89 protein-coding genes (1 of these 89 cut by a window edge) are annotated in these 115,343 nt (G+C 44.5%); 53 read left to right on the top strand and 36 right to left on the bottom strand.

Annotation, left to right across the window (positions count from 1 at the left end; translation table 11 throughout):
- Positions 1 to 248: 248 nt before the first annotated feature.
- The 3 genes from AC6I7V_RS15095 to AC6I7V_RS15085 form a co-directional block, all read right to left on the bottom strand.
- Positions 249 to 1,403, bottom strand: a complete 1,155-nt coding sequence (locus AC6I7V_RS15095; protein ID WP_498012149.1) for a hypothetical protein — start codon at positions 1,401 to 1,403, stop codon at positions 249 to 251.
- Between the two features lie 340 nt (positions 1,404 to 1,743).
- Entirely contained in the window at positions 1,744 to 2,319 is a 576-nt protein-coding gene (locus AC6I7V_RS15090) for a hypothetical protein (protein ID WP_498012148.1), read from the bottom strand.
- A gap of 270 nt (positions 2,320 to 2,589) precedes the next feature.
- Positions 2,590 to 3,213: a YajG family lipoprotein gene (locus AC6I7V_RS15085; RefSeq protein WP_498012147.1), complete on the bottom strand. Its 624-nt coding sequence runs from the start codon at positions 3,211 to 3,213 to the stop codon at positions 2,590 to 2,592.
- Between the two features lie 257 nt (positions 3,214 to 3,470).
- On the opposite strand from AC6I7V_RS15085, the gene AC6I7V_RS15080 reads away from it, so the two are divergent.
- Entirely contained in the window at positions 3,471 to 3,950 is a 480-nt protein-coding gene (locus tag AC6I7V_RS15080; RefSeq protein WP_498012146.1) for a GNAT family N-acetyltransferase, read from the top strand.
- A 124-nt stretch (positions 3,951 to 4,074) separates the two neighbouring features.
- On the opposite strand, the gene AC6I7V_RS15075 is transcribed toward AC6I7V_RS15080, so the two are convergent.
- The 3 genes from AC6I7V_RS15075 to AC6I7V_RS15065 all read right to left on the bottom strand — a co-directional run bounded on the left by AC6I7V_RS15075 (position 4,075) and on the right by AC6I7V_RS15065 (position 6,606).
- Complete coding sequence (locus AC6I7V_RS15075; RefSeq protein WP_498012145.1) at positions 4,075 to 4,407, bottom strand: DUF3316 domain-containing protein; 333 nt, start codon at positions 4,405 to 4,407, stop codon at positions 4,075 to 4,077.
- 617 nt (positions 4,408 to 5,024) lie between these two features.
- A complete protein-coding gene (locus AC6I7V_RS15070) occupies positions 5,025 to 5,636 on the bottom strand; it encodes a hypothetical protein (protein WP_498012144.1) in 612 nt (203 codons plus the stop codon).
- A gap of 49 nt (positions 5,637 to 5,685) precedes the next feature.
- Complete coding sequence (locus AC6I7V_RS15065) at positions 5,686 to 6,606, bottom strand: LysR family transcriptional regulator (protein ID WP_498012143.1); 921 nt, start codon at positions 6,604 to 6,606, stop codon at positions 5,686 to 5,688.
- A gap of 494 nt (positions 6,607 to 7,100) precedes the next feature.
- On the opposite strand from AC6I7V_RS15065, the gene AC6I7V_RS15060 reads away from it, so the two are divergent.
- Positions 7,101 to 8,024 carry a LysR family transcriptional regulator gene (locus AC6I7V_RS15060; protein WP_498012142.1) on the top strand — a complete coding sequence of 308 codons (924 nt, stop codon included), beginning with the start codon at positions 7,101 to 7,103 and terminating at the stop codon, positions 8,022 to 8,024.
- Positions 8,025 to 8,128: 104 nt separating this feature from the next.
- Here AC6I7V_RS15060 and AC6I7V_RS15055 read toward each other — a convergent pair whose 3' ends face one another.
- The 8 genes from AC6I7V_RS15055 to AC6I7V_RS15020 form a co-directional block, all read right to left on the bottom strand.
- Entirely contained in the window at positions 8,129 to 10,603 is a 2,475-nt protein-coding gene (locus AC6I7V_RS15055) for a CHASE3 domain-containing protein (protein ID WP_498012141.1), read from the bottom strand.
- A 288-nt stretch (positions 10,604 to 10,891) separates the two neighbouring features.
- Positions 10,892 to 11,893, bottom strand: a complete 1,002-nt coding sequence (locus tag AC6I7V_RS15050) for a substrate-binding domain-containing protein (protein WP_498012140.1) — start codon at positions 11,891 to 11,893, stop codon at positions 10,892 to 10,894.
- A 130-nt stretch (positions 11,894 to 12,023) separates the two neighbouring features.
- Entirely contained in the window at positions 12,024 to 12,965 is a 942-nt protein-coding gene (gene rbsK / locus AC6I7V_RS15045; RefSeq protein ID WP_498012139.1) for a ribokinase, read from the bottom strand.
- A 161-nt stretch (positions 12,966 to 13,126) separates the two neighbouring features.
- On the bottom strand, positions 13,127 to 14,005 hold the full coding sequence (gene rbsB / locus AC6I7V_RS15040) for a ribose ABC transporter substrate-binding protein RbsB (RefSeq protein ID WP_108020025.1): 879 nt from the start codon (positions 14,003 to 14,005) through the stop codon (positions 13,127 to 13,129).
- A gap of 75 nt (positions 14,006 to 14,080) precedes the next feature.
- Positions 14,081 to 15,067: a ribose ABC transporter permease gene (rbsC, locus tag AC6I7V_RS15035; RefSeq protein WP_498012138.1), complete on the bottom strand. Its 987-nt coding sequence runs from the start codon at positions 15,065 to 15,067 to the stop codon at positions 14,081 to 14,083.
- On the bottom strand, positions 15,064 to 16,569 hold the full coding sequence (rbsA, locus tag AC6I7V_RS15030) for a ribose ABC transporter ATP-binding protein RbsA (protein ID WP_498012137.1): 1,506 nt from the start codon (positions 16,567 to 16,569) through the stop codon (positions 15,064 to 15,066). Before rbsA ends, rbsC begins: the two co-directional genes overlap by 4 nt.
- A 55-nt stretch (positions 16,570 to 16,624) precedes the next feature.
- On the bottom strand, positions 16,625 to 17,044 hold the full coding sequence (rbsD, locus tag AC6I7V_RS15025; RefSeq protein WP_498012136.1) for a D-ribose pyranase: 420 nt from the start codon (positions 17,042 to 17,044) through the stop codon (positions 16,625 to 16,627).
- A 332-nt stretch (positions 17,045 to 17,376) separates the two neighbouring features.
- Positions 17,377 to 18,426, bottom strand: coding sequence for an endonuclease/exonuclease/phosphatase family protein (locus AC6I7V_RS15020; protein WP_498012135.1), 1,050 nt, complete (start codon positions 18,424 to 18,426; stop codon positions 17,377 to 17,379).
- Positions 18,427 to 18,881: 455 nt separating this feature from the next.
- On the opposite strand from AC6I7V_RS15020, the gene AC6I7V_RS15015 reads away from it, so the two are divergent.
- The 14 genes from AC6I7V_RS15015 (at position 18,882) to AC6I7V_RS14950 (ending at position 38,296) form a co-directional block, all read left to right on the top strand.
- The gene (locus AC6I7V_RS15015) at positions 18,882 to 20,765 is read left to right on the top strand and encodes an extracellular solute-binding protein (RefSeq protein ID WP_498012134.1); all 1,884 of its coding nucleotides are present in this window, start codon (positions 18,882 to 18,884) and stop codon (positions 20,763 to 20,765) included.
- Between the two features lie 8 nt (positions 20,766 to 20,773).
- A complete protein-coding gene (locus AC6I7V_RS15010; RefSeq protein WP_255232645.1) occupies positions 20,774 to 21,862 on the top strand; it encodes a microcin C ABC transporter permease YejB in 1,089 nt (362 codons plus the stop codon).
- 13 nt (positions 21,863 to 21,875) lie between these two features.
- Positions 21,876 to 22,901, top strand: a complete 1,026-nt coding sequence (locus AC6I7V_RS15005) for an ABC transporter permease (RefSeq protein WP_255232646.1) — start codon at positions 21,876 to 21,878, stop codon at positions 22,899 to 22,901.
- A gap of 8 nt (positions 22,902 to 22,909) precedes the next feature.
- On the top strand, positions 22,910 to 24,508 hold the full coding sequence (gene yejF, locus AC6I7V_RS15000; protein ID WP_498012133.1) for a microcin C ABC transporter ATP-binding protein YejF: 1,599 nt from the start codon (positions 22,910 to 22,912) through the stop codon (positions 24,506 to 24,508).
- 373 nt (positions 24,509 to 24,881) lie between these two features.
- Positions 24,882 to 25,907: an ABC transporter permease subunit gene (locus tag AC6I7V_RS14995; RefSeq protein ID WP_498012132.1), complete on the top strand. Its 1,026-nt coding sequence runs from the start codon at positions 24,882 to 24,884 to the stop codon at positions 25,905 to 25,907.
- Positions 25,908 to 25,909: 2 nt separating this feature from the next.
- The gene (locus AC6I7V_RS14990; RefSeq protein WP_498012131.1) at positions 25,910 to 26,968 is read left to right on the top strand and encodes an ABC transporter permease; all 1,059 of its coding nucleotides are present in this window, start codon (positions 25,910 to 25,912) and stop codon (positions 26,966 to 26,968) included.
- Between the two features lie 16 nt (positions 26,969 to 26,984).
- The gene (locus AC6I7V_RS14985) at positions 26,985 to 28,808 is read left to right on the top strand and encodes an extracellular solute-binding protein (RefSeq protein ID WP_498012130.1); all 1,824 of its coding nucleotides are present in this window, start codon (positions 26,985 to 26,987) and stop codon (positions 28,806 to 28,808) included.
- 13 nt (positions 28,809 to 28,821) lie between these two features.
- A complete protein-coding gene (locus AC6I7V_RS14980; protein WP_498012129.1) occupies positions 28,822 to 29,694 on the top strand; it encodes an ABC transporter ATP-binding protein in 873 nt (290 codons plus the stop codon).
- Entirely contained in the window at positions 29,694 to 30,527 is an 834-nt protein-coding gene (locus tag AC6I7V_RS14975) for an ABC transporter ATP-binding protein (RefSeq protein WP_498012128.1), read from the top strand. The genes AC6I7V_RS14980 and AC6I7V_RS14975 overlap by 1 nt, the downstream gene beginning before the upstream one ends.
- Before the next feature lie 32 nt (positions 30,528 to 30,559).
- Positions 30,560 to 31,399 carry a hypothetical protein gene (locus tag AC6I7V_RS14970; protein ID WP_498012127.1) on the top strand — a complete coding sequence of 280 codons (840 nt, stop codon included), beginning with the start codon at positions 30,560 to 30,562 and terminating at the stop codon, positions 31,397 to 31,399.
- 65 nt (positions 31,400 to 31,464) lie between these two features.
- The gene (locus tag AC6I7V_RS14965; RefSeq protein ID WP_498012126.1) at positions 31,465 to 35,400 is read left to right on the top strand and encodes a zinc-dependent metalloprotease; all 3,936 of its coding nucleotides are present in this window, start codon (positions 31,465 to 31,467) and stop codon (positions 35,398 to 35,400) included.
- 259 nt (positions 35,401 to 35,659) lie between these two features.
- Positions 35,660 to 36,364, top strand: a complete 705-nt coding sequence (locus tag AC6I7V_RS14960; protein ID WP_498012125.1) for a response regulator — start codon at positions 35,660 to 35,662, stop codon at positions 36,362 to 36,364.
- A 15-nt stretch (positions 36,365 to 36,379) separates the two neighbouring features.
- Entirely contained in the window at positions 36,380 to 37,669 is a 1,290-nt protein-coding gene (locus AC6I7V_RS14955) for an ATP-binding protein (RefSeq protein ID WP_498012124.1), read from the top strand.
- A 78-nt stretch (positions 37,670 to 37,747) separates the two neighbouring features.
- Positions 37,748 to 38,296 (top strand): RNA-binding S4 domain-containing protein, encoded by a 549-nt coding sequence (locus tag AC6I7V_RS14950; protein WP_255232656.1) that lies wholly within the window; start codon positions 37,748 to 37,750, stop codon positions 38,294 to 38,296.
- Positions 38,297 to 38,322: 26 nt separating this feature from the next.
- On the opposite strand, the gene AC6I7V_RS14945 is transcribed toward AC6I7V_RS14950, so the two are convergent.
- A complete protein-coding gene (locus tag AC6I7V_RS14945) occupies positions 38,323 to 38,574 on the bottom strand; it encodes a hypothetical protein (protein WP_261883797.1) in 252 nt (83 codons plus the stop codon).
- Positions 38,575 to 38,784: 210 nt separating this feature from the next.
- Between AC6I7V_RS14945 and AC6I7V_RS14940 the strand changes: the two genes are divergently transcribed.
- Positions 38,785 to 38,970 (top strand): hypothetical protein, encoded by a 186-nt coding sequence (locus tag AC6I7V_RS14940; protein ID WP_255232658.1) that lies wholly within the window; start codon positions 38,785 to 38,787, stop codon positions 38,968 to 38,970.
- A 12-nt stretch (positions 38,971 to 38,982) separates the two neighbouring features.
- Here the strand turns inward: AC6I7V_RS14940 and AC6I7V_RS14935 are convergent, their stop codons facing one another.
- Positions 38,983 to 39,864: a LysR family transcriptional regulator gene (locus AC6I7V_RS14935; RefSeq protein WP_255232659.1), complete on the bottom strand. Its 882-nt coding sequence runs from the start codon at positions 39,862 to 39,864 to the stop codon at positions 38,983 to 38,985.
- Positions 39,865 to 40,022: 158 nt separating this feature from the next.
- Between AC6I7V_RS14935 and AC6I7V_RS14930 the strand changes: the two genes are divergently transcribed.
- The 7 genes from AC6I7V_RS14930 to AC6I7V_RS14900 all read left to right on the top strand — a co-directional run bounded on the left by AC6I7V_RS14930 (position 40,023) and on the right by AC6I7V_RS14900 (position 48,989).
- Positions 40,023 to 40,421 carry a RidA family protein gene (locus tag AC6I7V_RS14930; protein WP_498012123.1) on the top strand — a complete coding sequence of 133 codons (399 nt, stop codon included), beginning with the start codon at positions 40,023 to 40,025 and terminating at the stop codon, positions 40,419 to 40,421.
- A gap of 100 nt (positions 40,422 to 40,521) precedes the next feature.
- On the top strand, positions 40,522 to 41,982 hold the full coding sequence (locus AC6I7V_RS14925; protein WP_285405567.1) for an aldehyde dehydrogenase family protein: 1,461 nt from the start codon (positions 40,522 to 40,524) through the stop codon (positions 41,980 to 41,982).
- Positions 41,983 to 42,069: 87 nt separating this feature from the next.
- Positions 42,070 to 43,065, top strand: a complete 996-nt coding sequence (locus tag AC6I7V_RS14920) for a membrane dipeptidase (RefSeq protein ID WP_498012122.1) — start codon at positions 42,070 to 42,072, stop codon at positions 43,063 to 43,065.
- Positions 43,066 to 43,209: 144 nt separating this feature from the next.
- On the top strand, positions 43,210 to 44,838 hold the full coding sequence (locus tag AC6I7V_RS14915) for a BCCT family transporter (protein ID WP_498012121.1): 1,629 nt from the start codon (positions 43,210 to 43,212) through the stop codon (positions 44,836 to 44,838).
- Between the two features lie 117 nt (positions 44,839 to 44,955).
- Entirely contained in the window at positions 44,956 to 46,692 is a 1,737-nt protein-coding gene (locus tag AC6I7V_RS14910) for a hypothetical protein (RefSeq protein ID WP_498012120.1), read from the top strand.
- Positions 46,693 to 46,694: 2 nt separating this feature from the next.
- Complete coding sequence (locus AC6I7V_RS14905) at positions 46,695 to 47,438, top strand: DUF3726 domain-containing protein (RefSeq protein ID WP_498012390.1); 744 nt, start codon at positions 46,695 to 46,697, stop codon at positions 47,436 to 47,438.
- A 258-nt stretch (positions 47,439 to 47,696) separates the two neighbouring features.
- Positions 47,697 to 48,989 carry an alpha/beta fold hydrolase gene (locus tag AC6I7V_RS14900; RefSeq protein ID WP_498012119.1) on the top strand — a complete coding sequence of 431 codons (1,293 nt, stop codon included), beginning with the start codon at positions 47,697 to 47,699 and terminating at the stop codon, positions 48,987 to 48,989.
- Positions 48,990 to 49,140: 151 nt separating this feature from the next.
- Here AC6I7V_RS14900 and AC6I7V_RS14895 read toward each other — a convergent pair whose 3' ends face one another.
- From AC6I7V_RS14895 to AC6I7V_RS14875, 5 genes are all read right to left on the bottom strand, one after another.
- Positions 49,141 to 49,359 (bottom strand): PAS factor family protein, encoded by a 219-nt coding sequence (locus AC6I7V_RS14895; RefSeq protein WP_032552405.1) that lies wholly within the window; start codon positions 49,357 to 49,359, stop codon positions 49,141 to 49,143.
- A gap of 496 nt (positions 49,360 to 49,855) precedes the next feature.
- Entirely contained in the window at positions 49,856 to 52,012 is a 2,157-nt protein-coding gene (locus AC6I7V_RS14890) for a c-type cytochrome (protein WP_498012118.1), read from the bottom strand.
- Entirely contained in the window at positions 52,009 to 52,620 is a 612-nt protein-coding gene (locus tag AC6I7V_RS14885) for a cbb3-type cytochrome c oxidase subunit II (protein WP_498012117.1), read from the bottom strand. Before AC6I7V_RS14885 ends, AC6I7V_RS14890 begins: the two co-directional genes overlap by 4 nt.
- Positions 52,621 to 52,623: 3 nt before the next feature.
- Positions 52,624 to 54,033, bottom strand: a complete 1,410-nt coding sequence (ccoN, locus tag AC6I7V_RS14880) for a cytochrome-c oxidase, cbb3-type subunit I (protein WP_498012116.1) — start codon at positions 54,031 to 54,033, stop codon at positions 52,624 to 52,626.
- 18 nt (positions 54,034 to 54,051) lie between these two features.
- Entirely contained in the window at positions 54,052 to 54,408 is a 357-nt protein-coding gene (locus AC6I7V_RS14875; protein ID WP_498012115.1) for a c-type cytochrome, read from the bottom strand.
- Positions 54,409 to 54,841: 433 nt separating this feature from the next.
- Here AC6I7V_RS14875 and AC6I7V_RS14870 point away from each other — a divergent pair, with 433 nt between their 5' ends.
- The gene (locus AC6I7V_RS14870; RefSeq protein WP_498012114.1) at positions 54,842 to 55,309 is read left to right on the top strand and encodes a GNAT family N-acetyltransferase; all 468 of its coding nucleotides are present in this window, start codon (positions 54,842 to 54,844) and stop codon (positions 55,307 to 55,309) included.
- A gap of 192 nt (positions 55,310 to 55,501) precedes the next feature.
- Here the strand turns inward: AC6I7V_RS14870 and AC6I7V_RS14865 are convergent, their stop codons facing one another.
- The 4 genes from AC6I7V_RS14865 to AC6I7V_RS14850 all read right to left on the bottom strand — a co-directional run bounded on the left by AC6I7V_RS14865 (position 55,502) and on the right by AC6I7V_RS14850 (position 61,718).
- On the bottom strand, positions 55,502 to 56,170 hold the full coding sequence (locus AC6I7V_RS14865; RefSeq protein ID WP_255232669.1) for a DUF2057 family protein: 669 nt from the start codon (positions 56,168 to 56,170) through the stop codon (positions 55,502 to 55,504).
- Between the two features lie 158 nt (positions 56,171 to 56,328).
- Positions 56,329 to 58,224: a response regulator gene (locus tag AC6I7V_RS14860; RefSeq protein ID WP_498012113.1), complete on the bottom strand. Its 1,896-nt coding sequence runs from the start codon at positions 58,222 to 58,224 to the stop codon at positions 56,329 to 56,331.
- Positions 58,225 to 58,234: 10 nt separating this feature from the next.
- The gene (locus tag AC6I7V_RS14855) at positions 58,235 to 60,646 is read right to left on the bottom strand and encodes a hybrid sensor histidine kinase/response regulator (protein WP_498012112.1); all 2,412 of its coding nucleotides are present in this window, start codon (positions 60,644 to 60,646) and stop codon (positions 58,235 to 58,237) included.
- Positions 60,639 to 61,718 (bottom strand): cytochrome-c peroxidase, encoded by a 1,080-nt coding sequence (locus tag AC6I7V_RS14850; protein ID WP_498012111.1) that lies wholly within the window; start codon positions 61,716 to 61,718, stop codon positions 60,639 to 60,641. Before AC6I7V_RS14850 ends, AC6I7V_RS14855 begins: the two co-directional genes overlap by 8 nt.
- Positions 61,719 to 62,145: 427 nt before the next feature.
- Here AC6I7V_RS14850 and AC6I7V_RS14845 point away from each other — a divergent pair, with 427 nt between their 5' ends.
- The 8 genes from AC6I7V_RS14845 to AC6I7V_RS14810 all read left to right on the top strand — a co-directional run bounded on the left by AC6I7V_RS14845 (position 62,146) and on the right by AC6I7V_RS14810 (position 73,009).
- Positions 62,146 to 63,690: an arylsulfatase gene (locus AC6I7V_RS14845; protein ID WP_498012110.1), complete on the top strand. Its 1,545-nt coding sequence runs from the start codon at positions 62,146 to 62,148 to the stop codon at positions 63,688 to 63,690.
- 185 nt (positions 63,691 to 63,875) lie between these two features.
- Positions 63,876 to 66,263 carry a tetratricopeptide repeat protein gene (locus AC6I7V_RS14840; RefSeq protein WP_498012109.1) on the top strand — a complete coding sequence of 796 codons (2,388 nt, stop codon included), beginning with the start codon at positions 63,876 to 63,878 and terminating at the stop codon, positions 66,261 to 66,263.
- A 141-nt stretch (positions 66,264 to 66,404) separates the two neighbouring features.
- Entirely contained in the window at positions 66,405 to 67,388 is a 984-nt protein-coding gene (locus AC6I7V_RS14835; protein ID WP_498012108.1) for an AAA family ATPase, read from the top strand.
- Between the two features lie 12 nt (positions 67,389 to 67,400).
- Complete coding sequence (locus AC6I7V_RS14830) at positions 67,401 to 68,363, top strand: DUF58 domain-containing protein (protein ID WP_255232676.1); 963 nt, start codon at positions 67,401 to 67,403, stop codon at positions 68,361 to 68,363.
- Positions 68,363 to 68,887 carry a DUF4381 domain-containing protein gene (locus AC6I7V_RS14825; protein ID WP_498012107.1) on the top strand — a complete coding sequence of 175 codons (525 nt, stop codon included), beginning with the start codon at positions 68,363 to 68,365 and terminating at the stop codon, positions 68,885 to 68,887. The genes AC6I7V_RS14830 and AC6I7V_RS14825 overlap by 1 nt, the downstream gene beginning before the upstream one ends.
- Positions 68,880 to 69,971, top strand: coding sequence for a vWA domain-containing protein (locus AC6I7V_RS14820; RefSeq protein ID WP_498012106.1), 1,092 nt, complete (start codon positions 68,880 to 68,882; stop codon positions 69,969 to 69,971). The genes AC6I7V_RS14825 and AC6I7V_RS14820 overlap by 8 nt, the downstream gene beginning before the upstream one ends.
- The gene (locus tag AC6I7V_RS14815; RefSeq protein WP_498012105.1) at positions 69,964 to 71,661 is read left to right on the top strand and encodes a vWA domain-containing protein; all 1,698 of its coding nucleotides are present in this window, start codon (positions 69,964 to 69,966) and stop codon (positions 71,659 to 71,661) included. Before AC6I7V_RS14820 ends, AC6I7V_RS14815 begins: the two co-directional genes overlap by 8 nt.
- Positions 71,654 to 73,009: a BatD family protein gene (locus AC6I7V_RS14810; RefSeq protein ID WP_498012104.1), complete on the top strand. Its 1,356-nt coding sequence runs from the start codon at positions 71,654 to 71,656 to the stop codon at positions 73,007 to 73,009. Before AC6I7V_RS14815 ends, AC6I7V_RS14810 begins: the two co-directional genes overlap by 8 nt.
- Positions 73,010 to 73,052: 43 nt before the next feature.
- On the opposite strand, the gene AC6I7V_RS14805 is transcribed toward AC6I7V_RS14810, so the two are convergent.
- From AC6I7V_RS14805 to AC6I7V_RS14785, 5 genes are all read right to left on the bottom strand, one after another.
- Positions 73,053 to 74,738 (bottom strand): alkaline phosphatase family protein, encoded by a 1,686-nt coding sequence (locus tag AC6I7V_RS14805; protein WP_498012103.1) that lies wholly within the window; start codon positions 74,736 to 74,738, stop codon positions 73,053 to 73,055.
- Positions 74,739 to 74,845: 107 nt separating this feature from the next.
- Positions 74,846 to 75,895: a porin gene (locus AC6I7V_RS14800; protein WP_498012102.1), complete on the bottom strand. Its 1,050-nt coding sequence runs from the start codon at positions 75,893 to 75,895 to the stop codon at positions 74,846 to 74,848.
- Positions 75,896 to 75,897: 2 nt separating this feature from the next.
- Positions 75,898 to 76,374, bottom strand: a complete 477-nt coding sequence (locus AC6I7V_RS14795) for a hypothetical protein (RefSeq protein ID WP_261883773.1) — start codon at positions 76,372 to 76,374, stop codon at positions 75,898 to 75,900.
- A 9-nt stretch (positions 76,375 to 76,383) separates the two neighbouring features.
- Entirely contained in the window at positions 76,384 to 79,707 is a 3,324-nt protein-coding gene (locus tag AC6I7V_RS14790) for a response regulator (protein ID WP_498012101.1), read from the bottom strand.
- Between the two features lie 116 nt (positions 79,708 to 79,823).
- A complete protein-coding gene (locus tag AC6I7V_RS14785; protein ID WP_498012100.1) occupies positions 79,824 to 81,122 on the bottom strand; it encodes a DUF3131 domain-containing protein in 1,299 nt (432 codons plus the stop codon).
- A gap of 328 nt (positions 81,123 to 81,450) precedes the next feature.
- On the opposite strand from AC6I7V_RS14785, the gene AC6I7V_RS14780 reads away from it, so the two are divergent.
- From AC6I7V_RS14780 to AC6I7V_RS14765, 4 genes are all read left to right on the top strand, one after another.
- Positions 81,451 to 82,086: a hypothetical protein gene (locus AC6I7V_RS14780; protein WP_255232685.1), complete on the top strand. Its 636-nt coding sequence runs from the start codon at positions 81,451 to 81,453 to the stop codon at positions 82,084 to 82,086.
- 190 nt (positions 82,087 to 82,276) lie between these two features.
- Positions 82,277 to 83,983: a type I secretion system permease/ATPase gene (locus tag AC6I7V_RS14775; RefSeq protein WP_498012099.1), complete on the top strand. Its 1,707-nt coding sequence runs from the start codon at positions 82,277 to 82,279 to the stop codon at positions 83,981 to 83,983.
- Between the two features lie 8 nt (positions 83,984 to 83,991).
- On the top strand, positions 83,992 to 85,305 hold the full coding sequence (locus tag AC6I7V_RS14770; RefSeq protein WP_498012098.1) for an HlyD family type I secretion periplasmic adaptor subunit: 1,314 nt from the start codon (positions 83,992 to 83,994) through the stop codon (positions 85,303 to 85,305).
- A 264-nt stretch (positions 85,306 to 85,569) separates the two neighbouring features.
- Entirely contained in the window at positions 85,570 to 86,331 is a 762-nt protein-coding gene (locus tag AC6I7V_RS14765; RefSeq protein ID WP_498012097.1) for a hypothetical protein, read from the top strand.
- A gap of 320 nt (positions 86,332 to 86,651) precedes the next feature.
- Here AC6I7V_RS14765 and AC6I7V_RS14760 read toward each other — a convergent pair whose 3' ends face one another.
- Entirely contained in the window at positions 86,652 to 91,406 is a 4,755-nt protein-coding gene (locus tag AC6I7V_RS14760) for a beta strand repeat-containing protein (protein ID WP_498012096.1), read from the bottom strand.
- 217 nt (positions 91,407 to 91,623) lie between these two features.
- Positions 91,624 to 92,622, bottom strand: a complete 999-nt coding sequence (locus AC6I7V_RS14755) for a hypothetical protein (RefSeq protein ID WP_255232690.1) — start codon at positions 92,620 to 92,622, stop codon at positions 91,624 to 91,626.
- Positions 92,623 to 92,812: 190 nt separating this feature from the next.
- On the opposite strand from AC6I7V_RS14755, the gene AC6I7V_RS14750 reads away from it, so the two are divergent.
- The 11 genes from AC6I7V_RS14750 (at position 92,813) to AC6I7V_RS14700 (ending at position 105,443) form a co-directional block, all read left to right on the top strand.
- On the top strand, positions 92,813 to 94,066 hold the full coding sequence (locus tag AC6I7V_RS14750; RefSeq protein WP_255232691.1) for a PP2C family protein-serine/threonine phosphatase: 1,254 nt from the start codon (positions 92,813 to 92,815) through the stop codon (positions 94,064 to 94,066).
- On the top strand, positions 94,018 to 94,350 hold the full coding sequence (locus AC6I7V_RS14745; protein ID WP_032552446.1) for an STAS domain-containing protein: 333 nt from the start codon (positions 94,018 to 94,020) through the stop codon (positions 94,348 to 94,350). Before AC6I7V_RS14750 ends, AC6I7V_RS14745 begins: the two co-directional genes overlap by 49 nt.
- Positions 94,351 to 94,361: 11 nt before the next feature.
- On the top strand, positions 94,362 to 95,486 hold the full coding sequence (locus AC6I7V_RS14740) for a nucleotidyltransferase family protein (protein WP_255232692.1): 1,125 nt from the start codon (positions 94,362 to 94,364) through the stop codon (positions 95,484 to 95,486).
- A 15-nt stretch (positions 95,487 to 95,501) separates the two neighbouring features.
- The gene (locus AC6I7V_RS14735) at positions 95,502 to 95,984 is read left to right on the top strand and encodes an ATP-binding protein (protein ID WP_255232693.1); all 483 of its coding nucleotides are present in this window, start codon (positions 95,502 to 95,504) and stop codon (positions 95,982 to 95,984) included.
- A 50-nt stretch (positions 95,985 to 96,034) separates the two neighbouring features.
- Complete coding sequence (locus tag AC6I7V_RS14730) at positions 96,035 to 97,891, top strand: glycosyltransferase family 2 protein (RefSeq protein ID WP_498012095.1); 1,857 nt, start codon at positions 96,035 to 96,037, stop codon at positions 97,889 to 97,891.
- Positions 97,881 to 99,203, top strand: coding sequence for a DUF3131 domain-containing protein (locus tag AC6I7V_RS14725; RefSeq protein ID WP_498012094.1), 1,323 nt, complete (start codon positions 97,881 to 97,883; stop codon positions 99,201 to 99,203). The genes AC6I7V_RS14730 and AC6I7V_RS14725 overlap by 11 nt, the downstream gene beginning before the upstream one ends.
- Positions 99,204 to 99,236: 33 nt before the next feature.
- Complete coding sequence (locus AC6I7V_RS14720) at positions 99,237 to 100,637, top strand: DUF3131 domain-containing protein (protein ID WP_498012093.1); 1,401 nt, start codon at positions 99,237 to 99,239, stop codon at positions 100,635 to 100,637.
- 9 nt (positions 100,638 to 100,646) lie between these two features.
- Positions 100,647 to 102,029 carry a DUF3131 domain-containing protein gene (locus AC6I7V_RS14715; protein WP_255232697.1) on the top strand — a complete coding sequence of 461 codons (1,383 nt, stop codon included), beginning with the start codon at positions 100,647 to 100,649 and terminating at the stop codon, positions 102,027 to 102,029.
- Positions 102,026 to 103,213, top strand: a complete 1,188-nt coding sequence (locus tag AC6I7V_RS14710; RefSeq protein ID WP_498012092.1) for a hypothetical protein — start codon at positions 102,026 to 102,028, stop codon at positions 103,211 to 103,213. The genes AC6I7V_RS14715 and AC6I7V_RS14710 overlap by 4 nt, the downstream gene beginning before the upstream one ends.
- A 69-nt stretch (positions 103,214 to 103,282) precedes the next feature.
- Positions 103,283 to 104,074: a family 16 glycosylhydrolase gene (locus tag AC6I7V_RS14705; RefSeq protein WP_255232699.1), complete on the top strand. Its 792-nt coding sequence runs from the start codon at positions 103,283 to 103,285 to the stop codon at positions 104,072 to 104,074.
- 79 nt (positions 104,075 to 104,153) lie between these two features.
- On the top strand, positions 104,154 to 105,443 hold the full coding sequence (locus tag AC6I7V_RS14700; protein ID WP_498012091.1) for a glycosyltransferase family protein: 1,290 nt from the start codon (positions 104,154 to 104,156) through the stop codon (positions 105,441 to 105,443).
- A gap of 617 nt (positions 105,444 to 106,060) precedes the next feature.
- Here AC6I7V_RS14700 and AC6I7V_RS14695 read toward each other — a convergent pair.
- On the bottom strand, positions 106,061 to 106,996 hold the full coding sequence (locus AC6I7V_RS14695; protein WP_498012090.1) for a LysR family transcriptional regulator: 936 nt from the start codon (positions 106,994 to 106,996) through the stop codon (positions 106,061 to 106,063).
- 125 nt (positions 106,997 to 107,121) lie between these two features.
- Here AC6I7V_RS14695 and AC6I7V_RS14690 point away from each other — a divergent pair, with 125 nt between their 5' ends.
- From AC6I7V_RS14690 to AC6I7V_RS14670, 5 genes are all read left to right on the top strand, one after another.
- Positions 107,122 to 108,144: an amino acid ABC transporter substrate-binding protein gene (locus tag AC6I7V_RS14690; protein ID WP_498012089.1), complete on the top strand. Its 1,023-nt coding sequence runs from the start codon at positions 107,122 to 107,124 to the stop codon at positions 108,142 to 108,144.
- A gap of 66 nt (positions 108,145 to 108,210) precedes the next feature.
- Positions 108,211 to 109,359, top strand: a complete 1,149-nt coding sequence (locus AC6I7V_RS14685; RefSeq protein WP_498012088.1) for an amino acid ABC transporter permease — start codon at positions 108,211 to 108,213, stop codon at positions 109,357 to 109,359.
- Positions 109,360 to 109,361: 2 nt separating this feature from the next.
- Positions 109,362 to 110,447, top strand: coding sequence for an amino acid ABC transporter permease (locus AC6I7V_RS14680; RefSeq protein WP_498012389.1), 1,086 nt, complete (start codon positions 109,362 to 109,364; stop codon positions 110,445 to 110,447).
- Between the two features lie 24 nt (positions 110,448 to 110,471).
- Entirely contained in the window at positions 110,472 to 111,206 is a 735-nt protein-coding gene (locus AC6I7V_RS14675; protein WP_261881589.1) for an amino acid ABC transporter ATP-binding protein, read from the top strand.
- Between the two features lie 8 nt (positions 111,207 to 111,214).
- Positions 111,215 to 112,144 (top strand): isoaspartyl peptidase/L-asparaginase family protein, encoded by a 930-nt coding sequence (locus AC6I7V_RS14670; protein WP_498012087.1) that lies wholly within the window; start codon positions 111,215 to 111,217, stop codon positions 112,142 to 112,144.
- A gap of 548 nt (positions 112,145 to 112,692) precedes the next feature.
- On the opposite strand, the gene AC6I7V_RS14665 is transcribed toward AC6I7V_RS14670, so the two are convergent.
- The 3 genes from AC6I7V_RS14665 to AC6I7V_RS14655 all read right to left on the bottom strand — a co-directional run.
- The gene (locus AC6I7V_RS14665) at positions 112,693 to 113,025 is read right to left on the bottom strand and encodes an Hpt domain-containing protein (RefSeq protein ID WP_255232703.1); all 333 of its coding nucleotides are present in this window, start codon (positions 113,023 to 113,025) and stop codon (positions 112,693 to 112,695) included.
- Between the two features lie 11 nt (positions 113,026 to 113,036).
- Positions 113,037 to 114,608, bottom strand: coding sequence for a response regulator (locus AC6I7V_RS14660; RefSeq protein WP_498012086.1), 1,572 nt, complete (start codon positions 114,606 to 114,608; stop codon positions 113,037 to 113,039).
- A gap of 172 nt (positions 114,609 to 114,780) precedes the next feature.
- Positions 114,781 to 115,343: the end of a DHA2 family efflux MFS transporter permease subunit gene (locus AC6I7V_RS14655; protein ID WP_498012085.1), read on the bottom strand. Its footprint extends 994 nt past the window's final position; the window shows 563 of its 1,557 coding nt (coding positions 995–1,557); its start codon lies beyond the right edge, outside the window; its stop codon occupies positions 114,781 to 114,783.

Genomic DNA, 115,343 nt, shown 5'->3' with positions numbered 1-115,343 from the left:
ATTGATGATTAGATTTAACTTAGCGGGAATTAGCAATTAAATTGTCGAAACAGTCATGGATAACTTAGGGGGCCAAGATTTTTGGGATAGTTGATATGCTAATATTTGTGAAAAAGACAAGTATAGGTTTATGTACTAGCTTTGATATAGGGCAGACTTAGATGTTCTTATTTTCTACTACATAAGAGACGTTATTTTTTAATCGTAAATCAGAAGATACTAAGCCCTGGTTAATCAGGGCTTGGTTTTTATAATCTAGCCAATTCTTTAGCTTTGTATTTAATCTCGCTAGCGTTCGGTGTTGTGGCGTAAACGTTGAGCAGTTCGAGATCATAATCAAAACTATCACCTAGTAATTCAGTGGCTGCTTGATACGGCGAAACACCACTCTCTAGCTTCTTCAAATCATATCCAGCTTGATTAAGCAACCAGATCGCAGCTGCGCCTGTTTCGTAAAAAATTCCAAACCCAAATTGCTCTTTTACCTCTTTAGCTGTTTTATATTCATTCTCTAAAAACCAGCTGTATACAAATGTTGAGTCTTTTGCATGAGCAAACATTTTTCTGATAGCCACTGTTTCAACATACTTTGCTGATCCTTCGGTCAGTTCTTGCCATAGCCCCATATTCTCAACAAGTTTCTTCTCACTTGTATCAATTTCAATCTGCTTTTTTGTAAGTGCAACATATTTTTTCAATAAACTTGTCGCCTCGCTCTTAGTTATGCTTTTGGGAAGTCCTTTGAAAGTTTGCAAGGTCAACAGCTTTAACTCTATTAATTCAGCATTTACTGGGTAGCCATCTAAGACCTGAACAAATGAGCTAGGGAGATTGAAGTTTTTCATCTGGTACTTGTGAAAATTCTCATGAATGTTAAGTGAAATGTTCCTATCTATCGTCTTATGTCCGTGATCAACGTTGTTCGGACTCATTTCCAGTTTGTGATACTTTTGCGCGTAATAAACACCTTTTTCAAATTTGTAGTCAAAATCAAACATTCCATTCAGTTTATTGATCTTGTCATTGGCTAGATGCATGTTCACATCATTGCGATAAGTATCTAATCCGGATGATTCGTTTTGCCCTAATTTCTGAAATGATTTGTCAGGTTCAACAGGGTTAAACAAAAATACTTTTAATGGATCTTTGTTATTTACATCATCCATTCTAAGCATATAAATCGGTGCTGATTTGTACCAGTTGCCATAGTCAAACCATATCTTTTCATCAGAAAGAGTTTTACTCGCCTTGGCTATCTGGCTGATCATTTCTCTATCATACTTGTCGGTTAGAGTGGTTTCGGTAGTGTCCGGTGTTACAGGTTTTATTGTGTTGTTAGCACTTGATCCCGCATTACAACCAGAGAGAGCCAAACCAATTAAAAAGGCTAATTTTGTTTTCACTTCAAGAATCTCGTTTATCCAAATACAACAATGAGACAGAAGTTAATTCAATTTGTTGCATTAAGAACTAGATGCTTACAAAGCGTTACGTTCATTACAAATCAAACAGTTATTATGATTAGAATCAAAGAGAGGAAGAATTATGAAGATAAAGGTTAGTATTGCATTACTCACTCTAACCACATTGTTTGGTTGTGTTAACGGTGAGGACTTCAATTTTCTTGAGGTAGGAAAAACAACGCCTATTGAGGTAAGTGGTGAGTTTGGAGAGCCTGATATAGTTACCAGCATCCCTAGCTAGACACTTAACCGCATTAAAATAGTCCCCAAAGAGCTATGTTTAATCGCATGGCACAATACCGATTTTGTAGTCACGCTCTTTACGAGCGCCAGAGTACCAAATAAAGCAGGATTCTTTTTTGAGCTTGTTTAACGCGGGTTCTCCATTCAAGATGACATTATCTTTGAATGAAAAAGTGCCTACAACATTAGTTCCGGTAACTCCATCAGATTGCCACTCATTTGCGTGATAACCAGAAAAAACGATTTCTTGATCTTGACCAACTGAGGGCAGCAGGCTGCTTAGCGTTGTTGCGCTTGCACTTGGCGTACCATAAATAAAGTAGCAATCGTGGCCACAAATGTCTTTGAATGGGTTGTAATCAGGTTCATCGCCAAAATAGCCGCCACCAGTTAAAAGGGCGTCATTCTCCTCGTTTTCTCCCTCAAGACCAACCACTGCAAGCTTTCCGTATACAATTGCAATTTGAGACTCAATGTCACCTTTGATACCACTTAAAACGGCGTTTCTTGCATCAGTGGTTACATTTAAAAACCTTGTAGCTGAAACAGCGCTTAGAACGACAATTAGTACAATAATGACTATTAACTCAATGAGCGTAAACCCTTTACTCATAGTTTAACCCCAGTTAATCAGATAGTTACATATTAACTAAAAGTTAAATTTTTTTGTGTCATCAAATGTAAGCTAATCTATTTGTCACGGAAGGGGCGTGGAAATACAGTGAGCATTGCAAAAAGGAGTTAGTCTATACAATAAACCACTTAAATGGGCTTACAATTCCTTTGAATTCATTTTCGGTTCATTCGACTGATCGTGAATTCCGTATACGGTGAGAGTGCTTTCCATGCAAACAAAAAGCGAACTCGAAAGTTCGCCTTTTTTCTAGTTTTCAATCACAGTTCGTAATTCTGGGTCGGAGAATATCTCTTCAAAACGAGCTTTGTAGATTAACATCATCTCATTCATGATAGCTCCGCTATCGGGAATATCGTTTTCGCCGGAGTAATTCTTCGTGATTGTTTGGGTGCCAGTGCGGTCGGTGACAGTCACATTTACATCATACCAAGATGAATCTGCAAAGGCGTGAAAGTCATATTTCCACTCTTTCAGCACGACAATAATAGACGGTTTACCGTCAGCTTTAAGTTTGGACATCAGGTTTGAAAACTGCATAGCCGTATCTGTTCTATGTTGTTCAACATCAATGCCTTTTTGCTTTATTCCCGACTCTAAGCGGTTACCTAAATAAGTTGCCATAGGCTCTTTAGTTATCGTGGTATGGCTATATGGAATGCCTAGGCCAGATCGAATAATGCCTTCAAAATCGGGTGTTTTGTCACCATCTAAAACATATGGGCGCTGGTCTAGAACAGCGATAGATACGGCATCTACACTCTGATTGATATTGACATTCGGAGCTGACTCTTCAACGGTTAGCGGACTAACACATCCCATTAAGTAGAAACTACATATCGTCACTAGTAGCAGTTTTAAATTATTTAGCATTAAGTTTCCTCTGTTCTACATAGATCCGGTTATTCAATGAGTTATAACCTTTGATTTAGTTACCAATATGCTACGGTAATCATTCATAAATAGTCACAAAATTGTTATATGTTGCATATGTTACATGTGGCAATGTGATTTGTTTACTATTGCGTGTTGATTTTGTGTCTAGCAGAGACGTTTAGTTGATAGAGAAGACAATATGGAAAAGGTCGACCTAGAAACATGTTCACTATGAATTGGGGAATCAAATAGATATGGTTACTATCGAGCGACTAGCGCAAGCGCAAATTGAGTCGGTAAAGAAGGTAAAGAAGGTAAAGTTAGCTGAAGAACAAGTTAAGTTTGCAGGGACTGCGGAAGAGTTCTTAAAAGATGCTAGTGAGACCACTCACCTGCATATTATTAAGCTAGACAACGAAGTCGTTGGCTTTTTTAAACTGGATACGGCTTATGGTGAAAGTTATGAGTTCTGTCCTGAATCTGGAGTTGGATTAAGAGCATTCGCAATAGATAACAGTCAGCAAGGTAAGGGGGTAGGGACATGTGCGGTAAAAGCTCTGTTTCCGTATTTAAAAGAGCACTACGCCTCATCATTTGAATTTATCTACTTAACCGTAAATCTGAAGAACCCAGGTGCGATTGCTTGTTATGAGAAGGCTGGCTTCGAAAAGACCGGAGAGTTGTACCTTGGAGGAGCCGCGGGTCCACAGTACATTATGCGTGGCAAATTGTAGCTGCCAATCGGAAAAAATTCTGTCATCGAAGAAGTCCAAAGCAGACATCTTCGATAACAGGGCAATTTTTGAAACGAGAGCGGCAGTTTATTTTTAGATTGATGCTTCCCGCTTCGAGATTCGGTTAATCACGTTCAAATGCAGTGAAAGCGTAGTCTTGGTGCAGGCTTGCTTGATATTCACCATTTTCGATTTGTTCTACTGACACACTTGAATCACCTAGGCGAACATTGCGTACAAAGTGATGCTGATTCGTTGGCAACGTCGCTTTGAGTTGTTGATTGTTCATTGTGTTTAGCGAAGTGGCAAACTCTTCAGCAGCGTTTTGAGCTTGTTCTTGAGTTGCAAAAACACCCACATCCAAGTTGGCTTCACGGTCAACCTGAACCCAAGAAGATGAAGCGAAAGAAGCTGAAGTGAATGCTAGAGTTGCAGCAAGAGTAATAATGCGTTTCATAATGTAATCCTCAAAAAATTTTTTTACTGGAGGCGCTTTGCCTCGGTACAACGCTATTATTATGTAAATCATAAGTGTGATAAATATCACATGACTCATTTCACTGATGCCAAAAATACACGAATCGAAACTTGGTTTTTTACGTTTCGCCCCAACTGCGCTTGCGGTTTAATGTCGAAAGTGTGTTTTGGTATATTTTATTGTGTGTATGAGAACGATAAAATGGTGAAATTGCCTTATGGCAATTGATCTAAATTCATGGTTGTTTTGCAATCATTTATTTGTAATTTTTGGAAAGTCTATGCTGATTGTTGGTTTGGTGAGGTTTTGGGTAAAAAAAGAGCAGCATAAATTGCTGCTCGAATATTTCAGAGTTAATCAGTAACTTTCAAAGGCAGTGGGGAAAGTCAACGGAGGGATGATAATTTAAATGTAGACTTTTGTCTCGATAATAAATTTCCATTCTTTGTGGTAATAATTGCATCAAACTATTGATATATAAACAAAAAGCCCACAATAAGTGTGCTTGAATATTAATGCGATATTAGAACAAGTAGCGAAGTGCTAACGATAAAATATCATCCTCACCATCTACGTCTTGGTTATAATAAATGAGGTTATCTTTTTTCTCTAAGTAATATCATGCTAGATAAGAGGAAAGAATAACCGAAGAACTCTAGTCCCTCTTCAACCAATGTTTTTATATCTCTGTTGTAACCATCACCTAAAAAATCCATCCAGAAACCTTTGTACCCGGCAATGCGTGAAAATATAAGGAACATAAAAACCCCGATTATCCAAACAAGGAAACTGTCTGTTGCTGTAAACCGTTTTACTGCAACAATAACGCTTTTTCGGTGGGAGAACATTTGATAGACGATTGTTGCCACGATAGCACCAGCGGGAACCTTCCAAAAGCCATGAAATAGGAATAGCTCAAATATTTGATCAAGCTCTCTCGAGACGAGTAGTAACATGAGCAGAGCATGAATTTTCAATATCGATGAAAATTCATGACGTTCTTGAGCTTTGACGTAGCTGATTAGCGCGGTGCCTAAAAGGATAGCAACTTGACTAATCTCAAGCACAGAGCTCTCTTTGGTGTGAGAGTCAAAGTGAATACTAATGTAAGCGACGACTAATGTGAGTACGAAGCTATGTAAAATAATGAATGTATCAAAGATGCGGTCGCCGCGTCGCTCGTCACAAATTGGGCTGATGTATTGCATTGAGTAAATCCAGAAAATAGTCAAACGATAGAGCAAAATGAGAGTCTTATTACAAGTAGGTTTCCCAAACCGGTGTAGTGCCAATTTCTCTCTGTATTGTGTCGATGAACAACTTGGCTAAAGGTTGCTGATTACGATGTGAGTACATGGCAAAAATGTCGCTGTGTGTTGAGAGTTTGTACTCAGGTAGAAGCTGTACAAGGCCTTGTTTTTCTATGCTTTCCTGTAGCATGAACTGGCCAATGACAGCGTAGCCAAGACCGTCTTGAACGGCATCCATAATCAAGTCAGTTTCGTTTACCTTGTACTTGGCATTCATGTTGAAAGTTTTGATTTCACCAGTCTGCTCGTCATCAATAATTCTAATTTTGTCTAACACGAAAGATTCACTTGAATAAATCACGGCGGGTAGCTTTATCAGATCTTCTGGTGTTTGTGGATTGCTGTGTCTTGCTAAGAAATCTTCTGAGGCAATGATGGCCAATTTATTGGTCGCGAGCTTACGTACAATCATGTTTGATTCGCGAATAGGTCCGATGCGAAACACCACATCGTAACCTTCGCTGATCACGTCAACTTTATGATCAGAAAGAAAAACTTCGACGGTAATGTGGGGATATTTACGCATGAAGCTTTTGATCGCCTTTTTTAGGTATGTCCGACCAAAGAACGAAGCGCTCGAGATCTTTAAGTGACCACGCGGCTCGGCATGAAAAGTGTCTGCAAGCTTTCTAGTCTCACTCAGTACCTCACGTACCTTTTTCGCCTGTTGGACCATCTCTTCACCAGCATTGGTGAGTGAAAGCGATCGGGTAGAGCGGTTGAGCAGTCTTAATCCTAGGCTGTCTTCTAATTTTTTTATCTGTTTTGATAATGCGGAACGGTCAATATGGTTTCTGTCGGCCGCCTTTGCAAAGGTGCCGTGTTCAGAGACATCAAGCAGTAGTTCCAGTTGAGTCGCTAAGTCCATGCTCACACTCCTAGTCATATTATTGTAATTAGATGTGATGGAGAGCGCATTTTACAAAATCCATACGCAGAAATTATGGTTTTATTAGCACTTCACTAGTGCCTTTTATGCACCAGTAGTTGTTTTGATAGTCAATACTGTAATTTGTCCGTTACACTGTTTGAAGAGCGCGCAAAAAGGCTGTTTGCGGTATGTTGGTATTTTCGTAGACGAAATGCACCATGAATGAATATTTATGTGTCGCTCTATCCGTGCAAATTTAGCACTACTTAGTGTTCAACTAGAGGCGTTATGACACTTGAGTCTCTTACGCGTGGTTGTATTCGTTGCATTACTTAAAACCTTGAACCGCCGTCTTCTGCGTTAGTCTTGAAGATAAGTGTGTGATCACTCATCGTTGTTTGACTCAAAACAGTGCCAAGTATCACTAACAATTTTATTAAATATGCTGTCTGTTCGGTTCTTTAACCACAGGCATTAAAGTTAGGAACAACATGGATTTAGCAACACGATTAGTACTGCTTCTCGAGGTTTCGAAAGCTGGCTCTTTTGCCAAAGCTGCAGATAGACTGAACGTTGATCGCTCTGTTTTATCAAAGCAGGTTAAACAACTAGAGGAGCACTTGGGAGTAAGGTTGATCAATCGCACCACGCGCTCACTTTCGTTGACTCACGTAGGAAAGCAAATCGTTGAACAAGCGGTCAAAGTGAGTGACTTACTTGAAGAGACAGAAAAGATCGCGGCGTGTTTTTACAAGGAACCTATTGGCAACCTTCGTATCTCTAGCACGACTTTGTTTGGTCGACGATTTTTGCAAAAGGCGGTTGAGGAGTTTTTGACTCGTTACCCAAGAGCATCGATCGAACTGATATTAGATGATAGTCGTGTTGATCTGGTGGGCGAGGGGTTTGATATTGTTTTTCGTATTGGCCCGATGAGAGATTCGTCAATGATTGCCAAGAGACTTGCCGAAAATAAAACAGCGATAGTTGCCTCAGAAGCGTTTATTGATAAACATGGTATGCCACGTTGCCCGGAAGAGTTGACGATGCTACCGAGCATAATTTACTCACATTCGGGCTTTGTCGCGGACAAAGTGCAGTTCTATCCCGAGGACAACACAGGAGAGCTTGAAACGTATGCCCTCACAGGCAACTATCGAGTGAATGAGCCTGAGTTGATTGTCGAAAGTGTCAAAGCCTCACTTGGGTTTGCCCAAATAGGTCAGTTTATGCTGAGTGAAGGTTTGGCTGAGCAAGGTTTGGTTCAGTTGTTGCCAGAACGCAGAATTCCATCCTTTGGTGACATCTACGCAATGTATACTCATCGAAAACAGTCGCCACTTGTGTTGGCCTTTATTGAGATTGTTCAAGAGATCATCGGCACTCCTCCAAGCTGGGAAAAGCACTTCGTCTAAGTGAAGAAATAGAGGTTATTTATATCTTCAAGCTTATTCGTCTAACAAATGTGAGCCAAGGTTGACCGTAGCTATCTAACGGTTTACCGCTCAATTGCTGGTCACTATTGCGAGCGTTTTATCTGACTCGTCTCTGTGCTTGGATGCGCTGTTTTCATTCTTTGTGCCTGATGGATATTAACAAGCAGTCGGTTGATGAGTTTTTGTAATGGCTCAATCTCTGGAAGTTTTTGATGTTTGACCTGAGTTTCCAAATCTAAAGCTTGTTTTGACAGCGTATTGAGCCCCAAATTGAGAGACATGCCTTTGATTGAGTGGAGTGTTTTTTGTAATGAATGCAACTCTTTGGCCATGTAAAAATCAATGAGGTGGTCGATGGATTCTTCGAACTCCGCTATCGTAGAGTCAATGAGTGTTGCGAGTGCTTCGTTGTCGTCTTGCAACATCAGAATGATTTCAGATCGGCTGATCTCCTCCTCAGTGAGTCTTAACTTCTCGATCGGTTCTCGGTGGAGCTCAATCACATTGCTGTCTCTGTTATCTGCTGCTTTGTCCTCTGTATCCACATTTGGTTGATTTCCTAATCGAGAGGAGAAATGTTGAAGGGCATCTAAGAAACTCTCTTGCTGAAGTGGTTTAGTTAAGACGTGATCAGCACCGGCTTCAATGAAGCTATCATGTGCTTCACGAAATACGTCGGCAGTGTAAGCGAAGATTAGGATGTTCAGTCCCAGGGATTTACGGATATAACGAGTCGCTTCTATGCCGTTCATTTCAGGCATATGGTTATCCATTAACACGAGATCAAAACGCTCTGATTTTAAGAGATTTATTGCAACAACACCATTTTCGGCCAGTGAAACTTGGTGTCCATAGTTCTCGCAGAAGCCTTTAGCAACGAGAGCATTCACACGGTTGTCTTCGACCAACAAAATGTTCAATGGCATTATGTCTGTAGAAGTGAATGAATCTGGCGTGTTTGAGCTATCAGCAAGTTCTTTTTCTCGCCAAGTAATCGGAAGTGTGATTTCGAAACGCGTACCTAAGCCTGGGGCACTGTTGAGGTGTATTTCACCTGACATCAGGTCAACGAGGTTTTTGACAATGGCTAAGCCAAGTCCTGTTCCACCAAACTCCCTTGTGGTTGATGCATCTGCCTGCTCAAAGGAGTTGAAGATATGTGCGTGCTTCTCTTCTGGAATACCGATACCGGTGTCTGTTACCGTCAGTATTAGTTCCGACGTTGCTTTATCCAAATCTGCTTTGATAAGTACATGACCGTCATTGGTGAATTTGGTTGCATTGCCTCCAAGGTTGAACAAGATCTGACGCAAGCGGGCACAGTCACCAAGTAATTCAATATGGTGAGGGATCTCGTTTTCGGTTAACAAGCGAATCGCTTTTTCATCCGCCATCGGTTGTAGCGCACTGCAGACCGGTTGCATCACTTGATTAAAGCAAAACGCTGCAACTTCTAGTTCCAGCTTGTTCTCTTCTGCCTTCGAAAAATCCAGGATGTCATTGAGAATGGTCATCAGATGTTGCCCAGAGTCCAAGATGATATTTATATTCTCTTGGGTTGCAGGCTCTTTAGTCTGAGACGCGATAATTTGTGATATACCGAGTACACCATTCATTGGGGTCCGAATCTCATGACTCATCGTTGAGAGAAACTCACTCTTGGTTTTCACCGCAGCCTCAGCTTTTTTTCTCTCTTCTATTAATGCTTCATTGTAAGAGCGCATGTCTTGCTCATTTTTAACCAAGTTGTGCGTCATTTTCCGAAAGCCATGTGTGAGCTGCGCAATTTCATCTTTTCCTTGTAGGTTAATGTTTGTATTAAGTGTGTTTGCTCCTTTACTTAAATGTCCTTCTGAGACTTGTTGTGTTGCATCTAGCAGAAATGTAATGCGTTTTCTGATTCGACTCGATGACCCAACGGCGACAACCAGTGATACAAATATGGTTAAGAGTGCGCCCCCAATCAGAACATGTGTTGTTCTTGTCGCACTGTTATCGGACTTAACCACGCGGATATCAATGAGTTCATTTTCAATAGCGATGAACTGATTCATCTCATTTCGTATCTCGTCGATAATGGTTTTGCTCGTTTTCTCTTGCACAAATTTGGTGACGTTCGACATAGACGTTTCGCTGCGGTCAGCACGTTGTTGCTGGACTATTTCTCGCGCGCCAGATTCTTTTAACCATCTTTCAAGTAAGGCGTCAATTTTGTGCAAGCGCTCAACTTGAGAGGGATTATCGTCGACTTGTTTGGCGAGTGTCGTAACTTTATCTTTCCACACAGCCAAGGCGAGATGGTATGGCTCAAGGAAGTCGGCATCGCCGGTAATAAGGTAGCCTCTTTGCCCGGTTTCCATATCGACGACGAGGTTCAGTAACTCTTGGGCTCGTGCGACTGCTTTATGCGTATGAACTACCCAATGGCTGTCTTTTACCATTGATTGAGTGTTTTCATACACGGAGAGAGAAACAAGCAGCATGAACACAATAGGAATACAGAAACTGACGAAAAGTTTCTTTTGCAGGGATATGTTATCGAACCATGTTGCATACATGAAAAACAGTACCTTAAGCCAGTTGCTATATTCAACTAGTGTAGTAGAGAAAAGCAAAAAGTTTAGGTGTGACGGTGCATATTGTGGTTATCGTGCAGTTTCAGTCTATTTCTGGAAATCCAACTTTAGATAACACAAGTTATTCGGTTCGATTATAGGTAAGGCGTTAATTTTTGAATTAAACGAGACACTTTGCTGCTTAACTGTTTGCTTTAAAGAGGTGAAGAGATAATGATTCGCGCAAAAGAGAGCACAAGAGTGTGCTCTCAATAGTGTTAACTGGTCAGTTTATAGTGTCAAAACACTGCTTCTTTCTACTAGAGTCGGCTCCAATTCTACCACTTGAGGATACACTTCTGGGGACTCCAAACGACTCAACAGAGTATCAACAGCCGCTTTACCTAGTCGATGTTTTGGCTGATGGATGGTCGTTAATGCTGGGGTCATGTATTTCGATAAGTGGATATCATCGTAGCCGATCAGTGAAAGATCTTGTGGTACACGCAAACCATCTTGTGCAGCAGCGTGAATCACACCCATCGCCATCATATCGTTGCAGACAAACAAAGCACTTGGCAGTCTTCCACGGTTTTTTAGCGTTTGAAATGCATCAAAGCCACCATCACACTCAAAGTTAGATTCGACAATCCAATCTGCGTTCACTTTGAGGTTGGCTTCACTCATGGCTTGTTTAAAGCCTTCGTAACGTGAAGAGGCTTGATTACGATGAAGAGGGCCTGTAATACAACCAATCTCAGTATGGCCGTTATCAATAAGATGTTGGGTAGCCATATACCCCCCTTGATGGGAGTTATCTTGGATCTTATCGCTTGCAAACAGCATTGGACCCCAATCCATGACAACGACAGGCAGCTCTGGGTAGCGCTCGAACACGTCTAGATGTTCGCCTTCTAGCGTTGAGCACATTAGCATTAAACCATCGACACGTTTTTGAAGTAGGGTGTCGATAGACGATTTCATGCGCTCACTATCGCCCTCGGTATTACAAAGTATAAGATTGTAGCCTTTTTCGTAACAACGTCTCTCTACGCCTTTTACGACTTCACCGAAAAATGGGTTCGTTGAGGTGGTCACCAACATACCGATCGTTTTTGTCTGCTTCATTTTTAGACTGCGAGCGAGGGCTGAGGGCGCGTAGTTGAGCTCTTTGGCCGCCTTGTTCACGCGTTCGGCAATTTCGTCGCTGACAAATCGAGATTTGTTGATTACATGGCTAACGGTAGAGGTCGAAACCTTGGCAAGTTTAGCGATGTCTTTCATTGTTGCCATAATAATTCCTTGTGGTGCTGTTCGTTCCACTTTGGGCGATATTCTGCCTGAAAACAGAGAGTTGTGCGCAATAAATTATTTAGAATTTATTGCGCACCAGCCGATACCGTTATCGTCATGAAGTGTGTAATTACCCTAGCTTTTCAGCAAGAAAAGCGTCGGTCTCTTCGCGTGAAGGTATCGATGTTTGTGCTCCAAAACGTGTCACTGAGATAGCCGCTGCCGCGTGCGCAAACTTGATCGCCTTCTCTAGTGGCATCTCTTCAAGTAAACCCGTAACCAACGCGCCATTGAATGTATCACCTGCAGCAGTGGTGTCCGTCGCTGCAACACGGAAGCCTTCGATCAGTTCACCTTCTCCAGCTGCATGGTCTTGTCCTTGACGGCTTACCCACACGCCTTTCGCACCAAGAGTAATCATCACTGTTTCAATGCCTTTCCCGTGCAGAACCAAGGATGCCTGATGCGCCGAAGCGCTGTCAGTTACGGTAACGCCGGTTAAGACTTCTGCTTCGGTCTCATTCGGCGTTATCACGTCGACACATGCAAGTAATTCGTTGGATAGAGGGCGAGCGGGTGCTGGGTTAAGAATCACTTTAGTACCAGATTCTTTCGCAACTTTTGCTGCGTACTCGATGCCTTCAAGCGGCGTTTCAAGTTGCGTTAACAGGTATTTTGCGCCACGAATCTTATCGAGGTGTGGTTCGATCTGTACGCTATCTAATTTGTCGTTTGCTTCGGCGGACAGACAGATGCTGTTCTCACCGGTTGCAGAAACTTGAATCATAGCAATCCCTGTTGGGGTGTTTTCAGCGACAATCACACCATCGATATTGATGCCGTCTTTCTCAAAATCTTGGCGAATATTGATACCAAATGGGTCGTCACCTACACAGGCGATGAAGCCGATGTCTGCATTCAAGCGAGCTGCCGCAACCGCTTGGTTTGCGCCTTTACCGCCAGGGATGACCTGATAGTTTCCGCCAATCAGTGTTTCACCTGGGCGAGGGAACGAAGGAACTTGAAGTACATGGTCAGCATTTACGCTACCTAAAACAATCAGTTGAGTCATGATACGAGCCTTATGATATATCGTATTTGAAAATGCATGGCTGTTTCTCATCTTTGCTCATTGGTTATCGAGATATCGTATAATGAGAAAGAGCGATGCACTGTCGTGATGGAAAGAAAGCGAGGGTAGGGGAAACCCTCGCTGTTCTTAATCAAGAAAGATTACTTAGCGATGATTTTTAGTGGTACTGGTACGTACTCATCAACTTTCTCGCCTTTCAGTACTTTATCTGCCATTTCGATACCAAGAGAGCCGATTAGATCCGGTTGTTGAGCAACAGTCGCACCCAGTAGACCGCGGTTAACGGCAGCAATACCATCGTCTGTACCGTCGAAGCCAACGATCATTACGTCTTTACCTGAAGCTTGAACAGCGCGTAGCGCACCCAGAGCCATTTCATCGTTCTGAGCGAATACGGCTTCTACGTCTGGGTTAGCAGCCAGTAGATTTTCCATTACGTTCAGACCTTTAGTACGGTCGAAGTCAGCAGGTTGGCTTGCAAGAAGCTCAAGGCCGCTGCCGTTTACTGCGTTCATGAAGCCTTCACCACGCTCACGAGCCGCAGATGTACCAGCGATACCTTCAAGTTGGATAACCTTCGCTTTCTCGCCCACTTTTTCCATGATGAAGTGACCCGCCATTTCACCACCGATTACGTTATCAGAAGCGATGTGGCTCACGACATCACCACGGCTTGCACCACGGTCTAGAGTCAATACAGGGATGCTTGAACGGTTAGCCATGCGAATCGCGTTAGATACAGCATCTGAATCTGTTGGGTTGATCAGGATTGCTTTAACACCACGAATGGTCAGATCTTCAATGTTCGACAGCTCTTTGCTTGGGTCGTTTTGAGAATCAAGAACGATAAGCTTGTAGCCTAGCTCTTCTGCTTTCGCCTCTGCGCCATCTTTCATCGTTACGAAGAACGGGTTGTTCAGTGTCGACAGTACGATAGCCATTGTGTCTTGCGCTTGAGCAGACACAGAAACCGTTGTTGAAAGTAGAGCAGCAGAAATTAGAGTTGCTAATTTTTTCATGGTGTAAGTCCTTTATGTAGGGTGAGCTAGAAGGTGAGTCCTAGCTCGTTGTTATATTATTGATTTATTAAGGTGTTACTTGTTTTTGTTATCAACCAATACCGCCAGAAGAATAACCACTGCTTTTGCAATCATCTGGTAGTAAGAAGAAACGTCTAATAGGTTTAGTGCGTTGTTCAGGAAGCCGATAATCAGCGCACCAATCAATGTGCCCATGATGCGACCACGACCGCCAGCTAAGCTTGTGCCACCAAGTACAACCGCGGCGATAGCGTCTAGCTCATAGCCCATACCTGCGGTTGGCTGTGCTGAAGAGAGGCGAGAAGCAACGATGATGCCTGCTACGGCAGCAAGTAGACCGCAGATGGCGTACACACCGATTTTTACTTTGTCTACATCGATACCCGATAGGCGAGTTGCTGATTCGTTGCCGCCAAGTGCGTAAACGTAGCGACCAAAACGAGTGTGGTTAAGTAGATACCAAACAGCCGCGAATACTACCGTCATGATCCATACTGGAACTGGGATACCCATTGCGTAGCCAGTACCGAACCAAGCGAATGCGTCTGCTGTGTCAGTAAAGCCAGTAGAAATTGGACGACCGTCGGTGTAAACCATGGTCACACCACGTAGAAGCGTCATGGTTACTAAGGTTGCGATGAAGGCTTGAACCTTACCTTTGGCGATGATCACACCACTGATAGCCCCCAGCGCAGCACCTGCTAATAGAGCGGTTGGTACAGCGACCATTACAGGGATTTCCATACCAATCATGCTGGCAGCGAACGCACCACAAAGTGCTAAAACTGAACCCACACTCAGGTCGATACCCGCAGTTAGAATAACCAGTGTCATACCGACAGCGATGATCGCGTTTACCGATGTTTGACGTAGGATGTTAAGAATGTTGTCGATCGTGAAAAAGTTTGGGTTCAAGAAAGAAACAATGACAATTAAGAAGATCAAAGCGATCAGTGATTTTTGTTCAATCAGCCACTCTTTGCTCAGTAGAGACTTCTTTGCTGGTGTTTCAGTTGTTTTGCTCATGGTATTGGTACTCATGCTGCGTCCTCGTTGATCTTTTTACCGACCGCACACGCCAGTAATAATTCTTGGTTTGCTTCTTTAGCGTCAAATTCGCCACTCACGCGGCCTTCATGCATCACCATGATGCGGTCACTCATTCCCAAAACTTCCGGCATTTCAGAAGAGACAAGGATGATGCTCATTCCGTCAGCCTTGAATTTGTTAATAAGCTGGTAAATCTCTTTTTTCGCACCGACATCGACACCACGGGTTGGCTCGTCGAGAATCAGAACTTTTGGTTTGGTCATCAAGCCTTTAGCAATCGCCACTTTCTGCTGGTTACCACCAGATAGGTTACCAATGATCTGCTCGCGAGTAGGGGTCTTGATGTTGAACAGCTTGATGAAGTCATCAACCGCGATCACTTCGTCTTTGTGTTGGATTTGCACGCCTTTGGTCAGGATGTCTAAAGAGCAAAGAGACATGTTCTCTTTCACCGACAGACCAAGCACGAGACCGTCACCTTTACGGTCTTCCGAGATATAGGCGATGCCATTAGCCAAGCCGTCTCTTGGACTCGCTGGATTAATGGTCTTGTTATCTAGGTTAATGACGCCGCGTTCGCTTGGCAGGGCACCGTAGATCACCTTCATCAGCTCAGTACGACCTGCACCCATCAAACCAGACACACCTAAAATCTCACCGCGTTTTAGAGTGAAGCTAACATCGTGTACACCAGAGCCCGTTAAGCCAACAACCTCTAAACAAGTCTCACCGTGAGTTGGTTCGATACGTGGGTACTGTTCGTCTAGCTTACGGCCTACCATCATTTCGATAAGACCATCTTCGTTGGTGTCTTTCACTTCACATTGACCAATGAATTTGCCATCACGAAGTACGGTAATGTCATCACAAATCTCGAAGATCTCTTTCAGTCGGTGAGAGATGTAAACAATGCCACAGCCTTCATCACGCAATTCGTTAATCACTTTGAAAAGAGATTCGGTTTCCGTATCAGTTAAGGCATCAGTTGGTTCATCCATAATGATGACCTTAGATTCAAACGATAGGGCTTTCGCGATCTCTACCATCTGTTGCTCGCCAAGGCTTAGCTCACCCAATGGAGTTTTAGAACTGTGTTTTACGTTAAGGCGTTTAAGTAGCTTGTCGGCTTCTTGATACATTTCGTTCCACAAGATGCGACCCATCGTTCCAGTGATTTCACGACCTAGAAAAATGTTCTCCGCAATTGTCAGTTCGGGAATCAGATTTAATTCTTGGTGAATAATGCTGATACCCGCTTGCTGCGAATCGCGTGGACCCTTAAATGCCGCTGGCTGACCTTGGTAGTGAATAGTGCCGCCATCAAGGTGGTAGATACCCGTCAACACTTTCATTAGGGTCGATTTACCCGCACCGTTTTCGCCCATTAGCGCCATAACACGCCCTGGGTAAACGTTGAGGCTCGCTTTATCCAAGGCTTTTACACCAGGGAAAGCTTTCTCAATTGAGTTAAGTTCTAAAATGGCTTGAGTCATGTGGTTTCCTTTACTCGGGGCCAGGTTGTTTGGTTCGCTTAAATTTTTAGCTCGCTTAAAAGGTCACGCCAGCTTGAAAAATGACATTCGCATATGGCGTACATTCGCCCGTACGTATTACAGCGCGACTCTCATTGGTGCGTTGTTTGAATTCTTCATGGCTCACGTAGTTAATCGTGATAGCTTTGCCGCAACGCGCTTCTTCCGTTTTGAGTTGGTCAATCAACACAGCGTGATGTTCAGGACTCACTTGAGCAAATTCTTCGGCAATAACCACGCCTTCGATTTGAGACTCTTCAAGCATAGTTTTTACGGTTTGTGCAAAGCTTGGTACGCCATGTGTAAGTGCTAAATCGATACGGCGCACGTGATCGGGGATCGGCAGGCCCGCATCACAGATAGTGATTTCATCTGTGTGACCTAGGGTCGCCACAAGATAAGAAAGATCGGAATTTATTAGAGTACTTTTTTTCATAACACTACCTATTGGGCAATTTTTTCGATGTCGGAACAGAGATAAGAAAACACCATCGAAACGTTTCGATAAGAATAATAGTGTTCGAATAGTGAAATGCACGAATCATTCAGAAAGAGTGTGATAATGATCATCGAAACGTTTCGATGAGGGGCCAAACATTGAATTGGATCACGCAAGTGATAGTTTTATTAGTACGGGGTAGGGTTAGTGCTAGCGAGTTATCGGTTTAGTTTATATGAATGAGATTGAGTATTTTGGTGCTTAGTCGTAGAACAAGCTAGCCACGAAACCTATCGCGGCTTTGCGCGTTTGACCGTTTGTTTTGGCTATTAAAACGAACGGATATGAGCGGTCACGCTTACTATACCGTGATCGGTACTGAATTGGTCTTCTTCAAAGCTAGGATTAATGAGATGCTGGTCTTGCACCTGATAACCTGTTATTTCCATTAGGCTGGATGAGTTTTGGCAATCGAACTCATTGGAGAGCAGAATGTAGTCGAGCACTGAACCCTTGGCACCATAATAGTGAGTCGGTGAACGCTGAACCAGCAGGTCCTCTTGATGAAGCTGATGATAGAGTTCCCAACTGTCGCGCAAGCGAAAGTACTTCAACCAGTGCCGGCTCTCTTCATTTCTGCTGAGTGAGTCGTTGAGCAATCCTCTAAATTCATCGCTGAAAAGTGGCTTATTGAAATCGCCCATTAGCACCACAGGGCGCTCCGACTGATGACGCTGCCGAGTGATGTATTCGTGCAGTACTTGAACTTCTAGTCCTCTCTGCACGCTTGAAAGCCACCACCCAAGTCCCTCTTGGTGAAATTGAGTCAAGGTTTCGCTATGCACCACCATTTTTGAAGAGTGGGTTATTGATTCTGTATCAGCGTTCTCAGCTTGAATAGGACGCTGAGATTTAAAGTGGACAACATAACAATCGGTTAAACCAAGATGAGGCAAATCGATTGTGGCGTGTACAGGTAAGCGATTGAATTTAAAATCCTTTAGAAGCGATGTATTGAACTGCATCTGAAATTGTTCAGATAACGAAACTGCTTGAGTGGATTTGATCGGATAACGAGAAGCAATAGCGACGACAGGATCTCGAAAAAGGTAATCACTTTCGATATTCGGCTCATCGACCACCTCAAAGAAAGGGTAGCCAAGATCATTCACTAACACTTCAAGCGAATCTGGGCTGAAGACCTCTTGAAAGCCAATAATGTCACTGTCAGCCTCTTTAATGGCGTTCTTGATCCACCCTTGTTTCTTAGACCACTCCTCAAAGCTATAGATATTCTCAAAGTCATAGTAAGCGTTGGGTGGTTCAAGATAGTTGAAAAGGTTGAATGTGGTAATGGTTAGGTGACTCGATGTGTTCAAAAGCTGCTTCCTAAAAGTCGGGCGCTGTAACAAAGCGTGATTACTCTTTTAAGTATACGTCATCTCGCTTTAAGGTATTGCTAAAGGTGGGTAATTTTACCGAGCAAGTTTTTGAACTTGTTTGGTGATCGGATTGACTAATTAGCCATAGCACTCAAAGTCGTGAAGGCTGAATATCACCCTATGAGGCCGTTTGCGCACAGTAAAATTGGAATAGTATTCGGAGGTGTAAATCCCCTTACTATGATTAAAGAAAATGCCTGTGCAGACTGCGTTTTTATTAGGGTAGGTTTGTTTGAGTCTTAACGCGAGAAAAGTCGGTTTCGACGCACTAAGTGTTTTATTAGTTATTACATGGCGTTAGATTTTTCTCTATACTTATTTTTATTATCGTGTGTCCAACTTGTGGCGTATTCAATCACACTGGTTATTTAATCATTTGCAGGGAGAGTCAAATGGGAACAGATTGCCGAGTTAATCCAATTAAACGGTCAACATTTTTTCGCTTAACCCACCGCTCACGCGCACTAGCGCTGCCTATCATGGCGCTCTTACCTATCTCTTCATTTGCTGCTGAAGATGGCGTTCAAGTCATCGAAACGACTCAATTAGTTGGGTTTGGTGAAGCCAAGTATCCCGCTGATTTTAAACACTTCGACTACGTTAATCCTGATGCGCCAAAGCAAGGGAAAATTACCTATGGAGCCATTGGTACGTTCGACAGCTTTAACCGTTTTGGGTCGCGCGGTGTATCAGCAAGCTACAGTGGCGAGCTGTACGATACTCTGATGTTTTCGCCAGCGGATGAAATAGATGCGTATTACCCGCTTATTGCTTCAAAGGTACGCTACGCCAGCGATTTCTCATGGCTAGAAATAGACATCAATCCGAACGCACGTTTCCACGATGGAAAGCCAATTACCGCACATGATGTCGAGTTTACCTTCGATAAGTTTTCAAAAGAGGGCGTCCCTCAATATCGCGTTTACTATAAAGACATCAAATCCGTCACCGCAGTTTCTGATTTAGTGGTTCGGATTGAGATGGAAACGCCAAATCGCGAGAAGCTGTTCAGTTTTGCGCAAAGTACACGTGTGTTGCCAAAACATTACTGGCAAGACAAGAAGCTCTCCGAGCCTTTGAGTGAACCGCCTGTAGGAAGTGGTCCTTACAAAGTCATCAACTATAAGTCTGGTCAAAGCGTCACTTACGGGTTGGATGAAAACTACTGGGCTGCCGATTTACCGGTTAACGTAGGGCGCAACAACTTCGAGCGTGTCCAGTACGATTACTATCGTGACGATACGGTGATGTTAGAAGCTTTCAAAGCGGGTGAATTTGATTTCCGTATGGAGAACTCCGCTAAATTTTGGGCAAACTCTTACACGGGCAGTAACTTTGATAAGGGCTACATCGTAAAAGAAGAGATCGCACATGAGCGTCCAGAGTCGGCACAAGGTTTTGTGTTCAACACTCAATCAGAGGTGTTTAAAGATCCGAAGGTTCGTGAAGCATTAACTTATGCTATGGACTTTGAGTGGATGAACAAGAACATGTTCTACAACCAATATGACCGTACGCGAAGCTACTTCCAAAACACGGAGTACGAAGCGAAAGGCTTGCCGTCTGATGCAGAAGTAGCGGTACTTTCTGAGTTTAAAGACCAAATCCCTCCACGCGTATTCACTGAAGAGTTCCAACCACCTGTCACTGATGGCAGTGGCCGTATTCGTGCTCAAATGAGAACAGCGTTTAAGCTTCTTAAAGAGGCGGGTTGGGAGCTGAAAAACAAAGTGATGACCAACGAGAAAACAGGGCAGGCGCTCTCTTTTGAGCTGCTGATCTACAGCCCGACCACTGAGCGTATTTCTATTCCACTTCAGAAAAACCTGAAGCGAATGGGTATCGATATGAAGATTCGAACTGTGGATACGACACAATATATCAAGCGCTTACGTGATCGTGACTTTGATATGGTCTCTTCGGCATATTCAGCGAACGCTTACCCAAGCCCGAACTTGATGATTGCGTGGAACTCGAACTACATTGATTCGACTTACAACACGGCTGGTGTTATCGATCCGGTTATCGACTCTTTGACTGAACAGATTTCTAAGAGCCAACAAGATCCTGAAAAACTGCTTACGTTAGGTCGTGCGCTTGACCGTGTACTACAGTGGAATTTCTACACTATTCCTCAGTGGCACTTGGGTAAGTACCGTGTTGCGATGTGGGATAAGTTTGAGCGCCCTGATACCTTGCCAAAATATGACCTAGGTATCGACACGTGGTGGATTTCGCAAGAAAAAGCGAAACTACTTCCTGAAAAACGTCGTTAGGGAGTCTCATGGCTGCGTATATATTTAGACGCTTACTGCTGGTGATCCCCACTTTGTGGGCGATCATCACCATTAACTTCTTCATTATCCAGATTGCCCCCGGTGGCCCTGTAGAACAGGCGGTGGCACAGTTGGAAGGTCACAACTCTGGCATTATGGAGCGCTTTTCTGGTGGTGGACAAGAAGTTGACTTGAGCGATTCAGAACAAGCTTCTTCGAGTGGCTACAAGGGCTCACGCGGTTTAGACCCCGAAGTGGTCGAAGAGATCAAAAAGCAGTTTGGTTTCGACAAGCCGATTCATGTTCGCTATTTCGATATGCTGAAAAACTACGCCACTTTTAACTTTGGTGAAAGCCTATTTAAAGGAGGCAATGTTATCGATTTGATTGTCGAGCGTCTGCCTGTCTCCATATCTCTTGGATTGTGGAGTACCTTAATCATTTACGTCATCTCGATTCCACTGGGTATTATGAAAGCGATTCATCACGGCTCTAGATTCGATATCTGGTCGAGTGCGGTGGTGATTGTCGGCTATGCGGTTCCGGGTTTCTTATTTGCGATCATTCTGATCATCCTTTTCGCAAGCGGTAACTACTTTAGTTGGTTCCCATTGCGTGGATTGGTCTCCAGCAATTTTGACCAGCTCAATTGGTATCAGCAAATCATCGACTACTTCTGGCACTTGGCGCTGCCAATCTTCGCGATGGTGATTGGCGGCTTCGCGACCTTAAGTATGCTGACTAAGAACTCTTTCCTCGATGAAATCAACAAGCAATACGTTGTCACGGCTCGTGCTAAGGGGCTCGATGAAAACAGCATCTTGTACCGACATGTTTTCCGTAATGCGATGCTCATTATTATCGCGGGTTTCCCAAGTGCGTTTATTAGTATCTTCTTTACTGGCTCGATGCTGATAGAGGTGATGTTTTCTCTAGAGGGGATAGGGCTGCTTGGTTTCGAGTCTACGATTCAACGAGACTACCCTGTGGTGTTCAGTTCCCTCTATATTATGACTCTACTTGGGCTCGTTCTCAGCATTATCTCCGATCTTACCTATACCTGGGTTGATCCTCGAATCGACTTTGAAGCGCGTTAATGGTGAATTCTAAATGAAGTTTAAAAATCCTTTAGCAGAAGCAAGATGGTTAAGGTTTAAAGCCAATAAGCGCGGTTTTATCTCACTGTGGATCTTCTCCATTCTGTTTGTGTTGAGCCTGTTTGCAGAGATTATCGCCAACGACAAGCCTCTGTTGGTCTCCTACGATAATCAATGGTTCTTTCCGGTTGCGGCTGAATATGCAGAAACTGAGTTCGGTGGTGAGTTCGAAACCGAAGCGGATTATAAAGACCCTTATGTCATCGAACTGATTGAAGAGAAAGGCTACATGATCTGGCCTGTGATTCGCTTTAGCTACGACACCATTAATTTTGAAATCTCTGGGGCGGTGCCATCTCAGCCAGATTCAGTTAATTGGTTGGGTACGGATGATAAAGGGCGTGATGTATTAGCGCGGATTATCTACGGTTTTAGAATCTCGGTGCTGTTTGGTTTTGTACTGACTATAGTGTCGAGTGCCATTGGTGTTGCTGTTGGTGCCACACAAGGTTACTACGGTGGCTGGGTTGATCTGTTTGGACAGCGCTTTATTGAAGTGTGGTCGGGGATGCCGACACTGTTCTTATTGATCATCCTATCTAGTTTTATTGAACCTAACTTCTGGTGGTTGCTCGGTATTATGGTGCTGTTTAGCTGGATGAGTTTAGTTGGGATTGTGCGAGCTGAGTTCTTACGTTGTCGCAATTTCGATTATGTGAGAGCGGCACAAGCCATGGGCGTTGAAGATAAGCGAATCATGCTTCGTCATATGTTACCCAATGCGATGGTGGCATCTTTAACCATGATGCCATTCATTCTGTCTGGGTCGGTGACTACGTTGACGTCACTTGATTTTCTAGGTTTTGGTCTGCCTGCAGGATCACCTTCATTGGGTGAGTTGCTTGCTCAGGGCAAGGCTAACCTCCAAGCGCCGTGGCTTGGTATTTCCGCGTTTGTTGTATTATCGCTGATGCTGACACTGTTAGTGTTTGTTGGTGAAGCGGTTCGTGACGCATTCGACCCACATCAGCAGAGGTAATAATGACAATGAATAATACTGTTCTGACTATTGAAAACCTCTCTGTTGGTTTTGGTCGTAAAAATGCCATTGAACAGGTCACTCACAATGTTTCCTTGTCGATTAATAAAGGAGAAACATTAGCCTTGGTGGGCGAAAGTGGTTCTGGAAAATCGGTGACCGCTAACTCAGTGTTGAAGTTATTGCCAAAAGGTTCATCTCACTATCTTACTGGTCGAGTGAACTTTGCTGGTACCGATATTCTTAGCTGTTCCGAGCGTGAGCTGCGCGGTATTCGCGGAGGGCGAATCGGTATGATTTTCCAAGAGCCAATGGTGTCACTCAACCCACTACATAAAGTGGGTAAACAGTTGGTAGAGACACTAGCGATTCATCGAGGAATGCGAACCAATAAAGCGCAAGCATTAGCAGTTGAATGGCTGTCTAAAGTCGGTATCCGCCACCCAGAGCAGAAGATCAATGCTTATCCGCATGAACTGTCTGGAGGTGAACGCCAACGAGTCATGATTGCGATGGCTCTGATCAATGAGCCGGAGTTGTTAATTGCTGACGAACCGACCACGGCATTAGATGTGTCTGTACAAGCCCAGATACTGGACTTGCTCAAAGACCTTCAACAAGAGCTTGGTATGGCGATGCTGTTTATTACTCACGATTTGAGTATCGTACGCAAAATTGCCGACCGTGTTGCTGTGATGAAAGATGGTGAGTTAGTTGAAGAAGGTGAGTGCGCTTCGCTGTTTACTACACCAAAGCATCCGTATACCAAAAAGCTGATTGATTCTGATCCTAAAGGTTTGCCTGTCCCTGTGACAGCTGGTGCAAGTTCACTACTCAATGTTGAACAACTCAAAGTGTGGTTTCCAATCACGGGTGGCTTGTTTAAACGCACCATCTCACACGTGAAAGCGGTCACCGATATGCAGTTTGACCTCAAGCAAGGTCACTCAATTGGATTGGTGGGTGAGAGTGGCTCGGGCAAGTCGACGACCGGTATGGCGATTTTGAAGCTGGTCGAGAGTGAAGGCTCAATCCAATACGATGGCAATCAAATCCAAGGGTTGAATCGTCAAGAGATGTTGCCGTATCGCAGTCGAATGCAGGTAGTGTTTCAAGATCCGTTCTCAGCGCTGAATCCACGTATGTCGGTCGCGCAAGTAATCGGAGAGGGCTTACGAGTTCATCAAGAATTGGACGAAGCTGAACTTGACCAACGCATTTGTGAGGTAATGAAGGAAGTTGATTTAGACCCTGAAACGCGCTATCGCTACCCGAATGAATTTTCAGGTGGGCAGCGGCAGCGTATCGCAATTGCGCGAGCCTTAGTGCTTAAGCCAGAGTTTATTTTACTGGATGAGCCGACATCTTCTTTGGATAGAACGGTTCAAGCGCAAGTACTGGAGCTTCTGAAATCGCTACAGGAAAAGTATCAGTTGACCTATCTGTTTATCAGTCATGATTTGAACGTCGTTAAATCACTTTGCCACTATACCATTGTGATGAAAGCGGGAGAGGTAATTGAGAAGGGCGAAACAGAACAGCTTTTTTCTAACCCTCAACATGAATACACCCAACAGTTGGTATCTTTGTCCAATGTAGGCACTTAACCACTACTCATTTGTCGCTTTTGTCTATCGAGCCCGATGCCTAAAATATCGGGCTTTTTCATCTATTCATTTCGAATTCTTTCAATTACTTAGCTCGCCAGTAAACCCATTCAAAGCTAACCAAGTTGACGAATACATAAGCTAGTTTTGTAGCTGACTCCTCAATTCTCAAATTCTTTGTTTGTAGCTAAACAAGATGCAAACGTTTGGTTTGAGTTTTTGTTCTATCCTAACTAATTGATATATAGTGTTTTTACTCCTATTTTTCTTGCGGTTTTTGTAACCTTATGTACAAGAATGTAACCATTTGACTACGTTTTATCATTAATTATATTGATGCTCAGTTGTTATAAATGGAGTTTGGCTAAATAAAATGGTTGCATATTTATTGAAGCGTTTCGCGTTAGTTGTACCGACGTTTCTAGGGATCACAATACTCATCTTCGCGATTACCCGCTTTGTGCCGGGTGGTCCGGTGGAGCGCATGCTCGCTAATATGCAGCCGCAAGGTGATGGCGCTTCGGCGAGCGCAGTGGTGGGCCAAAACTCCGCACTTTCAGAAGAACAGTTAGCAGACTTAAATAAGTTTTACGGTTTAGATAAACCCGTAACAGACGCTTACCTTGATTGGTTGTCGCGTTTGGTTCAATTCGATTTGGGTGAATCGACTCGTTACTACGAGCCAGTTACGGAGATGATCTTTGAGCGACTGCCAGTGTCTGCAATGTATGGTGGCATCACGTTCTTCATCAGCTACTTCATTTCGATCCCACTTGGCTATTACAAGGCGTTGAAGCATGGCAGTGTTTTTGACTCCGCCTCGTCAATCATGATTTTTGTTGGTTATGCACTACCAGGTTACGTAGTCGGTGTTCTGCTTATCACCTTGTTTAGCTACCACTTAGAGTGGTTCCCGATGGGTGGGTTTGTCGACGATGACTTTGACGATTTCACCACACTGTTAGAGCAGGTAACCGACATCCTTTGGCATGCAGTGCTGCCTCTGATTTGTTACTTAATTGGTGATTTCGCCACGTTGACCATGACGATGAAAAACAACCTGATGGAGAACCTTTCATCGGATTACATTCGAACCGCGATTGCTAAAGGTCTGCCGTTTAGACAAGCCATTCGTAAACATGCACTTCGCAATAGTTTGATTCCGATTGCGAGCCACTTTGGTAACTCACTACTGTTTTTCATGACAGGCTCATTCTTGATTGAAGTGATCTTCGATATCAATGGCATCGGTCTGCTTGGTTATGAGTCGATTGTAGAGCGGGATTACCCAGTGGTCATGGGCATTGTTGCGATTAACGCATTGGTGCTGCTATTTGGCAATATTTTATCTGATGTGTGCGTTGCGCTTGTCGATCCTCGAGTGAAGTTTGGAGCGTAATCATGTCTCGACTAAATCTATTCACAATCAACCCGTTAACCAGAAAACAGATCAAGCGCTTCAAAGAGATCAAGCGTGGCTACTGGTCACTTATTTTGTTGTCGACATTGTTGATTTTGTCTCTGTGTGCAGAAGTGCTGATCAATAGCAAAGCGCTCGTTGTACGTTACCAAGGCGAATACTTCTTCCCGATTTTTTCAGATGTGTATTCAGGCAACACATTTGGTTTAGATTACGCTGCAGAAACCAACTACCGAGACCTGCAGCAGAACTTTGAATATGAGAACAATGGCGACTTCGTGTTATTGCCATTGGTTCCTTGGAATGCATTTGAGCAGGACTTTTCAGGCAACTTTCCACCTAACGCTCCGGATTTTGAATCGCAACATTATTTAGGCACCGACGTTATTGGTCGCGACATTCTTGCCCGTTTGGTTTACGGCTTTCGAACCGCGATGGGCTTTGCTTTGCTGACCATGAGCATCGCCTACGTCATTGGTGTCACGGTTGGCTGTGCAATGGGATTCTTTGGTGGGAAGTTTGATTTAGTGGTGCAAAGGCTGATTGAAACGTGGTCAATGGTGCCATTCCTCTACGTAATTATGATTTTGGTTTCCATAGCGCAACCCACCTTTATGTTGTTCGTCCTGATCAACGTGGCATTCAGTTGGATGGGTATTACTTGGTACATGCGAACCATGACATACAAGGAGTCAGCGCGAGAATACGTGTTGGCTGCCAAAGCTTTAGGTGCTTCCACTGCAAGGATTATTTTCCACCATATCTTGCCCAATACCATGGTGATGATAGTGACGTTAGCACCTTTCACCATTGCAGCGAACATTACTGCGCTGACGGCGTTGGATTATCTGGGTCTTGGCCTTGTTCCGCCAACACCGAGTTGGGGAGAACTGTTACAACAAGGGAAGTCGAACTTGGATTCACCTTGGATTGTTGTGTCTGTGGTAACAGCGATTGTTTCTGTGTTGGTCATGGTGACCTTCATTGGTGAAGCCATTCGTACCGCCTTTGACCCGAAAAAATACACTCTATATAGATAGAAACAAGGAAGTAATCATGTATAGATTTGCACTTATTTCACTGCTGCTCAGTGGTTTGGCTCAGGCAGCCACACTACCACATGACCTGCAATGGCACAGCAACTGGCAAGACCCTGTTTTTGCGTCGGATGAAGCTAAACGTGGCGGAACTCTGCGTAGCTACATGTTGAGCTTCCCACAAACTCTTCGCTCTGTCGGCCCTGACGCGAACTCAGGTATTCGCTTTTACATTATGGATGGCACGCCAAAGCTTGCGCAACGTCACCCAAATACGGGTAAGTGGATACCTCAACTTGCTGATGAATGGGCGTTCTCGGATGACTACAAAACGGCTTACTTTAAGTTAAACCCAAAAGCCAAATGGTCTGATGGTGAAGCGGTAACGGCAGATGATTATCTGTTTATGCTGACGTACTACCGTTCTAAGGACATTATCGATCCTTGGTACAACGACTTCTTCAGAAACAGCATCGAAAATGTCGAGAAGTTCGATGACTACACCATCTCTATCACTGTCTCTGAGCCAAAGAGTAATGATGAGTTGATGGTGCTACTCAATACACCGAGCCACGGCTTGCAACCGCGCCCGCAACACTATTTTGCCAATATCAATGATCAAAATGGCGATGGTATGGACGACAACTTTGTTCGTAAATACAACTTTAAAGCTGAGCCAACGACGTCGCCTTACTACATATCTAAGATCAACAAAGGTCGCAGTATTACCTTTCAACATGTAGGTGTCGATTGGTGGGGATACAGTAATAAGTATTATCAGAACCGTTTTAATGTCGACAAATTACGTATCAAGGTGATTCGCGATTCAGATATTGCACGTAAACACTTTGAGAAAGGTAAGTTGGACACCTTTGCTATGATCCTTCCGCAAATGTGGCATGAGAAAACCGATTCAGAGCCCTTTACCAAAGGCTATATTCAAAAATTTTGGGGCTTTAACCAAACACCACAAGGTGCGGGTGGCTTGTGGATGAATACCTCAATGCCACTGTTGAATGATATCAACGTTCGTAAAGGGATCACTTTCGCCACCGACTTCGACGGCATGATCAAGAACGTACTTCGCGGTGACTACTCACGCAAGCCTCATGCTTTAGGCTTTGGTCACGGTGAATACGATCTGCCCAATGCGAAAGCGCCTGCGTTCGAACCAGAGTTGGCTATCGGCTATTTCGAAGCCGCTGGTTTTACCAACATTGGTCCTGATGGTATTCGAGTCAATAAAAACGGCGTGCGCCTCAGCTTTAAGATCACTTACGGTTACAACATCTGGACACCTCGTATTGCGTATCTCAAAGAGCAAGCCAAGCTAGCAGGTTTAGAGCTTAACTTGAACTTGGTCGATGGCTCGGCGGCATTCAAATACATCTTAGAGAAAAAGCATCAACTTGCATTTCTGAATATGGGGGGTGGTGAGCTTCCGGCATACAAAGAGTATTTCCACTCTAGTAATGCAAACCGAGTTCAGACCAATAATCACACCAACTACAGCTCGCCAGAGTTAGACCACAAGATTGAAGCATTCCAATCTGAATTCGATGCTGGAAAGAAATATCAACTTTCTAGAGAGATACAGAAAGCAATCTCAAACGCCTACGTCATTGTGCCGGGTTACATGGTGCCTTATACACGCGATGCACACTGGCGTTGGGTTAAGTTTCCAAACAACCCAATGACGAAGAAAACCGCTGCGATGTTCAACATTCTAGGCACCAGTAACTTCTGGATTGATACCGAATTAAAACAGCAGACTCAGTTGGCTTACAAAGAGGGCGAAATGTTCGAACCTGTCACTGTGATTGACGACCGTTACAGGCTATAGGGCGCAATATTCAATGAAGCAACAAACAGTACTAAAAGTACGCGATTTAGAGGTGGAATTCAGCACCGATGAAGGCGCAGTCAAGATCCTAAAAGGTGTCTCGTTTGACGTTAAAGCAGGCAGAACTTTGGGATTAGTAGGAGAGTCGGGCAGCGGCAAAAGCGTGACATCAATGTCGATCATGGGGTTGTTGCCTAAACCATACGGGCAGGTCACGGCGGGTGAAATTTGGTATCGCGAGACGGATCTAACCAAGATGGCGGAACAGGATTTGTACCAAATGCGTGGTAATCGCATCTCAATCATCTTCCAAGATCCAATGACGGCGCTGAATCCGGTTCAAACTGTTGGTAATCAACTAGTGGAAGTACTTGATCTACACCATCGCCAGATGTCTAAGGCTGAAAAGGTAGACTACGCGATCGGCTTGCTAGAAAAAGTAAAAATTCCGATGCCTGATCTTAGATTTCAAGAGTACCCACACAACCTTTCTGGTGGTATGAGGCAGCGAGTGATGATCGCAATGGCATTGGCTTGTAAGCCGGATGTGCTTATCTGTGATGAACCTACTACTGCGTTGGATGTGACAGTACAAGCCTCGATCCTAAAACTCATGAAAGAGCTACAGGAAGAGACGGGCATGGCGATGATTTTCATTACGCATGACTTAGGTGTGGTTGCTGAGATCTGTGATGACGTTGCGGTGATGTATGACGGGCGTATTGTTGAAAACGCAGATGTTTTTGAGCTCTTTGATTACCCGAAACATCCTTATACCAAGAGGTTACTTGGCTTGATTCCTGGTTTGGATTCAGAGCCAAAGCAAGCAATACAGATTGACCCTATTGATCTGTCACTTTTTCCTGATTACCAAGGGGCATCGTAATGGCAGAGATATTAAGAATTGAAGGGTTAAAACAGTATTACCTAACGGGTAAGGGGGTCTTGAAAAAAGGTTATGTGATCAAAGCCGTCGATGGCGTGTCGTTCAGTTTAGAACAAGGCCAAACCTTAGGACTTGTGGGTGAGTCTGGATGCGGAAAAAGCACACTTGGGCGTACCATCCTTAAGTTGTATGAACCGACGGAAGGCAAGATCTTCTTCGAGGGCAAAGAGATCACGCCTTTGAATTCAAAGCAGATGAGACCGCTTCGCCGCGAAATGCAGATTGTCTTTCAAGATCCATTAGAGTCGTTGAATCAAAGGCATACGGTTGGTGGCATCCTAGAAGAGCCTTATAAGATTCATGGTATCGGTACACCAGCAGAGCGAAAACAGTGGGTATTGGAACTGCTCGACAAGATAGGTTTGCCTCACACGGCGGTAAACCGTTATCCCCATGAGTTTTCCGGTGGTCAAAGGCAGCGCATTGGCATTGCTAGAGCCATTGCACTCAAACCAAAACTACTTATCTGTGATGAGTCAGTATCGGCATTGGATGTATCAGTACAAGCTCAGATATTGAATTTACTGCTCAAGATACAAAAAGAGATGAATTTGTCCATCATATTTATCTCACACGATTTGTCGGTGGTTAAACATATTTCAGACCACGTAGCGGTAATGAAAAAAGGGAAAATTGTCGAAATGGGAACTGCAAAAGAGGTCTATTCATCGCCAAAGAATGAATATACCAAGGAGTTATTATCCGCGATTCCTATTACGCACCCTTCACAAAGAATAAAAAACAGAACAACTCAGGCGGCGAATAACTATTAAAAAAGAGACGGATTAAATAGCAGAAGGACAGTATGAATAAAATAAAAGTATTGCCAATTCTATTGTTGGCAACGCCCTCGCTTGTGCTCGCAAATAACTTGCAAGATGAGTGGGTGGAGGGCGATGAAAAGAGCGCATGGTCAGGTTATGTGAGTGCAGATTACTCGCGTAATGGTTATGAGGATAGTGCCCACTTAGCGAATCGTTCAGCTTCTGCAACGGGCGTTTTGCGTTATGCCGTTTCTGATCAATCTCGGTTACAACTCGTGGTATCTGGCTATCATCAGCAAGATGGTGATGTATATGGTACACGAGGCCAGTTCTGGAATGACACCTCTTTGTCATGGGCTCGCAACGGATTGTTTAATCCGACCGAAGGATCCACGGTAAGTGGTGAGGTTAGAGCGATATTTCCAACGTCAGAGTCTTCTAAAAGAAATGACCTGCAATTTGGAACACGTGTCAAATTGCGTTGGAGTGCTTCATTTGATGAGTGGTTAGAAGGTCTGACTTTAAGTAATACGGTACTGCTAAGAAAGAACTTCCATGAATACAAAACCGCTGGTGGATATCAAATGATTGAGTACCGACTGAGCAATCAATTTTCCGTGGATTATGCATTTGCAGACGACTTTTACTTCAATATTTTCTTAATGCCAAGGCAGTCCTGGAATTATCACGGTAACTCACTGGATCCAACCATTTTACATGGAGAAGAAATTGGCTACCAAATGACAGAAAGTATTTCGATGTCAGTTGGTATGACAAATAGTGTGGGTTATTACAACCCAGATAAAGGGCAAAATCCGCTTAATGATCTGATCGATTTAAAAAAGATGACCTATTACGCAGTGGTTAATTATCAGTTCTAGCGAGAGCTAATTAATAAAAACAATCGTTATTTACTAAACGATATAACTATAAATACAGGGACATTATGTTTAGAAAAGCAATAATTGCAGCAAGTATCGCAGCTGTACTCAGTGGGTGTGGGGCCGAGGATCGAGCCTATGACACCGTTGAAAGATCCGCAAAAGAGGTGACCGTTCAATCTCTAGATACAGAATCATTGTGGATGTACATGCCTTCAACAGGTGAAGCCCCGCGTTATGCGTTGACGCAGCGTGGTTTCTTTCAAGGCGACCCCAAATTAGTCAAGCTACGTTTTGACGAGACTAATGGTATATACGTTGAAGCGTTAGATCGCGACAAAGTTGACTCATTAGCTCCGAGTCGTTGGGACTCTGAGATTAACCGCGTACCAGTACTGAAAATTCCAGGTGAGTTTAGACAGTATCGTTGTGCTGAAAATGGTTACGGAGAGTGTACCAACAAAGAAGAGGTCAACCATGATGAAAATGTCGACTGGACAACAGCGACACACTTCATTCCGGATTATGAAAACATCGAATCGCTATCAGAGGATACTCTTAGCACATGGTACACCGCGAGCAATGTATCAGAGAGTGCCGCTCCTCGTGTTATCTCATACGAATATAACCCAGAAGAGGGTGTAATTAACGTTGAGCTAGAGCGCACATTCACAGCGGACCCGGAAGATCAGTATGAATTTGGTGGTCTAGAAAATTTGTCGTTCAAGACTCGCTTTTTCTACTCTCTGGTTAAATTAGATAAGCTAGCGAGCTCAAACTACGAGCCCGTCTATTATCAAGGTCAAGACAGTGCTTACTACGGCTTTTTTAATGACAGCAAAGCGGTGAAAACGCACACAGGTGAAAGTGATGTTCAAGGTTCGCGCTTCGCTTACATCAACCGTTTTAACCCAAATCTTGAATCGATCGATTACTACCTAAGCGACAGTTATTTTGATGAAGGTAACGAAGTTTACCGTCAACTGACCATCGATACGATGAAGGAGGTCAATGAGTCTCTTGAAGGCACGGGTGTGCCGCCAATTAAGATTGTGAACACCGATAAAAAAGCGGGTATTCAATCGGGTGACTTACGCTACAACGTTTTCAATTTGATTGATGAACCAGTAGATAATGGCTTGTTGGGTTATGGTCCGTCTGCAACTAACCCGCTAACGGGTGAGATCATTCATGCTCATGTTAACCAGTACTTAGGCGTTATTCGTACTACCACTCGTCGTTACTGGGATGACTTGGCGATGCGCTATAACCGTCAAGAGATCGCTAAATTCGTACCGAAAGAAAACAGTGCAGCAGACAGTGGTGAAACAGAGGGTGATACGGCATCTGTGGTTGCTGAGCGCACTGACGTCGATGTCTTTAATGACATGATTTCGACCGACCGAGGCCCCGAACAGTTCGTTCCACAACTAACCGAAAATGAGATGGAATTTGTTGGTCAGGGCAAGTTCATTAATGAACTCCCAAAAGCTGATTTAAACCATCAATTTGATGTAACCAACCAAGATGCAGCGCTAAAAGCATTTTACAAGCGTCAAGATATGCTGAAACGTTTCTCAGAGCAGAACGTCTACAGTGAAGATGCGATGTGGTTGAGTACTAATGCGAAGGGGTTGATCGCTGGTATCGACTACGCAGGTGGTGATTATTTTGCTGATGCTGAACAAAATACCATGAAAAAATGGAATGAGTTGAGCTTAGAGCAGCAAAAATTGGCGAGTGAAGCGATTTCAGAGCACATGTTTAAGTCGACATTGATTCATGAGCTAGGCCATAACTTAGGCTTGCGCCACAACTTCATGGGATCTGTCGATAAAACGAACTTCTACACGACTGAAGAGTTAACGAAAAGCAAACTGGGTCACCACGGCAAACCTGCAGCATACAGCTCGATCATGGACTACGGCGCATCAATTTTTGATGAACTGTTGGTCTTTGGTAAATATGACAAAGCAGCGCTTAAATTTGCTTATGCTCGTGAGATCGAAACCAATGAATTTGTCGGCGATTCAGTACGTGATAATACAGGTGCTCAAGTTCGTAAGACATACTCATTGGCAGAGTACGACCGACAAATGACCGAGGATTACAATGCTTATCCTACCGGTGTCATTGCTCATTTACGTGCGAATGCAGGTACAGAAGGTATCCCTGAGTTGGCAAGCTACCGCTTCTGTACCGATGAACACACAACGACAAGTCTAACGTGTGATCGCTTTGACGAAGGTACATCACTCACCGAGATTACAGAGTTCCGTATTCAGCGTTATTACGATAGCTACGAAACGGCGAACCGCCGCAATGGTCGTGATTGGTTCTCCCAGTATCACCAGTACGAATACTTCTGGCAACGTATGTATGAATTCCAGAAAATTCGAGACATCATAGAAAACGTCGGCGAAATCGATTTTGTTTTCGCACGTTACATTGGTGCTGACACCACCAATAACAAAGGTAGTGTGTTTAAAGAGATTGCAGGGAACAACTGCGTCGATTATCGCGGTAATATCGTACCACTAGACAATATGTCAGCAGGACTTCGTCCGATTTGTGACACATACAACGCAGCAAATCTAGCGGCTAATTTCTTCTTCGACGTACTCACAGCACCGGACAAAGTGTGTGAGCTTGAAGAGCTTAGCGGTGTCGAGGGAGTGCCGAACCGTTATCGTTTTGCAAAACTTTCTGACCTTTGGTTAACATACCAAACAGGTATGTCACCAAACCGAGACGTTCCAACGAGCTGTTATGATGAAGAGCTTGTTCAACTGCTGAAGAACCAAGCTAATGAGATTGTGATGCGCTCTGAGACGCGTGATGGTCATATTTGGTCAAGTTTAAAGGCTAACAACCCGTACCAAACGGCGTCTAACTCAGTCGACCTTCTGGGTGTGTGGCCAGATAAACTGCTTGCTGCGCAAATGTTGGTTCGTCGTGATTCACCATATATTGCAACAGAGAACTCGAGTTTAGCTCTAATCGACCTTTCCGATAAGATTGGTGAGCTATATACGCACTTATCCGACCTAGCGGGTCGACCTGAAGCGCGTCAAGCGATCTTCGTTGATGGTAATGGTGATTATGTTGAAACTGTACTTCGTTACCAGCCGAGTCTAACTCAAACGATTGAAGCGGTACCTTCATACTTATGGCCAATGAAGCGCTACTTTGTGTTAGGTGGTGAAGATGCCTTCGAATATTGGACAGAGGGATCGCCACAAGACACTGTGGTTCCTTATTTCGCTACGCTGTTAGCGAATATAACCAAGTACAATCGTGCTAATGAATATGGCCTGAACGACTCTGTTGGCGGGCTAAGTGATTCGATTACAATTAACCTTGCAAACAGTGCGACAGCTGATCCAGATGGGATTAACTTCACTTGGAAAGGGGTCAACTACTCATTGAACTCACGTAACACGTTAGCCAATGCTGTCGCTTCACGTGCCTTATATCAAGATGAGCAAAAAGCCCGTGTTGAGAAGCTAAACAAATTACCATACCCAGTTCGAAACGCGCTCTCTGTATTCAAAAACACACGTGATCGAAATGAAGCCCGTATAATTGCGATAGGCGACAAAGATGCTTTGATTGCACTTCGAGACACGACGGGTTCTGCAAGATACAGAATTTACGACAACATGTTCGAGGCGTATGAAGAAGATGGTAGTAAATGTCTGCGATTTAAGGTTGATGGTGAATCTGAAGAAGATCACATGAAACGCAAGTGTAATCCTCTAGCTCACTTAGAAAATGCTCAAAACCGCGCGATTGGCAAGTTTGAGGATGATGAGTTGGACAAGCTGTTTGATGTGGCACAGGTTTTTGGCGACCAAATTGTGGAGAATAATAAAAGGTCTTTCAATGCATTACACAAAGAAGTGTACAACTACGACCCAGAAGAATTGAGACTTTGGAGTTCGAACGAGTATGTGACATATCGCCGTGCCTTCGAACAGTTTCCTCGTTACACAAAATAATTAGGAAGCAATAAATTAAGTCGTTAATTTGAGCCGGTTATTCTTTCTAGTCTAACCGGCTTTTTTATTCATCAAATTCATCCGTTATAGTGAATTTTTAGCTGCATTATCTGTTATTTATATGTTATACAGATAGTTCTATCATTTTCATGAAACCAAATTAATTTAAAAAAATCACAGCTATGTAAGAAGAATGTGCTGAATTCAAACTCAAGGAAGCGGTTCAAAAGGGTAGCAAGAGACACGGTAAGAAGGATTTATGACCAACCCTAAATTAGTGATCGTGGAAGACGATCCAGTCCTAAGAGAAATGCTGCAAGAGTATTTCGAGAGCCAATCATTTGATGTTGTTACCATATCTGATGGGGCGACTGCCTGTGAGCAAATATTAACGACTCAACCTGACATTGTACTTCTGGATTTAATGTTGCCAGAGGTTGATGGACTGACCATTTGTCGCGAAATACGCAGCCAATTCAATGGCAAGATTCTGATCTTAACGGCCAGTGACGATGATTTTGACCATGTTGCGGCGCTGGAAACGGGTGCAGATGACTTTATCAGCAAACCTGTACGACAGCGTGTGTTGCTGGCAAGAGTGCGTATGTTGCTTCGTCGGACTCAAGATTTACAGCCAAATACCACGGGTAACGGCAATGAACTGAGTTTTGGCAAGCTTTCCCTCAATAAAGCGACCAAATCATGTGTTCATGCAGGTCAAGATATTCCGATTGCCGAGAGTGAGTTTGAGCTGCTTTGGTTATTGGCGTCTTCGCCGGAGCAGGTCTTGTCGCGCAACTACTTGACTCAGGAGATTCGAGGAATTGAATACGATGGTGTCGATCGCTTTATCGATAACAAAATCGTAATTCTTCGCAAGAAACTGAATGACATCACTATGCCACCGAAAAAGATCATTACGGTTCGCGGTAAAGGCTATCTATTTGTTCCTGAACGCTGGTAAAGGCGACTTTTCTTAATGAGAAGAATCTATTTTGAATACTTGGTGGGTCTGACGCTAATCTTTCTCATCAGTATCTATTCGTACGCTTTTGTCGTTTATAAGTTGGGTACCGACTACGAGTACATCCTGCGCGATCATCAGGCAGAAGCTTATCAAGAGCTGATTAGCACGATTGCGACTGAGAAGGGAGTAGTTGAAACCGAGACCATTTTGACAAACTATGCGGAAAAAACGCGCCAAAACCTTCGTATCGTGGCGTTTGAAGCTGCACCTAAAATGGTTCAAAAAGCGTTTAATAACCCAGATGTAAACGTGTACTACCATGAAGAAGATTTTCTTTGGCTGCGTTTACCGGAGAGTCAAAATGTGTACGAGCTATCGGACAACAAAGAGTCTTTTCTGAGGAAAAAGATAAAGACCGAAAACCGATTCATTTGGGTATTTGCCATCACAGGTTTTGCCTTCAGTGGCCTGTTCTTAGTATGGCGAATCAAACGTCGCTTGAATAACTTAGAACTGGTTACCGTTGCGTTTTCTAACGGCGAGCTGATGCAGCGCGCTTCTGAGAAGAATAGTATCAAGCTCGGTACGCTTAATCGCAGCTTTAATGTGATGGCGGATAAGATTCGCGACTTAATTAACAGCAATAAATCTCTGACCAACGCCGTTGCTCATGAGCTGAGAACTCCGATTTTTCGTATTCAATGGCAAGCGGAGCTACTGAGTGATTTAGACCCTACGGACAAGCAGTCAAAGGCAATCGCGCGCATTCTTGCTGATACCGAAGAGATGGAAGACATGGTCGATGAGCTGCTTTACTACTCGCGACTAGAGCGTGGTGGCTCCGAACTGCAGTTGCAGCCGGTTGATATAAATAACTGGCTGGGTGAGCGATGTGCTATTTGGGAAAAAGAGACCACGCTTGATTTGGTCAAGGTGCCTCTTAAAGAGTCCGTACAATTGCATGTCGACCTCAAACTGTTTAATCGTGCTGTAGACAACATCGTCCGCAATGCATTTAAGTTCGCCGACTCTAAGATTGTTATTGAGATTTGGTCCAACGATGGGGAAGTTGTGGTTGAAGTGCATGATGATGGTAAAGGTGTTGAGTCAGAGCACTGGCCATTCTTGTTTGACCCTTTCTACAGCGCAAATGCTGCTAGGAATAAAGGTAAGACAGGGCATGGACTTGGCCTCGCGATTGTAAAGCAGGTGTGTGAACGTCATCAGGCCCAAGTGACCGTCGGAGAGAGCTATCTTGATGGCGCTTGCTTTGCTCTCTCATTCCCTCGTGTAGAAGGGTAAATAGATGATGGTTATTTTGTTGGTTTGCCATTACACTGCGCTGCATACGATAAAGAACATGTTTTAGGTAAGTTCATCATGGACCAAGAATACTACGAAGACGCTGATTACGATGAAGTGGATCAGTATGGCGAAGAAGGCGAAGAGATAGAGATTGAAGCGATTGGTGTTGACGTCTCATCACAACCTATCGAGCTATATAAAGTCTTTAAGATCGCTAACCTAGTTGGCGGTGGCGGTGAGGCCAAGCACGTGATTTCTGAAGGTTACGTTGCGGTAAATGGTGAGCTAGAAACTCGTAAGCGTCGCAAAATGTACGATGGCGACTTCTTTGAGTTCAACCAAGAGTACTACGTGGTTTGTTGTGATCAGCCTGTTCAAGAAGTGGCTGAGAAACCAAAGAAAAAAGAAGAACCTAAACAGCAGCACAAATCGAAACGTTCTTCTAAGCCGAAAAATAAGAGCGCTAATCAAGGCCAAAATTTAAGTGCTTCTGCCGAGCCGCGTAAGCAGAAGAACAAGTCCGCCAATAAACCTAAAGCTCAAAATAAACCTCAAGCTCAAAACGAAAAACCAAAGCCACAACGTGATGAGAAGAGCGGTCGTAACTCCATCGACTTCTTCTAATCAAATTTAGCTGACGCTATCTTAATTCAAACCCTACCTTTTTCAGATGTGAGGCTCGAAATCATCGCCTCACGTCTGATATCCAATATCTCATCAATCAATTTCTGTTTTGCGGTCAAGCCAAAGTGATTGGAATAGTTGTTGATCTGATTCACTTCTGAAGCCTGCAACTTATAAACCTGTTTCTTGAGGCGTGTTTTCGCTTCACTTTTGATCATGCCGCGTTGTTGTAGTAGTGCGATGATCTTGTTGTCTAAAGGGTGCTTTTCCTGTGACATATCTTTTCTTAATCAGAGGTTTAGTTAAACTTCGCAGGGTAATCTACAGGCGAGTTATGACAGATATGTGACGACCTAATGAATTGTCATTTGTAGCGAATTGTAGAGTCGGATCATGTATATACATCGAATATACGGTTCACATTGGCTCTCTGCTCTGGTGTGTCTTAGAATCGAACTAATCAAATCGAGTATCTAGGGTGTGCAGTGATGGCCACTAAGAAGAACAAAGCGAACGCTAAAGACAGCCAGTTAATCATCAGAATTAACAGTGAGTTAAAAGATAACTTTATTTCATTGTGTGATGACATGGATACCTCTGCTGCGCGTGAGATCAGGCGGTTCATTAAACGCTTCGTAGCAGAGCATGAGTCAGAAAACGAAAAGCCATCATAATCCATGAATCTTCTATTGGTTTATCTTCAAATACTGCACACACAAGTCATGAAACGCTTGTGCTTGCGGAGAAATCGTCCTATCTGACAATCTGAATATACCTATCTGGCGCTTTAACGGCGGATCGATTAATGGAATCCAAGTTAGACGAGTCTCGTTCGTTGGGAAGGCAAGTTTTGGCAGCGTTGTTACCCCAATCCCAAGCTCAAGTACCGAAAATAGGGATGTGATGTTCTCTACTGAATAGAGTGCCTGTTCACTGAGCGTACGCGCCGGAGTAGGGTCGAGCAGCGTGCACGTGCCGTTTCTGATAAAGGGCTGTTGAAGCAACGTTTGCCACTCTATACCTTCTGGCTGACTGGCGATTGGATTGTCTTTCAGACAGACGACACCGATCGGGTCTGAGATCAATGGAGTAAAATCGATCGTATCTTCATCGAGACTTGAGCTGTTGCCAAGTGCGACATCAACCTCCCCGGATAAAAGTCTCGCTTCAACGCCAGCCGCATTATCATCAATCAAACTCACTTCTACATTTGGGTATTGCTCACAGAACGCTCCCAGCACACTCGGGATTAATTTTGCGGCTACAGAGGGAACGCTGGCAATTCTCACTCTTCCTTGTTGACCCGCGGCGGCTGCACGTAAGTCATTGTCTAGCGCCTTATAAACATTTAAGAATTGAATGATTTTAGGTAGACATATTTCGCCAAACGGCGTTAGCGTCGATTTGTTGCCTGTTTCAAACAGGGGTTGTCCGAGTATCTTCTCTAACTCTTTAATCGATGTTGATAGCGCTGCTTGAGAGCGGTTGGCACGGCTCGCTGCGGCTCTAAAACCTCCTTCTTCCACCACGAAAACGAAATGTTTTAACTGCTGCAGTTTGATACTCATCCGTTTGAATCCCTCTCAATCCCTTGTATCACCATGCTTTACGCGTGGTGATAAGTTTTATTTATCAAATGCACGAAATTTACCGTTAGATTTATCAGACGTCAAGGTGCAGTATTTAACTATCTTGAAACAAAGTTGTTACAAAGTTGGATTGGAACGTGAACGCACAAACAAAAAAACAGCCAGTAAAAACGGAACTCTTCGCCTCTAAAGCGCCACTAGAATGGGCCATTGTGAACAACGGTACTCTTTATACCGCTCAAATCCCAATTGATGACACGGGAGTGGTGGTTGAAGGTGGCATTGAAGCTCAAACGCGACAAACTTTTAACAATCTAAAACACACTCTGGAGTGCGCGGGAGAGTCACTGGACTCTGTGCTGCAGGTGCTGATCTACGTAACCGACCGTGAATACCTAAAAACAGTTAACGCTATCTATGCTGAGCATTTTGAAGCGCCATACCCAAACCGCGCTGCGATGGTTGTGGCAGGGCTCGCAAGGGAAGAGATGCTAGTGGAATTTGTCGTGTATGCGTCAGCTTCGCAGCAGGCGTAAAGCATAGGTCATGAGTAAGTAAACCGAACACAACTTAATTATTGAATCAATACAGAGCGACCAGACTCAACAGTCGCTAAGACGTGACAAGGATAGAATGATGACTCAACTAAACAATGTTCAAGCAGAAAATGCACTCTATATTGGTGGTGAATGGCAAGCGGGCGTGAGTACTGTCTCGAACATCAACCCTTCTGATATTTCAGAAAACCTAGGTGATTTCGCACAAGCAAGCTCGGAACAAGTTCAACAGGCTATCTCAGCAGCAAAACACGCTCAACCTGAGTGGGAAAAAACGCCAATTGAGCGTAAGCAAGCGGTTCTACAGGCGATCGGTGATGAGCTGATTGCACGCTGTGATGAACTTGGGACGCTGCTTTCTCGTGAAGAGGGTAAGCCGTTCGCTGAAGGCCGTGGCGAAATCTATCGTGCAGGTCAGTTCTTCCAGTACTTCGCTGCAGAAGTACTTCGTCAAATTGGTGATAACGCAGCTTCCGTCCGTCCAGGGGTCTCCGTTGAAGTGACTCGTGAAGCCGTGGGCGTTATCGCCATTATCTCTCCTTGGAATTTTCCGACTGCGACTGCAGCTTGGAAAATTGCCCCAGCATTGGCTTTTGGTAACAGCGTTATTTGGAAGCCAGCGAATTTAACGCCAGCGAGTGCGGTTGCATTAACTGAGATCATCCACCGTCAAGGTATCCCAGCGGGTACGTTCAACCTTGTATTGGGCAGCGGTTCAACAGTAGGTGACGCGCTGATTCATTCGAAAGATGTAAACGGTGTGAGCTTTACAGGTTCAGTAGATACCGGCCGTAAAGTTGCTGCCGCGACAGCGCCAAACTTCGTACGTTGCCAGCTAGAAATGGGCTCAAAGAATGCGCTGGTTATTGCGGACGATGCTGATATCCAGACCGCGGTTGAAGCAACCATTGCTGGTTCATTCTCAGGTGCAGGTCAGAAATGCACGGCTTCTTCTCGTCTTGTGGTGATGGATAGCATTCACGATCAATACGTTGAAGCGCTAATCAAGCGTATGAGTGAACTTAAAGTAGGCCACGCACTTCAGGATGGTATTTTCATGGGCCCTGTGGTTGATGGAAAACAGCTGGAAGCGAACTTCGAGTGGATTGAAAAGGCACGTCAAAGTGGTGCGGAGCTGGCCTTTGGTGGAGAGCGCTTAAATCTAGAACACGAAGGCTACTACATGTCGCCAACGCTGTTCTTGAACACGCAAAACAGCTGGGAAGTGAACCAAGAAGAGGTCTTTGCTCCGATGGCTAGCGTTATTCGTGTAGCAGATTTAGAAGAAGCGATCGCTACGACTAACGACACACGCTTTGGCTTAACTGGCGGCATCATTACACAAAGTCTGCGTACTAGCGCGATGTTCAAAGAACAAGCACAAACCGGGTGTGTGATGGTGAACCTACCAACAGCCGGAACGGATTATCACGTGCCATTTGGCGGACGTAAAGAGTCTAGCTTTGGTCCTCGTGAGCAGGGTCAGTATGCGAAAGAGTTCTACACCGTGGTTAAAACTGCGTATCAGCGCCCTTACTAACGACTTTGTCACTGAACAAGGACGAAGCCCGAGTGTGGCTCGGGCTGAGTCAAACGTTCGATTTTGAGTTATTCAACAGGAGTGGTTATGTACCAGCAACGAATAGTTATCGATGGATTACAGTACTGCAATTGGGACCGAGAATATTTTCAAACATTGAAAGCCAGCGGCATTACTGCAGTACACGCAACGATTGTCTATCACGAGAACGCGCGTGAAACTCTGACTCGCTTTGCTGAATGGAACCTAAGGTTTGAACAAAACGCTGATCTTATCATGCCAATCCACTCAATGGCGGATGTCGAAAAAGCCAAACAGCTTGGCAAGGTTGGCATCTTCATGGGTGCGCAGAACTGTTCACCAATCGACGATGAAATTGGTTTGATTGAAGTGATGCGTCAGCAAGGGCTTTTAATCATGCAGTTGACTTACAACAACCAGAGTCTATTAGCGACCGGTTGTTATGAGCAGCACGATACCGGTGTTACTCGCTTCGGTAAGCAGGCGATAGAAGAGATGAACCGTGTTGGGATGATCATCGACATGTCACACAGCGCCGAACGCTCAACGCTTGAAGCGATCGATCTCTCTTCGCGTCCAATCTGTATTAGCCATGCTAATCCAACGTTTGCTCACGATGCATTGCGAAACAAATCCAATGAGGTGATCAAAGCGTTAACCGCAAGCGGTGGCCTGATTGGTTTCAGCCTCTATCCATTCCATCTACCAAATGGAAGCCAATGTACGCTCGACGATTTTTGCCAAATGGTCGCGAGAACAGCAGACATGGTGGGCGTTGAGCACCTTGGTATTGGTAGTGACTTGTGTTTGAACCAACCTCAATCGGTGTTGGAGTGGATGCGTAATGGTCGCTGGTCAAAGGCGATGGATTACGGAGAGGGCTCTGCTAGCAATTCTGGCTGGCCAGACGCGCTGCCATGGTTCTGTGGAAGCAGTGGCATGGAAAACATTTATAACGGTTTGATGAGTCACGGCTTTAGTGAAGCCGAGGCCGGAAAAATACTAGGTGAAAACTGGTTTAACTTCTTAAGTGACGGCTTAGAGCCGCTTGCTAAAGAGTAGGACGAAACAAAAGGAAACCTTATACCAGATAGGCCTAAACATGGACTAGCCTGCCCAAGACAACAATAACAGGGCAGGTGTTAAATACACCGCTTGCAGCCATCATTGTTATGAGAGCTGCAAAGAAACCTCTGGAGTCAGAGTATGTCTGATTTAACCAATAGCGTGAAACCGAATGGTCTGGAAGCTGCGAGCATGAACGCCTCGTCGAAGAAAGACAAACAGAAGTCAGATTCGAATACTGCGAACAATACTAAGGACGTAAACAACGACAAGTTGGGATTGAGCAACCCCGCTCTATGGTACAGCGGCGGGTTCATCGCACTGTTTGTTGCCCTAGCACTTTATGATGGAGAGCTTTTATCTAGCCTCGTTAACAGCGGCTTTGCATGGTCAGTGAAAGTCTTTGGCCCATATTGGCAGCTGCTTCTTCTGCTTACTTTTCTTATTGGTCTTGGCTTAGCGGCAGGGCGAACAGGCAAGGTAGTTCTTGGTGGAACAGATAAGCCTGAGATGGATGGCTTCCGCTGGATGGCAATCATCTTTTGTACACTGCTAGCTGGTGGTGGCGTGTTCTGGGCTGCAGCAGAGCCCATCGCGCACTATGTAAGCCCACCGCCTTTGTATGGCGCGCAAGAGAGTGCACAGCAAGGCGCGGTTAATGCACTATCTCAATCCTTTATGCACTGGGGCTTCTTAGCATGGGCAATTGTCGGCAGTTTAACCTCGATTGTGGTGATGCACCTTCATTATGATAAAGGTTTGCCACTGAAACCACGCATCCTACTTTATCCGGTGCTGGGCGAGCGAGCGCTAAAAGGGCATACAGGGGCACTGATTGACGCGTGTTGTATTGTTGCGGTTGCGGCGGGAACCATAGGTCCCATTGGCTTCTTAGGGCTACAAGTTAGCTACGCATTGAATGCCTTGTTCGAGATACCTGATGGCTTTACAACTCAATTGATCATCATCCTGTTTGCTATTGCTCTATATACGCTATCTGCGCTGAGTGGCTTAAACCGCGGTATGCAATTGCTGAGTCGTTACAACGTGATTCTTGCAATGGCACTGATGGTCTACATCCTACTGTTTGGTCCAACTAACTTTATCTTCAATGGCTACATCCAAGGCGTGGGTAGCATGCTGGATAACTTCATTCCAATGGCGACCTACCGTGGTGATGAAGGCTGGTTGAGCTGGTGGACGGTATTCTTCTGGGGCTGGTTCTTAGGCTATGGACCAATGATGGCAATCTTTATTGCCCGTATTTCACGCGGTAGAAACATCCGCCAGATTGTAATGACGATTAGTGTTGTAGCGCCATTGGTAACTTGTTTCTGGTTCACCATAGTAGGTGGTTCTGGTCTAGCGTTCGAAATCGCTGACCCAGGTAGCGTGAGTAAGGCATTCGAAGGATTTAACTTGCCAGGTGCACTGCTGGCTGTAACGCAACAGCTACCAATGCCAATGTTAGTGTCAATCTTGTTCTTGATTCTGACCACAATCTTCATCGTGACGACGGGTGACTCTATGACGTACACCATCAGTGTTGTGATCAGTGGTGAGACGGAGCCAAATGCCATCATTCGTACATTCTGGGGTGTGGCTATGGGTGTGACCGCCTTGATCCTTATCTCGTTAGGTTCTGGTGGAATATCTGCACTGCAATCTTTCATTGTCATTACTGCAGTACCAGTTTCTTTGATTCTTTTACCATCACTTTGGAATGCGCCACAAATCGCAATAAAGCTGGCAAAAGAACAGGGTTTATAAACAAAACAATAATAATTAGGGGCGAAAGGCTCGCCCCAATTCATTCAATAACGTGAAAACTAACCCTCGGCTGGGAACGGTTAGTGATACTAAATAACTATAAAGGTGGTGAGCAAAATGGATGCACATCGTTCAACCTACACTGAATCCGAACTACGTAACGCAGAGAGTGTCATGGCGCCAGAAAGACTAGGCGCAATGCACCAAACTCGCATCAGCTTTGTGAGAACGCTGATTCGAAAAATGGCACAACAGCAATGGCAAGTCACTAAGCACGATTGGCAGCTGTGTCCGAGAGGCTTTGGTCATGTGATTTACAAATTAGCGACGCCAACGCATGTTTATCACTTGGTTGTATTCTGTGATGAGATCGCAGATGAAGAGCGGAATGATCGAGTGATCGCTGAAAAGTGGGACGTGACGTTCGCACTGGTTATTGGTGATGTCGACCAAGCACTCCTTGAACGCCTTCGTGCGAATGTGCCACTGCAGGAAGCAGGCCGCAACCCGAATAATGTTTTGGTTCTAGCGCGTGCCAATAAGAGTGTCCGAGTGTTCGAACATATTGTGAGCCACCTTGCTCAAGGCAAACAGCCAACACCCGCTGAGTTGGCAGAAGTCGGTTACATATTGAGAACCACAGCCGTATACGGCAACGGCAAGTTCGGTATTGCGGATTTCAAAGTATTAGAAAACAACCCAGATTTTAATCAGTCGTTTAGCGCTCAAATGTGTGCGGTGTATTTACTGCGTGAGTTCAGCTTGGACTGGGTACATTACCTTGCTCAGCAAATTGGTGGCGATGCGGCGGTGGAGCTCGACCGAGGCTTACAGAGATACCTTGGTGTTGGTAACGCGACTGGCTTAGGTATGGCGCCGTATTTGATTAATCACCCATGCATTGTTGATCAATGGATGACCACACGTGAACATGCATTGGCTGATGTGTTGGCACAATCGGTATCACAAGAAAAACTGTATCCACTTGAGCAATTAATAAACAAGGCGATTTGCCATTTGGAGCAAGTGATCACCATAAACGATCACCAACAAGGGCTAAACCAACAGGCCGTCCTTGACCTAAAAGAATTTAACGCCTCGTTGAGTGTTAGCCTGGCTAAATGCAGAACATGGCAGCAGCTCGTTGCTCAATCTCAAAGTATGAGTCTCGAAGCCCAAGAAATACTCATTTCCTGTTTGATGGAGCTCTATCCAGACTTAGTGGATGCACATCAAGACGAGATGAACTGTAGCGAGATGCTGTCACTCCCAAGCGGTAAAAAAGTTCAGGATATCTTGGTGCTTCTAGAGACTAAATATCGTTGGGCGATTAATACAGATTTCACCAAAGCAGAAAACAACTACTGGTTCTGGTATCGCTCACAAGACAAAGAAGAGCCAAGATTGGGCGTGCGTGGAGAAGAGCCGGGCGAGGAGCGTGAATTGCCGTTAGATATCGGTCGTCAAGCCTATCGTCTGTACCATGCTTTATTGCAATTCCCGCCGGAGTTGTCATTGGCTGAGTTCTTAGTACAGAACCCGCAATACCGAGCGATTTCAAGACGAGTTTGGTCATTAGGGCAGAGTGCGATGGGTGACATTCAAATGAACGTACTCCACAAATCGTCACTGCCGATGCACCTGTTACGCTGTAAGTTAGCGATTTTTGGTGCGACTAAATTCGACCCTCGCTCAGATCGATGGGTTCGCGTGACCTTTTTCCAAGGCGCTCCACTATTGGATGAAATTCATGAGGGTGAGTGGTTATTCCCACTGTTACCAGAGCAAACATCTTCGTCGATACCGCACCATACTAACGCCGCTAACCATACTGACTTTGAAGGGGATAAGTAATGATGATCGTTTCTCATAATGAACTTGTCGCGGCTGTGAACAAAGCCTTTCTTGGTATGCGTCGCTGCTGCGGTGAAGCGGACGTGGTTGCCAACATGGTGGCTGATTTGCAGATGGTTGGTTTAGACGGTGTGCGTCACTTCAACAACGCGAGCAACTACATTGGGCTTGAGTCTGACACGCCTGTGGCTATTTCGGTGACCAGTGATAATACGGTAGAGGTGGACCTGCACAAAAGCAGCGTTGCATGCCATCTACCTGTGATCATGGATTATGTGATTGAAAAAATGGTCGGTAAAAAGGCGCTCAAAATCGAACTGATTAACTGTCACAATCGATGGTTGGCATATAGCGAGCTGGTAAAACTTGCTTCAAAGGGTATCGCTTGTACTGCGAGTTGGGCAAATGGATCGAATCCGAAGCGTACCTTATATGTTCTAAACCGAGGTTGTGTTGCACCGGAGCTGTTCCTGTCAGACGAAGTCTCACCTCATGCCGATGATTATCACAATATGACCATTGAGCTGTCGATTCATGATTTCGATGTGGATGCGTTATCTCAAGGGTTTGAGCAACACATAACGTCTTCTTCTCTCACAGAAAGTCAGAGCAATGCTTGGCAAAATGGTATTGAGGTCGATGAAAAAGAGTGGGGCATGTTGAAAGAAACGGCTACAGCGATACTGGTCGAAAACAGCCAACGATCTGTTCAAGGTGCTGGTGAGTTGGAGCCTGAAACCATTTAAAACCTTAATCTGCTTTCATTGGTTTCTATAGAGGAACCAATTGCAAATCTTAGTGACAGTGTCACTAGTTGGTGTGATTTTCAACCAAAGAGCTTAATGTCCCCTCTCAGCATTAGGCTCTTTTTTTTGCTGGTAAATCATTGAATAGAGATAGAAGCCAATATTTTTGTTCGTTTTGACGATTTACAGTTTCCTATAGGGTGACTTGCGAGTATCTTGAAATTATAAATAGATCAGTTACAGATAAAGGATACTTGCGTGCAGGCACAATTCATTGATGGAACGAGGCTTTACCGTCAACATAGCTTTCAGCTTCCTCTCGATTACCAGAACCCACACGGTCAACAAATTCAGGTGTTTGCACGTGAATTGGTGGACCTTGCGAAAGACAATCAAGATTTACCTTGGCTTGTTTACTTTCAAGGCGGCCCGGGCTTCCCCTCGCCAAGAATGAGTGGCGAATCGGGTTGGGTAAAACGTGCTCTCCAGCAGTACCGCGTGCTTTTACTAGACCAGCGCGGCACAGGCAATAGCACGGTGATTAGCCATCAAACACTGGCTCACCTGAATCCAGAGCAACAAGCTGATTACCTGTCACACTTCCGAGCTGACAACATTGTGCGTGACGCTGAGGCGATTCGTGAACAATTTGGTGCTAAGCAGTGGGCGACGATCGGTCAGAGCTTTGGCGGCTTTTGTACACTGACTTACCTTTCTCTGTTTCCTCAAAGCTTACTGCGTTGTTATGTCACAGGCGGTATTCCATCAATTGAGCGTGAAGCAGATGATGTCTATCGAGCGACTTACAAGCGTGTGGAAGATAAGAACAAAGCCTTCTTCGCTCAGTTCCCGCAAGCACAAACACTGTGTCGTGAGATTGCCGATCATCTATTGACTCATGAAGTGCGTCTGCCGAATGGTCAGATCTTTACGGTTGAGCAGTTCCAGCTAATTGGTATTAACCTTGGTGGCGGGGAAGCGAATCTGCCGATGTACTTCACATTGGAAAACGCCTTTGTTGATGTGGATGGAGAGAAGCAACTGAGCTACAGCTTCTTAAATCAGATGCAACAAGATCAGGCTTACCTCACTAATCCTATTTATGCGATTCTGCATGAGTCGATCTATTGTCAAGGTACGGCGTCGCAATGGTCAGCGCATCGTGTTCGCGATGAATATCCGCACTTTAACTACCAAACAGGTGATGCGTTTTGGTTTACGGGCGAAATGGTTTACCCGTGGATGTTTGACCAATTAGAGACCCTAAAGCCGTTAAAGCAAGCTGCTGAATTATTAGCTGACAAGTCAGACTGGGTTCGTTTATATGAACCGAAACAGCTTAGCGAAAACAGAGTACCGATGGCGTGTGCAGTGTATGCAGATGACATGTACGTTGAGCTTGATTACAGCCGTGAAACTCTGGCTAAGATTCCAAACTCGAAAGCGTGGATCACCAATGAATACGAGCACAATGGTATCAGAGCAGATGGTGAACGCATTCTAGATAAGTTAATGACAATGGTTGAGTCAATTGAGAACCTACCGAAGTAACTTGTCACTGTTTAATTAATTGTCAGTTGCTTAAAGGTTTCTTATCAAACTACGAAAAAACGCTGCTAAATTTAGCAGCGTTTTTTTCATTCCGTTAGGGGGAAAGCGTTGTGGGGAAAAGTCGGCGTTTGTTGTTCTTAATTTTAATTAATTATTCGCCAAGTAACTGACAAGCCGACTGAACAGCATTGTCGATGTCAGTTAATTTCCCAGCACCAGCAGGGCCTAAAACACGAGTATAAAGTGCAGTTTGTTGTTCGAACGTCAGACCTAATTGGTTGTAAAGATCTTGACGAATTTGAGCGAATTCTTGCGGCTCTGCATTCGATAGCCCTTCTAGGGTGTTGTAAATGAGAGTGGATTTATCCATAAACTGTCCTTTGTACATCTGTTAAAAATGAAAGCATTATGCACTCTGTCTAGTATTGTTTCTGGGATTCCGATCGCAATATGTGTTAATTAATCGTTATCTTTAGTGATTGATCTCTAATGAATAATGACTCAACAATGTAAAAAAGAGACCTTGAACAGGTCTCTTTTGTTAGGGCGTGTTGATCTTTTGAGCTGGTTTTTGCAGCGAGTTGCTGGGTATTTATACAAGGCAGAGGCTTTGATGTGTAGCTAGCCTACATGAGAAGCCGATAACGCAGTAGAAATGACCAGCAAACGCTGCCCGAAGGGTTCGAGCTGGGCGCCCCCGCAAAAAGCGTTTTACTCTTTGTTGAGGGAGATTTGCTTAGAATGACTAGGCTACGTCTCCCTCGCCGCGATTAAACGCTTTTGACCAGGCGTCCCCATCCGAACAAAATTCAACCACGAAAGGTCAACACGCCCTAGCTCATGTCCTTTTAAGCCAACAGGTATCGTTATTTGATGTGGATATTGTTGTCTCTACGGTCATACATTTCAGGGGTTGTGTGCAACCCGCCAGCGTATCCCGCCGCTTCTAAGGTCTCTCTCACTTCTCGAACGTATTCGGGTGTGACAGGGTCGTGCCTATCACCAAGGTTTTTACGTACAAAAGTGATGAGTTCAGCCAACTTCTGGTCAGAGAGTACCTCTTCAAAACTCGCCATTGGCATAAAGTTTCTATCCTTGTCGAGATAGGTTGGTTGTAGGCCTCGAACTGTTACTGCAACGGTGTTAAACGGGTCACTGTGCATAATAATCCCGTTGTTAAGCAGAGTCGGAGCAATTGGATCTCGGCCTTTACCATCGTCACCGTGGCAAGCCCCACATGTTTGACGGTAGGTTGCATAGATATCAGACTGATACGCTGCATCATCGAAACCTTTCGGCTGCAAAGGAACCGCGTCGGGTGAAATCATATTATTGGTATCGCCTTGTAACAGGTAATACGACATTGATTCGACATCTTCCCGCGTCATCAAGCTCAAGCTATTTTTTACTACGTCAGCCATTCCAGCAAATGCAGTGCCTTTATCTGAGTGACCAGTGTGCAAGAAGTCCGTTAACGTCTTTTCATCCCATCCATCGATATAGAGCTCGTTAGCAGTAATGTCTGGCGCGTTCCAACCATCAATTAAGTTGCCTTGAAATATACGTTCAGGTATCAACGCTTGAGCAATATTTCTTGGAGTGTGACACTCCGAGCAGTGTCCGAGCCCTGCAACCCAGTATTTTCCCCGTTGCCACTTCTCGACATCGTCAACACTCTCTTTAAGCTCTTGTGGTACTTGATAGTCGATTGGGTCGGTGTCCATAAAGACAATGTTCCAGCCTAATAGTCCAAGTCTGATGTTGGATGGAAATATCATGCTGTTATCATTATTTCGACGAGAAACCGCAGGAATTGACTGCATATACTCCCAAAGATCTATCATGTCTTGGTCAGTGAGGTATTGATAGGAAGTGTAGGGCATTGCTGGATAGAGGTAGCCCTCTTTGCCTTTACCCTTGACCAATGCATCCCTAAAGTCATCAAAGTCATATCGACCGATGCCTTCACTGGCGTGAGGAGTGATATTGGTCGAGTAAACAGTACCAAAAGGAGTCACGAATGGTAGGCCGCCAGCGAAAGGTTCTCCACCTTCAGCACTATGACACGCAACACAATCTCCGGCATGAGCAAGGTACTCACCGCGTTCAACCGAGTCCGCTTTTAAGGCCGCAAGTCTTTCTACTTCTGTCTGTTCTGAATGACGAATGTAAGCGCCTAGGGCAAGAATCTCATTTGCTGTAAGTTGCTCTTCAAAGGCTGGCATCAAGTTGTTTAGGCCGAAGTTGATTGTGTGCTGTATCTCTTCGATACTGCCTCCGTGTAGCCAAATACTGTCTGAGAGATCTGGTACACCAAGAGCAGGGTTAGCAACAGTGCCATCAGCATGACAGGAAGCGCAGTTTTTTAAGAAGAGGCTCTTGCCAAGTTCGACTTTGACCTCTGGCACATCAGTGTGGCGCTGATTGAGAGAGGCAAGATAATAGGACATTTTGGATATCTCATCGGGTCTGAGTATCTCACTCCAACCCGGCATCGCGCCGTTTCTACCTTTGGCGATAGAGTGGATAATGGCGTTGTCGTCACCACCGTATAACCACTCTTGATCAATGAGATTAGGGAAGTGTTTCTGACCTTGAGCATTGTCTCTGTGACACGCTGCGCAATGGGTTTGAAACAGAATTTGGCCACTTGCGACAATCTCAGGTACCAAAGCTAAGGTGTTGAGATCGGTTTGAGTCTGCATGGCCATTTGTTCGTCCAGCGAGGTAGACGGGGAGCTCAATCTGTCATCGCTCTGTTGCCAATCAACTAGACCTCGCCATTCTCCCATACCGGGGTATAGCACGAGGTAACCAGCAGAAATAACAAAAGCGATAGCGTAGCCAACAAATAACAACTTAGGTGGAGGCGCGTCTTTCTCTTCAATGTTATCAAAAGTACCGACAGTATGATCGTGGTCGGCTTTATGGTTACTGCGCCAATATTTAACAACCACAGAAACCATTAAAACAAAGAAGATTAGGGTGCAAATGATCGCCCACCAGTTCCAGAATGTACTCATGGCGACACCTCCTGTGCTGTATCTTGCCCGAGGCTCTGCAAGTAACGAATCAGTGCTTCGGCTTTGGTTTTGCCGCGCACTTGCAGCCTCGCTTCGCTGATCTCACTATCTGTGTATGGCACACCGAGAGTTCGCAGCGTTTTCATCTTGTCTCCAATGTCATCACCTGAAAGCGTTTGTTCGAACAACCAAGGGTATGCGGGCATGATTGAAGTCGGTACGACTTGTCTAGGGTTGATGAGATGGATAATGTGCCACTGGTCTGAATATTTTCGACCTAGGTTAGTAAGATCTGGCCCAGTACGTTTTGAGCCCCAAAGATTCGGGAATTCATAGATGTCGTCAGCTTCTTGATTCGCGCGACCGTTGCGCTTTACCTCGGGATCGAGCGGTCGAACCATCTGTGTATGACATACATGGCACCCTTCGCTGATGTAGATATCACGGCCAGCTAACTCCAGTGCAGTGAGAGGCTTAGCCAAGCTTCCTGCGGTTATATCTGCGGTGCGCACAATATTAGGGACAACCCATACCAATAGTGAGAAGGAGGCGACGACGACAGTCGTCAGGATCAGAATCCAAACCGATTGAGTGAAGTCTTTACTCATAACCTAAGCCTCCTTTGCCACTAACTCGTTCGGCATGCGAACGGTTTTGTAGAGATTGACTGCCATCAACAGAAGACCCAACACAAACAGAGCCCCGCCAAAGAAACGCAAGAACAACCACGGGGCCTTGAAGTCCATAGCTTGTACGAAGCTGTAAACTAATTCGCCGTTGTCGTTTTGTGTTAGCCACATGTAGCCTTCGCCGATACCTGCGACCCACAGTGCAATGGCGTAAAGAGCAACCCCAGCATGCGCGAGCCAAAAATGCCATTTAAGTAGCCTTGATGACCACAGTTCGGTTTTATTCCACAGTCGCGGAATGAAGTAGTAGAAGACCGCAATGCCTGACATGCCAACCCAACCCAGTGCACCTGAGTGAACGTGCCCGATAACCCATTCGGTGTTGTGAGCGAGCATGTTAAACCAGCGAATCGCGAGTAGTGGGCCTTCGAATGTGGCTAAGCAGTAGTAGAGAATCGCCGAGAAAAAGAACAACAGGATGTAGTCGTTTTTGAGTTTCTCTTTGTTCTGAAGCAGTGTCATTGCGCTATTGAACGCACCCGCCCACGAAGGAAGCCAAAGAATCAATGACATCACAATGCCGATGTTTTGTACCCAAACAGGAACAGAGGAGTAAATCAAATGGTGGGTTCCTGCCCACGTATAGAAACCGACTAAGCCCCAAAAGTGGATCACGGATAGACGGTATGAGTAAATCGGACGGTCAGCGGCTTTGGGGATGAAGTAGTAGTTCATGCCGATGATCCCAGCTGTAAGCAGGAAGCCAACTGCATTATGGCCCCACCACCACTGGACGATGGCGTCTTGAGCGCCGGCAAATACCGAGTAGGACTTCATGGCTGAAACAGGCATGGCGAGATTGTTGATAATAAAGATCATCGCGATAACGATAATGAATGCCGCGAAAAACCAGTTAGCAACAAAAATATGTCCCACCTTACGTTTGGCTATCGTACCGAAGAAGAGAACGGCGTAAAGAACCCAAACAAAAACGATTAACAAGTCGATTGGCCACTCTAGCTCTGCGTACTCTTTAGAAGTGGTGTAACCCGCAGGGAGTGAAATCAATGCAAGTAAGAGAATGAGCTGCCATCCCCAGAACACCATCCATGCCAAGCTTTTGTTGAAGAGTTGGCAATGTCCGGTCCGCTGCGCAATGTAGAGTGAAGTCCCCATAAGGATATTGACGACGAATCCGTAGATGACGCCGGAGGTGTGAAGCGGGCGCAGGCGACCGAATTGGAAGTACTGAGAGTCGAAATTGAGAATGGGCCAGTAGAGTTGCGCAGCGAGAATGACCCCGATTAACATGCCTAAAATGGCCCAGACGAAAGATGCCAGAATGAAGTACTTAACCACCTTCACACTGTATTGCGTTGTCACGTTATCCATAACAAGCTCCTGTAAAGGTTACTTTTCGTTGCCGAGTTGTGAGTAGAAGTAGGAGATATCCTCAATGTCTTGGTCGGAAAGAGCATCAGCTTGTTGCTGCATTAAAACGGCCAGTCCACTGGTACGCTCGCGAGTTTGATAATCTTTGAGCGATGAAATCAGATACCCCATTTTTTGACCGCGCAGATTTGGATAGGGCTCTTGGGTAGAGATGCCGTCTTCGCCATGGCAGGTCATACACACCTTGGCTTTCTGTTTACCTATCTCGAATTGTTCATCATTGCTCACAGCGTCTGCTGAGAAAAAGAGAGCAGTTGCGACAATCAGAGAGGTAAATAATGTCTTAGGGTTCCATCGTTCTTGAATTAAGCTCATCACGGTTTCCTTAGAAGTGTGAAGATACATCGCTAAGTGGCCAATTCTCAGCTGCCAAGCAGCACAATCGCGTTGTTATGTGCATTTAGGTCTGATAAATGCGAACTTTAAAGGGTACTGCGCAATTATGTAGATGCGCTAAATGGAAAGGTTTTCTTTTTGTTGTCTCTGTAATACGTAAAGTCTGCAGGTTTCGGATTAGTTCAACTGAAAGAAAAACAACAGAAAGCGAAGTTAGAATTGAGTTGCGGCTGGGTTCGTATTAAGTATGATCAGGACTTTGCTCTTTGAGAGAAAGAATGCTCACAGGGCTAGAAGGCACAACACATCTTCAACAGAACGCTTCGATTCTAAAAGAGAAAAGCGCTGCTCGGCTTGCATGACAGTGCTCAAACCGTAATGATTGTGAATTTTGTATCTGAAAAGGAATCACTTGATGAAGATAAGAGAATATCGAAATACAGATGCACCAGAGCTTTGGGCTCTGTTTTTTAACACGATAAGAAACGTCAATATCCAACACTATAGCCAGTCTCAGGTTGAAGCATGGGCACCTTCTGAGTTTTCAATAGACGTTTGGCAAAACAAGATGGATAAGATCCGTCCCTTTGTTGTTGAACTGGAAGGAACCATTGTTGGGTATACAGACTTACAAGAGAGCGGGTTGATAGACCATTTCTTTTGTCACCATGAATATCAAGGACGGGGTATCGGCAGTCAACTCATGTCACACGTATTGAACTTGGCTAAACAACAGGGATTGAAAAGGGTCTTTTCTGAAGTAAGCATCACGGCGCGTCCTTTTTACGAGCACTTTGGATTCTCTGTCGTGAATGAACAGACTATCGAAGTCCGTGGGCAAACCATGAATAATTTTGTGATGGAAAAACAGTTAGCCTAGCTGAATTAGTACAACTCAGGTGATTGTTTCATTAAATCAATGGTTGTTGCTGACAGGTCAGCTTGATCTGGCAGTTAACCACTTTCCTGTTGGCACAACTATTGATTTAAATTTAGCTTTTTCTCGGTGCTCTTTTACATATCGAGCACTCACTACTCTTTTGTCTACAACATATTCTTTGTCTACAAAATATTACTTGTTTACAAAATCTTTGAAGCGTTGTTTGGTTGCATCGTCTGCTTTTTCATACCAGAAATACAACATCTCTTCTGCAGTATTGTCCGACGCTGTTACTTTCGCTGGTAGTGTTACAGGTTGAACAGCTGTATTTGCCGCAGTTGCACTGATCGTTGCTGCTGAAGCAGTTGTGCTCGCCAGTGCTGCGACACCGCCTTTTTTATTGTAGTTGGCTGCCTCTGTTGGGTAGTTTCGCCCAATCTGCATACCTTTTTTCACTAATGTGTCTTCTTTGACCTTAACCGTTTGCTGGTCCGAATCGACAAGGCTCCATTGAAGATCCTTCATGCCTTCTTTTGCGGCACTGATATTTCGGTACTTAGGCATATTGAAGGTCAGTGTCGTATTACTCGCATCAAAGGTTGCGATGATGGTATCGCTGTCAATGAACTCACGATCGTTACCTTGGTCAAAAGCTACCTGATATTGGAATACAATTTGGTTCTGACCGTCTGGCAGTGTCATGGTTTTATGAGAGGAGAAAAGTCCGCCGTCTAAATCGGGTTTATTTTCGTTCACTGCTAAGATATCCACACTCGAAGGGACTTTGATTTCAATGTCTGCTGAAGCGAATGGAGCCACTACCAAAGCAGTGATTAAGGCAATCTTTTGTGTCGTTTTCATAATCGGGCAAGTTGTTTGAAAAGAAGAATTTACAATGTCACGCACTCGTGTTGAGTTCAAGCAATGTCTGTGAAATTAAGGATATTTTGCGAAATCTTAACGTAACTGAAACAATCAGTGATGAGTGACCGAACGGCTAGTCGCCCTAGTCACTCATTTTAAGCGACGCCTTTGTTATTTATTTCCTTTTCAAAGATCTTTATGGGGTTACCCAACGATGATAAAGCGTCTAAAAGAACATCCTTTTTAACCGGTTTATAGATAACGTTAGTCGCTCCTGCTTCGAAGAACTGAGTCCGGACTTGTGGGGATAAGTCGGCAGTACAAGCAATAACCTTGGCTGTTACTTTGTAGTGATTGAGTAAGGTGGTTGTCGCTTCTAGCCCGGTCATGTTTGGCATGTGATGATCCATCAAGATCAAATCATACTGCTTATCTGTGGCCATAGTTACCGCGATAGCACCATCGGTGGCGTGATCGATTCTCTCATATCCCAGTTTATTGAGTAGTTTCGCCAATACGATGTAGTTGACCTTGTTGTCTTCAGCAATGAGTATCGAAATGTCTGAGCTGGATATGGGTGTGAGTTCATCATTTGCTTTAGGTCTGGTGTCTAGCAGTGTAACGGGGATTTGTAGGTCAATTTGGGTATGGCCATTCTTAGATAATCTGTGTTCCATATGGCCTAATAATGCGATTAACGCTTTTTCAATCACCCTGAATCCAGCGTTAATGCCTTGGTCGAACGTTCCCTGTGGCGATGTCTGATGTTTATTTAACGTCAGCTGTTTACTGATAAGTCCATTATCTTCAAATGTAAAACATACCAATAATTGTTGCTCATCGGCGTCAATGGCTAAACCACTTTCAAACCATAATGTGCCACCTCGTAATTGAGAAACTGCGCTGAGTACAAAAAAATCGATGATGGTATCGAGTAAATTCTCATCGACGAGTACATCACATTGATTCGGAATAGATAGAGTAGGTTCCAGTAGTAACCCATTGCCGCGCGCTAATGCTTGGATGGACTCTCTCTTATGAGACATATAAGAGGTGAGATTAAGTTGTTGGGGGCGAGGAGTAATGTGGTCATTGTCTAAGTGAGCAAGCTTGATGACATAGTTTAATGAAGCCTGTAAAAGTCTACTTGAGTGTGTGATTTGTTCTCCTAGGCGTTGAGCATCACTGAGCTGCTCACTCAACATAACTTTTTGCGCTAGTTTGTCCAAATCTTGTGCTGGTTTAGTTAACTCATTCGATATTAAGTGCATGAGCTGCGTTTTGGCTTGTGTAGCTTGATGAGATTGCTCTATTTTGGTCTCTAGTGCTCTTTCAAGTTGTTTTTGTTTGCTAACGTCTCTTAACGAGCAGATGAAATGACTGGTTTCGCCTTTGGTAGAGCGTGGGATTATCGAAATATCCACCCAGCAAGAGGAGCCATTTTTATGATACTGCAAAACTTGGACTTCGATTGTTTTGTGTTTATCAATCGCATCGGTTATCCGCTTCACCTCTTTAATATCCGTCTTGGGACCTTGAAGAAGCTGCGTAAACAATCTCCCTTTCACCTCTGATGTTTGATAGCCAAATAGCTCGCTGAATCTGCGATTGATTGAGGATATTGAACCATCTTTTGTGACGATCATAATCGCATCGGTCGTAAATTGATTAGCGGTATTATCGAACTCATTGCAATCTGATGTGGCACCTTGCCTCTGGTTAGACTCTTTGGCAGAACTGATGCGGATAGATATGAGGGCTATTACCCAGATCGCGCACAGGGTAATAAGTCGGTTAAACACTGCGAACCAGGCGTCATTGCCGTGTGGAGAAAGGTAATAACCAATGACGGTCAACAGAGTGCAAACGATAGCCCAAATTAAAGTGAAATTTGGGTTGTTACGAATGAGTGAAAGGACAATCACAATGACATAAGGAACAGCCATGGCGATACCAAGTGGCAAATGAAGATCGAAGACAAATAGGGTTGCGGCGATCAGGGTTAGGTATAGGCCCAAGTTTGAGCTAGTCAAATTAACACTCCACTTCATTGCACTCTCCTTAACCTGTCTTTGATTGATGTTGGTATTTATCAATCAAACGCTTAGCTTGATGGCTATTGACCATGAGCCGATTTATCACTTGCTGTAGGATTTCTGCTGCAGGCATTTGCTCTGCGTCAAGATCTTGTTCTACTTGCTCAATCAGTTTCGATATCTCAGACATTCCAAATTGAAGCGAAATGCCTTTGATGGCTTGAATAATGGGGCCGAGTTCTTCTGGCTTTGAGTGAGTGAATACCTCTATCAGTGCATCGATTTTAATCTCTAGATCATGTTCAAGTGACTGCAAACAATCAATTTTGTCTTGGTATGCAAGGTTGAGGTCAGTTAAAAGCTGGCTTCGAGAAAGCTCTTCTTCTGTCATTGGAAGTTTATCTTTAGAATATCGCACCAGACGTGTGACATTAGCTGGAAGGGACGAGGTACTATCGTGCCCGCTATCATCTCGATTCGCTTGAAATTGCGCTTCAAACTGATAAATCGCATTTTGTAAGCTGTTTTTTTGTAAGGGCTTGGTTAATACAAAGTTTGCACCACATTCGATAAACTCGTCGTGTGCTTCTTTAAACACATCGGCGGTACAAGCGAAGATAACCGTTTTAAGTTTCAGCTTGTTTCGGATGTTTTGAATCGCTTCGATACCGTTCATTTTGGGCATGTGATTATCCATGATTATCAAATCATAGGATTGATTTTTGAGTTTATCTAACGCTTGAAGCCCGTCATATGCGTTCTCAACATCAAGGTTTAGCGACTCGCAAAACTTCTTGATAACCATAGCGTTAATTTTGTTATCTTCTACAAGTAGCACTGAAAAATCCTTAAGTGCTAATCCGTGAGCTTCCTTAATTGTGGCATCCTCTTGATGCGCTTTTTCCTCTAGTTCAAATGGTATGGTAACAGTAAATTGGGTGCCGACATTCGGCTGACTAAATACGGAGATGCTCCCTCCCATTAACTCAACCAGTTGCTTGACAATAGATAGACCTAACCCTGTGCCGCCAAATTTACGTGTCGTAGAGAGCTCAGCCTGCTCAAAGGCAGAAAAGATACTGTCGATTTTGTCTTCTGCAATCCCTATCCCTGTATCTGTCACAAGCATTTGAATAGCGCGAGGGGAGGTATCTTGAATATCGAACTCGAGTTCGACTTTACCTGTTTCAGTAAATTTGATCGCATTCCCAGCAAGGTTAAATAGTATTTGGCGAGTTCTAGCTTGATCACCAATAAGCTGAATGTTTGTCGGTACACGATTTGTGATGCACAGTTGAATGCCCTTACTTTCAGCAAGGGAGGTGAGCGTTTTATCAAGGTGAACAATGAGGTCGGGAATAGTAAATGGACTACTTTCAAGCTCCATCTTACCTTGTTCAACTTTTGAGAAGTCGAGAATGTCGTTTAATATAGTGACAAGGTGCTGACCTGAATCCATGATCAACTGAGCTTGTTTTCTTGTCTCAATCTCATGAGAGTCGTCCTTAATGATTTGTGCGATGCCCAATACACCGTTCATTGGTGTTCGCAGCTCATGACTCATCGTCGCTAGGAATAAAGATTTAGCATTGTTGGCTTTTTCTGCCTTATCGGCGGCGAGTTGGTAAGCTTGAGTGTTTGCTTTTAGTTCGTAGTAGCGCCAAACCACGATACTGATGAACAGTGCAAATAGCAGCACGACAAGAGCAATCGTAAGGTTTGCAATCACCTCGTTGAGGTGATCTTGTAAATTGATGAAGCGATGCTCGATATCATCAAGGTAAGCAATGTGTCCTGGAGACAACGTTTTGGAGATGAGCTGCTGATGTTGCTGATTTATCTCATTGAAGGTTTGCGCGAGTATCAATTGGTCATTAGAGGACGAGACATCCGACGGTGCTCCCGTCGTTTGTGAATCACTTGACGTTTCATTAATACCAAGGTTTTTCTCTAGCGAAGAGATGTTAGAGAGCATGGCCTCCAACAAATGACTTTTCGTATCTTGCGTCGATGCATTAGTCAATAGATTGGTGAGGGATTGTAGAATGAACTGACGAGCTACAGTATGCCCAACAATATGATCCAGTTGATCAATGGTTTCCACTGTTCGAAAGTAGAAGCTGTCCAACAATGCTTTTGTTTCTAATCCGTCAAACAGTATGGAATGAATTTTAGCGTTTGTGGAGGTGCGGTAGAACTGTTGAAGGTCTCTTTCAATCCGTACTAAACTGGCGGAAATCTCATAGGGATTGGAAACCCCATTTATTGTGCTGCTGGCTATGATGTCTCTTTTTTCTAGTACTTTGTGCCCGATCTCGCGCGTAACTTCTCCATAATGAGTGACCTTGTTATATTCTGTATACGCCAAAACGATATAACTGACGAGCCCAACGAACATTGAAGCAAAAAATAGTGATAGGAGTTTGAATTTATTCATTCTCGAATGCCTCTAAAATGGATGGGCGTTGTCCGGTGAGGGTTTCAAGAAAAGCTTTCAAATGCTTAACCGTATCATCTTCAAATGTTTTACCAAGTTGGCTCTCACCCATGATTTTGATCGCTTCTTCTAAAGAGTGTGTTTGCCCGTCATGAAAGTAGGGGGCTGTGATTGCGACATTGTGTAAGCTAGCGACTCTAAATAAGTGTTTATCCATTTCTTTTCCGGTAGACATAAAACGCCCCTGATCTTCACTGCGCTCTTGCCCTGTCTTTGTCAATCCAAAATAGCCGAATCGCATTACCATCCCTCCACCAATGTTGGTGCCTTGGTGGCAGCGTATACAGCCCTCTTCTTGAAATGCATACCACCCTTTCTTGGCACTTTCTCCGATAGCTTCCTCATTACCTTGGATATAGCTATCAAATGGAGAGTTTGGGGTGGTGAGGGCTCTCATGAACTCGACCAGACTGGCCTTGATAGATTGTTCGTTGATTTCTAAGTCTAACTGACTAAATAATGGCTGATACTGTGGTGTTTGAGAGACATATTGGGTAATTGAAGGCCAGTTTGAGTCCATTTCTACTGTGTTGTGAATTGGACCATCAATTTGCGATTCAAGAGTATTGGCACGACCATCCCAAAAAAATCGATAGTTGTAGGCGGCATTAAAAACGGTCAGCGAATTACGCGTACCGACCCCGTTCACCCCGATAGAAACAGCGTTGGTCTCTGCACCATTGGATTGTAAATCATGGCAGCTTTCACAACTGATATTCTTGTTTGACGATAGGTTAGGGTCTCTAAACAGCAACCATCCCACCTTAGCGAGCGCTCTATCGATTTCTATATCACTTGGTATGGGAGTTACCTTTTGCTGAGAAAAGAACGTTTTGGCTCCAGAATCAGAGGAAGATTCGGTGGTTATCTGATGGTGTTGATTGTGACCTTCACTATCACCGTGAGCAGAGAAATGTATGTGCTCTGTTCGAAAAACAGCGTCGTAAACTAATACTGTGGCAGAAATGGTGGCGACACAAACACTTAGTCCAACGAGATAAGGGTTCTTCATAATATTAGTTCCATCTAATAATGGTCGAACAAACGATAATCATGTTAGAGAAACTGATTTTTCGATTACATTAGTCGAACTGAGATGATCTTGTTGGTTTATCTCGACGTATAAATCAGGTTGTCTAAATACAAATTTAGTTTCATATGTGTGTGCTTGCAAGGTGTGTTAAGTGGTCTGTTAGGAATGCAGTACTTTTTTCAACAGCTTTGTGTGTTTTGGTTTTAGCGATTTACGTTGTAATAAAGACGGAATGAGTGTGTGGTGTGATCTTTTTACTGAACACGTACGTAAAACGGCGCACTTTATTTGGCTGCAACTTCTGTCGAAATAATAAATTAATTAATAGTTTAAATAACCTCGCTATTGGTTGATTTTTGAACTATACGTTTGAGGGCAGGAAGCAACAACTGATAAAGAGGTTTCTATGACAACGAAATATGGTGTGAAACGCGGGCTAGCGGTATTAAGTTCTGCATTGTTAGCTGCGACATCTACTATGGCGGCTGAAAAGCCTAATATATTAGTCATCTGGGGGGATGATATCGGTCAATCCAATGTTAGTGCGTACACATTCGGCCTGATGGGATACAAAACTCCCAATATCGATAGCATCGCCAAAGAGGGTATGATGTTTACCGATTATTACGCAGAACAGTCTTGTACCGCTGGACGTTCAACCTTTATCACTGGACAGAGTGTCCTCCGGACAGGCCTGAGTAAAGTAGGCTTGCCGGGCGCGGAGATAGGTCTGCAAGCAGAGGACGCAACTATTGCAGAGCTACTCAAGCCGATGGGTTACATGACTGGCCAATTTGGTAAAAACCATCTCGGTGACAAAGACGAATTTCTTCCAACAGCGCACGGGTTTGATGAATTTTTTGGTAACCTCTATCACCTGAACGCTGAAGAAGAGCCGGAAAATGAAAATTACCCCAAAGATCCAGAGTTTCGTAAGAAGTTTGGTCCACGTGGGGTGATTAAATCGTTCGCTGATGGCAAAATTGAAGATACCGGCCCTCTGACACGCAAGCGTATGGAGACGGTTGATGAAGAGACGTTAGACGCGGCACTCGACTTTATGGACAGAGCGGTTAAAGCGGACAAACCTTTCTTCGTTTGGTGGAATGCGACACGCATGCACTTTAGAACGCATGTACAGCCAGACAGCAAAGGTGCGACTGGCATCAGTGACTACGCTGACGGCATGGTAGAACACGATAGACATGTCGGTCAGTTGCTGAAACAAGTGGATGACCTAGGCATTAAAGATAACACTATTGTGTTCTATTCTACAGATAATGGCCCTCATATGAACTCGTGGCCAGATGCCGGTACGACGCCATTCCGCGGTGAGAAAAACACTAACTGGGAAGGTGCATACCGTGTTCCAGCCATGGTCCGTTGGCCGGGTAAGATCGAGCCGGGAACCGTTTCTAATGACATCATGCATCATATGGATTGGATGCCAACTTTCCTCGCAGCAGCGGGTGACGATAAAATTAAAGAGAAGCTGTTAAAAGGGCACACCGCCGGTGATAAAACATTTAAGCTTCACCTAGATGGTTATAATTTCCTGCCTTACTTAACGGGCAAAGAGGAAAAAAGCCCTCGTAACGAGATTTTCTACTTTACTGATGATGGTGACTTAGCAGCACTTCGTTACAACCAATGGAAAGCGGTGTTCATGGAGCAGCGTGCGACAGGAACGATGCAAATTTGGGCAGAACCGTTTGTAACGTTACGTGTACCTAAATTATTTAACTTACGAATGGATCCGTACGAAAACGCTGATATCACTTCCAACACTTATTATGACTGGCTGATAGATCATGCGTACATGTTTGTTCCAGCGCAAGCGTACGTGGGTAAATTCTTAGAAACCTTCGCAGAATTTCCACCACGTCAAAAAGCAGCGAGTTTTAGTTTAGATCAGGTTATGGAGAAGCTTCAGCAGCCTCATAACAAGTAGTTTGGCTTTAACCTAACGCATGAAAAGAGCTCTCAGGAGCTCTTTTTTATGTGCGTATTTGTGAGTAAGTGCGTGTCCTCTACGTGAATTGTTTTTCTCGAGATTCTAATCACTAAATAATTGTAAAATCGTTGTTTTTATGTCTAATCTTATTGAGTATGAGGATGGTTAAAACAAGGAATGTTATGCCTACATTGTTGTGCTCACTGTCGAACGGATTGAAGCCGCCGCACGCTATAGTATTGTCCGCAATTTTCATCATATTCAGTTTCAGTGTTTACGCTAATCAACAAGCGTTGCTTCCTATGAGCGATGAGGCTGCTAGCGTCGAGCATAAAATGACAAACGTCAGCTCAAAGGCCACTTATGTGGGTTCTGAAGCTTGTATTGATTGCCATGCAGATCAAGTTGAGGCATGGCAAGGCTCTCATCATGACATGGCGATGAAACATGCAGATAAAATGTCTGTTTTGGGTGACTTTGATGATGCTCGTGTCATACATGAGGGAAAAGAGAATCGTTTTTTTCAAAAAGGGAAGGAATACTGGGTCAATATCGAAGGGCCTGATGGTCAGTTTCACGATTATAAAATCAGCTATACCTTCGCTTTCGAGCCACTTCAGCAATATATGGTGGAATTTGATGATGGTCGAGTGCAGCTGATTCCTTTCGCATGGGATTCCCGATCTAGTCAAGAGGGCGGCCAACGCTGGTTTCATCTTTACCCAGACACCACCAACACAGATGAATTTTACTGGACCAACAGCGGCCAGAACTGGAATTTCATGTGCGCCGATTGCCACTCAACCAACCTACAGAAAAACTACGACGCAGAGCTGAATCGTTATCAAACCACTTGGTCAGAAATCAATGTCGGATGTGAGGCTTGTCATGGGCCTGCAAGTGACCATATTGACATGGCGAAAAAATCAGAAAGTGGGGAGGCGCAATCAATCGGTGTTTCTTTTGATGCTGTCAGTCATTACGGTTTTGACCGGGACCTATCGCAAGCGGTTAAAGAGTGGGTATATCAAGAAGGAAATACAACACTTCAACCTAAAGATATTATTCATACCAATCAAGTACAGACCTGCGCGCAGTGCCACAGCCGCCGCACACAACTCAATGAAACGGGCGACCACGTTAAGGGCTCTTTCTTTGACAAGTATCGATTAAGTTTGATCTCGCCCGAACTCTACTACCATGATGGTCAGATCTACGATGAAGACTATGTTTATGGCTCGTTTTTACAGTCGGCGATGGCTGAGAAAGGCGTGACTTGTACCAATTGTCATGATCCTCATACGGCTCAATTAAAGATCGCTGAAGAAGCGGTATGTAGTCAATGTCATGTCGCCTCCGAGTACACCCCGGAAAAACACACTTTCCATCAAGTGGGTACTGAGGCGTCGAAATGTACAACCTGTCATATGCCAGAAACAACCTACATGCAGGTAGATCCAAGACGAGATCACAGCTGGCATGTGCCACGCCCTGATATCAGCCAACACATTGATACGCCTAATGTATGTACTAGCTGTCATGAGGATAAAACAGACCAATGGGCTGATGCTCAAATAGGTCAGTGGTTCCCAGATTCCAAGTATCGCAACCAACAACACTTTGCCGTGGCTTTTTATGCCGATGCGATAGGACATCGAGGCGCAGTGGATGCTCTGGCTTATTCCGCGCAAGACTCAAGCCTGAGCGACATTATTCGTGCTTCAAGTCTCGAGCGTATGGCTGGTAACACGGGTCAAAACACGCTGATTTCATTAGCTAGAGCAGTGAAGCATGACAACGAGATGATTCGTTTGGGGGCAGTTGCGGGATCGTCAGGTTACGAGTTCAGTGATCGCTGGCAGATACTCGAGCCTCTATTAAATGATTCTGTACTCTCGGTACGAAGCGAAGCTGCAGGTGCTCTAGTTCGTTATTGGCGAGAAATGAACCCGTTACAGAAAGATATGATTAAGCCAGCCTTGGCTGAGTATATAGAGATTCAAGAGTTTAATGCCGACAGAGGTTTTGGTCGTACTAATTTAGGCAATGTGTATCGAGATCTTGGTCAGTACGATAGAGCGATTGAATACTACCAAGGAGCAATAAAAATAGAGCCTTATTTTGAGAACAGTTACGCCAACTTAGCAGACTTATACCGTGCCCTTGGCGATGAGCCTAAGGTGTTGGTGACCCTGAAACAAGGGATTGAAGCGCAACCTAAATCAAGTGTACTGCTATACAGTGCAGGCTTAGCTTCACTCAGAGCTAAGGATTATGTTCAGGCGAGACTATATCTTAAGCAAGCGGCTGAAATGGCCGACACCAATCCGCAGTATTGGTATGTCTATGGTCTATCATTAGAGCAGGTTGATGTAATCGCGAGTGCTAAAGCGTTACAGCGCGCTTATACAGCGAGTCGTAACCCACAGCATCTCTACGCACAGTGTGAAATTCTGGCACGTAATTCAGCGCAATTGGGCGTGAAACCAGAGTTCAATCGTTGTGTTAAGCAGCTAGAGAAAATCGCACCGCCTGAAGCTGTCAATCAGCTGAAAAGAGTGATCAAATGAAAGCACGCAAACGTATAAGACGTTTTGACCAAAATAAAAAAGTAACTATTGCTTCTACCAGAAACTATTACTTCTGACAGAAATAGTTACGGCGCTTGTGAGTAGGATGTACACAGCATATCGAATTGATAAGGATGACCTATGAACCACGCACAGCAAGCGATAAATCAACTCATAGAACAAACTGAAAAAAGTGTTATCGGCCAGAGCCACGTAGTTAGAGCTTTGGTGATTGGCTTACTCACCAACGGGCATGTTCTGTTGGAAGGTTTACCTGGAACCGCAAAAACACGTTCAGTGAAGTCTCTCTCGAATTTGCTGAACGCGAGCTTTGGTCGTATCCAATTCACTCCCGACCTCCTGCCTTCTGATGTGACTGGTACAGAGGTCTATCAAGAGGTGGAAGGTAAACCTCAATTACATTTTCAAGCTGGTCCTATCTTTAACAGCATTGTTTTGGCTGACGAAGTGAATCGTGCGCCCGCGAAAGTGCAAGCGGCACTTCTCGAAGCCATGGCAGAGGGAACGATCACTGTCGGTGGTCAAACCCATGTATTGCCTGAACTTTTCATGGTGCTGGCAACCCAAAACCCAGTTGAGCAAGAGGGTACATACCCGTTACCTGAAGCGCAAATGGACCGTTTCATTATGAAAGTCACGGTTGATTACCCTGAAGATGCCGCTGAGCGTGACATAATTCGATTGGTGAGAAGTGAAGAGCTAGGGAGTGAAACTAGCACGGAGCTAGTTACACCTCAAAATATTGAACCAGGTCTAGTGATAGAGGCACGCCGTCAATTACCTGATATCGCTGTCTCCGAACTCGTCGAAGATTATATTGTTGCTCTCGTTATGGCGACGCGAAAACCTGAACGTTACAGCGAGTCGAATCTACCAAAATGGTTAGAAATCGGTGCGAGCCCACGGGCTTCTATTGCTCTTGATAAATGCGCAAGAGCCTATGCATGGCTTCAAGGGCGTGACCACGTCACAATTGATGATGTGCGCGCGATGGTTCCAACCGTATTGGGGCATCGTTTCTCTCTCTCTTACGATGCGTTGGCAGATGGTGTCGACCACCAAAGAGTAATCGAAGAGTTGCTTGACGCAGTAGAGATTGGTTAAGCGGGAGGCGTTATGGCTAAGCCAACTCAAGCGCCACAGTCACAAGGGTTAGATCCTCGGCTGTACTGCGATTATTCAAAGCTCGTTCGGTTACAGGCTCAAGCCGAGTCGTTTACCTTATTGCCACACTTGAAGGCCGGCAGTGTGCTGTCTGGTCGTCATAACTCCTTGTTTCGTGGGCGCGGTCTTAATTTTGAAGAGCTAAGGCACTACCAATTAGGCGACGACATTCGAAATCTGGATTGGAAAGTGACAATGCGTACCGGTAAGCCACATGTTCGTAGTTATACCGAAGAGAAAGACCGTAATGTGATGATCTGCGTAGATCAACGCAGTTCGATGTTTTTTGCTTCTCAATCCGTGATGAAGTCAGTGGTTGCAGCGGAACTTGCAGCAATCTGTGGTTGGCGAGTGCTCAAAGATGGCGACCGCGTTGGTTATCTTATCGCATCACATCAAGCTCTATTTCACAGTAAGGCGCAAAGGTCTCAAAATGACTTACTTTCCCAATTAAAACTTCTGGCCAAGGCTAACCAGCGTTTAGATGTGGCTTCTCAAGATAGTAATGATGTGACGTTCAGTCGTTGGATTGAGCGCATTAAACGTATGGGGCTTAAGCAATCTACTCTTGTTTTCATTAGTGATTGGCGGGATTGTGAAGAGCATCATCTCGATCGTTTGAAACAGCTGCAACAGCATAATGACGTTCTGGCAATAATGATCAGTGATCCTCTAGAACAAGCTCTTCCCCATACACTTGCAGATGCAAAATGGGTGGTGGGTGATGGTCGATACCAGCTTAACCTCGACAGCCAAAGTAAAGTGGCGGCGGCTAGCGAAAGCTTGGCGCAAAAAGCAGCGTTTCAGAAACAGTCATTAGCCAAATTAATGGCGATTAAGCATCTGCCATATATCGAAGTTGATACCTCGGGGCAACACGTGTCCCAATTCCAAAAGCTGGTGGGAGGTCGCTAATGTCAGTCGAACACACACCACCAAGTAGCTACATATTACGCGATATTCAAGAGGTCGCGATACCCGAGAGCGTCAGCTGGCTACCTCAAACTATAGGATGGAAGGTTCTGGGTGTTGCGCTCATCATCGCGTTTGCATACGCTGCTTATCGTTACGTTTGTTATCGTTGGCAAAACCGCTACCGTCAAGAAGCGTTAGACGTACTCGGACAGTTAGATCCTTCAGATAAAGGCTCGGCTAAGCGTGTTTTTGAAGTCCTGAAATCAGTCCTTCGTTACCTGAATGCCCGCAGTGCGAGTATTCATGGTGAAGGTGTATTAGTCATGCTTGATGACTATCTCCCTCATAATTCATCGACTATGTTCCAAGACAACGCGTCTAAAATCTGGATAGACAGCTTAATTAACCCAAGCGTCAATCTGACATTTGAACAACGTGTTGAGGTCATTGAGAAAGCGATGACCTGGGTGACAGCGCATCAATACCAGGGTTCAGAGAAACCTCAGGAGGCGCCACGTGCTTGATCTAATTTCACCTAGCTTTGAATTTGAGCATCCACTTTGGTTAGTGATACTTCCGCTACCGTTTCTTGTCTACTTTGCTGTTCCCGCCTATCGAACAAAGCAGGTGGCGATTAAAGTTCCTTTCTTTCGAGACTTGATTGAAGCCATTGGTGAGACTCCGTCTGAAGGAGCGAGTCAATTAACAGCTAGCTGGTGGCAGCGAACTACACTAGTTGTTAGCTGGATATTGGTCGTTTGCGCTTTGGCAAAACCAACTATTCTCGGAGAACCGCAAACTCGCGAACAGTTTGGTCGTGATGTGATGGTAGTTGTCGATTTGTCTGGCTCTATGGCTGAAGCCGATTTCACCTCGAAAGCAGGGGAGACAATCTCGCGTCTTGATGCAACCAAAGAGGTGCTAGCTGACTTTGCGAAAACGCGTGAGGGCGATCGTTTGGGGTTGATCTTATTTGGTGATGCCGCGTTCGTTCAAACGCCCTTTACTGCAGACCAAGGTGTGTGGCTAGAACTGCTTAACCAGACGGATGTTGCTATGGCGGGGCAGAGTACCCATTTGGGCGATGCGATCGGTCTAGCGATTAAAGTTTTCGAGCAGAGCCATAACCAACGCAATGCTCTGAATGCCCAAGAGCCTGATAAAGAGCGAGAAAAAGTAGCGATAGTGCTGACAGATGGCAATGACACGGGCAGCTTCGTAGAGCCCATTGATGCCGCTAAGGTGGCTAAAGCTAAAGGCGTACGTATCTATGTTATCGCAATGGGCGATCCGCAAACCGTCGGCGAAGTAGCACTGGATATGGAGACTATTCGTCGTATCGCCGAAGAGTCAGGAGGAAGTGCGTTTGAAGCGTTGAATCGAGATGAACTTCAAGGAGCTTACGCTAAAATAGGTGAGCTAGAACCTCAGATCTATGAGAGCACCAGCTATCGTCCCAAAAAGACCATTCATCATCACCTAATGGCAATCGTTGTTGTTATGTATTTGGTTGCTTTCAGCTCTGCGACAATACGTCGCCGAAAACTCTTGAGAAGTACCAAAACACCTTTGGCCTCAGAGCAAAAGCAAGGAGAACAGAATGTTTGATTCTCTCGTTTTGCAACAAGTGTTTACTCAATTTCATTTTATTCGCCCATTGTGGCTACTCGCTTTCATTCCAATGTTCTTCTTACTTTGGTTGCGTTGGCGTGAAGAGACAAAACCTAGCTGGAAAGATGTGTTGCCTGAGCATCTACGCAACGCTCTCACCATCGGAGAGCGAGGTTGGCGCAAACAGTTGCCTTTGAAGCTACTAGTGGTGATCGTCACCATCGCGATATTGATTTGTGCAGGCCCAACGTGGCAAAGAGAAGCTTCACCTTTTGGTGAAGACAAAGCCTCTATGTTGGTTGTGCTTGATAACAGCGAAACTATGCTTCTCAAAGATCTGCCTCCTAGTCGCTTGGAGCGCTCAAAGCAGAAGATTCGCGATTTATTAGCTGCACGTAATGGCGGTAACACAGGGTTAGTTGTTTACTCAGGCAGTGCACATGTTGCGATGCCAGTGACGCAAGACAGCAAAGTATTCGAGCCCTTCTTAGCCGCGATTACGCCTGAGATTATGCCAGCAGCAGGAAAAGTTGCTGAAACAGCTTTGCCGCTCATTGACCAACAACTGAACCGAGAACCGGGCTCGACTGTGCTGTTGGTGACCGATGGTGTTAATCCAGCAACCATTAAAGCCTACGAAACGTTTTTTAACGATACGCCTTATCAACTGTTGATTTTGGCGGCAGGAAGTCGCGACATTGTGAGTGATAACCCAGTGGACTTTAGCGTGTTGAATGATCTTGCAAGTGCGACGGGCGGGCGAGTTATCGAAATCACTGTCGACGATGCTGACATTCAAGCGCTCAATCGTGCTGTTGAACGCAACATGCAGCTCAATGGTGAATCAGCAATGCCGTGGAAAGACATGGGGTATGGGTTACTGTTTCCAATCGCACTCATCATGTTGTTATGGTTCCGCAAGGGTTGGCTAGTGCAATGGTGTGTAGCCGTTGTGTTGGTTACAGGATCTTTGTACTCCAACCCGACGGTGGCAGAGCCTGTCAAGTTAACGGCGGAAAAGCCAGTGCAAATTGAAAAAATCACAACGTGGGATAAAGCCTCTCAGTGGTGGTGGGATTTATGGTTGACGCCCGACCAGCAAGGGCAACGTCTACTTAACCAGCAAGAGTACCTTGAGGCGGCGAAGCACTTCCAAGACCCGTTACACAAAGGTGTCGCATACTACTACGCCAGTGAATTCAAGCTTGCCCATAGTGCATTCTTACAAACCAAGACAGATTTAGGTGTTTATTACTCAGCGACAGCGCTGGCACGTCAAAGAGAATATTTGGCTGCTCGTGATTTATTGAAGGATCTGTTGGAGAAGCCAGACCTAGATAGTGAACTTGCCGTAAAGGTTGAACACAATCTTGCGGTATTCAACAGGATAGTTGAAGAGGTGAATCGCATGAGTGAGAGCCAAGCAGGCACGACAGAAGGGCCAGAAGAGTCGTTCGAACTTGATGAAGATAAACCAAGGACCGGTGACGGTGCAGAAGAAGAAACCGTTGCAGAACTGATGCTAAAAGAGACACTGAACGCCAATGAGATACTTGGTAGTCCAGAACTGGCTGACAAATGGTTGAAAAGAGTCGAGGCGGATCCGAAGTTTTTCCTAAAAGCTAAGTTTCAGCTCCAGTTAAAACAACCACAAACCGACGTAGAGCAGGAGAGTGACAATGAGTAAACCTCTACTTCAAAGAATGAACCATGTCTTGTGCTGTTGTCGCAACTTGTTGGCTGTTACCGCTGTTTTTATCGTTAGCACACTATCTCATTCGGTTATGGCTGATGATCTCAATGACCTGTACAAGGAAGGAAAAGTTGAACTCATTGCATGGGTAGGAGAACAACCATCTACATCAACGAAAAGTGAACTCAAGAAGGACTTACCAGTCTTCAGTGTCAATGAACAGGTTGTATTGACGATTGAAGTCGCTACGCCGCGTTGGTTCACAGGTGGTACTCGTATTGGTAACGTAGAGGTAGCGGATGTTATTGCAAAGCAAAGGAACACACTCGCCACTAACTATACGGCACGTAAAAATGGTGAAACGTGGTCAAGGCAGCGTTGGGAAATCACTTTGTACCCGCAAAAGAGCGGAGATTATGTGATACCGCGTCTACCGGTTCGTGTACAAGTGTCCGGTGACGATGGCGAGAAAGTGAGTGGAACGCTCTATACCCAACCGATCAAATTCAAAACACAGTTGCCTTCGGGTTTACTCACCGATGACACTCCTTGGTTTAGTGCGACCAGTGTTGATGTTGAACAGCAGTGGCAACAGTCTAATGAGAATTTAAAGGTTGGTGATGCGATCACGAGAACCGTTACTATCAAGGCAAAAGACAGCCTATCGGTACTGCTACCTAACTTGTTGAAAAATGAATCAACGACTCAATACCAGGCGTACCCTCAACCGCATAAATTAGATGATACGCAAGAGCGTGGGGATTACCGTTCAGAGCGAATTGAAGAGTCGGTATATGTTATCCAACAAGGTGGAGATTTTACGTTACCTGAGTTGACCTTCCAGTGGTGGAATACTAAAGACAAACAGCTAGAAACGGTTGTGATGGAATCCGCTTCATTTAGTGCTAAACACACCCTGAAGTCATTTGTTAAAGCGTACTCAACAGCCATGATCGTCGCTGCTTTGTTTCTCGCAATTCTAGTTATGATTGTGCTAACGGCGAGACGTTACTACCAAACACATCCAACACCAAGATGGTTAGCATTCCGTCGGGTTGTAAAAGCGGGCAACTGGCCGAAGATTCGCGGGTTTGTTTATCGAGAGCTCAGAGATAATTCGTCACTGCTGGAGCTTAATAAGTGCGCTGATACTGAAGATTGGTCAGACGTAAATTCTGCATTTCAAAAAGGCAGCCAAGAGACTCACATTTTGCAGCGAGTTTGGAAGGTGGTGATTGAAACCAACAACCACAATGGCCCTAACGCCAGCCATAATCCGCAGCCTTGGTGGAGAAAACATTTCCCTAAAGCGCTACCAGATCTGGACCGAAAATCACGATAGCGTCTTTTAAGGTATTACGCCAAATAAGTAGACGCAACCGCGTCTACTCTGTGACTTCCGGCAGAACGTTCCCCACAGACCCACTTGGTTGAGTAATGCCAAGTTTGTTTGATAATGTCGGGGCAATGTCATATGGAGTAATACTACGCGAGACTTTTTTACCTTCCACATCGTAACCGGCAAAGATTACGGGTACATGAGTATCGTAACGCCAAGGTGAGCCGTGTGTAGACGCGATTTGTAACCCCTCCATATCGTTAATGTAGCTGCGAGGCGCAAATACAATGTAAACATCACCAGAGCGTGCGGGGTGGTAGTTGTTTTTAATCAGATTCATGACGTGGGTATTTGGTACGCGGTTCTCCGCGATATCCGTGCTCGAGACGGCATAAGCTACCCCTTCAATTTTCGATACCTCATCAGCGATCACTGCTTGCACAGCGGATAAATCCACTTTTTTCTCTTTTATTAGATCGTGATTGAGATACACGTATGGCTGAGCATAGAGACGAATTGCATCTTTACCTAACCCAAACTCGTCTTTCAGCCGTTTTTCTACCCCTGCAGATAGCAGCGTGTCTTTATTAAAGTACTGTGCTTGGGTAAAACCGAGAGCGTTCACAGCTGGTGAAGATTCCGGAACTCCATGATCTGCCGAGAGTACGATAAGGGTGTTCTCTAATCCTACAAAATTATCGATGTTCTTAAGGAATTTTGCGAGTGTCTTGTCTAATCGAATCAGGTTGTCTTCAGCTTCTAGGCTTTCTGGACCGTAAAGGTGGATAACATAATCGTTCGAAGAAAAACTCACTGACAGATAATCTGTCACACTCCCTTGTCCAAGTTTCTCTTGCATAAGAAGGGTGCTGGCAAAGTCCTCTGTGATCTCATCACCGGCGGGGCTGACGGTAAGCATAGTGCTGTAATACTTGTAACTAGCAGGTCCATAAGGGTGAGGGAAAGTACGTTGGAAGCCAGCCAATTCAACTTTATGATCTGGGTTATGCTCTTCTAAAGTGTAGGCATCTCTTGGGAGCGACAATTCCCATTTTTGCTTTGAGTATCGACTAGGGATTGCCTTTTCATTCCAACGCTCAACCCAAGCGGGATACTCATCATAATAATAGTTACTGGTAACAAACTCAGATTGTGCTTTGGAAAACCAAAATGCTTTACCGCTATGGCCTGCAAGAGAAATGGCACCGCGGTCTTTAACGGACACGGCAAATATCTTAGATTGACCACTATTTGAGACAGTGAGTTCGTCACTAAAGGTCGTGGAAAGGATCGGCTCTGGTGAGCGTCCGTCACCACCTGCGGCTTTTTGCGTTGGGTCGATTTCAGTCTCTTTGTCTACACCAGCACCAGAAGTCAGCATGTTGTAATTTGCGTCTTCAACGTTGTAGACCAATCGTTCTTGGCTTCGATCGTACCAAACGTTACCGACCATGCCATGCACACTGGGCGGAGCACCTGTTGCCAACGAGACGTGACCCACAATGGTCTCGGTATTACCATGTTGATAGTGGGCATTAGTGAAGTAGATACCGTCTTCCATTAAGTAGCGAAAGCCACCGTCACCAAAGTTGTGCTGATATCTTTCTAGAAGATCTGCACGAAGCCCGTCGACGGTTATTTGGAGCACCAGGTTAGGTCTATTTTCTAAAGCAAACGTAGGTGAAGAGCAGACAAGCGCGAGAGCGAGCCCAGACAGTTTCGTGTATTGCATGGCATCCCCTTGGATGGTTATTTTGACCGACTTTTTAAAGGTAGTAGCAAATTCAATATAGTTGCAAGCTGTGAGAATTCACTGGCTCTTTACTGCTCATCACCATCTTAGAAAACAAAGTTAAGCATGATGGTGTAAAGCAATGCATCCTCGTCAGTGGGGGCATCAATAAAGGATCCGGAACCTCTCCGTACTTCAAAGTACTGAACTTCGCCATTGAGTGACACGTTAGGTAGCACATCGTAATCGACACCTAGGGTATAGCTATTTCCCACTAGGTGTTCATGGTCATTAAATTGCGCACCGTAAACCGTGTAAGGGGTGAACAAACCTAAGTGATAACCAAAGCTGGTATAGAAAGATGATGAAAAGTCATTGGTTTGGGCTTCTGCTGCAACGACCGCGCTGCCCACCTCATATTCAGCGCCCAACGAAAACAATTGGATGTGTTGATTGTCATCCGTAGGTTGGGTGCCAATACCTGCAATTGTTAACTGTTGGTCGTAGTTAGAATCTAAATATGCAGCGTTCCAGCGGTAGTTATCACCACTAATGACCATGTTGATACCAAGCATCCTATTGGTCGTAAATTTAATATCGGTTGTACTGTCAAACTCAACATCGTTTTCATCATTGATTCCAAAAAATGGGGTTAACTGAAGGGTGGCTTCATCGCTTAGATCGTAGTTCCAAGAGACCTTGGCACCGTTAAACGCCGTTATTCCAAGAATGCTGTTGTAAACTTCTGTAGGTGGTCTCGCTGTCATATAGGCTTGACCGACGTAGTAGTATTCAGATGCAAGGAATAGCGGAAGACGAAGGCGACCAACACTGAATTCAAGATTATTGTATTCATAGCCGATGTAAGCCCACTCCAATGCTGGCTCACTCCAATCGTCCTGCGGTCGTTTCACGACTTGAACCGACGCTCTCAATGCACTGAGATAGTAATCAAGTTGAAGACCGAATGTAGTATCACAGTCGTAGCAGTTTTGATCTTTAAAACCACGATTGATCATTAAAAGCGTGTCATTGTCCGACTTTGCCCATGATGTAGAGCCAAAGCCACTCAAAGTAAGACTGTCTGTGAGTTCGATAACCGCAAAAGCAGGAGAAGCGAGAGCGCAACCTAATACTGACGTTACTATTTTTTTCATCGTTATTTCTCCGCGCGAATTACATAGAGCACATTGGCATCTTGAGGAATGGAATCTAATGGTGCATAACCGATACGGTTGGGCTTTTCGTTCAGCCAGCTGATTAGATTCTCCGGGTTTGGAGCATTGATTTCTTTGGGATGTCTGGCTTTACCAGAGAACGAAAGACTTGCCCAATGTGCATTCATCTGTGCGGTATTTTTACCTAACAGTAGTTGATAGAAATCTTGCCTTTCATTGGTGTTAGCCGGCCAATCAGAAAGCTCGACTCGTTTACCGTTTAAGCGTTTAGTTTTGCCTCTATAGAGCTTTCTTGCTTTGTTAATCGTTATCTCTTGAAACTCGGAGTCGAGAGAAAAGATAGCGTACTCACCGACGGCATGAGCTGGGCTTATCAATAATAAGCAAGCAAACAACCCAAGAATCACAGGTTTAACTGCTCGGAGGTGCAATTGAAACAGTGTATTTCTCCAGTTCATAGGGTTCTCCTAGCTCGTCGCACGTTCAATTTGATGGAACAATTTATCTTTTCGAACGGGTTTGGCTATATAACCATCCATACCTGAGTCGTAACACTTTTGGATATCGTCGTCGATGACGCTTGCCGTTAGAGCAATGATTGGCGTTTTATTAAGACCGAAATTTTGCTCATGTTCTCGGATCTCACGAGTTGCGGTGAAACCATCTTTCACTGGCATCATGCAATCCATCAAAATAACGTCGTAATTGTTGTCCTCGCGATACATGTCGACCGCAATCTGACCATTGTCTGCGATATCAAAAGTGTACCCTCCTTTTTTAAGCATCACCGACGCTACCTTCTGGTTAACGCGATTATCTTCCACTAAAAGGATTTTCTCTGACTTGGCGACAATGTTTTCTGTTTGTTCTGTTGATGTTGATGTTAACGTTGATTTTGGAGCCGCTGGTTTCTGAGTTTCAGTTTGTTTTGACTCTTGTATACGGGGATCTTTGGCGCTCATGATTGGGGTCACCGTTGCGCTATTGGTTGTCTCAGGTTTCGATTGCTGAGTAAGTGTGACAGGGGCACTCTCTTCAATTGCAGAGATGACTTTCTCTTTTAACATTTCAAATTTAAATGGCTTCGGAATGTAATCGTCCATACCGACGTCGAAACATCGTTGAATATCATCATCTATAACACTGGCTGTCAGTGCGATGATCGGTATATGACGTGGAGACTTAATCTCTTGTTCAATCCTGCGTATATTGGTGGTCGCCTCAAATCCATCCATAACCGGCATCATACAGTCCATCAAAATAGCGGCGTAGTTGGGGTTCGCTGTGTACATGTCAACGGCTTCTTGACCATTGTTGGCAAACTCGAAGGTATAACCGCTTTTGCCAACGTGTAAGCCAGCAATTTTTTGGTTTATTTTGTTGTCTTCAACGATCAATATCACTTGAGAAGCACACTGTTTCAAAGTTTGACTCTCGGAGCGTTCGGCTTGCCCTTGGTTGTCGCAATGCTCCAGTGCTTTGATTAACCTTAAACCAAGCAGAGGTTGTGATACTTGAGCTGTGATACTAGAACCTAAGTCGACGGGGTCACTTAGAAATGAACGGACAAGACAGATCTTCACACCTTGTGCGCTAGCGGCGTCTAAGGTCGATTTATGTTCACTGGCTTGAAGCTGCTCACCTTCAGCGAAGATGAGGGTTGTTGGTTTGGTTTTATCCACAGACTCTAACAGGTCTGGGATCTCGTGAGCTTCGCTAGATGATTTAGATAGGGTGAGTGAATAGAATTCTAAATCTTGCTTGATACGCTGTGTTAGACATGGGTTGCTACTGACTAAAACGATGTTCGAAGTAGCTGTGCTTGCTTTAGATTCTTCCACATCGACTGGGAGAACAAGGTCAAAGTAGAAGCAGCTTCCTTCTCCCTTTACAGAGCTGAGCTGGATTTTCCCCCCCATCAACTCAACGAGCTGAGTGCTGATAGCCAGGCCAAGCCCTGTGCCACCAAACTGACGAGTGGTTGAGTCATCTTCTTGTGCAAACGGTTCAAATATCTGCTTTTGTTGTTTCTCATCGATTCCGATACCGGTATCGCTTACAGAGAATCGTACTTTAATCGTGTGACTCTGTTCAGGTGCGGCAGTGTTTGGGTTGACTGGGATCGTGTTTTGATTAACAGAGTTATTATTTTCGTTACCAGAGTTAGTGTCGTCTAAGGTGTCAATGGACAGGGTTACAGCCCCTTCAGTGGTAAATTTCACTGCGTTGGACATAAAGTTCATTAGCACTTGTCGTAAGCGGTGGTCGTCGATCATAACGCGACTTGGTGTATTTGGACTGATGCTAACGTTGAGATCTATTTTTTTTGCTTTGGCTTTTGGCGCAACAATTGAGGCAATATCATATATTGACTCGCGGATAGAGGCTGAATGAGGACTTATAAGCAGCATACCCGATTCAATCTTCGAGAAATCTAGAATGTCATTGATAAGACTTAACAGTAGGTGAGACGAGGTATCAATAGTATCGACATAGTCTCGCTGTGTGGGTGTGAGTTCGGTATCGGATAAGATCTCCGAAATACCAATAACGCCATTAAGTGGTGTTCGGATTTCATGAGACATGTTGGCCAAGAAGCTGCTTTTTGCTTTGCTCGCTTGAATGGCATCGTCTTTTGCTTTCTCAGCATCTTCTTTTGCTAATGTTAGGCGTGCTTTGGCTTGCTCTCGCTCAATGGTTAATCGTTCGACTTGCTGTGCGAAAAGGCTCAACTCATCTTTACCTTTAACTAAATCGGATAAAGATGGACGCTGATGCCCATCTTCACTTTTCAAGAATTTTAAGATCAATTTCAGGTTATTCGTGACTTGGCGCGCTAGGCTGATGGTGAGTCCGATCACTATTGCTGCGAGCAGAGTAACCAGTCCAATAAACAAGGTTCTTTGCATCTCTGCATTACTGATTGCCAGCTCTACTTCGCTCTGAAACTCTTGTTTAATGATGTTTGATAGGTCTTGAAGAAGGTTCAACCTTGCACTCATCGCTATTAAACCGGTATTGATCTCTTCAGAGGACAGCTGATTGATGGATTGCGCGTTGAATAGGGCGCTTCTGATTTCTTGGCTCTGTATGAACACTTCATTGCGAAACACGTCGACCATCTGTGCCACTTGGTTCTCATTTGCGTTGAGGGTAATAAAACGCTCTAAGAAAAGTAGCTGCCTTTCGCCTAAAGTTTTTATCTGCTCTGCTAATTCTGGATCGTACTCTTGCTGGTTTTGAAAAATGTCGAGCAGTGAGGTGCTTAACTTAAACTCTTCGTTAGACCAAAATGAGAGCCACTCCAGTTGTTGGAGTGCGCTTAAGTGTTGTTGAATTTCGCGTTTAGTGACTGCAAAAGGTACGCGTTCGATGGATAATAAAAGTTGCTTATAGAGGTCACTTTGCCACTCGATCGCATCGAGTTTATCGAAGCTATCGGTGGACTCCATCGTCAATAGTGTTGCTTCGCTGAAGTCAGAAAGCAGCTGGTTGACTTCATTTGATTGCTCGCGAAATATGACCGGAGAAAGGGCTTTAAGCTCCTCTTTTACTTGAGCACTTTGAGCAACAAAACTGGTTGGATCCGGGGCAAGTGTGCTCCTATAAAGTATTGATATGTCTTGTAAATAGACAGCGAGTTTGTTGGCTCGCTCAAAGTCATGTAATTGTTCGGTTAAGAATAGTGCTTGTCTACCTGCAAGGAACAACAGCAAGGAGATAGGAAGTAGTACTAAGCCGAAGAGTTTATGTTTAACTGACAAATTATTCCATATTGTTTTTGTAGACATATAGGTTCCATCCAACTACACGCATATACAAACAGTAGGTTAAACTGACCAAATTGGAAACTTTATTTGACGAATTTTGAATGAAGTGTGGAACAGGTAACTATTTGAAGGAGGTATCAATTTAGGATTGGATTACGGCCTTTGGACTTGTACCAGAGCGCGACTAAAATAAGGGAGTTAGTGTTGATGTTTAAAGAGGAATTTATGCCGCCATTCGTGTACTTGCCCGCCGGTACACTGCGAAACTTTAGACTGCTATCTAGCACTTCTTGGTAAAGCAGATCACTAAACTCGTCATCAAACAAGACGCTGAAACCAAAACCTACTTTATTACTAAGAACTTGTGGGTTTTCAATAATTTTTCCTGATGGACTGACGCTTGTCCACGCCTTTCCGTAATAGTAGATATTATTGTAGGCAAACCAGGGGTTTTTGTTCATTGCGTCTTCTGCGTACGCACTGATGACGCCAGTCTCTTTCCATTTTTTCTTATGTAGCTCATAGAAGGGGACTAACTGACTCCAACTAGGGTCGCGTTGATACTCAATACTTGCGAGAACATAGGGGTCACTCGTTAAGAAAGGGACGTTGCGGGAGTCAATCTGAATATTGATACCTTGAATCTCGATAGTTTTCAAATAGCCATCTAGATCGGGGAAGGGCAAGTCATAGCCATACATTTTGAAACCTTCTGCAGCATATTGGAGATAGCCATTTCTTCCTTCTTGACGGTAATACTCTCGGTTCTGATGGAGTTTAGTGCCAAATAGAGTGCCGTTGTGCACTGCTTTGCTAAGATCCCAACGAGTGAGGACTTTTTCTACGCTTGGCGAGAGTTCTGGGTGTCGCTGCTCCAAAACCTTCAACCAAATGAGAAGCCTACCTATGTCTAACGCCGACCAACCATTGCCGTTGCTCTCGGTATCACTTAATCGGCCCGAAGGGAGCCCTGTTTTGGTGCTGTATTCTCGGTTTGGTAGAGTGTCCTTGTAGAGTGGAAAAGTACTTAGGGTCGACAGTGTTTTCTCAAGTTCGTAACGCACTTGCTCTGTTTCCTTCATGCCCAAGGCCTCTAGTGCGAGCATCGCGGCAATACCACTCGCTATGTCCCACATTGTTGTATGATTATACCCCTGAACAGAATTCCATAGCCCGGTCTCTTTATGGAAGTTACGTTGAATGTAATATTCGGCTTTTTTTGCTAGTAACAGCTCATTACGGCTTAGAGGTATTAGAGCTGCCTCTTCGACAATGCTCAATTGAGCACTACTGCTATTCACTTCTTCTTCGTGGGAGTCTGTCGAATGGTTTTCTTCTGGTTCTGTCATGATCGGTGGAGCAATCACTCTGCGATAGTACTGAGTTTTGGGCGCAGATCCGGATTCAACACTTTGTCCCGCCTCAACAGTGCTCACTCCCCGTTGCCCATAAAAGCTAACCTCTTCATCGCCATAGCTAGCGAAAGAGGTAAAAAGGGCCACGAGACACAAAAAAAGCGTCTTATATTGGGTATGTAGCTTGGAAAATTGTGCCAATGCAATCTGACTCATAATGTTTGTCTAACATAATGATAATACAACTTATTGTTTATCTGGGTGTAAATTCTCAAAAATGTGAGAATAGAAGTTGGTGATAATTTACACAATTATCTTGTTGTAGAAGGGGATTAACTGTTAAACTTGAGTTATAACAACGGACAGAACTGGCTAGATGGATTTTGATTTAGTTAGGAAAAAGATTGTTATGTTCAAATTTTACGATTTCCTTCGCGAAATAGGCATTGTTGTCCCAGAGCAGCAAGCTTCTCACAGTAACCTTTCAGCCGATTATCATTACTCTAGTTCTCCTTATAAAATAGAAGAGTCAGCAAAAAAGAGAATTGCGAATTACCTATCTTCAAATGTACTTAAGCGATTGAATTGTGGGGATGTATCAAACTCAAACGGTGTCATTGCTTTTTCATTTGGTGATAGCGACGACGTTAACCAACTTCTTGCACAAGAGGTAGAGCGATTCCATCAAGAAAACCCACTCGCTGTTTGTTATGTACAACAAGAGGTGGCAGTTCATTTGAAGGCTACGCCTCATGTGAGTATTCAAAACAGCGCTTACCAAACTACAACGGATGTTGCTAAAGCAGCCTTGAATGATATTGGTCTTGCGAAGATCACGGTGATAGCGCAGTCTTGGCATGCCCAACGTTGTGTCGAAACCTGTGAGTCACTGGGTTTTGAGGTGGTCGCGCTAAGGGTGAACGATGGTTTTCCGGCTCAAGACCCGCAGCCTTGGGTGAGGAATCCGATCAACTGGATCATCAAAGAGAGCCATCGAGAAGTCGCGACCGGTTATGAAATCAGTGAGCAATTTAATCTGGTATAGCAACGCGATATTGAGTTCTAAATCTTAGGTTACCTCTAACCTCATGAAATTGTGAAAGTTGTGCGCTAGTGCAAGTTATCGAGTAATTACAAAGAGATAATCAAAAATTAATTCATCCATCTTCTGAAACAAGTCAATTGTTGTCTATACTCACTTTATAATAATATGCAACCGAGTGAGTTGGCTTAATATGGATGATTTAAAACTGAGCCCTTTTCATAGTGTGAAAAGAGAGGCTTGGGCTGCCGTTGGCTTTAGTATGGGCATTAATCTTCTGGTGTTGGCAGTACCAGTCTACAGTTTACAACTGTTCGATAGAGTAATGAGCAGTGCAAGTATCGCAACCTTGTTTGCTCTGCTCGGCATAACGCTGTTTTTGGTCACTTCCCAATCTGCACTTGAATATATCCGAACCTTGCTAATGCAACGGTCTGCGCTCAAGCTAGACACGCAGCTCAGTGGACAGTTGTTGGATCTAAGTATCTCTACTTCTTCTCAAACCAACAGTATTGATAAGCAACCGCTTCATGATTTGAGTACGCTGCGTAATTTTTTAGCATCGCCATCCACGTCTTCAATTCTTGATCTCCCTTTTACTCCACTGTTTTTGTTATTGCTGTTTTTCCTTCATCCGTATATTGGCATAGTTGCTGTGACTGGGGCGGTGGTTTTTTCTCTGCTCACTGTGGTGATGATGTTAGGTGGGCGCAAGGTGAGTGGGGTCGCTCAAGAAGAGACGGGTAAAGTTGCAATGGAACTCAATGACTTTTTACGTAACGCGCCAACTCTTAAGGCGATGGGTATGAGTCAGAACATTGGTAAAGTGTGGGAAGAGAAGAATCACAAAGTTCTCAGCCTACAGTGGTTGGTTAACGCACGAGTTGGCTTACTGCTGGCTGTAAGTCGTTATTTCAGAACCTTACTACAAGTTGTGGTGTTAACACTCGGTGTTTATTTGGCGTTGCAACAGCAAATAGGGTTAGGTGCTGTTATCGCTAGTTCCATACTAATTGGTCGTGTGTTGAGTCCATTTGAAAGTGCCGTCAGTGGGTGGAAATCTTGGTACAGCGCATATCAATCATGGAGCCGTCTCAAAAAATGCGCTTCATTAACCAATCCATCGGTTAAAACTCTGCTTCCTCAACCACGAGGCGAGATTCAATTTAACAATGTCTCGCTAAAGTTTCCGGGTGCAAAATCACCAACCTTACAGGGTATCAACTTTAAGTTGGGGGCGGGACATGCACTCGCGGTTATGGGTAATTCTGGCTCTGGTAAATCATCGTTGGCGAGCCTGTTGATGGGCATACATAAACCAAGCGTTGGTGAGATCAAGATTGATGGTGCAACCGTTGAAAAGTGGGACCAAAACCAATTTGGTCAATACATTGGTTATCTTCCTCAGCATGTCGGGTTGCTTGCAGGAACCGTAAAGCAGAACATCTCTCGATTCTCTGAATGCAATGATGAAGAAGTCGTCTCTGCAGCGAAGCTCGCTTGTATACATGAGTTGATCATGGCGTTGCCTGATGGGTATGACACCTATATCGGTGAGGGTGGGATTTTGCTTTCTGGCGGTCAGAAACAACGTATCGGCCTTGCGCGTGCGATCTATTCGAATCCTAAAGTGCTGGTTCTTGATGAACCTAATTCCAATCTCGACCCTGAAGGTGAAACGGCGCTGGCGATTGTTCTTCAACACTGCAAAGAGAACCGCATAACGGTAGTCATGATCTCCCATCGCCCTGGCTTTTTACGTCAAATGGATTGGGTAATCAGCCTCAAAGAAGGACGCGTTGAGAAAGCAGGAACGTGTGAACAGTTCTTGGGGCTGAGAGATGGTGACACCATCAACACCAACAATATCGACCAAGTTAAAGAGCAACGTAGAGGGTAGGGGCCGTTATGGAACGTGAATTTAGTACACGCAAATTGATCACTCTTGGCTCTGCGATTTTATTGGTGACGGTCGGAGGCTTTCTGTTTTGGTCTATGACCATGCCTTTGAGCTCGGCTTCTGTCGCGCACGGGAACTTGGTTGTTGAAAGTAAGCGAAAGCAGATCCAGCATTTACAAGGTGGCTGGGTGAAAGAGGTGCTAGTGCAAGATGGTCAGCAGGTGGAGGTTGGTCAAGTTCTGCTAGAACTCTCTGATGCCAAGTCCGAATCCGATTATAAACGTTACCTTTACCGCAATTTCTCGCTGGTGGCGCAAAAGGCACGCCTTGAGGCACTTCTCAATGAGTCGGAAGAGCTGAAATGGCCTGATGGTTTAATTAATGAAGGGCAAGATTCGTTGATTGTTATGCCTATTGTGAACAGTGAGCGAGTGCAGTTCGAACAAGGGTTGTTGAGAAAGCAGTTGATTGACTCTTTGTACAACCAAAAGTCGACTCTTTATAAGGAAAAGATTCAGGGTAATCAGTTTCAGAAAAAAGCAGTGGCTTCACAGCGTGATTTGATTAAACAAGAGATCGATATGACCAAGGGCTTAGTTGCTAAAGGTTACGTATCTAAAACTCGTATGTTAGAGCTTCGTCGTCATCTCGCGCAAATAGAAGGGGAGTTAGCTGAGATTAATGTCACTATCGATGTCACAAAGCGAGAACTCGAAACACTAGAACAAAGTTACAAAAGTCAGCTGTTAGATTTAAAACGCGATTATGCCCAACAACTTAAATCGGTTAATGACGAGGTACGAGACGTCAAACAGGTAATGAATACCTTGGAAGATGTGCGTTCACGTATCCAGATTCGCAGTGAATTTAAAGGACGTGTTGTCGGTTTGAACATCTCAAGTGTTGGTGGCGTGGTGCGCCCGGGACAAGTGCTAATGGAGATCGTGCCAGACAGCGATGAGTTGATTGTTGAAGCTATTGTACCGCCTAGAGACATAGATATTGTCCGCTCGGGCCAAGATGCAAGAATACGCCTCACCGCATACAGTGCAAGGCAAGTACCGCCAGTATTGGGCGAGGTGATTCATGTGTCTGCCGACCGAGTGGTCAAAGGTGGCGATGCGGATGAAAAAGACCAAGGTTATCTGGTTAAAATCCGGTTTGATCGGGAAGATCTTCAATCCTTGCAAGCTGAAAACCGAATTGAGCTCTATCCTGGAATGCTCACCGAGGTCTTGATCTTGGTTGAGGAGCGCACGCTTTGGGATTACCTAATAGGCCCACTCACCAGTGGTATGGCAAAAGCGATGAGGGAGGCGTAATGCACGAATCAATGGTGTTTTGGCTGGGCTTCTATTTATGCTTTTTTATATTGAGCACGTACGTTGGATTCAAAAAGAACAACTTAGTAGCTGGTGTGCTTTTAGGCTATGTATTAGGCCCAATTGGTTTGATTCTGTTATTGATGAGCAGTGATCGAAAGCAGGGAACATGCCCGCACTGTTCTCAGCGGATTGATCGTCAATCCTATATCTGTCCTAAGTGTGAGCAAAAGTGTTACAAACAGGTGATTTAAGGAGGCTACTGTGAGTAAAGGAACTATTGTGTTGATGACTGCCGTAGCCATAACGTCGACCGCTGCAGCAGGCTACTTTGGCTATAAAAATGCCAATGTTGAATCGCGAATCGATACTTTGATAGCAGAAAAAGTATCGGAAAAAGAGGCGGATATTGAGGCTCTGAATGAGGTGATTGCGGAGCTCACGGATCAAATAGCTTCAATGACCTACCTTAAACAGATGGATGATGATACGCATGAAAAACAAGTGGCAGCAGCAGATTTAAAATTGGTGGAAATGTCGCAAGAAATAGATGAACTCACCGAGAAGCTAGCAGCTTCCAATATCGCATTAGCTAAGGCCAATAAAACAGCTCGTACTTACCGTTCTCGATATCTCTCAGAGAAAGATTCAGTCAAAAGGGCCAAACTTGCAATGAATGAGCAATTAGCCAAAGAGAAGGTCGCACTTGAGCAACAGAGTCAAAAAGCGCTAGAGGCTCAACGAACAGAGTTAGAGGGTGAGTATTCAACGCAGGCTCAACGGGCAGAAACAGAGAAACGTGTCGATGAAATCATGACTAAATTCTCAAATCTGCGTGTGGACTTAGATCTGGTTAATAAGTGTGATCCTGAGTATTTAGAGCGTTATGGAGAAGCGAAAAGTATGCTCAACCATATGCGTACTTACATTCAACAAAATGAACTTAACTCAGATTACTACTTTTTTGTGATTTCAAATGATGCACAGATAACCCGCAAAACCCGAGAATTGTGTATCGAGGGGTAATCGAAATCAGTTCCGTAAGATATCTAGGAACAATATAGCTTTTGAAATGGACTCACATGAGTCCATTTTTTTCGTGGGAGTCGAAAAGGATTGGTGGTGGATTCAAACCCTATGCTAGCAACTGAGGTGACTTGATAGCTAGGTTTAACTGCGTGGGTTAGCTATTTAATGTAATCAGTTATTTGACAGGGGATTGGTTAAGTAACGGATCGGGAGCCAACGGGCTAGGGAAGTAAATTAATGGTTTTGGCTTAGTAATCTTAGAATAGAAAGCGGCTCATAATGAGCCGCTTGTTGGTGAGTTAGCTTAATGAAGAGTGTTATACGTCTTCTGAATCTGGGAAGTGGATGTCTCCGCTATTCAAGTCACTCCAGATAACCACCTCTTGTCCTGCTTCACTCTCAAAGCGATAGCCGTATAGCGAACCTGTGTCGATGTTACTTTCACGATAGATGTCTTGAAGAGTATCACTCATTTCTAGGTGGCTCTCAGTAAGTTGCCAACCCCAACCGGAAACATCGATACTGCTTGCACCAGTACATACAAATTGCCCCGCAGTTTCACCAGCAGTGTTATTGGCTGCAATCTTATCCAGAGCCAAGGCAAGTTCTGTGTCACTTGAGCTGATCTTTACACCCTCAATCTCTTGGAATGTATTGTTCGTCATATCGATCATTTGACTTGGATTGTCGCCGCCTACAACCAGTACATCGAAGTCTGAACCACCGCTAAAGTGAACGACTCCCGCTTGACCAGACTCAAGTTCACTTGAGTCAAAGATAAGTTGGTCGTTACCCGCACCACCATAGAGTTGGTCGATACCTTCACCACCATCTAGAATGTCGTTTCCGACTTGTCCGAATAGAGTGTCATTACCAGAGTCACCAGACAGTTTATCGTCGCCTTCGCCGCCATCTAGGGTATCTGAGTCATTATTGCCACTTAGGGTATCGTTGCCTTCGCCACCCGACACATAGTCGTCACCAGAGCCGCCAGACAGTTTGTCGTCACCGCTTGCACCATATAACATATCGTTGCCTCCATTACCTGATAATGTGTCGTCGCCGTCTTCACCAAATAGCGTATCGGCGGAGCCACCACCACCTAGGTTATCGTCTCCAGAACCGCCCCACAGCGTGTCTTCGCCTGAATCACCTCTTAGGGTATCGTTGCCTGTACCACCTACGAGAGTATCATCGCCAGAACCGCCAGATAGGTAATCGTTACCTGCGCCGCCATCTAAAGTATCTTGGTCATTTTGACCGTACATGATGTCATTGCCGTCGCCACCTTCGAGTGTATCGTCTCCATCACCTGAGTAAAGTTTGTCGTCATCGGCACCACCAAATAGACGATCGTTGCCCGCGCCAGAGGATAGGGTGTCTGCACCAATACCACCGTAAAGGCTGTCTGAACCGCTACCAGTGGTGATTGAATCGTTACCTTCATCACCAGAAACAGTATTGTTACCTGAGTTTACTCTGATGGTATCGTTACCTTCACCACCTGTGATGGTATTGGTTTCGCCGCTTGCGGTGATATTGTCATTACCTTCACCGCCGCTAATATTGTTAGTGCCGCCACTGGCGGTAATCGTGTCGTTGCCTTCGCCACCAGCAATTGTGTTGGCGCTGCCTGCCACTGTGATTGTGTCGTTACCATCGTCACCGGAAATGTCATTTACTCCACCGCCGGTAGAGCTGATAACATCAGCACCTGCACCGCCAGTAACCGTGTTACTCGCACCAGTCAGTTGGATATTGTCATCACCATCACCACCATCGACAATGTTGTTGTCTGAAGTATCTTCAATATAGTCGTTACCGTCACCACCTAACAGGGTATCGGCACCCGAACCACCGAGTAAGGTATCGTCGCCTTCGTCGCCTGATAGGGTATTGCTGCCGCCTTCTGCAATGAGTTTATCATCGCCTAAACCACCAGATAGGGTATCGTCGCCTGCACCTGAGTAGAGTTGGTCATCTCCAGCATCACCTGACAAGTTATCATTGCCAGCGCCACCGAAAATAAGGTCGTTGTCATCGCCACCAGATATGGTATCGTGACCTTCGCCTGCATCAATTAAGTCTTCACCCTCATTGCCGGACAGATTGTCATTGCCCGCTGCACCAGAAAGAATGTCATCACCCAAACCACCGGTTGCTGTGTCAGCTCCTGCACCACCATAAAGTGTGTCGTCACCCTCACCGAGTGTGATTTTGTTTGCGCCATCTTCGCCGTACACGGTGTCATCACCGGTTCCTGCATCAATGGAGTCGTTACCGCTACCGGCATAAAGAATATCGTCTCCGCCAGCGCCTGTAATCGTATCGCTATCGGCGCCACCGTATAGGGTGTCCGCTTGTTCACTACCGATAAGCGTATCATCACCTTCGCCACCGAAAATGTTGTGGCTACCTGTCGCTGCAGCAATGAGTGTGTCGTTACCTTGTTCACCGAGTAGCGTGTCTTGGCCGTCATCGCGAATTATGTCGTCACCTTCGCCGCCGGCAAGAAGGTCATAACCGTCTCCACCAATAAGTTCATCGTTACCTGCACCACCAAATAGTGCGTCGTCACCGTCTCCACCTTTAAGTAGGTCGTCACCACTACCTGCGTCAATGTGGTCGTTCCCTGCGCCAGCGTCGATAGTATCCGAACCGTCACCTGCGTATATTTGGTCAGCACCTTCACCAGTATCGATATTGTCTGAGTTGATACCACCGTAGACAGTATCGTCACCTAAGCCTGTTGCAATGGTATTTGACCCAGACTCACCATATACGGTGTCATTACCTTCTCCAGTTGTAATGTTATCGGTACCTGAACCAGCATAAACGGTGTCATGACCAGCGCCAGACGAGATGGTATCGTTACCTGAACCACCAGAGAGCAGGTCATCTTGGTCTGCACTGACTAGCACATCATCACCGCTTTCACCGTAGATTTCACTACGACCAGTACCACCGTCGAGCTGGTCGTTACCCGTACCACCAACTAGAATGTCGTCGCCTTCTTCACCTTTGATGATATCGTCGCCGTCATCACCAATTAGGGTATCGCTACCTGTACCACCGTGAATCACATCATCGTTAGCGCCACCTAGCACTGTGTCATTACCGGCGCCTGCGTAGATTGCATCGCTACCTTGGTTACCTTCAATGAAATCGTCACCTTCACCAGCTTGAATTGAGTCATCACCGCTACCACCGTAAAGACGGTCGTTCTCAGTAGAGCCAGTGAGTGTATCTTCACCGCCACCACCATAGAGTTCGCTGGCATTCAAACCTGCAGTAATGGTGTCATTGCCTTCTTCACCAAAGAGTTGGTTGTTGCCGGATACACCTTGGATAACATCGTCGTCTCCACCTGCATAAACTTGGTCGTTACCCGCGCCCGCGACGATGGTATCTTGTCCTGCACCAGTGAACGCTTTGTCGTGGCCTTCGCCAAGGTCGATATTATCTGCGCCACTGCCTGAGTATACAGAGTCGTGATCAGCGCCCGAATCGACCGTGTTGTCACCGTCGCCCGCGAAAATGGTGTCATGACCTTCGCCAGTATCAATGGTATCGTCACCGAAATCTGTGTAGACAGTATCGTCGCCAGCACCAGACGTAATTTGGTTGTGCCCCGTTTCACCAAATACCGTGTCAGCGCCTTCCCCGGTATCAATGATGTCATCCCCAGAGCCGGCATAAACTTGGTCGTCACCAAGACCAGTTGTGATGGTATCAACACCTTCGTTACCATGGATAATGTCGTCACCTTCGCCACCATCAATCACGTCGTCGCCTTCACCACCGAAGAGTTGGTCGTTACCAGCGCCACCCGTTAATGTGTCATCACCGATATCACCATAGAGCGTGTCGTGTCCCGCTCCGCCACTCATGGTGTCATCACCGTATTCACCCACTAAGGTATCGTGACCCTCACCGCCTGTGATGGTGTCGTCGCCATCGCCACCTAGTAGAAGGTCGTTACCTGCGTCGCCCGAGATTTGGTCAGCACCTGCACCACCAAGTACGAAGTCGTCACCTTCGCCGCCAGCGATGACATCGTCTCCTTCTTCACCATGAATTTCATCGTTGCCTTGGTTTCCTTCAAGAACATCGTCGCCTTTACCACCGAAGAGCTTGTCGTTACCTTCGCCACCATAAAGCGCATCTTGCCCGTCATTACCGATCAGAGTATCGTGCCCGTCACCGCCATGAATCGTATCGTCACCTAACTCACCCATCAGCAGGTCGTCACCGGCACCACCGTGAATAGTGTCGTCACCGTCAGAGCCGAGTAGGGTATCGTTACCTGTCCCACCATCTAGGTAGTCGTCTCCATTACCGCCAACTAAAACGTCGTCACCTTCTTCGCCATATAAAGTATCATCATTGATGTCACCATCGAGGAAGTCATTCCCTTCGCCACCATAGATGGTGTCATTACCTTGTTGGCCTTTCAAAATGTCATCGCCACTGCCGCCGTCAATGGTATCGTCGTAGATGTTACGAACGGCCACGTTCATGTCGTCGATGGTAGAGATAGGTTCGCTGCTTTCGTTCAAGAAGCTAAAGGTGACTTCGCCGTTGTCACCAATAGAGGACTCAGGGATATCAATATCGACAGCAATATTCCCGTTAGCGTCTACCGTTGCAATTTGAGAAGCGATAATGGTGCCATTTTCATCGGTGAGCTGAACCGTCACAGTGCTGTTAGCGGCGAGACCGCCAACTGTGGTAGAGGTGTTTACTGCCTGATTGACTGCAAAGTTATCTAATCTTACGGTATGAGAAGCTTGTTGCTCGTTGGTTTCAGCAACAAACTCATAAGCGGTATACGATTCACCCCACGAGTCGTCGCCACTCGCTGGCGTGTCATCGTTCTCTTCGAGGGCATATTCAACATCGCCTAAAACAGTATCATTACCGCTGCCCGTTGAGATGTTGTCGCTACCTTCTCCTGCAGTGACAAAGTCATCACCTGCAAGCGTGCTTATCTCATCATTACCAGAGCGGCTGTTTACCGCGTCATCTTGCTCTGTACCAACAATAAGATCGTCGTGTTTTGTTCCTTCCATGAGCCTTCTCCTAGCCGTATAAGATGATGTGTTTGGACGTTACGGTTCAAATAATCTGGTCTTGCATTTAGCGCGTTTATTTGAATCTCATATTGCTAATTGCATTTATGGTGCCAGTTGCATAATTTGAGTTGTAACTTAAGATTAGACGGCTTGAAGATCTTTGCCACAAAGATTCTCAAAATGAATGAAATCAACAACTAATAGGTAGAATAATTTAGAAAGCGAAACTGTATGCTAGGGTGATTGAGCCATCTTTGAAGCGTCCTGTTCCTTCACCTCTGTCAGAAGAGTTCCATCGATTCCCAGAATAATTGTTATATTGCAAAGTGATGGTGCCCGGTCGCCAGTCAAAGTAACCAAAACCGTAGGTGTAGTCTGGGTTCCAAGGCTGTTGTTGCTGTTTGTCAAAATAGTAAAACGCCGTACCATTGACATACCAGTTACCCCAAATCGAATATTTACAACCTAAGCTCAAGGTTTGATGGTTGTTTTTGTATTCGGTGGTCGCAAGATTGAAATACTCAGGCGTAAAGTTATAGTCAATTTGACAGCCTATAGCTCCATCGTCAGTAAACCTGAACAGATCGACGAAAGGTGACTTGATAGGGAATTTCCAACCAAGCGACCAAGTGCCTTGTTTGAATTCCGTCCGATTCTGCCCAGGGTCGGGATTAAATCGGTTCCCGCCATAGTTCGAGTAGACCAAGCTCAGAGTATAAGGTCGCCAATCGCTGTATCCGAATACGTAGGTAAAATCTGGATTCCATGCCTGCTGTTGATCACTGTCTAAATAGTGGTAAACCGTACCAGAGACAAACCAAGCGCCAGCAATCGCGTATTTTAAGGAGAGAGTTAACGTCTGATTGAGATTGGTAGGTCCTTGAGTACTGCCCGCTGGAATATTCGCTGATTCGGTTTCAGCCAATGGTTGGTGATAACCCACATTGCCACTTAACCCATCAAACAGTTCTCTGTCTTCCCACTCTTGAAAAGGGAAGGTGAATGAACTGGATACGCCTTTCCAAATCTCGTCTATCTCATCATCGGTTGGTCCTTTAGATGCAGAGAGGTTATTGCTGCTACTTGAAAGCGTCGCACGCTCTTCTGGGGGAGGCGCATGGGGAGCGGTATTTGCCAGAAAGCTGTCTGCCCATGTGCTATTTGGCAATAGAGCGATAGCGATAAGTATTCTGCGCTGAATAATTACTGTCATTATTAACAATTCACTCCGTGTAATTGTGTTACATACCGCACAACGTTAACTTAAGTACAACAAAAATATAAGAAACAATTTGCAAAGCAATGAGTTGAGTCTAACCTAAAGTAATAAAGCACGTGAACAAAAGCCAAAAACAAAATTGGCAGAAGTGTGATTGAAACGTCAGAAAGACTTAGGGAAAAGAATGAAGGATATTCTGCTTGTTGATGATAACCGAACCATATTGGTTTATATGAGTTCGGTTTTAAAAAAGCGCGGTTATCAGATACACACTGCAACTAGCGGTGAGATAGCGTTGCAGATGTTAGCAGATAACGCCGACATTCAATTTGTACTTAGCGACTGGATGATGCCAGGAATGAGCGGGGTAGATCTTTGCAATGAGCTTAAATCCAAAAACTACCATCGTTACATCTTCTTTGTTCTTCTCTCTTCTAAAGGTGATGAAGCGTCCATTATCAGTGGTATTGACGCAGGTGCCGATGGTTTCATTGATAAGAAAACTTCAATCGACGAACTTGACGCGCGTATTCGCGCTGGGTTTCGCACTCTAGCACTTCATAACGAGGTCGTTGATAAAAACACTAAATTGGATCAAGCGTACGAAACGATTAAGCGAGATCTTGATTCCGCAAGTGAACTCATTCGTCAAATCTTACCCAAAACAAAACATTTTAGCTGTGTAGAGTTGAGCTACATCTCGCTCCCAAGTGCTCAAGTGGGTGGTGATATGTTGGGCTACATGCAGCTAGACACCGATCACGTTGCTTTCTACCTGTTTGATGTCGCTGGTCATGGCGTCTCTTCGGCACTGATGTCTTTCTCGGTGCAAACCAGCTTATCCGTTCAAAACGGTAGCTCCTCTGTGGTTCTGAAAAACGATGGCGATACATCAACGGTGTGCGAGCCTGCAGATGTGGTTTCTAAACTCAATGAAATGTACATGAGTAGTGATGCCAATATCCTTTATTTCACAATGATTTATGCCGTGCTCAATGTTAAGACAGGTCTGATGTCGTACTGCTGTGCGGGTCATCCACCTTTGGTATGGTGTCACGGCAATCAAGGAAATGCAGAACTGATTGGTCACGATAACTTCGTTGTTGGCGCCTTTGACGATGTCGAATATCAAGCTGCGCAAATTCAACTCGAACCAGGCGATAAAATCTGGTTTTACTCAGATGGTATTACAGAAGCGGATAACGGAGACGAGCAATACTCCGAAGAAGGCCTGCGTAATGCGATCGAACAACTGAATCAATACCCGATTCAACAGCAAACCGAATTACTAGTAAACAGTGTTAGAGACTGGACGAAGTCAGATTGTTTTGATGACGACGTCAGTGTTCTAGTGGCGGAATGGAAAGGTCCTCAAGAAGGAGAAGCTCAATGCGATATGAAATTAGTCAACAAGGCAACAGCACAGTTCTTCAAGTAAATGAAGAGCGATTTGACGCCAAATTAGCCCCTCAGTTTAGAGAAGTTTTGGAGACACTTACGCCTGAGCTATTACCAAACGTTGTGCTAGATATTAGCAACGTTAAGTTTATGGATAGCAGTGGCTTAGGTGCAGTAATGGGCGTGTACAAGATGCTTCGCGACAAGAAAATTGCCGTTGCTAACGCTCAAAAGCCAGTTCAAGACCTGTTTAAACTTACGCGTATGGATAGGTTGATCAAGACTTATACCAGTGTCGATGAAGCACTCGCAACCGCTGTGTAAAGGGGATCGATATGAAGGGAATGATCTTAGCGGCAGGGAAAGGTACACGAGTGAAGCCAATCACTCAATCGCTGCCTAAGCCAATGATTCCAATTCTGGGTAAGCCGGTAATGGAATCGATGATTGAGCTCTTTTCGCAACACAATATCAATAAGATTGTGATTAACACTAGTCACTTAGCTGAAGTGATCGAAGGGTATTTCGGCGATGGGCATCATTTCGACGTTCAGCTCTCTTACTCTTATGAGGGTGAATGCGTTGATGGTAAGTATCAAAGCAAAGCGCTCGGTTCAGCTGGTGGGATGCAGAAAATTCAACAGTTTTCAGGCTTCTTTGATGAAACTTTTGTGGTGGTTTGTGGTGATGCTTGGATTGATTTGGATCTGACAGAAGCCGTTCGTAAGCATAAAAAGAATGGCGGCATCGCTACTATTATTACCAAAAGTGTCATTCTAGATGACGTTGAAAAATACGGCGTTGTCGTTGCGGACGAAAAAGGGCTGGTCACTAGTTTCCAAGAAAAACCATCAAAAGAAGAAGCACTCTCTACGCAAATCAACACAGGTATCTACATCTTTGAGCCTGCGATCTTTGACTACATTCCGAAAGAGGGCGAATACGACATTGGTAGTGAGTTGTTCCCAATGTTGGTGGAGAAGCACGTCCCGTTTTACGCGGTTGAAATGAACTTCCAGTGGCTTGACGTAGGTAATATCACCGATATCTGGAGTGTGACCAAAGATATATTAGAAGGCAAAGTACCGGGCTACCGCATTCCCGGAACTCAAGTTAAAGCTGGGGTGTGGGTCGGGATCAATACGGTTGTTGACCTGAATAACTGTAATCTTCAGCCTCCCGTTGTAATAGGTAGCGGATGCAAAGTCGATCCGAATGCCAAAGTGATCGGTCCTGCGCTTATTGGGGCTAATTGTCAATTGGATGAAAAAGCTGTGGTCGAAGAGTCACTTATCTTCGACAACATCCATATCAAGGAAAATTGTCATATAAAGCATCAAACCATTTTTGGTCAGTACTGCATTGGTCATGATGGTGTGCAGAATCATGACTTGGACTGGTGCAATCTTCGTTCTCATGCTGCGCACAATCGTGTATCAGACATGTTGAATGGTATGTAGCAGAGGAGTGTGCCGATGTTAGACGTATTCGAACAAGCGTACAAAAGCTCTTTAGAGACTTCACGTCAAGTCGCAATAGAACTCAACGATTATTGGTCTGGTATAGGCATTTCTCCCGTGTTGGCCACTCAACTGGAGTTGTGTGTGGTTGAGATGGTGAACAACACTTACATACACGCGTATAGCGAACAAGAAGGCAAGCCTGTCAAAGTAAAGTGCAATCTCAATGAAGACTCAGAAACAAAGACCATCTGTATCGACATCATCGATAGAGGTGAGTCTATGACACAAACGCAACTGGAAAAGGCACTATCCAATGAATTTGTTGATATGGACCCGGATGACGACACGACTTGGACAACATCCGGAAGAGGATTCATGATCGTTTCTGCTTTGATGGATGACGTCAAGCTACGCGTAGAAGATGGAGAAAACTGCTTCATGATGACCAAAGAGCTAGAGGAAAGTGACCTCATTGAGAATGTGTCTCCCCCCTGATAAAAGTCAAATAAGAGCTGGCTAGGTCAATAAAATAGGGAAAGGAATAAATGGATAATTATTTTGAGAAGTTTGAGCACAGAGTACCACCAGAACCTGTGCCACATAGTATTCCCAGAGAACTTCTATATCAGTATTTGGCAACATGTAACTTAACACTTGGCATTTGGTATTTAGGTTGGCGCTGGATGTATGCCCTTAACTACGACGCTTTGTGGTTTTCGTTGCCTTTGGCATTTGCAGAATCTTGTGCCTTTATTGGTTCGATGCTGTTCACTTATAACTTGTGGAAAGTCGAGGATGAACCAAAGAAAGCGCCACCATACAAGATTTCAGAGTGTAGCTTAGACACTCAAGAAGACAGACCGATCAGTGTTGACGTGTTCTTTCCAAGCTACGATGAAGAGCCCGAACTGGTTAAGCTGAGTATATTAGACGCGCAGAAAATCACTTACCCGCATGATATCACCATCAAAATCTTCATTCTTGATGATGGTAAACGACCTGAAATGGAAGCGATGGCCAAAGAAATGGGCATTGGCTACATTACTCGCGACGGTAATGTCGGCTTTAAGGCAGGTAATTTAAGAAACGCGATGGAACGCACTAGCGGTGACTTTGTTGTCATCTGTGATGCTGATACGCGTCCTTTCTCAACCATTCTTGAAAACACTCTTGGTTACTTCAGAGATCCAACAGTGGCTTGGGTTCAAACACCTCAATGGTTCTTCGACTTACCAGAAGGCGAGCGTTTACCTAAGTTCCTTGAAAGAAAATTGGGTAAATGGGCAAAACCTATCGGTTCAGGTATCGAAAGATTCTATGGCCCAGTCACACTTGGTGAAGACCCATTTGTGAACGATCCACAGATGTTTTACGACGTCATTCAGCGCCGTCGTAACTGGGTAAACGCATCATTCTGCTGTGGCGCAGGGTCGATTCACCGTCGTGAAGCTGTCATGGAAGCGGCGTTAAGAGCTTATGCAGAACAGATTACTAAAGAACAAGATGAAATCGAGGCGCAGATCCGTCGTCTAACCAAAGAGAAAAAGGTCGACCAGTCGGTGTCGGATAATTTGCGCGATGAAATCTTGTTTGATACGGAATTCACGCCTTATAAATTCCACGTATCTGAAGATCTTTACACGTCGATCGTGCTCCACTCTGATCGCGAGCGTAACTGGCGTTCCGTTATGCACCCTAATGTCGAGAGTAAGATGCTCTCTCCACAAGATCTACAAACGTGGACAGTACAACGATTTAAGTACTCTGGTGGGTCGATTGACATCTTTATGAATGACAACCCGATTTTCCGCAAAGGGCTCAACTTCAAACAGAAGCTGATGTATGGCGCGAGTTTTTGGTCCAATTTGTCGGCTATCTGGAACATTATTTTCCTAGCGTGTCCAATCATCTACTTCCTCACTTCAATTGCACCAGTAAGTGCCTATGACGTGACGTTCTATTTGCACTTCTTACCTTATGTCATCACTGCTGAGTTGGCGATGATGACTGGGACTTGGGGCGTCGCGGGCTATAAAGGCAAAACGAACTTCCTTTCATTCTTCCCTGTAAACTTGCGGGCGTTATGGACAGTGCTACGCGGGCGGAAAATCAGCTTCCCGACAACACCGAAAGAACGACAAACAGGTAACTTTTTCAAGCTAGTCATTCCGCAAGCGGCGGTATTCGGATTAAGTCTGTTTAGCTTGCTGTTTGCATGGTTTGGTCACTCAACCGGTTCATGGGGCGATTACTCTGTGGGTGGTCTCGTTTTAAATACATTTTGGATTCTAAATAACATGTTGGCGATGTGGGGAATGATCGCTGCAGCATTCTGGACACCACCAGCTGAAAGCGAAGGTGAAGAAACTGCCAATTCAGAGGAGTTGAAGTATGGGGTTTAAAAAATCGATGGTTAACGCTCGCCATCATATTGTGTTCATCTTGGGCTTAGCGACAGCGCTTATTATTGCTTTCAGCATCGAAACTCGCGAATCGGGAAGAGTACTCGGAAATATTACCTTCGAAATTCCAGAAGATATTCCATTTAAGTCTTCACGCGTGCTCTCCGAGCAGGAGTACGAGTGGGCAAGTGTGGCTTGGCAATATTTTGAGAACAACTATCAAGAAAATACAGGCTTAGTGAATTCAGTGGATGGTTATCCATCGACCACTATGTGGGATACCGCTTCTTATTTAATGGGACTCATTTCAGCAGAGAAGATCAATATCATTTCAACAGAAGTGTTTGAGCTGCGTATGGAAAAAGCACTCGCGACCTTGGCGCGCTTGCCGCTCGTTGATGGCCTATTACCCAATAAGGCTTACAACACGCAAACTCTAGAGATGGTGGATTACGCCAACAATCCTATTGAAAACGGCATTGGCTGGTCGGCGATCGATATCGGTCGAATCCTTGTTCCTATGAACATTATGATTTGGCAATACCCGCAGTTTAATAAGCAGGTAAATGACGTACTCAACCACTGGAAAGTGAGTGCAATGCTGGTGGACGGTTATATGTACGGTGCTCGTCCAACATCCGATGCAAGCGTTATGGAGTTAGTACAAGAGGGTCGTATTGGTTACGAAGAGTATGCGTCCAAGTCATTAGCTTTGATGGGGCGTGATGTATTTAACTCAATGAAATATATCGATTACCTAGAGATGGTTGATATCTATGGTATCGAAATTCCGACAGATAAACGTGACCCTTCAAAATTCCACGCCCATAACTATGTAGTGAGTGAATCTTACATTCTTGATGGTATTGAGTTTGGTGCGGACAGTGTTTCAAAGGTATTTGCACACCGCATTTTCCAAGCTCAAGAGCGTCGTTACGAAGACACAGGTATTGTTACCGCGGTGAGTGAGGATAACGTTGATGAGGCGCCATACTTTGTCTACAACACGGTATTCTCGGATGGTGAAAAATGGAATGCCATCTCTGATGACGGTAAAGACCAATCACACCTAAAAACTCTCTCAACTAAAGCCGCATTCGGTTGGTACGCGCTATATGATTCAGATTACACCGATGTTCTGATCAACGAAGCTTCTGACCTTTATTCGGATGAGAAAGGTTGGTACTCAGGTCGTTATGAAATTGATGGACGCACTAACAAAGCAGTGACAGCAAACACCAACGGAATTGTCCTTGAGTCATTGGCTTACATAGAGAATGGGCCGCTATTGACGATTGGTGAGTTGAAGTAAATCAGCGAATTAAAATAATAAGAAGGAATTTATATGCGAACGATTAGTCTTGGCTTGATCACTCTTGCAATCGTTGGTTGCGGTAGTAAATACAATCAATTCTCTGATGATATTGTTGACCGAAATACACACTGGACTGTCCCTAAACCTCGTCAAGGCGAACTGACGGAGAAAGAGATGGATATGGCTCGTATTGCTTGGAAGTATTTTGAAAATAACTACCAAGAGTCGACGGGCTTGGTAAATGCGGTAAATAACTATCCATCTGTGACATGGTGGGATGCGGCATCCTATCTCGCGGGCATGACCAGTGCGTATGAATTAGGGATTATTGAAAAAGAAGAGTTTGATAGACGACTTGTTCGTTTCCTAACAACTTTAAATACGCTCGACCTATTCATGGGGGAGTTACCAAACAAGGCGTATAACACTCAAACCGCGGCAAAAGTGGACTACGGTAACCAACCGGGTGAAATTGGGTATTCAGCTCTCGACTTAGGTCGTTTGATGATTTGGCTTTATATCCTTAAGAACCGTTACCCTGAATTTGCGACCAGTATCGATTCGGTGATGTTAAGGTGGAACTACTGTAACGTGGTGGATGAAAACGGCACCATGTTTGGTGCGCTACTTGAACCCGGAAAAGAGGTGCAGTACCTCCAAGAAGGCCGACTTGGTTATGAAGAGTATGCAGCCAAAGGCTTTGAATTGTGGGGGTTTGATACGACTCAAGCGGCTATGGCCGAACCTTACGCCACGATTAACCTTTTCGGTTATGACGTTCCTTACGATACGCGCGATCCGCGTAAACTAAAAGCGCACAGTTACGTTGTAACTGAAAGTTATGTGTTGGATGGCATAGAATTGGGCTGGGACTTGGTGGAAGACCGAAGCCCTCATGATTCCAGCTATTCACATGAATGGATGGCTGAGTTTGCTCTACAAATCTATCGTGTACAGGAAGAACGTTACAAGCAAACCGGTATTATTACCGCGCGGACGGAGCACCAATTAGCCGGTGCGCCTTACTTCGTCTACGACACTATTTATACCGATGGTTTTGCATGGAACACCATCTCTGAAGTGGGAGAGTATCTGCCTCAGTTCTCTGCGGTCGCCATTAAAGGCGCGATGGGGATGTGGGTTCTCTGGGATACCGAATACACCGACCTGTTGTTTGATCATGTTTCTACCGCTTACGATCGAGAGAAAGGTTTCTATGAAGGCATTTTTGAGAACGGTACTGGTCTGATTAACACTTTCACCTCCAATAATAACGGCATCACACTAGAGATCTTGTTGTATAAAAAACAGGGTAAACTACTTCAATACAAAGATCAGTTAGCACCGAGCTTATGGGAGAAAGCACTAGAGTCACCATTCGGTTATGAAGGGCAGTGTTTGCCTCGTAAAAAAATTAAGCCCGTAGAATAAGGTTATTGAATGCTGAAGAAGTGGAGTTTACTTCTGTTATCGGTGTCTGTATCTGGCTGCGGTGTGGTTTACCAAGGTGTGACCAACGGTGTTGATTCGTTTAGCCAATCACAGGTATTTCGACAAGGTCGTCATGCGTCGTTGACTGAAGAAGAACTGATGTGGGCGCAAACGGCGTGGAAGTATATCGATAACAATACCCAAGTTACGACGGGCTTAGTGAATAGTATTGATAACTTTCCTACCACGAATATGGCAGGTTTGGCGGATTATCTTATCTCGTTGATTGCTGCGAGAGAGTTTGAATTTATCTCAAACAAAGAGTATGACGAGCGTCTAACTTTGGTTCTGAGCTTTCTTAACAAGATGGAGCTTAGCTACGGCCTCGCACCTAATAAGGTGTACAGCACGCAAAGTGGTGGCATGGTTAACTATGGCAACCAGCCACAAGATATTGGTTGGTCATCACTCGATGTTGGCCGTCTTCTAATCGCACTCGCCATTGTAAAGAGACACTCTCCTGAATTCTCCGAATACGTTGATAAGGCAGTATTGCGTTGGAACTTTTGTGAGTTGATTAGCCTTGATGGAGAGCTTTATGGGAGCATGATTCAGGACGGCCAATTGATTCGATATAAAGAGGGACGCTTGGGGCTAGAAGAGTACACATCTTACGGTTATTTGGACTGGCAGATCGTGCCTGAAAAAGCGATGAACATAGAGCCCTACGATGTGGCGACGATTTACGATATCGATCTTATTTTTGACGGTCGTGATCCGCGGGTATTTAATGTTCTACGTCCAATTTACTCAACACCCTATTTATGGATGGGGCTTGAGTTCAACTGGGATAAAGTCGGGGACACGACGTCAAGTGACTCAAAACATACCAATAACACGCTAGCAGCAATGGCAGACGCCATCTATCAAGTGCAAGAGGCACGTTGGGATAACGAGCGAATTTACACTGCGCGTGGAGAGCATGTTGTTACTGGTGAACCTTATTTCGTTTACGATGCGATATATGGCTTGGGTACGCCTTGGATAACACTCGCCGAAGATGGTTCTTCACATGATGAGAAAGCGCTAGTGTCAACGCGTGTTGCTTTTCAAATGTGGGCTCTATGGAAAACCGATTATACCGACCGACTAATGACGCTAGTAAAAGAGCTGTATGATCCGCAGAGAGGGTGGTATGAAGGTCGTTATGAACTTACCAGTGCTTATGAAAAAAGCATCAGTTTGAAGACCAATGCAGGCGTGCTTGAGGCTCTGTTGTACAAGCAGAGTGGTAAGCTTTACAAAGCCAATAAGTCAAAAGAGTACCGCGACGTTAAGTTTAACTCCCGTTTTGATCATCCCGGAAAATGTATGGTGGAGACATTCCGATGAGAAGCTTAATTGTACTTATCTTGTTTGCTGCTTCCTTTCCTGTTTGGGCGCTGAGTCAAACATCCATAGATTTATTGAGCACTCCAACGCTTCTTCTATCCCAAGGCCGATATACGCAAGCCGCTAGTCTAATGCATCAACAAGCGAATCGGGCTCTCAGTCTCGAACATAAGATCGGAACACAAGAGATGTGGCAAACTGCAGGGCTAGCGGATGCACTTGCGGCAATGGCGGCTGAAAAAGTAGAAGATCCTGTCGCTTATGAGTATTGGTCTAATAGTGTTAGATATTTTTTGATGGGAGGAAGTAAGTGGGGTGTATATCGTCAGCAGTTACAGGTCGATTATAAAGCGTTTGACGCTCGCTTTTCTATCGCAACAAACTCCGGTGGCCCCTCTGCTTACGTGGATGATGCATGGATTCAATTCTCTTCGTTGATTGATATTTGGGATCAAAAACTCGACTTTTTTCGATACGAATCCCCTTCAGCTGGTCTGATTCGTAAGCAACCAGCCAATCCAATACCGACGGAAAGCGTGTTGAAACCGTCTGGTGAACAACTCAAACAATACACACCTAACAGTAAACTAATGCTCGATAAGGATTTCGCAGGCAAACAGACATTTATTGTCGAACCTACTGAAACCTCTACTACCCGTCAAAATGTTACTCAACAACAAGACTTAACCGGCCAAATGGTGACGCCAAAAGGATCGGTGCAAGGCACAGCAGGAACGACACCGCAACAATTCAGTGGGGGAAAGGTAAGCTCGACCAAAGGTAGTTTCCATTCACCAATTACGCCTGTTTCGTCTCAACCGCCTGCGCAGCAACAAGTTCAACAAGGCGTATCTAGGGTATCAAAAACACCTCATGAAGCTACGATACCAGCTGCCGAGAATAAAGATGGTACAACTTCAAGTGAAGAAGGCGTCGCAGTTTTTACACCTCTTGGTACACCAGAACCGATTATTGAGACAAATATATCTCATACATCAGGGTTGCCTTCTACTTCAGAACAGCAAGCAACAACAAACGCAGACACGACTACGCAACAAAACCTTGAGGTCACTACACCGTCTGTGAATGCGATCCCAAAGGGGAATATAGGGCAGGCGGCACCAGTCCCTGCGGTTCAAGCTATTCAAAGACGCAGTTTCGTTCCAGTAGAAGATAATCAGTAATTAGAGGTGAAAAATCCATCGTATGTATTAGGCTTACATTATGAATGCAAATGAATAAGTGAGCGAGTCATGGTGCCACCCAAAACCTATTGTGCTTTAGCTGTATCACTGGCTTTGACAAGCTCGTTTGTCAGTGCGGAAAGCTTCGATGATCCCTTGCGAACCTTTGATGAAAGCCGTTGGTGGTTATCGGATGGTTGGGAGAACGGTTTCCCGTTCTTAAGTCGTTGGGAAGCGAAGTCGGCTACGTTCAATAAAAAGGGTTTAACCTTGGATCTAGCTCCAGATGGGAAGCAAGACGAAGAGGGTGAATTGCGCTTCTATGGTGGGGAGTTCCGCAGCCATGAATTTTTTCCTTACGGATGCTTTGAGATCGATATGAAGCCTGCTCGAGCGCCCGGTGTGGTCAGCTCATTTTTCTTGTTCTCAGGGCCTTATGATAAACCGGAAGGTGGTAGTGGCCGACATAACGAGATTGATATTGAGTTTTTAGGGTCTAATACCAACATGGTTCAGTTGAACTTTTGGACAGACGACGATGATTATACCAACTCACACGAAACCCTGATCTTCCTTGGTTTTGACGCTTCTAAGGCTTTTCATCGTTATGGCATTTACTGGGGAGAAGATCGGATTGAGTGGTTTGTAGACGGGCAGTTAGTACTTCGTGTTAATAACAATCCCTACGACCCAACCCCAAGCATAGAAAGTTCCTACCTTAGAGTGATGGCTAATATCTGGGCGACCGACCCAGAGATTAGTAACTGGGCAGGTAAATTCCGTGAAAACAAAGTCAGACAGTATCGTGCAAAATACCGGAATTTTAGTTTCAAGGAAAATGAGAGATGCAAAACAAAATAAAGCCACCATCACTTTGATATGAAAAGATTAGCATACTAAGCTTTAAGTGATCACAATAACGTCACGCTAGGGAATATGTATGGATACTTCTTTGTCTACCGCTATTGAGCTCTTAAATAAATCGAATGAAAAATTTGATTTGACGGAGCCACAACATCAACAAAGCTTACTCAGGCTAGCAGACCGTTTACTACAGCTAGATAAACTCTCAAACCAAGACCTCAAAGACCTTTCAATTCAGTTTAATGCGCCACTCGAATTCAAGTTGGCGGTGAAGCTTGTCGAATCACGCAGAGAAACACAGTCAATTTGTCAGCCGATTAAAATTGGCGTGGTATTCGCGATGTGGGGAGAGCACAATCGCTTGAATCCCAAGTCGGCCGATAATCAGCACGGCGAAGATTCACTCAGAACGAAAGTTGAGCAACTCCAATGGGTAACGAACGGCACTAATGTTGATTGGACACTGTATGCGGTTGACGACGGGTGTCCACATGGAAGTGCGGAAATTGCTCGCTCCATTAAACAAACCTACGACGCAGGTATTCGAGCTAAGATCAAAGTACTTAAACTGGAGGATGCACTACCTGTGGAATCTGGTGCTCTTCGCAATTTGGCGAGTGCAGACGACTCTAGAAAAGGTGGAGCGATTATTCTTGGCTGTGAACAGTCCTTGGAAGATGGTGTTGATGCTGTTCTTTATACCGATGCCGATAACTCTGTCCATCTGGGGCAAATAGGTTTAGCGCTCGCTCCATATAGCCGTGATGGTAAGCAAGTCGTATTGGGTAACCGCAAACACCCTGACTCCATTTTAGTGAAACAAGAAGAGCGATGGGGTGTTGGCATTAAGACGTTACGTCATATGCAGCGTATGATTGGTGCGCAGATTTTTGATAGTGGTATTAAGGATACGCAAGCAGCATTCAAATTATATGGTAGAGATATCTTACAGAAAATTCTTGAAAACCCGACAGTGTTTGATTTCTCATTTGATACGGATTGGATCTTCGCTGCAATGGAGTTCAACCAACCGATTGTAACTGTGCCATTTGCATTCATTGATTCAGCTGCAGAGTCGGCGTCAGTAGCTCAAGGGCCGATGACCACGTGGTATGTATTGCTGGATGGATTAGTAAAGGCTGCGAAAGCGAGAGGGAGCTCTTACAGTGAAGAGATGGCGGATGTGTTCACGCGAGAAATTAATTCACATAAAGATCTCGAACTGCTTATTGATGTGCTTCCTCCGGAGCTCGCTTCAGCAAGAGATAGCGATTTAGGCAACCCGAAAATAATGTCTCCTCAGTCGGTACAACATTGGATTTCTAGTGCTAAATCCTTGAATGCTAGAGCAAGTGCACCAGCATAAATATAGGTCGTGATAACAATAGTACTATCCAGGAGTGAGCTTTAGCTTGCTCCTTTTCATGGTGCGAAAGAATATTATTACCACCACTCTGACTGTACGGCATAATAATGAGCCTGCTCGCTAAAACGGAAATGTCCAAAGACGTTTCCCGTTTCAGTGACTGTTGTAACTCGTCTTTGCCCCTTTCCCACTTAGAGTAATTATTCATAACAATTCTTGGTATCAATATTTAACCAAGTTTTCCAATAATCCAATCTGGCTCTTACTAGCTCAAAATGTGAACATGTTTCATGTCTACTGATTTGGGGGTGATTTAAATAATGTTAAAACTTTTTGGATTAGATCTAACGTGGAGCCTGTTTGAAAAGCAGTGAAATGCAGTTGGCCTTTCTGCCTACTTCCACTTCCTTCATAATCTTTAGGATTTGTGTGTCTGTGTAGCGTGATTTTTTTATCATGCGTTTTCCGTTTGTTTCCAGTGTAAACGCAAAATCTTTAATTGCTAGCGAGCAGCTTGTTGGGGAAGTTTACATGGTCTTCAGCATTTACTTTGGCCTGGTAAAGCCGAAAGACCTCGTGCTTTCTGTTGTGACTATATTTGCCATCTTGATAGTTATCTATGAGCCTTTGGGGGGAGTCTGTTTTGCGACTTCAAACAACTCGCAAATAAAAGGGTGGGGGTTATTAGAGTTAAGAAGACGAATTAGCACTATTTCGAGTGATTGGTAATGTTCTTGCCAAATGTGGACTAGGCGACCTTCTTCAATGTGATTCTTGGCAACGGAGTAAGGAATACAAGTGACGCCATTTCCCTGGATTGCCATTGGTAGCAAAGATTCTGAAATTGTAGACTGAAATATGACCGAAAGTCTCTGTGCTTGGGGGGTTGTGTTGAGCAATGGGAGTGATAGTTCTAATAGTTGAGACGATGGTGCGTAAGTAAGGTGAGGTATGAGGTTGTCTTCCAATTTGTCTAAAGGGAAATTTATCCCACAAACCCAGATAAGCGTTTCATCGTCTAGTTTCACAACATCAAATTCTTCTGATTCAAAATATTTAGCGTTTGCGGGATCGCGGTAAAACAGCAAACAGTCCGCTCTTTGAGACTGAAGTGCTGCTTGATAACCAGTAACAGAGCGAACACCAGAATCAATGTTGGTCACGATTGGGTTATCCATTCGACTTAAGATCTGAGTAAACCATTGTGGAAAAAAGTTGCACGCTAGAGTATGCAAAGATGCAATCGTTAGTGGATTAGGTTTGTTGGCCACCATTTCCTCACATCTCTCTGCCATTTGAACCATTTCAGATGCGATTGGATACAGCCGTTTTCCCTCTGGTGTCAGCTTGATGGGCGTTTGACTTCGGTCAAATAAAACGACGTTAAGGTGTTGTTCTAATTGTTGAATTCGTCTACTAAATGCAGCCTGGGATGATGCATTTAACTTCGCAGCTAATGAGAATTTCTGACAGTCGGCCAATGTAATGAAATCTTTCAACCACCTAATATTCATTTCGGTACTCCATTTGGAAGTGTTATCGAATTTTTGCATAACGGTTGCAAAATACAAGACATTAAACTCTTTCCATCTCCCGTTGTAAACGTATATGTTGTAGAAATGTAAACAAGGTGTTTGCGTTGAATGTCTAGGAAAGTTAAGTGTAAAAAGGAGTTATTATGAAGCTGAAAACCGTCGGGCTATTAGTCACAGGCTTATTAGCCAGTAGTGTGGCCACTCAGGCTTATGCAAATCTTAAGGATGATATTATTAAGCGTGGCACGTTAAAGTGTGGTATCTCTAGTGACAAAATGGGTTTTTCATACATCAATGATCAGGGTAAATGGTCTGGTATGGATGTCGACTATTGTCGTGCAGTAGCCGCTGCTGTTTTAGGATCTGCAGACAAAGTTGAATATATTACTACTACGTCTAAAAACCGTTTTACTTCTCTTGCATCAGGTGAGATTGATATCCTCTCTCGCTCAACTACCTGGACTGTTTCGCGTGACGCTAAACTAGGAGCGGACTTTACAACAATCTGGTTTTATGACGGTCAAGGGTTTATGACAAGAAAATCATTGGGCGTAAAATCTGCCTCTGAGCTCGATGGTGCCACATTCTGTTTGTCCCCAGGAACAACATCAGAACATAACTTAGCCGATTACTTTGGTGCTAAAGGATTGAGCTATCGCTCGGTTGTTTTTGAAAAAACAGAAGAGTTGTATGCGGCGTATCAAAAAGGTCGTTGTGATGCTTTGACTAACGATGTGACAGGCCTCGCCGCGAGACGAACTCTCTTTGAAGATCCTAATGAACATATGATCCTTCCTGAGGTTATTTCTAAAGAACCACTGGGAGCGTATGTTAAACAGGGCGACAATGAATGGCGTGATATTGTAACAATGGTCGGTAATGCGTTGATCGAAGCTGAAGAGTTTAATGTTACTCAAGCCAATGCTGCTGAATTAGCGAAAACATCGGAAAAGCCTGGTGTTAAGCGTTTATTGGGCACAGAAGGTAGCCTTGGTACTGATCTCGGGCTCAATCAGGATTGGGCACTTAAAGCTATTGAGGCGACGGGCAACTACGGTGAAATTTTTGCTCATCACGTTGGATCTAATTCACCGCTTAAATTTGAGCGTGGTGCAAACGCCTTGTATACCGATGGAGGTTTATTGTATTCACCTCCTTTCCGTTAATTGCTAGTACACGTCAACCTACTTACTCGGTAGGTTGACTATCCATGGATAGGAAGGAATCACATCATGAAATTAACCAAAGGGACTTTGATTGATTGGGGGCAACAAGCTGTACTCCTAATTACAGTCACTATTTTATTTTTGTACCTTGGTACAAACGCCTCCGAGAACATTGACAAACTGGGTATTACAACGGGGTTCGACTTTCTCGGTGAACGAGCTGGGTACGATATCACTTTCAGCCTCCTCGATTACGATCAGAATGATACCTATTTGAAAGCGTATTATGTGGGTGTGGCTAATACGTTGCTTGTGTCATTTTTGAGCATTTTGTTAGCGACCATTTTGGGCTTTGTTATTGGTGTCGGTCGAGTCTCCAACAACTGGGTCATTAGCCGATTAAGCAGGGCATACGTAGAATTCATTCGAAATGTACCACTAGTCGTACAGTTAGTTTGGTGGTATGCGTTGTTCTTGAGCTTGCCAGCAGTGCGGAACAGTATTCAAATAGCCGAAAATGTTTACCTTTCTAATCGAGGGTTAGCGATCCCGCAATTGTCTCTACAAGGGTGGGGAAGCTACGTATTTTTAGCGCTGTTAGCATCCTGTATAGCAGCATTTTTTTATCGACGTTCTGTCATTAGTAAAGTTCAGTGGACTGGTTTTCATCCTGTTTTATGGCCACGTTTACTTGCGATTGTTGTTATTCCTCCTTGTTTGGTGATTTTCTCTGCGTTTGTCTCTGGCAATTTAGACTATAGCACACCAACACTTAGAGGCTTTAACTTCCAAGGCGGCATGATTGTCATTCCAGAGTTAGTTGCCTTATGGATTGCACTGTCTGTGTATAGCGCAAGTTACATTGCTGAGATCGTACGCGGATGTATTCAGTCGGTATCAAACGGACAACATGAAGCAGGTAAAGCACTTGGTTTTAGCGAGCCTGCTGTGATGTGGAAGCTAATTGTTCCTCAAGCGGTTTATCCGATGATTCCACAGATAACGAGTGTGTATCTTAATATCATTAAGAACTCCTCTTTGGGAGTGGTTATCGGGTTTATGGAGCTGGTGTCTTCTACTGGAGGAACGACGCTCAACAATACTGGTCAGGCAATTGAATGCATTCTTATTGTTATGGGCACATATTGTGTATTTAGTTTGATCACGAGTTTGCTGATGAACTGGTATAACTCACAAGTAGCGATAGGGAAGTGATGATGCAAAGTGAAAATATCATGGAATATATCGAGCCAAGACCTGCAATCGCTATCAACTCAAGCAGGCAAACTTGGTGTCGTCAAAATTTATTTTCTTCAGCGCTTAATACAGTTCTGACGATTAGTGGAATGTTATTTGTATTGTGGTTGGTACCGACTTTACTCAATTGGTTTATCTTTGATGCAACGTTTGTCGGTTCGTCACAGGAGGATTGCACATCATCCGGTGCTTGCTGGCTACCCGTGGTTAACCGCATTGAGTTATTCACTTATGGTATGTATCCGGATGATCAACAGTGGCGAGTCGACGTCGCTTTTGGCTTGGCCGCCATCGCAATTCCTATGCTATATATCAAGCGTTTTAACAAGTTGGTGATGATTTGTTATATCGCAGTTTTACCTTTTGCAATGTGGATGTTGCTTAAAGGTGGCACATTTGGCTTGGAATCCATTTCTACCACTAAATTTGCCGGGATTATGCTGACTTTGTTTTTGGCTATTTTTGGTATGGTGTTTGCGTTACCTTTAGGGATTCTTCTGGCTCTGGGGAGACGTTCTAAGCGACCAGTTATCCATTGGCTGAGTGTTGGGTACATTGAGTTGGTTCGTTCTGTCCCCGTCATCACTTTGCTATTTATGGCATCTTTGATGATTCAGCTTTTCTTACCTCCAGGTCAAGAATTTGATGTCCTACTGCGTGTAGTTGCAGTTTTGGTTCTATTTACTGCAGCTTATATGGCTGAAACTATTCGTGGAGGGTTGCAATCCATTCCACAGGGACAATTTGAAGCGGCAGAGGCACTAGGTTTTGGCTATTGGAAAATGATGGGCCAAATTATTCTGCCTCAAGTGCTAAAAAATTCGATTCCGTCTTTACTCAATCACTTTGTTGGTATTTTAAAAGAGACCACTCTGGTGATGATTGTGGGTGTGTTGGATATCGTTGGTATCGCTTCAAGTACATTATCAAATGCGAAATGGGTAGGGTTAGAAAACGAAATGTATGCGTTTCTGGCTGTCTTTTTCTTTATCTGCTGTTTTTCTCTTTCTCAATACGCTACGCATTTAGAGCGCCGTTTGAAATAACGATTATTAGGAGAATTTAATCACATGGAAGTTATCAACACCAATAACCTAAACAAGTGGTATGACTCATACCACGCTTTACGAGACATCAACCTTAGCGTTAAAAAGGGTGAGCGCATTGTAATCTGTGGGCCTTCTGGCTCAGGGAAGTCGACACTGATCCGCTGTATCAACCAACTTGAAAAACATCAGTCTGGCTCACTTAATATCTTTGGACAAGAGGTAAGTGATACACCTAAAGATTTGATCGAACTGCGTAAACAAGTCGGTATGTGTTTCCAGTCTTTTAATTTATTTCCCCACCTTACGGTATTGGAAAACTGTGTTTTACCACAGACGTCCAACTTAGGAACGAATGAAGATGTCGCCATCGAAAAAGCTTTAGAACTACTTAACAAGGTTAAGATAGTTGAACAAGCGAACAAGTATCCTAACCAACTTTCTGGAGGTCAACAGCAAAGGGTCGCCATTGCTCGTGCTTTATGTATGAACCCTGAAGTAATGTTGTTTGATGAGCCTACTTCTGCACTTGATCCTGAGATGATCTCTGAAGTGTTGGATGTTATGACTGATCTAGCCAGTGAAGGTATGACGATGCTTTGTGTAACGCACGAAATGGGCTTTGCTCGTAAAGTTGCAGATAGAGTTATCTTCATGGATCAAGGACAGATTGTAGAAGAAAACAATCCAGAAGCGTTTTTCTCAGATCCAAAATCTCCTCGTACTCGCGAGTTTTTAAATCAGCTGATTCACCACTAAGGAAATATATGTTTAATGAATATTCCATCGCCATCCACGGTGGTGCCGGTGCTATGTCTAAAGGGAAATTAACCACTGAGCAAGAGCAAGAAATTGAAAGTATCCTAAAAGGCATAATTGAAGTAGGTTTAGCTTGCCTAAAAGATGGGGCGAATGCACTAGATGTCGTACAAGCGGCAGTTAACCAACTTGAAGATTGTCCGTGGTTTAATGCAGGTAAAGGGTCGGTATTTAACCATCAAGGCAAGCACGAGTTAGATGCATCAATTATGTGTGGAGAAACACTGGATGCCGGGGCCGTATCAGGGATACGTTTTAGCCCAAATCCAATAGATGTTGCACGCGCAGTCATGGATCGCTCTCCGCATGTTTATTTGGGGGGAGAAGGGGCAGAGCAGTTCGTTAGAGACTTAGGGTTAGCTCAGGTCGAAAATAATTATTTTTCGACGGAGATGCGTTTCCAGCAGCTTCAATCAGCGAAAAGTGCGCAAGAAGTTATCCTTGAGCCAACTGATAATGATTACAAATATGGTACCGTTGGCGCAGTGGCAAAAGACAAGCATGGTAACTTGGCGGCGGCCACGTCGACAGGCGGTATTACAAATAAACAGTACGGTCGAATAGGAGATTCACCTGTCATAGGCTCCGGTACGTACGCAAACAACACGACGTGTGCTGTGTCTGCGACAGGGCATGGTGAGCATTTTCTACGACATGTGGTAGGCCACAATATTTCTTCACGCATGTCACTGGCCAATGAGACATTAGTGCAAGCGGCTAAACATGTTGTATTTGATGACTTGCCGTCTACGGGCGGGAGTGGTGGAGTGATTGCGGTCGACAGCCAAGGACGCGTGACACTTCAGTTTAACACCGAGGGCATGTATCGCGGTTGGGGTAGTTCAAATGAATTCCCTAATGCGAAGATATATGAATAATAATGTTAGACATTCTTCTGTTCTTAGCTTTTTTAGAGGAGGAGCCTGCTCCTCTAAATATACAAAAGCTGCTTACGCTAAGCTCTACGCAACAATACGCCAATCACCGCAGCGGATATGTTTAATGACAAGCCTCTACCATTTTCGCAGACGATGAGCGATCAAAACTGCAAACCTTAACTGAGTATGGCCGTGAATAATGTAGAGTGTAGTGGCTGACTGATTCTGGCCTGTCTACTAGAGGCTTTGCTAGATCCAAGGTAAGCCGTTAAGTGCTAATTTAGCAAAGTCACTGACTCACAATTGTCCAAAACCTTCTCAGGAGTGGGTGAGCGTTTTTTGTTGTCACACAGGGTCTGATATTTTCATACTCAGTTGTAGCTTGATTCGGACTTGGTAGTAGTAATAAGTATTGAATTTCATTTCTCTCCTGCAGATAAGGATAGGGTGAGGGTGTTATTTAACGCTTAGCGCAAAGTAATTCGGCTCTCGATTACATCGCGAGCCGAATGGTTTTTATAACGAACAAAGCTTTAGACAATATTTGGTCAATAACTAGCAAGAACTTCTTCGATCTGTTGGTTAATGACTTTCACTTCGCTGTAAATAACCGCCAGATCCTCATCGGATGGTGCTAAGTCTTTGAGCGCATTTTGTTCTACGTTTTCTAAAGCAGAGGTTGCAGTCTCTTCGCCAAAGCTCACCAATATCCCTTTCAAAGTATGAACAGTAAAGTGTAATTTGCCCCAATCTTGTTGTGCGACAAGGTCTTTGATTTCCTCGAGAGAATTTGCATGGTCTTCTTGATAAGTCGATAGAACGGCGAAAATTACGTCTTGATCATTGTCCAAATAGGCGTTTAAAGCGTCAAAATCTAGCATAGAGACTCCTGTCAGTTACATAGTGAAAGTGGGCTAGGTGGCTTGGTAGAAAAACCGGACCTGGCAGATTCACTAATCCATCGATTCCATTTATAAGGCAACTCTAACTGTTGTAATTGCGCAATGAATTCGTTCGTAAGTTTTTCTTCTGTTTGAGTTTTGTTGACGGCAAATAGATAGTCAAGTTTTGCGGCAACGGAATAGGGATAAGTGTTAATGTAGTCTTTCAGTTGTTGTATAGATCCCAGACTATCCATATTGAGGCAATTGATTGGGTTGGTATCATGCCCTAGTGTAAATTTATTGTTTGATTCTCCTCGCGCTTTAAGGAAATCCCCTAAGTCTCGGTATAAAGAGTACTCTCCGTAGATATTAAGGAGAGGAAGCAGCTGGTTTAGCAGTACAGTGGGAGTTTCATTTAATACATGACAGAGCAGTGCCGCTGCCCGGATGAGTTTTTGATGGGCTAACTGATGATTACCTTCTAGATGCAAAACCTGACACTGGAATACAGACAAAGCGGCTAACACTTGTTGCTGTTGATGTTGCGTTAGTTTCAAATTAACTTGATTCGTAAATTGGTTCGCTTGTTCTAGAAGTGAGCGTTTGTTGGTAACACTGGTCTCCTTCTCATAGGCTACTTGAAGTGAGTGGAAATAGTTAGAAATTGAATTGATAACATCTATATCTGCTGGTGAAATGTTGGTTGCATACATCTGCCCCATCTTGATTAAGATTTGTATGTTATCGGCACTCTCTGCAAGGTCTATGGCTCTAATCGCTCTGTGACTGATGCTTGGTGTGAGTTCAAACGCGCGAATAGCCAATTTCAGTGCAGGAAGCAGCATGTTGTGTTTTTCGTAAATGCAGCTCAAACAGTCGATTACGTTCAGAGACAGAGGGCGAGCGATAAGGTAGTTATGAAGTTTGTCGATTGCTTGCTGAGCTTTACCTAGACTATCGAGTACCAATGCTTCGGCAACCAATTTGGTTGGGTGCATGTTGGTCGACGATTCTCGAAGAACATACGCTAATAGTTCCCACTGTTCAGTACCGATTAAGTGTTCGATTAGGCTCGCTTCATACTGAACGATTTTTTTTGTATTGGGTACAGACAATGCTTGCTGCAATGCTGCGGGAGTATCGATTGGATAGTACTGTTTCTGCTGTGTTATTTGATGGGATTCTTCAACCGCAAGAGCAATTTTATTTCCAAGGATTGGGGTCTTAATTGGTTTCGATATAAAGTGATGAGCCTCGCCAGATAAGGCCGTTAACACGGTTTCTTGGCGCATGTCACCTGACAATAAAATGGTTGCTACTGTATGATCTATCAAACGTTTACGATAAAGAATACCGAGTAACTCGAACCCCGTGAATGTTTGCTCAAGATGATAATCAATCAAAAGTACATCTAAGGTGTGTCTTTCCACAGCTCTTATTGCTTGGCGGTAGTCCGTAGCGATGTAGATTTTGTCGTGCGAGATTCCAAGGCTCACTAATTGTTGTTTTATAAGTATGGTGGCACTTTTCGAATCATCGACAATCAAAATGCTCAGGTCAGGTGGCAACTTCATTGTCATTTTTGTGGCTATCCTAGCGTTTTATCCTAATTTAGAATCTAGGTGTCAAGGTGCATAATGTCAAGTGAGGTAGAAGCTGTTTTGTGGTTTTAAGATATTGGTAATCATCAATATTATGCGAAATGATTCACATTTTATCGGCACCCGTTCATCCATGAACGAGCAAAAATCATTAGTCCTTCATATTGAATATGAGAAAGGACGCAAAGGCAAGAAACGCAGTCATCATTAAAAACACGTCATTATAAGCCATGATAGCGGCGTCGCGTTGCATTGTGGCGAGTAGGTTAGCTTGTGCTTGCTGCATGGCCGTCGCTGCATCACTACCTGATTGAATGAAAAACGCTTGTTGCTGTTGCAATGTTTGCCAACCAAGTTGGCTCACTGAGGGTAAAGACTCTTTTATATGCGCTAAATGCTCGCGAGTTTTATTGTCCAGTAATGTCGCAATGACCGCGATACTAAACGCACCGCCTAAGTTTCTCATGACATTTGTGAGTGTCGATGCGTCTGGTGTGTCCATTCTATTGATGTTTTTCATCGCCACTAAGGATAGAGGTACCATAATAAACGGGCTGCCAATTGCACGCAGAATCATTGATAGAATCAACTGTTGCCCACCAAAATCAACGGTCATATGGGTGTTTACAAAGCAACTTAAGCCAAACATCGCGAAACCAAATGTGACTAGGTATTTGGGTTTGATGACTTGTGTAAGTTTTGGCACCAATGGAA

This window comes from Vibrio sp. KUL70 (genome assembly GCF_059725515.1).
Note: the sequence above shows the minus strand (reverse complement) of the source record. Positions and strands in the feature narration are given on the sequence as shown.

Excerpts from the sequence above, each read along its gene's own strand:
- AC6I7V_RS15090 (WP_498012148.1), bottom strand. The coding sequence starts at position 2,319 with ATGAGTAAAGGGTTTACGCTCATTGAGTTAATAGTCATTATTGTACTA.
- AC6I7V_RS15085 (WP_498012147.1), bottom strand. The coding sequence starts at position 3,213 with ATGCTAAATAATTTAAAACTGCTACTAGTGACGATATGTAGTTTCTAC.
- AC6I7V_RS15080 (WP_498012146.1), top strand. The coding sequence starts at position 3,471 with ATGGTTACTATCGAGCGACTAGCGCAAGCGCAAATTGAGTCGGTAAAG.
- AC6I7V_RS15075 (WP_498012145.1), bottom strand. The coding sequence starts at position 4,407 with ATGAAACGCATTATTACTCTTGCTGCAACTCTAGCATTCACTTCAGCT.
- AC6I7V_RS15070 (WP_498012144.1), bottom strand. The coding sequence starts at position 5,636 with ATGCAATACATCAGCCCAATTTGTGACGAGCGACGCGGCGACCGCATC.
- AC6I7V_RS15065 (WP_498012143.1), bottom strand. The coding sequence starts at position 6,606 with ATGGACTTAGCGACTCAACTGGAACTACTGCTTGATGTCTCTGAACAC.
- AC6I7V_RS15060 (WP_498012142.1), top strand. The coding sequence starts at position 7,101 with ATGGATTTAGCAACACGATTAGTACTGCTTCTCGAGGTTTCGAAAGCT.
- AC6I7V_RS15055 (WP_498012141.1), bottom strand. The coding sequence starts at position 10,603 with ATGTATGCAACATGGTTCGATAACATATCCCTGCAAAAGAAACTTTTC.
- AC6I7V_RS15050 (WP_498012140.1), bottom strand. The coding sequence starts at position 11,893 with ATGGCAACAATGAAAGACATCGCTAAACTTGCCAAGGTTTCGACCTCT.
- rbsK (WP_498012139.1), bottom strand. The coding sequence starts at position 12,965 with ATGACTCAACTGATTGTTTTAGGTAGCGTAAATGCTGACCATGTACTT.
- rbsB (WP_108020025.1), bottom strand. The coding sequence starts at position 14,005 with ATGAAAAAATTAGCAACTCTAATTTCTGCTGCTCTACTTTCAACAACG.
- rbsC (WP_498012138.1), bottom strand. The coding sequence starts at position 15,067 with ATGAGTACCAATACCATGAGCAAAACAACTGAAACACCAGCAAAGAAG.
- rbsA (WP_498012137.1), bottom strand. The coding sequence starts at position 16,569 with ATGACTCAAGCCATTTTAGAACTTAACTCAATTGAGAAAGCTTTCCCT.
- rbsD (WP_498012136.1), bottom strand. The coding sequence starts at position 17,044 with ATGAAAAAAAGTACTCTAATAAATTCCGATCTTTCTTATCTTGTGGCG.
- AC6I7V_RS15015 (WP_498012134.1), top strand. The coding sequence starts at position 18,882 with ATGGGAACAGATTGCCGAGTTAATCCAATTAAACGGTCAACATTTTTT.
- AC6I7V_RS15010 (WP_255232645.1), top strand. The coding sequence starts at position 20,774 with ATGGCTGCGTATATATTTAGACGCTTACTGCTGGTGATCCCCACTTTG.
- AC6I7V_RS15005 (WP_255232646.1), top strand. The coding sequence starts at position 21,876 with ATGAAGTTTAAAAATCCTTTAGCAGAAGCAAGATGGTTAAGGTTTAAA.
- yejF (WP_498012133.1), top strand. The coding sequence starts at position 22,910 with ATGAATAATACTGTTCTGACTATTGAAAACCTCTCTGTTGGTTTTGGT.
- AC6I7V_RS14995 (WP_498012132.1), top strand. The coding sequence starts at position 24,882 with ATGGTTGCATATTTATTGAAGCGTTTCGCGTTAGTTGTACCGACGTTT.
- AC6I7V_RS14990 (WP_498012131.1), top strand. The coding sequence starts at position 25,910 with ATGTCTCGACTAAATCTATTCACAATCAACCCGTTAACCAGAAAACAG.
- AC6I7V_RS14985 (WP_498012130.1), top strand. The coding sequence starts at position 26,985 with ATGTATAGATTTGCACTTATTTCACTGCTGCTCAGTGGTTTGGCTCAG.
- AC6I7V_RS14980 (WP_498012129.1), top strand. The coding sequence starts at position 28,822 with ATGAAGCAACAAACAGTACTAAAAGTACGCGATTTAGAGGTGGAATTC.
- AC6I7V_RS14975 (WP_498012128.1), top strand. The coding sequence starts at position 29,694 with ATGGCAGAGATATTAAGAATTGAAGGGTTAAAACAGTATTACCTAACG.
- AC6I7V_RS14970 (WP_498012127.1), top strand. The coding sequence starts at position 30,560 with ATGAATAAAATAAAAGTATTGCCAATTCTATTGTTGGCAACGCCCTCG.
- AC6I7V_RS14965 (WP_498012126.1), top strand. The coding sequence starts at position 31,465 with ATGTTTAGAAAAGCAATAATTGCAGCAAGTATCGCAGCTGTACTCAGT.
- AC6I7V_RS14960 (WP_498012125.1), top strand. The coding sequence starts at position 35,660 with ATGACCAACCCTAAATTAGTGATCGTGGAAGACGATCCAGTCCTAAGA.
- AC6I7V_RS14955 (WP_498012124.1), top strand. The coding sequence starts at position 36,380 with ATGAGAAGAATCTATTTTGAATACTTGGTGGGTCTGACGCTAATCTTT.
- AC6I7V_RS14950 (WP_255232656.1), top strand. The coding sequence starts at position 37,748 with ATGGACCAAGAATACTACGAAGACGCTGATTACGATGAAGTGGATCAG.
- AC6I7V_RS14945 (WP_261883797.1), bottom strand. The coding sequence starts at position 38,574 with ATGTCACAGGAAAAGCACCCTTTAGACAACAAGATCATCGCACTACTA.
- AC6I7V_RS14940 (WP_255232658.1), top strand. The coding sequence starts at position 38,785 with ATGGCCACTAAGAAGAACAAAGCGAACGCTAAAGACAGCCAGTTAATC.
- AC6I7V_RS14935 (WP_255232659.1), bottom strand. The coding sequence starts at position 39,864 with ATGAGTATCAAACTGCAGCAGTTAAAACATTTCGTTTTCGTGGTGGAA.
- AC6I7V_RS14925 (WP_285405567.1), top strand. The coding sequence starts at position 40,522 with ATGACTCAACTAAACAATGTTCAAGCAGAAAATGCACTCTATATTGGT.
- AC6I7V_RS14920 (WP_498012122.1), top strand. The coding sequence starts at position 42,070 with ATGTACCAGCAACGAATAGTTATCGATGGATTACAGTACTGCAATTGG.
- AC6I7V_RS14915 (WP_498012121.1), top strand. The coding sequence starts at position 43,210 with ATGTCTGATTTAACCAATAGCGTGAAACCGAATGGTCTGGAAGCTGCG.
- AC6I7V_RS14910 (WP_498012120.1), top strand. The coding sequence starts at position 44,956 with ATGGATGCACATCGTTCAACCTACACTGAATCCGAACTACGTAACGCA.
- AC6I7V_RS14905 (WP_498012390.1), top strand. The coding sequence starts at position 46,695 with ATGATCGTTTCTCATAATGAACTTGTCGCGGCTGTGAACAAAGCCTTT.
- AC6I7V_RS14895 (WP_032552405.1), bottom strand. The coding sequence starts at position 49,359 with ATGGATAAATCCACTCTCATTTACAACACCCTAGAAGGGCTATCGAAT.
- AC6I7V_RS14890 (WP_498012118.1), bottom strand. The coding sequence starts at position 52,012 with ATGAGTACATTCTGGAACTGGTGGGCGATCATTTGCACCCTAATCTTC.
- AC6I7V_RS14885 (WP_498012117.1), bottom strand. The coding sequence starts at position 52,620 with ATGAGTAAAGACTTCACTCAATCGGTTTGGATTCTGATCCTGACGACT.
- ccoN (WP_498012116.1), bottom strand. The coding sequence starts at position 54,033 with ATGGATAACGTGACAACGCAATACAGTGTGAAGGTGGTTAAGTACTTC.
- AC6I7V_RS14875 (WP_498012115.1), bottom strand. The coding sequence starts at position 54,408 with ATGAGCTTAATTCAAGAACGATGGAACCCTAAGACATTATTTACCTCT.
- AC6I7V_RS14865 (WP_255232669.1), bottom strand. The coding sequence starts at position 56,170 with ATGAAAACGACACAAAAGATTGCCTTAATCACTGCTTTGGTAGTGGCT.
- AC6I7V_RS14860 (WP_498012113.1), bottom strand. The coding sequence starts at position 58,224 with ATGAAGTGGAGTGTTAATTTGACTAGCTCAAACTTGGGCCTATACCTA.
- AC6I7V_RS14855 (WP_498012112.1), bottom strand. The coding sequence starts at position 60,646 with ATGAATAAATTCAAACTCCTATCACTATTTTTTGCTTCAATGTTCGTT.
- AC6I7V_RS14850 (WP_498012111.1), bottom strand. The coding sequence starts at position 61,718 with ATGAAGAACCCTTATCTCGTTGGACTAAGTGTTTGTGTCGCCACCATT.
- AC6I7V_RS14845 (WP_498012110.1), top strand. The coding sequence starts at position 62,146 with ATGACAACGAAATATGGTGTGAAACGCGGGCTAGCGGTATTAAGTTCT.
- AC6I7V_RS14840 (WP_498012109.1), top strand. The coding sequence starts at position 63,876 with ATGCCTACATTGTTGTGCTCACTGTCGAACGGATTGAAGCCGCCGCAC.
- AC6I7V_RS14835 (WP_498012108.1), top strand. The coding sequence starts at position 66,405 with ATGAACCACGCACAGCAAGCGATAAATCAACTCATAGAACAAACTGAA.
- AC6I7V_RS14830 (WP_255232676.1), top strand. The coding sequence starts at position 67,401 with ATGGCTAAGCCAACTCAAGCGCCACAGTCACAAGGGTTAGATCCTCGG.
- AC6I7V_RS14825 (WP_498012107.1), top strand. The coding sequence starts at position 68,363 with ATGTCAGTCGAACACACACCACCAAGTAGCTACATATTACGCGATATT.
- AC6I7V_RS14815 (WP_498012105.1), top strand. The coding sequence starts at position 69,964 with ATGTTTGATTCTCTCGTTTTGCAACAAGTGTTTACTCAATTTCATTTT.
- AC6I7V_RS14810 (WP_498012104.1), top strand. The coding sequence starts at position 71,654 with ATGAGTAAACCTCTACTTCAAAGAATGAACCATGTCTTGTGCTGTTGT.
- AC6I7V_RS14805 (WP_498012103.1), bottom strand. The coding sequence starts at position 74,738 with ATGCAATACACGAAACTGTCTGGGCTCGCTCTCGCGCTTGTCTGCTCT.
- AC6I7V_RS14800 (WP_498012102.1), bottom strand. The coding sequence starts at position 75,895 with ATGAAAAAAATAGTAACGTCAGTATTAGGTTGCGCTCTCGCTTCTCCT.
- AC6I7V_RS14795 (WP_261883773.1), bottom strand. The coding sequence starts at position 76,374 with ATGAACTGGAGAAATACACTGTTTCAATTGCACCTCCGAGCAGTTAAA.
- AC6I7V_RS14790 (WP_498012101.1), bottom strand. The coding sequence starts at position 79,707 with ATGTCTACAAAAACAATATGGAATAATTTGTCAGTTAAACATAAACTC.
- AC6I7V_RS14780 (WP_255232685.1), top strand. The coding sequence starts at position 81,451 with ATGTTCAAATTTTACGATTTCCTTCGCGAAATAGGCATTGTTGTCCCA.
- AC6I7V_RS14775 (WP_498012099.1), top strand. The coding sequence starts at position 82,277 with ATGGATGATTTAAAACTGAGCCCTTTTCATAGTGTGAAAAGAGAGGCT.
- AC6I7V_RS14770 (WP_498012098.1), top strand. The coding sequence starts at position 83,992 with ATGGAACGTGAATTTAGTACACGCAAATTGATCACTCTTGGCTCTGCG.
- AC6I7V_RS14760 (WP_498012096.1), bottom strand. The coding sequence starts at position 91,406 with ATGGAAGGAACAAAACACGACGATCTTATTGTTGGTACAGAGCAAGAT.
- AC6I7V_RS14755 (WP_255232690.1), bottom strand. The coding sequence starts at position 92,622 with ATGACAGTAATTATTCAGCGCAGAATACTTATCGCTATCGCTCTATTG.
- AC6I7V_RS14750 (WP_255232691.1), top strand. The coding sequence starts at position 92,813 with ATGAAGGATATTCTGCTTGTTGATGATAACCGAACCATATTGGTTTAT.
- AC6I7V_RS14745 (WP_032552446.1), top strand. The coding sequence starts at position 94,018 with ATGCGATATGAAATTAGTCAACAAGGCAACAGCACAGTTCTTCAAGTA.
- AC6I7V_RS14740 (WP_255232692.1), top strand. The coding sequence starts at position 94,362 with ATGAAGGGAATGATCTTAGCGGCAGGGAAAGGTACACGAGTGAAGCCA.
- AC6I7V_RS14735 (WP_255232693.1), top strand. The coding sequence starts at position 95,502 with ATGTTAGACGTATTCGAACAAGCGTACAAAAGCTCTTTAGAGACTTCA.
- AC6I7V_RS14730 (WP_498012095.1), top strand. The coding sequence starts at position 96,035 with ATGGATAATTATTTTGAGAAGTTTGAGCACAGAGTACCACCAGAACCT.
- AC6I7V_RS14725 (WP_498012094.1), top strand. The coding sequence starts at position 97,881 with ATGGGGTTTAAAAAATCGATGGTTAACGCTCGCCATCATATTGTGTTC.
- AC6I7V_RS14720 (WP_498012093.1), top strand. The coding sequence starts at position 99,237 with ATGCGAACGATTAGTCTTGGCTTGATCACTCTTGCAATCGTTGGTTGC.
- AC6I7V_RS14715 (WP_255232697.1), top strand. The coding sequence starts at position 100,647 with ATGCTGAAGAAGTGGAGTTTACTTCTGTTATCGGTGTCTGTATCTGGC.
- AC6I7V_RS14710 (WP_498012092.1), top strand. The coding sequence starts at position 102,026 with ATGAGAAGCTTAATTGTACTTATCTTGTTTGCTGCTTCCTTTCCTGTT.
- AC6I7V_RS14705 (WP_255232699.1), top strand. The coding sequence starts at position 103,283 with ATGGTGCCACCCAAAACCTATTGTGCTTTAGCTGTATCACTGGCTTTG.
- AC6I7V_RS14700 (WP_498012091.1), top strand. The coding sequence starts at position 104,154 with ATGGATACTTCTTTGTCTACCGCTATTGAGCTCTTAAATAAATCGAAT.
- AC6I7V_RS14695 (WP_498012090.1), bottom strand. The coding sequence starts at position 106,996 with ATGCAAAAATTCGATAACACTTCCAAATGGAGTACCGAAATGAATATT.
- AC6I7V_RS14690 (WP_498012089.1), top strand. The coding sequence starts at position 107,122 with ATGAAGCTGAAAACCGTCGGGCTATTAGTCACAGGCTTATTAGCCAGT.
- AC6I7V_RS14685 (WP_498012088.1), top strand. The coding sequence starts at position 108,211 with ATGAAATTAACCAAAGGGACTTTGATTGATTGGGGGCAACAAGCTGTA.
- AC6I7V_RS14680 (WP_498012389.1), top strand. The coding sequence starts at position 109,362 with ATGCAAAGTGAAAATATCATGGAATATATCGAGCCAAGACCTGCAATC.
- AC6I7V_RS14675 (WP_261881589.1), top strand. The coding sequence starts at position 110,472 with ATGGAAGTTATCAACACCAATAACCTAAACAAGTGGTATGACTCATAC.
- AC6I7V_RS14670 (WP_498012087.1), top strand. The coding sequence starts at position 111,215 with ATGTTTAATGAATATTCCATCGCCATCCACGGTGGTGCCGGTGCTATG.
- AC6I7V_RS14665 (WP_255232703.1), bottom strand. The coding sequence starts at position 113,025 with ATGCTAGATTTTGACGCTTTAAACGCCTATTTGGACAATGATCAAGAC.
- AC6I7V_RS14660 (WP_498012086.1), bottom strand. The coding sequence starts at position 114,608 with ATGACAATGAAGTTGCCACCTGACCTGAGCATTTTGATTGTCGATGAT.